The organism is Actinomyces weissii, assembly GCF_016598775.1.
Taxonomy (GTDB): domain Bacteria; phylum Actinomycetota; class Actinomycetes; order Actinomycetales; family Actinomycetaceae; genus Actinomyces; species Actinomyces weissii.
This window is the reverse complement of sequence record NZ_CP066802.1, coordinates 1,267,764-1,383,106: the sequence shown is the minus strand read 5'-3', so window position 1 is coordinate 1,383,106 and position 115,343 is coordinate 1,267,764. Positions and strand designations below refer to the sequence as shown.

The following is a 115,343-nucleotide window of genomic DNA, read 5'->3' as shown; positions in this document are numbered from 1 at the left end:
GTGGTGGCCTCCCTGGCGGTGGAGCTGGCCTGCAAGCGTCTGGAGGTGGTTGGGCCACCGGGGGACGCCGAGCGGGTGCGGGTGGACACGGAGCTGGTGGTAAGAGGCTCTACCGGTCTGGTGGCTTAGGTTCCCCTTACCGGTCTCGCGGTACCGATGTCCCGGTCTCGCGAGACCGGGACATCGGTACCGCGAGACCGGGACATATGGCTCACGAGATTTCCGGATATCCACAACGGACCTGGGCCCGGACGCACGCAGGCGCGCCCGGGCCCAGAGCCAGAGGTCCCTGACTCAGCTGGGGTCGATCATGAGCCGCTGCAGCAGCTCGGCGTGGGTGCGCGGCGGCGCCACCAGCACAGAGCCCTTGTGGCGCACGTCGAGCGGGGTGCCGTCCAGGCGGGTGAACACCGCGCCTGCCTCCTGGCAGATCAGGGCCGCAGCCGCGATGTCCCAGGGCGCCACCCACATGTGCACGAAGGCCCCGGCCCGGCCGCAGGCCACCTCCACGCACTCCAGGGCCGCGGAGCCGTAGCGGCGGTGGCCACGCGACTCCACCAGGCACTGGGCCAGGCGGGGCAGGGCCTGCATCTCCTTGAGGTCGGTGATTATCACGCAGTCGGTGCGTGCCGGTCCCTGGCCCAACGCCCCCAGCGGCTCGCCGTCGCAGCTGGCGCCCTGGCCGCGCACGGCGCTGTAGACGTGACCGCCTACGACGTCGGCCACCACACCGACCAGGGGCACGCCGTCCTCGCACAGGGCCAGGGAGACGGCGTAGTCGCGGCGGGTCTCCACGAAGTTCATGGTGCCGTCAACCGGGTCCAGCACCCACACCAGCCCCTGGAAGGAGTCGATGGAGTGGCCCTCCTCTCCCAGCAGGGGCAGGCCGGTACGGGCCTGGAGCCGGTCGGCCACGAAGTCCTCCACCGCCCGGTCGACGGCGGTGACCAGGTCGTTGCGGCCGGACTTGGTGCGCACGTCCAGGCCCTCCCGACGGGCCGGGTCCTGGGCGATCTGCGCGGCCTGGGCCACGGTGTCCAGGGCCACCTGGAGCAGGTGGTCCAGGTCCGGGGTGCTGGTGCTCATGCTGAAGCCACCTCCTGGGGCTTGTCCTGGGAGAACTTGCGGTCTGCGCGGAGCATACGCTCCTCCAGCAGTGCCACCACAAGCAGGCAGGCCAGGCCCACTACCGCGGAGAAGATCAGCACGGTGAAGGTGGATCCCCAGCCGTGCAGGGTGTGCCCGAAGACCGTCAGTCCGTCCTTCTTGGGGTCGGCGATACGGCCGAGCAGCACCTTGGCCATGGAGTCACCGAAGACGTAGCCGAAGGCGCGGGGCACCGCGTTGACCACTACGGTGGCGGTCTTGGGGGCGAAGCCGATCACGCAGATGCCGATCAGGGTCACGGGGCCGAAGATCAGGAACCCGATCAGGAACAGGGCGCCGTAGACCACGGCCTCGGAGGATGCCTGGGAGTAGACCATGATGGGCACGATCACCAGGCCCAGGCCGATTGCGGCGGTGACGGCGCGGCGTCCCCCGAGCTTGTCGGAGATGAAGCCCCAGGCCAGGGAGCCGACCAGGCCGCCCATCTCCAGCGCGATGGTGGTGTTCACGGCCGTGTAGTCGGAGAAGCCCAGGACCTCGTGGGTGTAGAGCACGTTCCAGTTGTCGATGCCGATGCGCACGCAGTAGGCGGCCACGTTGGCGACGCACAGGAACCACACCGCCGGGTTCTTGACGACGTAGTCCATGAGGATCCGGCCCTTGGAGACCTCCTCGGTGACGACGTCGGCCTTGGCCACCGGCTCCTCGAAGATCGTCTCGGGCCGCTCCCAGCCCAGCTCGGAGGGGTCGTCCTTACCGAAGAAGAAGCCCCAGATACCGATGGGGATCGCCACGATAGCGGGCACGATGAACATGCCGATCACGTTGCCGTTGAACAGCGTGTTGGCGCCCCACAGGGCCAGTGCCCCGGCGGCCATGGCCCCCAGGTTGTGGGAGGCGTTCCACCAGCCGATGAAGCGGCCCCGCAGGCCGCGGGGGGTCCAGCGGTTCATGGTGGAGTTGCAGCAGGGGCCACCGGGGGCCTGGAACAGGCCGTTGAGGGACCACAGCAGGATCAGGATGCCGTAGGGGTTGTTCGTGGCGGCGAGCACCGCCCCGATCAGGATCGAGGTCAGTCCGGAGGCGATCAGCAGGGCGGAGACGACGCGCTTGGTGTTCTTGCCGTCGGCGAAGAAGCCGAGCAGGAGGCCACCGAAGCCGTAGGTCAGGGAGAAGGCAAAGCCGATGGTGCCCAGCTCGGTGGTGGACAGGCCGACCTGCTCCTTGAGGAAGGGCTGGGCGGACTTGAAGTTGGTGCGCAGCAGGTAGAAGCCGCCGTAGCCGATCACCAGGACCGAGTAGACCTTGAGGAACTCAACCAGCCAGCGCTTGCGCTGCTGGGGCAGGGGCACGTCGCCAACAGGCTTGGCGTCGATGCGGAACAGGGAGGATATAAAAGACATGCGCCACCTCGTTGTGGTTGCAGGGAGCCGGGCTTGCCGACTGGCCGCTGTGCGGCATGGAACACACTATACAAACGTTTGCGCAGATGTGTGCAAACGTTGCCGCAACCTGTTTGCGGTGCGTCGTCCGGCTGTCTGTCCGGTATGGCTGAAGAGCCTAGGTGGCGTGGCAGCGGCAGGAGAGGTGGCGGGGTGCTAACGGGGCGGCCGCCAGGGGATCAGAAGCGCTCCGGGTAGCCCAGCTCCGGCGCCGTCACCTCGTCCAGCACGTGCCGGATCTGAGGCGGCAGCACCAGCGTCTCGGCGGAGAGCAGCCCCTGCAGCTGGGCCGGGGTGCGGGCGCCCAGCACCGTGGCCGAGACCCCCGGGGCGTCGCGGGCCCAGGCCAGGGCGATCTCCACCGGCTTGCGGTCCAGCCCCGCGGCTGCCGTGGACACGGCCTCCACCACCCGGCGCTGGCTCTCACCCAGGTAGGGCGCCACATAGGCCCGCAGGTGGGGCGAGGCGGCGCGGGAGTCCGGGGGAGTGGTGGAGCGGTACTTGCCGCTGAGCACGCCGCGCCCCAGCGGCGCGTACCCCAGCACCCCGGCTCCCAGCGCGTTGGTGGCAGGCAGTACCTCCCGCTCGATGCCTCGGCACAGCAGGGAGTGCTCCACCTGGACCGCCGCCAGGCCCGGGCCGCCCTGCCCCAGCAGGTCAGCGACCCGCACGGTGGCCCAGGCCGGGTGGTTGGACAGGCCCACGTAGCGGGCCCGGCCCGAGGAGACCGCTGCCTCCAGGGCCGAGGCGGTCTCCTCCAGGGGGGTGGTGTGGTCCGGCACGTGCACCAGCCACAGGTCCAGGTGGTCGGTGCCCAGACGGGTCAGGGACTCGTCCAGCACGTCCAGCAGGGTGCCGCGGGAGGTGTCGGCCACCGAGCCCCGCTCGCCGGTGCGCCAGGTGCGGATGCCCGCCTTGGAGACGAGCACCACCTCCCGGCGGTCCACGTGCCCGTGCAGGAGCTTGCCGATCACGTGCTCGCTGAGGCCGTCGCCGAAGGAGGCGGCTGTGTCCAGCAGGGTGCCGCCCGCGTCCAGCAGCAGGTCCAGCTGCTCCTGGGCCTCTGCCTCGTCCGTGTCACGCCCCCAGGTAAGCGTCCCCAGCCCCAGGGCTGAGACGCGCAGACCCGTGCCGCCAAGTCTCCGGTGCTCCATGCGTTTACCGTATGCCCCGCAGATGGCCGGGGGCGCGTCGGCACGCACCTGGCCGGAGTTGGGCTGGTCTCAAAGCGGCCTGGGTCAGCCCTCAGGACCTGGCACCCAGCAGCCTCTGCAGGCCGTCCGGCGGGGCCTCAGGCGGCTGACCTCCGAACTCCGGGCAGCGGTCCTGGAAGGCGCACCAGTCGCACAGCCGCGAGCGCCGGGGCCGGAACTGCCCGGACCTGGCACAGTCCTCCACCTCGTCCCAGATCCGCTCCACCTTGGTCTCCACCGCCTCCAGCTCTGTGGGGCGCGGGTCGTGGGTCAGGGTGCGGCCGTCCTTGAGGTAGATCAGCTGGGTGCGTGCCGGCGCCTGGCCCCGTTGGAGGCGCAGCACCAGCGCGTAGAAGCGCATTTGGAACAGGGCCTCCTCCTGGAAGCGCGGGCTGGGTGATTTGCCGGTCTTGTAGTCCACCACCCGCACGGCCCCGCTGGGGGCCACGTCAAGCCGGTCCACGAATCCGCGCATCAGCAAGCCGCCCCGGGTGCGGGCCTCTACCAGCACCTCCCGCTCCGCAGGCTCCAGGCGGCGTGGGTTCTCCAGCTGGAAGTAGGCCTCCAGCAGCTGGCGGGCCTCAGCCAGCCAGGGCTCCACCTGACCCGGCTCCGTGAAAAGGGTCAGGACCTCCGGGTGACGGCGCTGGTGGTCCTCCCACTGCCCCGGCAGCAGGTCCAGGGCGGCTGCGCTGCACCGCTGTGCGGCGGGCAGGTCAAAGAGCCGCTCCAGCACGGCGTGCACCAAGGTCCCCTTGTGGGTGGCCAGCGAGCCGGGCTCCGGCAGCCGGTCCACCGTGCGCAGGCGGAACAGCAGGGGACACTGCAGGAAGTCCTTGGCCCGGGAGGGGGACAGGGCCACTGTCCGGGCGCCGCCCTGGGGACGGGCCAGGGGGCCGGTGGGGCGCGGCGGGTTCTGCTGGGTCATGCCCTGACGCTACCGCCCACTCCTGGCACAGAGCCTACTCCTGCTCCACCGCCTGCCCTGGCGGGCTGCACAGCAGGGCGACGACGTCGTGGAGGCTCCTTGTCGCGCAGCCTGCCGCGCACCTCACCTGCTCGCGCGTCCTAGGTCAGCAGTGAAGGAAACTGCCTGAGGTATGATGTCCTCAACGTTGGGATTCCGCCGATCTACAAGCGGTCGACCCCGCAGGCGCGGGGATTAACCGAGTGTCCGCTCCAATAGTCAACTTATTGTGGCGTCGACCCCGCAGGCGCGGGGATTAACCGGCTAGGCATGAGCATAAGAATAGCACCGCCTGGTCGACCCCGCAGGCGCGGGGATTAACCTCCTCTCCACATGCCGGTTGTCGCAAAGCCCGAGGTCGACCCCGCAGGCGCGGGGATTAACCTCACATGCACGATGTCGTCGCACATGCAGACGGGTCGACCCCGCAGGCGCGGGGATTAACCTCCTCTCCACATGCCGGTTGTCGCAAAGCCCGAGGTCGACCCCGCAGGCGCGGGGATTAACCTCACATGCACGATGTCGTCGCACATGCAGACGGGTCGACCCCGCAGGCGCGGGGATTAACCGATAGCGACATTCGCGAGCGCACCAGACCCTGGGGTCGACCCCGCAGGCGCGGGGATTAACCCCGATGTGGACGCCGTTCCGTCTCTAAGCTGTTGTCGACCCCGCAGGCGCGGGGATTAACCCATTAGCATCGCCAGTGGGTCTTGGCGCCCTTGGTCGACCCCGCAGGCGCGGGGATTAACCCGGGCGTGAGCCCTTCCTGGATCGCCTGGATCAGTCGACCCCGCAGGCGCGGGGATTAACCGGACGGCTCCACCGTCTGGCGCGTCCGCTTCCGGTCGACCCCGCAGGCGCGCGGATGAACCCCGGTCAGGGACTCTCGCTGTCACCACCAGTCCCGGCCTAGCCCTAGCCCGCTGCGCCCGTACAACCCCGGTGACCACAGCGTCATGGCCCCGCAGTACCTAGCTGCCGCGTCGTCCCGGCCCACGGGCGTCCGGCAGCCTACCGCCAAGTAGTCTCAGCCCATGACCACACCAGTGACTCCCGCCTCCCGCGAGCCTTGGACCCTGATGCGTGTAGGCGGCGCCCCCGTCGTCGTCGACCCCACCTCCCTGCTGCTGGGACTGCTGGTGGCCGCCTCCTGGTTCCCCGCCGTCAGCAGAGTGTTCACCTCCCCGGTCACGTTGCTGGGCGTGCTGGTCGGTGCCGCGGCCGGGGTGCTGCTCTCCGTGCTCCTGCACGAGCTGGCCCACGGCCTGACCGGCACCGTGCTGGGACGCAGGCCGGTGCGCTACGAGCTCATGCTCCTGGGCGGCCGCACCAGCTTCGGCCCGGCGCGTGACTGGGCCCCGTGGAAGGACGTGCTCACCTCAGTGTCCGGGCCCGCCACCAACGCCCTGCTGTGGCTGGTCACCTCCTGGCTCTCCGCCCTGGCGCTCCTGCCCCTGCCGGTGGGGCTGACCCTGTGGGCGGTGTCCTGGGTGAACCTGGCGCTGGCAGTGTTCAATATCCTGCCGGGGCTGCCGCTAGACGGCGGGCACGCCCTGTCCGCGCTGGTGCACCAGGTCACGGGGCGTCGGGAGCTGGGGCAGCGTCTGGCGGCCTGGGGTGGCCTGCTGATCGTGGCAGGCATGGTCTGGCGCTGGGTGCTGGGCCCCCTGGTGCTTGAGGGCCGCCAGCCCGCCACCTTCAGCCTCATGCTCGTGGCCCTGGTGGGCTGGACCATCACCTCCACCAGCTGGCAGGTGCTGTCCCTGGGCCGGAACAGCCGCGCCGCCGTCAGGCTGGACCTGCGCAGGCTGGTGCGGCCGGTCAAGCCGCTGCCAGCCTCCACCCCCCTGGCCGTGGTGCGTGCCGAGCTCGCCCAGGGCACCTCTGTGGTCCTGGTGGTAGAGGGCGCTGACCTGCTCGGCCTCATTGACGCCCAGGCCCTGGTGGAGGCGGGACTGACCCGACCCAGCCCCGGGGAGACGGCGCTGGCCGGGCAGGTGTGCCAGGTGCTGCCTGCGGCGGCGGTCTCCTCAGACCTGGACGGTGTGGCCGGGGCGGAGGCCCTCAAGCGGGCGCGCGCCGTTAGCCGCTGGCTGGTGCTGCTGGAGCGGGGCCAGGTGCTGGGGGCGGTGCCCACCGGAGCCCGCTGAGCCCTGTCATCGTGGGCCCTCCGAAGACCGCCGGGGACCGGTAGGCAGGCTGGCAGACGGCCTCCCGAGCGGGCAGTCTGGTACCGCCGGTGCCGCCGCAGGCCCTTAGCCGTGATCCTGGCGCCCTGCCTGCCCCGCCCGCCCTGCTGACCCCGCAGCCTGAGGCCACCGCCGCGCGCCGCCTCACAGGCTCTCCAGGGGACAGCTGTGCCAGGAGTCCAGCAGCCGGGCTAATGTTGCCTTGTGGCTCCCCCTCCCGCACCGTCACCTGTAACCGGTGGCGTCCTCCCTCCGTCTGACCAGGCGCAGACGTACCGGCCTGCCACCACGGACCGGCGCCATCTGCTGCGGGCCGGTCTGCGGGGAGCGGCCCTGGCCACCGCCGGGGCGGCCGTGGGTGCGAGCGGCGGCGCGGCAGCCGCCCACCACCTGGACACCCACCTCAAGCCCACCGCCCGGGTGGCTCCCCTCCCGGGCCAGCGGGCCCTGCTCGGGGCCCGGGTCCTGTTCCAGGGCCCGCCGGACCAGCGCCTGGCCTGCGTGACCTTCGACGACGGCCCCGACCCCCGCTGGACGCCCCTGGTGCTGGACCTGCTGGCTGAGATCGAGGTCCGGGCTACCTTCTTCGTGCTGGGGGAGGCCGTGCAGGTGCGTCCCGAGCTGGTGGCCCGGCAGGTGGAGGCCGGGCACGAGGTGGGCGTACACAACTGGGTGCACACGGACGTGTACGGCGTGGAGGTGGAGCAGCTGCGTGACTCCGTGGACCGCACAGTCGCCGCGATCCAGGAGGCTGGCGCCCCCCGGCCCCGGCTGTGGCGGCCACCCTACGGGCGGGTGGACGCCCCTGCCCTGATGGTCGCCGCCGAGCGCGGCCTGGACGTGCTGCTGTGGAGCCTGAACAGCCCCTCTGCCGCTGCCGCCGCGGCGGTGGCTGACAAGGCTGGCCCCGGCTCAGTGATCCTGTGCCATGACGGGCGCACCCAGCCGACCGAGGCGCTGCTGCGGGCCATGGCCCGCTCCCTGGCCACGCTCAAGGCCCGGGGCCTGGAGCTGGTGACCGGCTCCCAGATGCTCGCGGCCAGCCAGGCGCAGGTAGGTGCCGCAGGCGGCTTGACCGCTCACTAGACTCGCCGCCAATGAGTGACAAGCAAGAGACCGTCCCCGCCCCGGGCGCCGTCGCGGACGCCAGCGTCAGCACCGGGAGCACCCTCCCGCCCGACGGCGTGCCAGCCGCCGCCTCCAGCGCCCCCGCCCCGCCCCGGCTGCCGGTGCGCCACCTGACCCAGGAGGTCCTGGGACAGGCGGGTCGGCGCGGCCCCTTCCGCTACGGTGAACGCATCCAGGTCACCGACGTCAAGGGCGCCAAGAACACCTTCCAGCTGGACCCGGCCGGCTACTTCCAGTCCGTGCGCGGCTCCTTCCACCACCGCGACGTCGTGGGCCGGGAGGAGGGCACCGTGCTGGTAACCGAGACCGGTCACGAGCTGCTGCTGCTGCGCCCGCTGCTGGCCGACTACGTGCTGTCCATGCCCCGTGGCGCCCAGGTGGTCTACGCCAAGGACTCCGGGCAGGTGGTGGCTATGGGGGACATCTTCCCCGGTGCCCGGGTCATTGAGGCGGGTGTGGGCTCCGGGGCGCTCACCATGAACCTGCTGTCGGCCATCGGTGAGCAGGGGCACCTGCTGTCCATCGAGCGCCGCCACGACTTCGCCCAGATCGCCGCCAGCAACGTGGACTGCTGGTTCGGGCGCCACCACCCCGCCTGGGAGCTGCGCGCCGGTGACTTCAACGAGGTCGTGGCCCAGCACGTGCAGGACGGCTCCGTGGACCGGGTCGTGCTGGACATGCTGGCGCCCTGGGAGTGCGTGGCCCAGGGGGCCCGGGCCCTGGCACCCGGCGGCGTGTTCCTGGCCTACGTGGCCACCACCACCCAGCTGTCGCGCACGGTGGAGGCGCTGCGCCACTCGGGGCTGTTCACGGAGCCGGAGTCCTGGGAGTCCTTGGTGCGCACCTGGAACGTGGACGGCCTGTCCGTGCGGCCCGACCACCGCATGGTGGCCCACACCGGCTTCCTGCTGACCGCCCGGCGCCTGGCTGCCGGCTCCCGTCCGCTGACCCGCAAGCGCCCCCCCGCCCGGGGCGCCTACGACGAGGGCGGCTACTGGGTACCCCAGGACGTCAAGGAGCGCACCAGCACGGACAAGAAGGTGCGTCGCGTGCTGCGCGACAGTCTCGCCAAGCAGCCGGATGACGCTACCGCGGTGCTCACTGACGACACTGGTGGGCATGACTGACACCCAGCCCCCGGCCCAGGGACCCGCGCCCGCCCCCTCCTTCACCAGCCACCAGCTGCGGGAGGCGCGCGCCCAGGCGGTCAGCCTGGCGGAGAAGAACGAGCGCCTGGCCGCCGCCCTCACCGCCGCCCGCGCCCGCCTCCGGGAGCTGGGGGAGCAGCTCGACGCCGTGACCCGGCCGCCGCTCACCTTCGGCACCGTGACGGCCCCAGCGGCCCCAGCCGTCTCTGACGGTCCCGGTGAGGGCACTGGCAGCCAGGCGGCCTACGTGGAGGTGAGCCTGTCCGGGAGGACCATGCGCCTGGCGGTGCACCCGGGCCTGGACGCCGCCCGGCTGCAGGCGGGGGCGCGCGTGGCGGTCAACGACCAGCTGCTGGTGGTGGAGGTGCTGCCAGGGCCGGTCACCGGGGAGGCCGTGGTGCTTGAGGAGCTGGTACCAGATGGTGCCAGCCGCCCCCGGGCCCTGGTCACCACCGGCTCAGGCACCAGCCGCCTGCTGACGCTGGCCGCCACTCTCGACCCGGCGGCCCTGGCCCCGGGGGACACCCTGACGGCGGACCTGCGGGCGGACCTCGCCCTGGCCCGGGTGGAGCGCAGCGGCGTCGAGCAGCTGGTGGTGGCGGAGAGCCCCGAGGTGGCCTGGTCCGACATCGGGGGCCTGGGGAAGCAGGTGGCCCAGGTGCGTGACGCCCTGGAGCTGCCCTTCGCCCACCCGGAGCTGTACCGCGCCTACGGGCTGCGCGCGCCCCGGGGGGTGCTCCTGTACGGGCCCCCCGGGTGCGGCAAGACCCTGATCGCCAAGGCGGTGGCCACCTCACTGGCCCGGGCAGGCGGCTCCCCGCGGCGGACAGCCTTCCTGAACGTCAAGGGGCCGGAGCTGCTGAGCAAGTTCGTGGGGGAGACCGAGCGCCAGATCCGGGCGGTCTTTGCCCAGGCTCGCAAGGTGGCGGCGGAGGACCGCCCCGTGGTCGTGTTCTTCGACGAGATGGAGGCCCTGCTGCGCACCCGTGGCACCGGCGTCTCCTCGGACGTGGAGACCATGATCGTCCCCCAGGTGCTGGCAGAGATCGACGGTGTGGAGTCACTGCGCAACGTGGTAGTCATCGGGGCCTCCAACCGGGAGGACATGATCGACCCCGCCCTGCTGCGGCCCGGCCGCTTTGACGTCAAGATCCGGGTGGGCCGCCCCGACGAGGCGGGGGCCCGGGAGATCCTGGCCAAGCACCTGAGCGCCGACCTGCCGCTGGACCCCGCTGAGCTGGCCGCCGTCGGCGGGGACCGGCAGGCCGCCGTCCAGGCTATCTGCCAGGCGACCGCAGCCTCCCTCTACCGGCGCAGCCCCGCCACCGCCGTCCTGGAGGTCACCTACGCCAGCGGCGCTACCCGCCGTCTGCACCTGGCCGACCTGGTCTCCGGCGCCCTGCTGGCCGCCGTGGTGGACCGGGCCAAGACCGCTGCCATCAAGGATGAGCTGGCCGGTGGGGCGGGCGGACTGTCCACGGCCCGTATGCTCACGGCCCTGCAGACCGAGTCCCGGCAGAACGAGGCCGTAACCGCCGCGACCACCGCGGAGGGCTGGGAGCGCCTCCTGGAGCCGGGCGGGGAGCCCGTCCGGGCGGTGCGGCGCCTACTGAGTCAGGAGAGCAGATGAGACAGGTTCCCGCAGACGGCTGCTTAATCGGCCCCACCACCCGGCCGGTGGGCCTGGAGACTGAGCTGGGGGTACTGGAGCCGGGCAACCTGTACGCCAACCCGGTGGTGCTGGCGAGCCGCCTGGTGGACGCCTACGCCGCCGTCAGCAGGCCCGCCCCACCCGCAGGCGGCTCCGGCAGCTGGCCTCCGGTGCGCTGGGACTACGAGGCCGAGGACCCGCTGGCGGACCTGCGGGGCGGGCACCTGGACCGGGCCGCCGCCCACCCCAGCCTGCTCACCGACGACCCCACCGCACCGGCCCCCTCCGGGGAGGAGCCCTCCCTGCCCGACGGCGTCGCCCTGCTGCCTGCCGCAGCCGGGGCCAGCGACTCAGGTACCCGGACCCCAGGTCCTAGCGCCGCAGGTCCCGTCCTCGCAGGTCACCGTGTCCCTGCTCCGGCGGTAGCCGGGACCAGCCAGCCGCAGGCCGCCAGTTTCCAGGCGGGGACCGGCGTGCCGACGGGGCACCGTGGCTCGGTGGGCGCTGCGCCCGGTCAGGACCTGGCAGACCTGCCCCCGGGACCGTGGGGGGCCCGGCCCCGGCCCACTGTGGCCGAGGCGGCCCTGGCCCGGGCTACCACCGCCGTGCTGGGCAACGGGGCCCGCTTCTACGTGGACCACGCCCACCCGGAGTACTCCAGCCCCGAGGTGCTAACCCCCCTGGACGCCCTGGTGTGGGACCGGGCCGGTGAGGTGGTGGCCCAGCGGGCTATGGCCGCCCTGGCCGCCCAGGCCGACGGCCCCCAGACTGTCCTGTACAAGAACAACGTGGACGGCAAGGGCGCCACCTACGGCAGCCACGAGAACTACCTGGTGCGCCGCCAGCTGCCCTTTACCGGTCTGAGCGCTGCCCTGGTTCCCTTCCTGCTCACCCGGCCCGTGCTGGTGGGTGCCGGGCGGGTGGGCCTGGGGCAGCGCTCCCAGGAGCCGGGCTTCCAGATCAGCCAGCGGGCCGACTACGTGTGCTGCGAGCTGGGCCTGCAGACCACCTTCAACCGCCCCGTGGTCAACACCCGCGACGAGCCCCACGCGGACGCCGCCCGCTGGCGCCGCCTGCACGTCATCAACGGCGACGCCAACATGTTTGACGTGCCCGGCTACCTGAAGGTCGCCACCACCAACCTGCTCTTGTGGCTCCTGGAGCGCGCCCACGACCGGGGCCAGGACCTGGGCCCGCTGACGGGGCTGCGGGTGCGCGGCGACCTGGCCGAGCAGCACTGGGCCATGAGCCACGACACCACCCTGTCCTTCCGCTACGACACCGAGCGCGGCCCCCTCAGCGCCCTGCAGGTCCAGCGCCTCCACCTGGAGGCCGTCCGGGCCGCCCTGCTGGAGGACTTCGGGGGCACCGACGCCGCCCAGGTTGGGGAGGAGACCAGCCGGGCCCTGCGGCTGTGGGCGCAGGTGCTGGGGCTCCTGGACCGGTTGGCCGCGGCCCAGCAGCCCGGCTCCCGGCCCGAGCAGCGGGCCGCCGCCGTAGAGCAGGCCGCCCCGCTGGTGGAGTGGGTGGCCAAGATGCAGCTGTGTGAGGCCCTGATCGGCCGCCACGGCTGCGGCTGGGCCGACCCGCGCGTGGCGGCCCTGGACCTGCAGTGGGCGGACCTGCGGGAGGGCAGAGGCGTCGCCCAGCGGTTGCGCGCCACCGGCCGCGCCCATCGGCTGACCACCGACGCCCAGGTGCGGCGTGCCGCGGACCAGCCCCCGGCAGGTACCCGCGCCGCCGTCCGGGGCCGAGCGGTGGCCCGCTTCCCCCAGGTGGTGGCGGCCTCCTGGACCTCCCTGGTGCTGGACCTGCCCCAGCACCCCTGCCTGGTCCGCCTCAGCCTGCCCCCGGAGGTCCGCTGTGACGAGAAGCAGGCCCAGGCGCTGCTGGAGGCGATTTCGCAGGCTGCTACGAGTGGGGGAGACTAGCCCCCGGCCCGGCGCCCCCGCCCGGCCACGTCCCGAGCTGCCGTAGCCGGCAGAGAACGGAAGCGAGGAAACCATGTCCCAGAGCCAGGCGCAGACCCAGCCGGGCGGTGGTGAGCACCTGCCGGACGGCGTCGAGGCCCTCTCCGGGCGGATGCAGGCCAGCGGCGTGGACAGCATCCTGGACGAGATCGACCTGGTCCTGGAGACCAACGCCGCCGCCTTCGTGCAGGGCTTCGTGCAGAAGGGCGGCCAGTGACCCAGGCCGTCCCACCGGAGCCGGGGCGCCGCAGCCTCACCCGGCGGGTGTTCGGGGTGGAGACGGAGTACGGCATCACCTGCGCCTCCCTCAGCGGGGGACCGGCCCCCCTTGACGCCGACCACGCGGCCCGCGAGCTCTTTGCCCCGGTGGTGCAGCAGCACCGCTCCACCAGCGTCTTCACCCCGGGCGGGGCCCGCCTCTACCTGGACGTGGGCAGCCACCCGGAGTACGCCACCTCCGAGTGCGACCGCCTGGAGGACCTGCTGGCCCAGGACCGCGCGGGTGAGCTGATGATGGCGGAGCTGGCCGCCCAGGCGAACGCCCGACTGGCTGAGCAGGGGGTGCCGGGGCGGGTGCACCTGCTCAAGAACAACCTGGACTCCCAGGGGTCTGGTTTTGGCTGCCACGAGAACTACCTGGTGCACCGGCGCGCAGGCTTCTGGAACGACGCCCGCACCCTGGTGCCACACCTGGTCACCCGCCAGGTCCTGGTCGGGGCCGGGCACGTGCAGGTGGACCCCACCGGGCAGCGGCCCGCCCGCTACGTCTTCTCCCAGCGGGCTGACCAGATGCACGACGCCGTCTCCGCGGCCACCACCCGGGCTCGCCCGCTCATAAACACTAGGGACGAGCCGCACGCGGATGCCGAGCGCTTCCGCCGGATGCACGTGATCGTGGGGGACTCCAACATCGCCCAGGGCTCCACCCTGCTGAAGGTGGGGCAGATGGACCTGCTCCTGGACTACCTGGAGCAGGGCGGGGACCTCAGCGACCTGGCCCTGGCCGAGCCCATGCGCGCCATCCGCGACACCTGCCACGACCTGAGCGCCCGGGCCCGCCTGGAGCTGGCGGACGGGCGCACCATCACCCCCCTGGAGCTGCAGGAGGAGCACCTGGCGCGGGTGAGCGCCCACTGCGAGTCCTTGGAGCTGAGCCCCCTGCACCAGGAGGTCCTGCGGCTGTGGCGGCGGGGGCTGGAGGCCCTGCGGACCCAGGACCCGGCCGCCGTCTCCACTGAGCTGGACTGGGCCGCCAAGCTCATGCTGGTGGAGCGCTACCAGGCCCGTAACAGGGTGGGGCTGGAGGACCCGCGCGTGGCCCGCCTGCTGCTGGCCTACCACGACGTCTCCGCCCAGGACGGCCTGCGCGTCCGCTTGGAGGCCCAGGGTCTCCTGCGCCGTGTCGTGGACGAGGCCGCCTGCCGCCACGCCCTGGACCACGCCCCCACCACCACCCGAGCCCACCTGCGGGGCCTGGCGGTGGCCCGGGCGCGGGCCCGGCGCAAGGACCTGGCTGTGGACTGGGTCAATCTCCGGCTGGAAGACGGCTCAACCCCAACGGTCGCGCTGCGCGATCCGCTCAAGAGCACAGACGCACGCGTTGACGACCTGCTCCGCGCGATAGAGGATGAGCCGGTCCGTACCGTTCCAAGTGTGTAAAGACCGTTCCAGGTGCGTAAAGGAGGCGATCTTGGCCGAGCAGTCACCGAGCCCACGCAGGCGCAGGGCAGCCCGTGTGGATCCCCCTGCGGTCGCGGGCGCGCAGAAGGTCATTGGCGCGACCCTGGGTCGTAAGCGCCCAGACACCTGGGTGATCGCCCTGATAGCCGTGGCCCTGGTAGCGGTGATGGTGGCCCTACCCCTGCTGACCTCCCGGCGTACCAGCCCGGTCGTGGCCGCCACCCCGACGCCGAGCGCCGTGCCGCTCCAGCCGGGGGCTGCCCTGCCTGGTGACGCCCCGCTGGACGAGCTCATGGACGTGGCGGGCCGTGTGGGCGCGGTGCCCGCAGTCAAGCTCAACGGGCCGATCCTGCCTGTGCAGGAGGTCCTCTCCGACATCGTCCTGGAAGGTGGTGGCCGGCAGGTTGCTGGCGGGGAGCCGGTGATGCTGTCGGTGTCCACCTTCTCGGGCGCTGACGGCAGTAACACGACCGGCAACGCTACGGGCCGCAGGTTCTTCCTCGGCTCCCTGAGCGCGGAGACCGTCGGTGAGAACCTGTCCTGGCGGATCGTCGGCCTGACTGAGGGCACGCGCATGGTGCTCAGGTCCCCGGTCACCCAGCCTGACGGCAAGGCGATCCTGGAGATCACGGTCGTGGACATACTGGGCCTGCGTGCCAGCGGCAAGGAGGTGGCGGCGCCTGCGGACATGCCGGTGTTCACCATGGGAGAAGACGGCAAGGTCACCGTCTCCCCCAACGGTCTGCCTGAGCCGACCACCTCCCGGGAGGAGGTGCTGGTCGAGGGGGAGGGAGAGCAGGTCAAGGACGGCGACACGCTCGTCGCCCGGTACACGATGGTCAACTGGAAGACCGGCCAACCGATCACGGACTGCTACGGCGACGCCGTCGTGCCGTGCCGCCTGGCCATGAAGGACATCTTCACCGCCGCGGCCAACCACCTGCGTGACGTGCGGGTCGGCTCCCGGGTCCTGATCGCCCTGCCAGCCGCTGAGGCGCGTGGTGACGTGCCGGTGGCCCTGGCGATCGACATCCTGGCGGTCGACAACCAGGAGGCTTCGGCCGGTGCGCCAACCCATCCTCCTGCTGACCAGGTGGTAGTGGTCAAGCCCAGCGCGGCCCCGACCGCCTCCTAGGCGTCCTAGCCGCTGCTGGCTGCGGGCGTCCCCGGTGCCCCCTGCACCACCAGGTTGGGCCACCACCGTGGGTCCGCCCCGTCCCAGGCCCGTCCCACCTGGGCCTGCTGGTCCTCCCATGCCTGGATGTCCCACGTGTAGCCGTCACGCCGCCGGACCCGCTCCAGGCGGCTGCGCCGGTCCAGCTCCACCCAGATCCGTAGCACCCGCAGCCGTGGTAGGGGCTGGGTGGCGCAGGCCAGGGCCCCGCAGCCCTCCAGCAGCAGCACCCCGCCAGCCAGAGGAGGCACTTCCAGCAGGGGCCCGGGCTGCATCCGCTCCCAGTCCCAGGTGCGGGCCCGGGCGGTGGTCCCGGCGTCCAGGGCGCGCAGCACCGTGGCGGCGGTCCCTACTCCTTCCTCCAGCCCCTCCCAGCCGGGCACCAGCTCGTCCAGGGACAGCGGCTGGTGCAAGGGAGCTCCTGAACGGCGCAGGCCCGCCAGCAGCTCCTGGCACAGGTGGGTCTTGCCCGCGCCGCTGCCTCCGTCCACCAGCACCACCAGGCCCTGCCAGCGCCTGCACCGCCTGCCTCCGCCCAGACCGGCGGGACGCACGCCCAGGACCAGTGCCTGGTGCTCCAGGTGCATGCGGTCAAGCAGCACGCTCACCGCCGTCTCCCGTGGCAGCACGGGCACGGTGCCAGGCCACCGTCCCGGCAGGTCGCCGAGCGCGGACAGGGGTGCGTTGCTCACGCGCTGAGGCTAGTGGTCGCGGACGCACCTGGGAACCTGGGAACCAGGGCCGCCAGGTCCCGAGGGGCAGCGGCCGCAGGCTAACCTGGGCCCGCCGGCCGCCTGCGGGCGGTGGCCCGCCGTCACCACCCAGGTGCCGGCCGCCGATCAGCCGGGAGCAGAGCCATGAGCCTAGCCATTCGTGTGATCCCCTGCCTGGACGTCAAGGACGGGCGGGTAGTCAAGGGCGTGAACTTCCAGGACCTGCGGGACGCGGGTGACCCGGTGGAGCTGGCGGCCCGCTACGAGAGCCAAGGCGCCGACGAGATCACCTTCCTGGACGTCTCCGCCTCCCGGGAGGGGCGCGCCACCATGCTGGAGGTGGTCTCAGCCACCGCGGAGCAGGTCTTTGTGCCGTTGACGGTCGGTGGGGGCGTGCGCTCCGTGGCGGACGTGGACCGGCTGCTGCAGGCCGGGGCCGACAAGGTCGGGGTTAATACGGCCGCCATAGAGAGGCCGGAGCTGATCGCGCAGGTGGCGGAGCGCTTCGGCAACCAGGTGCTGGTGGTCTCGGTGGACGCGCGGCGCTGCCCGGCGGGGGTACGCACCGAGTCCGGTTACGAGGTCACCACCCATGGCGGCTCCCGCTCCACCGGTATCGACGCCGTGGCCTGGGCGGCGCGTGCGGTTGAGCTGGGTGCCGGGGAGATCATGCTCAGCTCCATGGACGCCGATGGCGTCAAGGAGGGCTTTGACCTGGAGATGCTGGACGAGGTGCGCCGGGTGGTGAGCGTGCCGCTGATCGCCTCCGGCGGGGCGGGCAGCCCGCAGGACTTCGCCCAGGCCGCCCGGCACGGTGCGGACGCGGTGCTGGCGGCCTCCGTGTTCCACTTCGGCACCATGACGGTGCGGCAGGCCAAGGAGGCCATGGCGGCCGCGGGCCTGGAGGTCAGGTGGTAGTACTACCCACCTGGGGGTACAGGCCCTGGACGGCCAGATAGCATTGTGGCACCTGACTGGACCGAACCCGTGACGAGCGCTGATGACCAACTACCCGTACCCCCCTAATCCCTACGGCCCGCCCCAGGGCAGTGCCTATGGCCCTCCCCAGGCCGGCAGCGCCGTGCCTGGTGCCGCTCCCGGCTCCAAACCGTACGGCCAGCAGGCAGCCAGCCCGGACCCTTACGCGGCCTCCCTCCCGCAGGCAGGTACTCCCTACCCCGGCTACGGCCCTGTGGTGGGTGGCTACCCGGGTGCCCAGCCCTACCCCGGACCCCAGCCAGCCATGGGGGCCTACCCGGCCACCCCGGTCTACGACCCGGTGATGGCGCAGGTCCAGCAGCTGGCCGCCGCAAGCGCCCGGACCAGCTCCAACCTGCTGGGTTACTGGGCCCTGGGACTGAGCGTCCTGTCCCTCCTGTGCTGTACCTACGGTGTAGGGCAGGTGCTAGGGATCGGCCTGGGTATCGCTGGTCTGGTCGCCGCGAGCAACGGGCACGCCGACAACAAGGGAGTGTCCGTCGCGGCCATAGTCGTGGGCCTCCTCTCGATCGTGGTCTGGATCGGGATCGGGTACTACTTCTCCATCTACGCCGCGGAAACGGGGTACTAGATGGCGGTGTCGGCCCTGCTGACAGCCTGGCCGCTTCCGGTCGGCTGCCTGTTCCACTCGCTGACGGGCTACTGGTGCCCGCTGTGCGGCGGTACCCGGGCGACCTTTGCCATGCTGCGGGGTGACTGGGCGGCCGTGCCCGCCTGGAACCCGATCGCCCCCTTGGTGCTCCTCCTGCTGCTGGCAGTGCTGCTCCGCCTGGTCTACCGGGTACTGCGGGAGAGGATCAAGGACCCGGTAGCGGCCCTGAACGCCCTGCTCAGCCCCCGCGAGGTGCTGGTGCTGGTGAGTCTGCTCGGCGTCTTCATGGTGCTGCGCAACACTCCTTGGCTCCAGCCCTGGCTGGCGGCCTACCTGGGGCCGCCGACCGCCCCGGTGTGGGGCTGAGTGCCCGCGACAGCCGCCTGGGCGCCACCCCCGTGCCGGGGCACCCCCTGCGCCTCCACTGGTGCATTTCGGCGCGAGTGGTGCCGGAATACCGCACCACTCGCGCCGAAATGCACAAGTCGGGGTGGGGTGGGCACGCCCCACCGCACCCAGGTCACCCCGCAGCTCAACTACCCGCCATGACCACGGACGACGCCCCATACCCCCCCCGACCAGCACCCGAACTAGCTGCCGCACCTTGACGTACCACGTAGGGCCCCCAGGCTGGTAGCGGCGCTCCCTGGCCCCGGGGCCGGGCAAGCAACCGACGGTGGCTCCACCCAGGCTGGTGGTGGTGTGCCGGGCCGGGCGTGGGAGACTGCTGGGCGTGAGCACCCCAGGAACCCCCGCAGACCGACTGGACCCGCAGATTGCCGCTCGGCTGAAGCGGGACGCGCAGGGCCTGGTGTGCGCGGTGGTGCAGGAGCACGGTACCCGGGAGGTGCTCATGGTGGGCTGGATGGATGACGAGGCCCTGCGGCGCACCCTGGTGGAGGGGCGGGTCACCTTCTGGTCCCGGTCACGGCAGGAGTACTGGCGCAAGGGGGACACCTCCGGGCACGCCCAGTACGTCAAGGCGGTCAGCCTGGACTGCGACGGCGACGCCCTGCTCGTGGAGGTCGAGCAGGTGGGGGCCGCCTGCCACACGGGGGCGCACAGCTGCTTCCGGGCTGGCGGTGACCTGGGGGCGCAGGTGGGCAGCCCGCCTCGCTGAGGCCCCGGCCCCGCGGCAGACCACAGCCACAGACCGGCTCCGGCTTCGTCCCAGCACCAGGCCGGCCTCCCAGCCCACCGCAGCCACAGACCGGCTGCGCCGTCGTCCCGCGGCTGCCGGACATAGGGGCGCCTAAGTGAGTGATCTCACCTAGGAACGGCGGTCACGGCTTGGAAACGTGCGGCGGTGCTAGCGTCACGGTCAAAGCCGGGGGCGCGTGTACGGCGCGTGCCCGGGAAAGACACAACCGGGAGCACCTTCTATGTCCTCACCGTCATCCGGGTCCGCCAGCAGCGGCCAGCCAGCCGGGGCGAGCAGCACCGCCGCAAGCGTGAAGGAGCTGACGCTGCGTGGCGTGGTCATCGGTGGCCTCATAACGCTCGTCTTCACGGCTGCGAACGTCTACCTGGGCCTGAAGGCCGGGCTGACCTTTGCTACCTCCATCCCCGCCGCGGTCATCTCTATGGCGGTCCTGCGCTATTTCAAGGACCACACGATCCAGGAGAACAACATCGTTCAGACTATCGCCTCGGCGGCGGGGACGCTCTCGGCGATCATCTTCGTGCTGCCGGGACTGGTCATGGTCGGCTGGTGGCAGGGCTTCCCCTACTGGCAGTCGGTGTTCGTGATCGCCCTGGGCGGCCTGCTGGGCGTCATGTACTCCATCCCGCTGCGCCGGGCCCTGGTCACCCACTCGGACCTGCCCTACCCCGAGGGGGTCGCGGCGGCCGAGGTGCTTAAGGTCGGGGACACCAACGAGGGCGTGGAGGAGTCCCGGCGGGGCCTGCTGGCGATCATCTGGGGCGGCGTGGCCTCGGCGGGCTTCGCGGTCCTGGGCTCCTTGAAGGCCGTGGCCACCGAGGTCTCCGGGGTGTTCAAGGTCGGCTCCGGCGGTTCCATGGCCGCAGGCTCCCTGTCCCTGGCTCTGATCGGCGTGGGGCACCTGGTGGGCGTCGGCGTCGGAGCGGCCATGATCGTCGGCCTGCTGATCTCCTACGGCGTGCTGCTGCCGGTCCAGAGCTGGGGGGAGATCGACGGCGCGGGTGGTCTGTCCGCAGCCGTGGGGGCGGCCTTCAAGCAGGAGGTGCGGCTGATCGGCGCGGGCACCATCGCCGTGGCGGCCGTGTGGACCCTGCTCAAGCTGCTCAGGCCCATCATCGTGGGCATCCGCGAGTCCATCGCCTCCACCTCCAGGCGGGAGGCGGGCCAGAGCGTGGAGATCGTGGAGCAGGACCTCTCAGCCAAGGTCGTGATCGGGGTGACCCTGGCCTCCATGCTGCCTATCGGGGCGCTCCTGTGGCTCTTCGTGCAGGGCACGGTGATCGCCCACTCGGTGGTGGGGCTGGTGGTTGTCTCCATCGTGTTCGTGCTGCTCACCGGCCTGGCCGTGGCCTCCGTGTGCGGGTACATGGCAGGTCTGATCGGGGCCTCCAACTCGCCCATCTCCGGGGTGGGAATCATCGTGGCCATCGCCGCGGCCCTGCTGGTCAAGACCGTCCACGGCCCGGTGCAGCCTGACCAGCTGCCCGCCCTGGTGGCCTACACCCTGTTCACCGCCGCGGTGGTCTTCGGCATCGCCACCATCTCCAACGACAACCTGCAGGACCTCAAGACCGGCCAGCTGGTGGGTGCCACCCCCTGGAAGCAGCAGGTCGCCCTGATTATCGGGGTGGGCTTCGGAGCGGTCGTCATCCCGCCGGTACTGAACCTGATGCAGCGGGCCTTCGGCTTCCAGGGTGCTCCGGGGGCCGGGGAGAACGCCCTGGCCGCCCCCCAGGCCTCGCTGATCTCGGACCTGATCCGTGGCGTGTTCGGCGGGGACCTGAACTGGCGCCTGCTGCTGCTGGGGGCGGGCATCGGCGTGGTGGTGCTGGTGGTTGACGCCCTGCTGCGCCGCTACACCAAGCGCCTGTCCCTGCCGGGACTGGCCGTGGGCATGGGCATGTACCTGCCCATGGCGATCACCATCATGATCCCTATCGGCGCGGTACTGGGCATGGTCCATGACAAGTGGGCGGACCGGCAGGCCAACCCGGAGCGCGCCAAGCGCATGGGCACCCTGGTGGCCACCGGCATGATCGTCGGTGAGAGCCTGTGGGGCGTGTGCTTCGCCGGCATCGTGGGTGCCTCCGGCCAGGACGCCCCCTTGGCCATCGTGCCGGAGGGCTTTGCAGGCGTCGCGATCTGGTTGGGCGTGGCTTTGTTCGCGGGCTTCATCTGGGCGCTGTACCGCTTGGCGCGCCGCGAGGGCACTGCGGACTGAGCCGGTCCCGACGACGCCGCCCAGGTGGGTGCGGCCGCGTCCACAGGCCTGGGAGGGAGCCCTCCTGCCGGGGCCAGGGCTGCTGCACCTGGCCCCGGCAGTCCCTTAGGTGGACGGATTTGCTTATAGGACCCGGGCCGGACACGATTAGGTCATGAGACGGCTCGCAGCGCACTGTTATGGGCTGTCGGAAGGAACGGGCAATGAGGCACCTTGAGGCTTTAGCAGCCGCTGCCCGCAGCGCGCAGGAGCTTCGCGAGGCGGCGCTGCCGCTGGACCAGCTGCGCGAGCTCGCCCGCCAGGTGCCCTCAGCCCGCTGCGCCCTGGAGGTGCTGCGCCACGAGGAACGGGTGGTCTCCGTGATCGCGGAGGTCAAGCGGACCACCGCCACCTTCGCGGACCTGTCCGGGGTGGGGGACTGTGGCGTCATGGCCCGCTTCTATGAGGCGGGCGGGGCCGCGGCGGTCTCCGTGGTCACCGAGCCGGCCCACCACGGCAGCCTGGCGGACCTGGACGCCGTGCGGGCGGCGGTGGACGTGCCGGTGCTGATGAACGACGTGGTGGTCACGCCCTACCAGGTCCACGAGGCCCGCGCCCACGGGGCGGACATGCTGGTGCTGCTGGCCTCCGTGGTGCCCGACGTGGTCCTGGCCGGGCTGATAGACCGCACCCACTCCCTGGGCATGACCGCCGTGGCGGAGGTCCACACCCGCCGGGAGGCCCTGACCGCCGTAGAGGCCGGGGCCGAGGTGGTTATGGTGGACGCCCGTGACCTGCGTACCGGCACGGTGGACCGCAGCCTGTTCGAGCAGGTGGTGGAGGTGCTGCCGCCGGAGGTCGTGCGTGTGGTGGCGGGGGGCGTGCGCGGCCCCCACGACGTCATGGGCTACGCCCGCTGCGGCGCCGACGTGGTACTGGTGGGGGAGGCGGTGCTGCGCTCGGCCGACCCGCAGCAGTTCGTGGCCGAGCTGGTGGCCGCAGGCGCGCACCCCGCCCTTATCGCAGCCGCTAACCGAGAGGTCAAGTAAAGATGCCCATGGCAATGACACTGCTGGCTCCGTGGCACGCCGCCCTGGCGGGCGCCTCGATCCCCAGCCCCTCCCAGGGGGTGTGGTACCTGGGGCCGCTGCCGGTGCGGGGCTACGCCCTGTGCATCCTCACCGGCGTGTTCCTGGCCGTGTGGTGGGGGGAGCGCCGTTACCAGGCGGCAGGCGGGGCCAAGGAGGTGGTCACGGACCTGGCGCTGGTCGCCGTGCCGGTGGGCATCGTGGGCGCCCGCATCTACCACGTGCTTACCTCCCCGGACGCCTACTTCGGCCCGGAGGGCAGCCTGGCCAATATCCCGCTGATCTGGCACGGGGGGATCGGAATCTGGGGAGGTATCGCCGCCGGGTCGGCCGCCTGCGCGCTGATGCTGCGCCGCCGGGGCCTGCGCGTGGCCCCCTTCGCTGACGCTCTCGCACCCGGGGTGCTGGCCGCCCAGGCGGTGGGACGCTTTGGCAACTGGTTCAACCAGGAGCTCTTCGGCGGACCCACAAACCTGCCCTGGGGCCTGGAGATCGACGACGCCCACCTGCCGGCGGGCTACGCCTCCGGGACCCTGTTCCACCCCACCTTCCTGTACGAGGCGCTGTGGAACGTGGGTGGGGTGCTGGCGCTGCTGTGGCTGGGTCGCCGTCTGAAGGCCGGGGGCGGAGCCACCGGCGGACGGATCATGTGGGCCTACCTGATGGTCTACACCGCCGGACGGGCCTGGATCGAGATGCTGCGGGTCGACGAGGCCCAGGTGGTCGGGGGCCTGCGGCTGAACGTGTGGACCTCCCTGCTGGTCTTCGCCGTGGGCCTGGCGGGCTACGTGTGGACCACGCGGCGGGGCCCGGACGACGCCGTGCCCGCCGTCGCCGCAGGTACTGGCCATGAGCCCCGGGAGCTGACGGAGGAGGGGACGGAGGCCGAGACAGGCAAGGCGGCTGAGACCGCGCCGGAGGCTGAGGCACAGGCTGTAGCCGGGCCGGGGGCGACGGCGAGGCCGCAGGCTGGGGGCCGCGAGCCCTCCACCACACCGTGAGACTGGTCGCAACCCTTAGGGGCGTGCGCCCGTAACGGACCCTAAAGGCGGCCCGTCGCTTAGGCTGGTGCCATGCGTAGAGCGAAGATCGTTTGCACCCTCGGCCCCGCCACCGACTCCCCGGAGCAGGTACAGGCTCTAGTCGACGCGGGCATGAACGTCGCGCGCATCAACCGCAGCCACGGTCGCGCGGAGGACCAGGAGGAGGTCATCGCCCGCGTGCGGGCCGCCGCCGAGTCCTCCGGCCAGCCGGTCGCCATCCTGGTGGACCTGCAGGGCCCCAAGATCCGCCTGGGGCGCTTTGTCAACGACCAGAAGGTCCAGCTGCACAAGGGTGACGAGTTCACCATCACCACCCAGGACGTGCTGGGAACCGTCAAGCGCTGCTCCACCACCTTCAAGGGCCTGCCGGGCGACTGCCGCCCCGGGGACCGGCTGCTGATCGACGACGGCAACGTGGCGGTGCGGGTCAAGGCCGTCACTGACACGGACGTCGTCACCGTCGTGGAGGTACCCGGATACGTCTCCAACAACAAGGGCATCAACCTGCCCGGGGTGGCCGTGTCCGTGCCCGCCCTGTCGGAGAAGGACCGCGACGACCTGCGCTGGGCCCTGAAGATCGGCGCGGACCTGATCGCCCTGTCCTTCGTGCGCGACGCCAACGACATCAAGGACGTCCACGACATCATGGACGAGGTCGGGGTGCGCATCCCGGTGATCGCCAAGATTGAGAAGCCCCAGGCGGTGGACCACCTCTTTGACATCGTGGACGCCTTCGACGGCATCATGGTGGCCCGTGGTGACCTGGGGGTGGAGATGCCCCTGGAATCCGTGCCGCTGGTGCAGAAGCGTGCCATCGAGCTGGCCCGCCGCCAGGCCAAGCCGGTGATCGTGGCCACCCAGGTGCTGGAGTCCATGATCCAGAACCCCCGCCCCACGCGTGCGGAGGCCTCTGACTGCGCCAACGCGATCCTGGACGGCGCCGACGCCGTCATGCTCTCGGGGGAGACCAGCGTGGGCGCCTACCCGATCGAGGCCGTGCGCACCATGGCCCGCATCATCGAGAACGTGGAGGAGAACGGCGGGGAGCGGATCCCCGGCCTGGGCTCCTACCCGCAGACCCGTGGTGGGGCCATCACCCGCGCCGCCGCCGACATGGGTGAGCTGCTGGACGCCTCCTACCTGGTCACCTTCTCCCAGTCCGGGGACACCGCGCGGCGCCTGGCCCGCCTGCGCTCCCCGATCCCGCTGCTGTGCTTCACCCCGCTACGCACCACCCGCAACCAGCTGGCCGTCTCCTGGGGCGTGCAGTCCTATGAGGTGCCGGAGGTCAAGCACACCGACGACATGGTGGCCCAGGTGGACGAGCTGCTGCAGGCCAAGCACATCGCCCAGCCGGGGGACACCGTGGTGATCGTGGCGGGTATGCCTCCGGGCACGCCCGGCTCCACCAACTCCATCCGCGTGCACCACGTGGGGGAGCAGGCCGTCTACGAGCACTGATTCAGCGCTGAGGAAGCACCGAGCCAGTACTTGATACAGCACTGAGACCTGGCGGGGCCTGCAAGCAGAAGCAGGCCCCGCACCAGCAGAAAGGCACCCGCCACGCTGGCCTTCCCTGGGAGCAGGGAGGCACGGCCTGGCGGGTGCCTGCTTGGTGGTACCTCCGGTGGGACTCGAACCCACAACACTCCGATTTTGAGTCGGATGCCTCTGCCAATTGGGCTACGGAGGCTCTTTGGACGACGAAGGTCGGCCGCGAACGCCTCAGAGCATACTAGGCTGCTCCCGTGAGCAACGAATCCGCGCCAAAGAAGCGCCGCGTACTCGTCGCCGAGGACGAGACCCTTATCCGCCTCGACATTGTCGAGACCCTGACCGACGCCGGTTACGAAGTCGTGGCTGAGGCCGCTGACGGTGAAGAGGCCGTGCGCCTGGTGGCCGAGCACGAGCCGGACCTGTGCGTCATGGACGTGAAGATGCCCGTCATGGACGGCATCACCGCGGCCGAACGCATCCTGGCTGACCACTCCTGCGCCGTGGTCATGCTGACCGCCTTCTCCCAGAAGGAGCTGGTGGAGCGGGCTAGCGCCGCCGGGGCCATGGCCTACGTCGTCAAGCCCTTCACCCCGGCGGACCTGGTGCCGGCCCTGGAGATCGCCTACTCCCGCCACGAGGAGCTCATCTCCCTGGAGAACGAGATCTCTGACCTCACCGAGCGCTTCGAGACCCGCAAGCGCGTGGACCGCGCCAAGGGCCTGCTCATGGAGAAGATGGGCCTGAGCGAGCCCGAGTCCTTCCGCTGGCTGCAGAAGACCTCCATGAACCGGCGCCTGACCATGCGCGAGGTCGCCGACGCGGTGATCGAGCAGGTGGGTGGGGGCTCCAAGCCCGCCAAGGTCAAGGACAGCGCCGAGGACTGAGCCCGGCAGCGCGGTCCGCCGTCGGCGCCTGCCGGGCCGCCGCCTGCCGGGCGGTCTCCGCTGCCGCTCAGACGCGCTGCGGCTCAGACGAACAGGCTGCGCAGCGTCCCCGTGGCGCTCAGACGGCCCTGCTCGTCCACCACGTCTACCGCGTACAGGGCGGAGCGCCGACCCAGGTGCCGGGGCACCGCGGTCGCCGTCACCAGGCCCCGGCGCACGGGGCGCAGGTGCGAGACAGCCAGCTCGGCCCCCACCGGCACCGTGCCCGCCGGGGCCGCCTCCCGGGCCGCCACGGAGGCCGCCGTCTCGATCAGCGCCGCACTGGCCCCACCGTGCAGGATCCCCACCACCTGCAGCGCGCCCGCTACCGGCATGCGCACCACCGTGCGCTGGGCGCCGCGCTCCAGCACCTCCATACGCAGGGTCTCCATGAGGGTGCCCGCCTCCGCCTCCGCCCAGCGCGGGGCGGTGCCAGGGGGTAGGGCAGGCGTGGGGGGCTGCTCAGTGCTGCTCATACCCGTAGGCTGTCACGGTGAGCCAGACGAGTACCAGCCCGGAGACCGCCCCCAACAGCGACGACGCCCAGGAGCCGCGCCGGCTGCTGCTCATCGACGGCCACTCCATGGCCTTCCGCGCCTTCTACGCCCTGCCCGTGGAGAGCTTCACCACCTCCAACGGCCAGGCCACCAACGCGGTGCACGGCTTCACCTCCATGTTCCTGTCCCTGCTGGACAGCGAGTCCCCCACCCACGTGGCCGTGGCCTTCGACCTGCCCGGTGGCACCTTCCGCACTGAGGAGTACCCCGAGTACAAGGGCACCCGGGACGAGACCCCCGAGCCCTTCGTGGGGCAGGTGGAGCTGATCCAGGACGTGCTGGAGGCCATGGGGGTGCGCACGGTCACGGCCAGCGGCTACGAGGCCGACGACGTCCTGGCCACCCTGGCACGCTCCGCGCAGGCGGAGGGCATGGAGGTCCTGCTCTGCTCCGGGGACCGCGACACCTTCCAGCTGGTCACCGACGGCTGCACCGTCCTGTACCCGGTCAAGGGTGTCTCCACCCTGCGCCGCATGACCCCGGCGGAGGTGGAGGCGCGCTACGGCGTCACCCCAGAGCGCTACCCGCACCTGGCGGCCTTGGTGGGGGAGAGCAGCGACAACCTGCCGGGCGTGCCCGGGGTCGGACCCAAGACCGCGGCCAAGTGGATCGCCCAGTACGACGGGCTGGACGGCGTGCTGGCCAGCGCCCCGAGCATCAAGGGCAAGGCGGGGGAGAACCTGCGCGCCCACCTGGAGGAGGTGCGCCGCAACCGGCGCCTGAACGCCCTGGTCAGCGACCTGGACCTGGGCATCGACCCGGCAGCCGACCTGGCCTCCGGGGGCGCTGACCGCCAGCGCCTCCAGGAGGTCTTTGAGCGCCTGGAGTTCCGCACCCTGGCGGAGCGGGCGGGCCGGGTCCTGAGCTTCACGGACCTGGCCGACCACGCCCAGGACGCCGGGGCGGACGAGGACCTGGGTGCCCAGCTGGCCGCTCTCACGGTCACCGTGCTGGGGGCGGGGACCGCGGCAGGCTCCCTGCGCGGCTGGTTGCAGGAGCGGCTGGGCTGGCAGGGCCCTGGCAGCGGCCCCCGGCTGCTGGGCCTGGAGACCCTGGGACCAGCCCACCCCGGGGCGGCCGACACCACGCTGCTGGCCCTCAGCGACGGCTCCCAGGCGCTCGTGCTGGACCCCAGTGACCTGTCCCCGCAGGACGACGCCGCCCTGGCGGAGCTGCTAGCAGCCCCCACCCCGGAGAAGGTGGTCACTGACGCCAAGGCCGCCTGGCACCGGCTGCGCGGGCGCGGCTGGGACCTGGACCTCAGTGGCTTTGACCCCGCCCTGGCCGGGTACCTGTGCCGCCCCGAGCAGCGCAAGTACGACGTCGTCACCCTGGCGCAGCGCTGGCTGGGTGTGGACCTGGAGTCCCTGGAGGCTCAGGGGGGCACGGCCCAGGCCGGGCAGCAGGCGGCCTTCGACCTGGACTCCTTGGAGGAGGCCGTATCCGGGGAGCAGCTGGCCTGCGCCCGCCGCGCCGCCGTGCAGTCGGCACTGCGGCAGGCCCTGCGCCAGGAGATGGACCGCCGGGCGGCCCAGGACCTCTTCCCCCTGGAGACGCAGGTGGCCGCCGTGCTCGTGCAGATGGAGGACGCGGGCATCGCCGTCGACGAGCAGGTGCTGGCCCTGCGGGAGACGGAGCTGGACGCGCGGGTCAACCACGCCCAGGAGGAGGCCTTCAAGGCGGCCGGGCACGAGCTGAACCTCTCCAGCCCCAAGCAGCTGCAGACGGTCCTGTTCGAGGAGCTGCAGATGCCGCGCACCCGCAGGACCAAGACCGGCTACACCACGGACGCCGGGGCGCTGACCGCCCTGTTCGCCAGGACGGGCCACCCCTTCCTGGAGCACCTGCTGGAGCACCGCGACGCCATCAAGCTGCGCCAGACCGTGGAGGGGCTGCGCAAGGCGGTTCTCCCCGACGGGCGCGTGCACACCACCTTCCAGCAGACCGTGGCCGCCACCGGCCGCCTGTCCTCCACCGACCCGAACCTGCAGAACATCCCGGCGCGCACTGAGGAGGGCATGCGGATCCGGGAGGCCTTCACCACCGGCGCGGGCTACGAGTGCCTGATGACCGCCGACTACTCGCAGATCGAGATGCGCATCATGGCGCACCTGTCCGGGGACGAGGCACTGATCGGGGCCTTCAACTCCGGGGAGGACCTGCACCGCTACGTGGCCGCCCTGGTCCACGAGATCGACGTCGAGCATGTCACCGCCGAGCAGCGCAGCCACATCAAGGCCATGAGCTACGGCCTGGTCTACGGCCTGTCCGCCTACGGCCTGTCCAAGCAGCTGGGCATCTCGACGGCGGAGGCCACCTCCCTGCAGGAGCGGTACTTCGAGCGCTTCGGGCGGGTCAAGGGCTACCTGGACGCGGTGGTCGAGCAGGCCCGGGCGGACGGCTTCACCCAGACGATGCTGGGACGGCGCCGCTACCTGCCGGAGCTGGGCTCCGACAACCGTCAGCTGCGGGAGACGGCGGAGCGGGCCGCCCTGAACGCCCCGGTCCAGGGCAGTGCGGCCGACATCATGAAGGTGGCCATGGTCCGGGTGCGTGACGCCCTGCGGCAGGCCGCCCCGGGCAGCCGCCTGCTGCTGCAGATCCACGACGAGCTCATGGTGGAGGTGGCCCCGGGTGAGGCCGCGGCGGTGGAGACGGTGCTGCGGGAGCAGATGGGCGGGGCGGTGCAGCTGTCGGTGCCCCTGGAGGTGTCCGTGGGACGGGGGCACAGCTGGCGGGAGGCTGCGCACTGAGGGCGCGGCGGGACGGGGAACAGGGCTGTGGCGGGGTCCGTATACGCTCTCGTGACCTATCGCACGTGCCGGTAGCCGGAAACTTGGGGTTGTCAACCAGTTCCTTACTGGCCCTGGCCTGATAGAGTCGCCACGTGCGTCTGTGCGCGTCCACTGGGTGCGCACCGCCAGGCGGGACCAGTCCGGGCTGGGCTGCCAGGGCGGAGGCGCACGGATCCTGTCCACCCGACCCATCTGTCCGCATTCGGAGCAACCACTCAATGACCACCACCACGCCCAGCACGCCGAGCATCGACCCGGTAGCCGTAAACGACATCGGCTCTCCCGAGGAGATCCTCGCGGCCGTCGACGAGACCATCAAGTACTTCGATGATGGTGACATCGTCGAGGGCACCGTCGTAAAGGTCGACCACGATGAGGTCCTCCTCGACATCGGCTACAAGACCGAGGGCGTGATCCTCGCTCGTGAGCTGTCCATCAAGCACGACGTCGACCCGGACGAGATCGTCTCCCTCGGTGACGAGATCGAGGCCCTTGTCCTCCAGAAGGAGGACAAGGAGGGCCGCCTGCTCCTGAGCAAGAAGCGGGCTCAGTACGAGCGCGCCTGGGGCACCATCGAGCGTGTCAAGGAGGAGGACGGCGTCGTCACCGGCGCGGTCATCGAGGTCGTCAAGGGCGGCCTCATCCTGGACATCGGCCTGCGCGGCTTCCTGCCCGCCTCCCTGGTGGAGATGCGCCGCGTGCGCGACCTGCAGCCCTACGTGGGCCGCGAGCTCGAGGCCAAGATCATCGAGCTGGACAAGAACCGCAACAACGTGGTCCTGTCCCGCCGCGCCTTCCTGGAGCAGACCCAGTCCGAGGTCCGCACCAACTTCCTGCAGACCCTGCAGAAGGGCCAGGTGCGCTCCGGTGTGGTGTCCTCCATCGTCAACTTCGGTGCCTTCGTGGACCTGGGTGGCGTGGACGGCCTGGTGCACGTCTCCGAGTTGTCCTGGAAGCACATCGACCACCCCTCCGAGGTCGTCGAGGTGGGCCAGGAGGTCACCGTCGAGGTGCTCGACGTGGACTTCGACCGCGAGCGTGTCTCCCTGTCGCTCAAGGCGACCCAGGAGGACCCGTGGCAGGCCTTCGCCCGCACCCACGCCATCGGCCAGGTCGTGCCCGGCAAGGTCACCAAGCTGGTCCCCTTCGGTGCCTTCGTCCGCGTGGAGGACGGCATCGAGGGCCTGGTGCACATCTCCGAGCTGGCCCAGCGCCACGTGGAGGTGCCCGAGCAGGTCGCCAAGGTCGGCGACGAGGTCTTCGTCAAGGTCATCGACATCGACCTGGAGCGTCGTCGTATCTCCCTGTCCCTCAAGCAGGCCAACGAGGGCGTGGACCCGGCCTCCGAGGACTTCGACCCCTCCCTGTACGGTATGGCGGCCGAGTACGACGAGCAGGGCAACTACAAGTACCCCGAGGGCTTCGACCCGGAGACCAACGAGTGGCTGGAGGGCTTCGAGGCCCAGCGCGAGGCCTGGGAGGCGGAGTACGCCGCTGCCCACGCCCGCTGGGAAGCCCACAAGGCCCAGGTCGCCAAGGCCCTGGAGGAGGACGTCGAGACCGGCGAGCCCGCTGCGGCCCCGCAGACCTCCTACTCCTCCGCGGCTCCCGAGGCATCCGGCACCCTCGCCTCCGACGAGGCGCTTGCCGCCCTGCGCGAGAAGCTGACCGGCAACTGACTCCTGTCGGAAGCTGATCGGCAACTGACGCCAGTCATAGCTTGACCGGTAGCCGATATCGGTCAGAAGCTGACCGGCAGCAGGCACAGGTCTGACTAACAGCGGCCCGTCCACCTCCCCGGTGGACGGGCCGCTCTCGCGAGACCGGGACATATGTACCGCGAGACCGGGACATATGGCTCACGAGACCGGTAAGGAGACCCTAAGGTACGGCAGTTCTTGCACATTTCCGTGCCCGCACGTCCCTTCTGGCCCCAGCTGCAGCTGGGTGGCAGTGGGGTCCCGCGTAGTGGTGCAGGCACTTGGCGGCTGGTCTGCCTTAGAGGGCGGCCATCGTGTGTTCCGTTGAGAAGGCTTTGTACTTCTTTGCTCGAACGGAGTCATCGCGACCGCTCTTCTTGCTCCGGACCCTGCTGACCTGCTTGCTTAAGCTCTGGTACAGGGGCCGCTAGACGTGACGCGTCACCTGCTGCACGCCTTGTCGGCAGGCTCCCTGTCCCTGTGTCATCCGCAAGCAGGCGCCTTACTTGCGTTCACGACACCGTGCAGCCTGAGGACCGCATAGGGGTCTTGCTTGCAATCCCAGCCTTTCAGGTCTGGCGCGCTGGTTACTGGCACACACGCGGACCCCCGTTGTAGGTGTGACGGCGACGCCGGTGCGCACAGGGCTCCGTCGTCACCAGCATCCTTAAGCCAGAACCGTTGGTAATCCGACGTCCTGTGCATGAGTCAGCACTGTCGTGCGTGCGGTACACGATCGTCTAGACACTAAGGCTTCCACTCAGCCACGTACACCGCGGTTCTCAGCGTATAAGGGGCTGAGGGCTCAAGCCCATGACCAGTATCACCTAAGTGCGGGCCGTTCCTCCGAGCAACTAAGGTCACCCTTACCGGTCTCGTGAGCCATATGTCCCGGTCTCGCGAGAAGGGAGTTGTCCTGTCCGGATTGATGGTAAGCGGCTCGGGGCGTTGGGGAGCGCCCGGTAGCACGACCCCCAGAGGAGGTTCCTTGGGCTGGTGGGAGAATGCCCGTAGACGTGCCGGTAGCACTAGCCTTTGCCTATGAGCAGCAGCGTCCTCAGGCACCGGGCCCGTAACGTCATGGAGGCCGCGCAGCAGCAACGAGCCCTTCTGGTCGGGCTGACCGGCGGAATCGGCTCCGGCAAGACCACTGTGGCCCGGATGCTGGCAGACAAGGGCGCGTTGGTGGTGGACGCCGACGTCGTCGCCCGTCAGGTGCTGGAGCCCGGACAGCCAGCCCTGGAGGAGGTACGGCAGGCATTCGGGACGCAGGTGCTCCAGGAGGACGGCACGCTTGACCGCCACGCCCTGGCCCAGCTGGTGTTCGCTGACACGGCGGCCCGGAGCAGGCTGGAGTCGATCACCCTGCCGCGCGTCGCCCAGGAGGCCTGGCGTCGGCTGGCTCAGGCCCGCCCGGGCCAGGTGGCGGTCTACGACGTCCCGCTGCTGGTGGAGAAGCAGATGCAGTCGCAGTTCGACCTGGTGGTGGTGGTTGAGGCCGGAAAGGAGCAGCGGCTGCAGCGGCTAGCCGCCCGGGGCCTGAGCCGGGAGGACTCCCTGGCACGCATGGCCAGCCAGGCCAGCGACGCCCAGCGGCGGGCGGCCAGTGACGTGGTGCTGCGAAACTCGGCTGGGCTGGAGCGGCTGGGTGAGCAGGTGGAGCGCCTGTGGCGGCAGCTGACTGTGACAGACGGCGAGGCAGTCGTACAACGGGCAGCCAAGCCCATGTGAGGCAGGTGGGTTACGTCCTACCCTGGAGGTAGTGGCTCAAGCCGGGCTGAGCCGGGCAAAGACCCTGAGGAGAATGCATGGTCCCGAAGGCACCGATAACCCTGTACCCGGAGCGCTCGCCACTGCTGATGAGCCGTAGGGCGGCGGTCGCCGCCGCGGTGGTGTCGGGGGCGTCCCTGCTGGTCGGCTGCGGCAGGACCACCCACAGCGACGTGCCCACCCGCCCCACGGGGAGCAGCAAGCCAACGGCACCCAGCGGAGAGCCCTCTCCCTGACCCCCTGCCGCTGGGGCATCGTCCAGAGGGCGTCGCCGGTGAGGGCAGGGCGCCACAGCTACTGACGGCGGTTGCGCGTAGCCTGTCTCCATGCGACCTGTCACCGACCTGCGCCGGGTGGAGAAGCCCTTTGAGGTCATCAGCCCCTACCAGCCCTCCGGGGACCAGCCCACTGCCATCGCCGAGCTGACTCGGCGGCTGCGGGCGGGGGAGAAGGACATCGTCCTGCTGGGGGCCACCGGAACCGGCAAGTCGGCCACCACCGCCTGGCTGGTGGAGCAGGTGCAGCGGCCCACCTTGATCCTGGAGCCGAACAAGACCCTGGCGGCCCAGATGGCAGCGGAGTTCCGCGAGCTGCTGCCGAACAACGCGGTGGAGTACTTCGTCTCCTACTACGACTACTACCAGCCTGAGGCCTACGTGCCCCAGACGGACACCTTCATCGAGAAGGACTCCTCCATCAATGACGAGGTGGAGCGGCTGCGGCACTCGGCCACCAACTCCCTGCTCACCCGCCGCGACGTCGTGGTGGTCGCCTCCGTGTCCTGCATCTACGGCCTGGGCACCCCGCAGGAGTACGTGGACCGTATGACCTCCCTGCAGGTAGGCCAGGAGATCGACCGTGACGAGCTACTGCGCCGCTTCGTGTCCATGCAGTACACCCGCAACGACGTCGACTTCACCCGCGGGACCTTCCGGGTGCGGGGGGACACGATCGAGATCATCCCCATGTACGAGGAGCTGGCAATCCGCATCGAGATGTTCGGTGACGAGATCGAGTCCCTGGCCACCCTGCACCCTGTGACGGGGGACGTTATCGCCTCCACCGACCAGGTCTTCGTGTTCCCGGCCTCGCACTACGTGGCTGGTCCGGAGCGCCTGGAGAAGGCGATCGACGGCATCCAGACGGAGCTGGCCGCCCGGCTGCGGGAGCTGGAGGGCTCCGGCAGGCTGCTGGAGGCGCAGCGTCTGCGTATGCGCACCACCTACGACCTGGAGATGCTCCAGCAGATCGGCAGCTGCGCGGGGGTGGAGAACTACTCCCTGCACATTGACGGACGTGAGCGGGGCACGCCACCGAACACGCTGCTGGACTACTTCCCGGAGGACTTCCTGCTGGTCATCGACGAATCCCACGTGACCGTTCCCCAGATCGGGGCCATGTACGAGGGGGACGCCTCCCGCAAGCGCACCCTGGTGGAGCACGGCTTCCGGCTGCCCAGCGCCCTGGACAACCGGCCCCTGACCTTCACGGAGTTCGAGGAGCGCGTGGGGCAGACCGTCTACCTGTCGGCCACCCCGGGGGACTACGAGACGCAGCGTTCGGACGGCGTCGTCGAGCAGATCATCCGCCCCACCGGCCTGGTGGACCCCCGGATCGTCGTCAAGCCGACCCAGGGGCAGATCGACGACCTGCTGGAGGAGGTGCGCCAGCGGGTGGACAAGGACGAGCGGGTGCTGGTGACCACCCTGACCAAGCGCATGGCTGAGGACCTGACCACCTACCTGGCGGAGCGGGGCGTGCGCGTGGAGTACCTGCACTCTGACGTGGACACCCTGCGCCGGGTGGAGCTGCTGCGCGAGCTCCGGCTGGGGCGCTTCGACGTGCTGGTGGGCATCAACCTGCTGCGGGAGGGCCTGGACCTGCCGGAGGTCTCGCTGGTGTCGATCCTGGACGCCGACAAGGAGGGCTTCCTGCGCTCCACCCGCTCCCTGATCCAGACCATCGGCCGGGCCGCCCGCAACGTCTCGGGCGAGGTGCACATGTACGCGGACAAGCAGACCCCGGCCATGCGGGAGGCGATCGAGGAGACGGAACGACGACGGGCCAAGCAGCTGGCCTACAACGCCGAGCACGGGATCGACCCCCAGCCCCTGCGCAAGAAGATCGCGGACGTCACGGACATGCTGGCCCGCGAGGACGTCGACACCGCAGAGCTGCTGGGCACCGGCTACCGGGGCCACGAGGACACCCGGGTGCGCGCAGGGCGCAGGAAGGCCGCTCAGGCGACGGCGCGTGAGCGCCTGGCTGGCGCTGCCCAGGCCGACCTGGCGGCACTGCTGGAGGAGCTGACCGCGCAGATGCACGCGGCGGCGGAGGACCTGCACTTTGAGCTAGCCGCCCGCCTGCGCGACGAGATCCAGGACCTGAAGAAGGAGCTGCGGGCCATGCGCGCCGCCGACTGACTTGGCCACGGCCACGAGCCGTAGCAGATCCCACAGCCGCAAGCAGGCGCGGGCGCACCGCCGCCCGCGGCCGGGCCGTTAAACTTGCGGCGACATAACACGGAGGGGAGTACTCCCACCAACAGTGACGTCGTCACCACGGCAGGCCGGTCCTGGAACCGGCGCCCGGCGTCGCGGGCCGTAACGGCGAGTGCGTGCTGCACTGTGGTTAGGGCGGGAGGAGACCTCTGGTACCGCCACCCGTACCGGAGGAACAGCTTTGGACGTGCACGCACTGGGATGGATCGCCTTGGCGGCGGTCATCCTCATCATGATCACCGTGGACATCGTCGGCCACGTCAAGACGCCGCACGAGCCCACCATGAAGGAGGCTGCCTGGTGGTCGGTGGCCTATATCGCCATGGCGGTGGTCTTCGGCGGCATAGTCTGGGCCGTCTGGGGCGGTGACTACGGGCAGCAGTACTTCGCGGGCTACGTGACCGAGAAGGCGTTGAGCATTGACAACCTATTCGTCTTCGTGATCCTTATCTCCTCCTTCCGGGTGCCGCGGCGCTACCAGCAGGAGGTGCTGCTAGCGGGCATCATTATCGCCCTGGTGCTGCGCCTGGTGTTCATCCTGGTGGGGGCGGCCCTGATCGAGCGCTTCTCCTGGGTCTTCTACATCTTTGGGGCCTGGCTGCTGTGGACCGCCTTCCAGCAGCTGCTGCAGGGCAAGGAGGAGCCGGAGGAGCACGAGCCGGAGGACTACCAGCCCACCGGCCTGGTGCGCCTGATCGGCAAGGTCGTGCCCATGACTGACGGCTTCGTGGGCGGCAAACTGGTGCACCGCCACGCGGGCCGGACCATGATCACGCCGCTGCTGCTGTGCGTGATCGCGATCGGCTCCGCGGACGTCATGTTCGCCGTCGACTCGATCCCCGCGATCTACTCACTCACGGCGGAGCCCTACCTGGTGTTCGCGGCCAACGCCTTCTCCCTGCTGGGCCTGCGGCAGCTGTACTTCCTGATTGACGGCCTGCTGGACCGCCTGGTCTACCTGCACTACGGGCTGGCGGCGATCCTGGGCTTTATCGGCTTCAAGCTGGTCAACCACGCCCTGCACACCAATGAGGTCAGCTTTATCAACGGCGGTGAGCACTGGGAGCTGCTGCCGGAGCCGGGTATCGGCACGTCCCTGGCCTTTATCCTGTGCGTGATCGTGGTGACGGTGCTGGCCTCGGTGGTGGCCTCGCGCCGCCAGGTGCGCCAGGAGGCCCAGGTGACAGCGGACCACCAGGTCTGACCCGGCCGCCAGGCAGGAGGACCAGGAGGACGCGGGCCGTTGGAGGAGCACAGCAAGCCGGTTGAGGCGCAGCTGCAGGGGCTGAGCCGGGCGCAGGTGGCTGAGCGGGTGGCGCGGGGGCAGACCAATGCCTACAAGGAGCGCACCTCGCGCTCGGCCGCCCAGATTCTGCGGGCCAATGTGCTCACCATCTTCAACGCGATCCTGGGGGTGGCCCTGGTGGTCGTGCTGGTGGTCGGCAACTGGCGGGACGCCCTGTTCGGCTTCGTGCTGCTGCTGAACACCGCCACGGGCACGGTGGCCGAGGTGCGTGCCAAGCGGGCCCTGGACCGGCTGGCCGTGCTGGACGCCCCTAGCGCCTACGTGGTGCGGGAGGGCCAGGAGACGCAGGTGGACGTCGCCGACATCGTGCTCGACGACGTGCTGCGGCTGCGCTCAGGCCAGCAGGTCCCCGCCGACGGGGTGGTGCTGGAGACCTCCGGCCTGGAGGTGGACGAGTCGATCCTCACCGGCGAGTCGGTGGCTGTGCGGCCAGCGGCTGGGGGCCGGGTGATGTCGGGGACCACGGTGACGGCAGGCAGCGCCCTGGTGCGCACGACGGCGGTGGGGGACAGCTCCTACGCGCACCGCCTGGCGCGGGAGGCCCGACGCTACTCGGTGGTCACCTCCGAGCTGCAGCAGGGCACCAACCGGGTGCTGGGCTGGATCTCCTGGGTGATCGTGCCGGTGGCCCTGCTGCTGGTGTGGTCCCAGATGCGCCAGCTGGGCGGGGTGCAGCAGGCGCTGGCCGGTGACCAGTGGCGGGTGGCTCTGGTGGCGGGGGTGGCCGGGGTGGTGGGCATGGTGCCCCAGGGCCTGGTGCTGCTGACCTCGGTGAACTTCGCGACCGCCTCCATGAAGCTGGCCCGCCAGCGGGTGCTGGTACAGGAGCTGCCGGCGGTCGAGGTGCTGGCCCGGGTGGACACGCTGTGCCTGGACAAGACCGGCACGATCACCACCGGTGGCATCACCTTGTCGGAGGTGCTGCCGCTGGCGGCTGACGGGAGTCCCTGCTCGGCCGAGGGCGCGGATGGCTCCGTGCCTGGGGAGGTGGTGGAGGCCCTGGCCGCCCTGGCTGGCGGGGAGGCGCGTAACGCCACCGCGGAGGCTATCGGGGAGGCGCTGGCGGCGGGACGGCTGGGGGAGGCGGGCCGCACGGCCGCGCCCCAGCCGGAGCAGAGCGTGCCTTTCTCCTCCGCCCGCAAGTGGTCGGCGGTGCGCGTCGACGGCGTGACCTGGGTGCTGGGGGCGCCCGAGATCGTGCTGGGGGCGGCGGAGGGGCAGGCCGCGGCCCGCTGCCTGGAGGCGGTGCAGCAGATCGCTGACGGCGGGGTGCGCGTGGTGGGCCTGGCCCGCTCCGCGCAGGACTGCCGCCAGCCGGAGGCGGGGGAGGCCGAGTTACCGCCAGCCCTGTGCCCGGCGGCCCTGGTGGTGCTCACCGAGCAGGTCCGCCCCGACGCCTCCCAGACCCTGGCCTACTTCCGGGAGCAGGGGGTGCGGGCGAAGGTCATCTCCGGTGACAACCCCACCACCGTGGCCGCCGTCGCCCGCCGCGCGGGCCTGACCCGGGAGGACGGGGAGCCGCTGGTGGCGCTGGACGCCCGCGAGCTGCCAGCGGACGAGTCCGACCCGCAGGCGGCTGCCGCCCTGGCCCAGGCCATTGAGGACGCTGACGTGCTGGGGCGGGTCACCCCCGAGCAGAAGCGGGCCTTTGTGCGGGTGCTCAAGGCCGGGGGCCACGTGGTGGCGATGACGGGTGACGGCGTGAACGACGCCCTGGCCCTTAAGGACGCCGACCTGGGCATCGCCATGGGCAACGGCGCCCCGGCGACCAAGGCGGTGGCCCGCCTGGTGCTCCTGAACGGTGAGTTCTCCGCGCTGCCCGGGGTGGTGGCTGAGGGGCGCCGGGTCATGGCGAATACGGAGCGGATCGCCTCCCTGTTCCTGTCCAAGACGGTCTACGCGAGCCTGATCGCGGTGGTGGTGTCGATCACGGCTATCGCCTACCCGTTCCTGCCGCGCCAGCTGACCATTGTGTCCTCCCTGACGATCGGCGTGCCCGCCTTCGTGCTGGCCCTGGCGCCCTCAAGGCGGCGCTACCAGGAGGGCTTCCTGGCGCGGGTGCTCAGCCTGGCGGTGCCTGCGGGGCTGCTGGCGGGGACCTGCACCCTGGCGGCGCACACCTGGCTGGTGTGGTCCGGTGTGGACGGCACCCAGGTGACCACGGGCTCGACCCTGGTGCTGGTGGCCTGCGGGCTGGCCCTGCTGACCCTGACCGCCCGGCCCCTGCTGGGCTGGCGCCTGGGCCTGATCCTGCTCATGGGGGTGCTGGCGGTCCTGGGGGTCCTGGTGCCGCAGGCCCGCGACTTCTTCAGCCTGGCCTGGCCCACGGAGCCCACCTGGCTCATCGTGGGGACCATGACCGGCTGCGCTCTGACGGGCATGGGGCTGGTCTCCCTGGTGCAGGGGCGCGTGGAGGCCTGGCTGGGTCTGCGCGTCGGGGACCAGGATGACGCCGCGGCCTCACCCGTGGTCCCGGCTGCCCCGGGCGCCTAGAGGCTGGTCCGGCCGCTCGCCCGGCAGGGCCAGGCGCCCACCGTCGGCCCCGTAGGAGCAGGTCCAGACGGCTGCGGCAGGGCTGCTGAGACGCCTAAAGAAGGTGTGGGGCCGGTCAGCAGCTGACCGGCCCCACCATGGCTCTCGCAGACCTGGCTCAGGCGAGCAGGCCGATAACCGGGTTCCACTCCCGCGGCGTGCGCTCGGCGATGAACCCGGCCTGGTTGAAGGGGTCGTCCTCCAGCAGGGCGAGCGCACCGGCGGCGTCGTCGGCACGCACCACGATCAGGGCGTCATGGGTGCCCACGTAGGGGCCGGCCGCCAGCAGCCTGCCCTGCTTGGCCAGCTCCCCGTTGAAGGCGCGGTGGCTGGGGCGCACCTCCGCCATGGCCTCGTCCTGGTCGGTCACGTAGCGGTACTCGACCGCGAAGATCTTGCTCATGGGCCCAGCGTATCGGGGCCTCGGAGCGTCTGTGGCCGGAACCAGGCTGTCCCCAGGCCCGAACCGGTCCCAGCCCCGGCTCAGGCCCAAGCAACCCGGCGCAGGCAGTGGTGAACACCTCCCCGGTATTCTTCGAACACCTGTTTGAGGCCCGGCAGCCTGCCCCTAGACTCGGCCTGGTGAATGACGCACTGATCGTCCGGGGCGCGCGCGAGCACAACCTCAAGGGCGTTGACCTGGACCTGCCCCGCGGCAAGATGATCGTGTTCTCCGGACTGTCCGGCTCAGGCAAGTCCTCCCTGGCCTTCGACACGATCTTCGCTGAGGGGCAGCGCCGGTACGTGGAGTCCCTGTCCTCCTACGCCCGCCAGTTCCTCGGGCAGATGGACAAGCCGGACGTTGACTTCATCGAGGGCTTGTCCCCGGCGGTGTCCATCGACCAGAAGTCCACCTCCCGCAACCCGCGCTCCACGGTGGGTACCATCACGGAGGTCTACGACTACCTGCGGCTGCTCTACGCCCGTGCGGGCGTCCAGCACTGCCCCGTGTGCGACGAGGTGATCGCCTCCCAGACCCCGCAGCAGATCGTGGACCGGGTGCGCGAGCTGCCTGAGGGCACCCGCTTCCAGGTGCTGGCCCCGGTGGTGCGCGGCCGCAAGGGGGAGTACACCGAGCTGTTCGAGGAGCTGCGGGGGCGCGGTTTCGCCCGCGTGCGCGTGGACGGCGAGAGCCGCCGCCTGGACGACCCGCCCACCCTGGAGAAGAAGCTCAAGCACGACATCGAGGTGGTGGTGGACCGCCTGGTGGTGCGCGAGGGCATCCGCCAGCGTCTGACCGACTCGGTGGAGACGGCCCTGGGCCTGGCCGACGGCCTGGTGGTCATCGAGCAGGTGGACCGAGACCCGCAGGACCCGGAGCGGGAGACCCGCTTCTCGGAGAAGCGCGCCTGCCCCAACCAGCACCCCCTGCAGCTGGACGAGATCGAGCCGCGCACCTTCTCCTTCAACGCCCCCTACGGCGCCTGCCCCACCTGCACCGGCCTGGGCTCCCGCCTGGAGGTGGACCCCGAGCTGGTGGTGCCTGATGAGGAGCTCACCCTGGCGCAGGGCGCGATCGCCCCCTGGACCACCCACCAGGACTACTTCACCCGCCAGCTGCAGGCCCTGGGGGAGGAGCTGGGCTTCAGCGTGGACATGCCCTGGCGCGCCTTGCCGCAGCGGGCCAAGGACGCGATCCTGCGCGGCAAGGACTACGAGGTCAAGGTCAAGTACCGCAACCGCTGGGGCCGGGAGCGGGTCTACTCCTCCGGCTTCGAGGGCGTGCTGGACTACGTGATGCGCAAGCACGACGAGACCGAGTCGGAGTGGTCCAAGGAGCGCTACCAGGGCTATATGCGGGAGGTGCCCTGCCCGGACTGCGCCGGGGCCCGGCTCAAGCCGGAGGTGCTGGCGGTGCGGGTGGGGGACCTGTCCATCGCGGCCCTGTGCGAGCTGTCGATCCTGGAGGCCCGCGACTTCCTGGGTGACCTGCGCCTGAGTGGCCAGGCGGCCCAGATCGCTGGCTCGGTGCTCACGGAGATCAGTACCCGCCTGGGCTTCCTGGTGGACGTGGGGCTGGACTACCTGAGCCTGGCCCGGGCGGCGGGGACCCTGTCAGGCGGGGAGGCGCAGCGCATCCGCCTGGCCACCCAGATCGGCTCCGGCCTGGTGGGGGTGCTCTACGTGCTGGACGAGCCGAGCATCGGCCTGCACCAGCGGGACAACGCCCGCCTGATCGAGACCCTGGTACGGCTGCGCGACCTGGGCAACACCCTGATCGTCGTCGAGCACGACGAGGACACCCTGCGGGCCGCCGACTGGGTGGTGGACATCGGCCCGGGCGCGGGGGAGAAGGGCGGTGAGGTCGTCTACTCCGGCGACCTGGCCGGGCTGGTGGCGTGCGAGCGCTCCTTCACGGGCGACTACCTGGCTGGCCGCCGGGAGATCCCCGTGCCTAGCACCCGGCGGCGCCGGGAGAAGGGCCGCGAGGTCACGGTGGTGGGGGCCCGGGAGAACAACCTCCAGGACGTCACGGTCTCCTTCCCCCTGGGGCTGCTGACCGCCGTCACCGGGGTGTCGGGCTCGGGCAAGTCCTCCCTGGTGAACTCGATCCTGTACCAGGTGCTCGCCAACCGGCTCAACGGGGCCCGGGGAGTGCCGGGACGGCACAAGACCGTCAAGGGCCTGGAGCACCTGGACAAGGTGGTGCACGTGGACCAGTCGCCGATCGGCCGCACCCCCCGCTCCAACCCGGCCACCTACACGGGGGTGTGGGACCACGTCCGCAAGATCTTTGCCGCCGTGCCGGAGTCCAAGGTGCGGGGCTACGGGCCGGGGCGATTCTCCTTCAACGTCAAGGGCGGACGCTGCGAGTCCTGCAAGGGGGACGGCACCCTCAAGATCGAGATGAACTTCCTGCCAGACGTGTACGTGCCCTGCGAGGCCTGCGGGGGAGCCCGCTACAACCGGGAGACCCTGGAGATCCGCTACAAGGACAAGACGGTCTCAGAGGTGCTGGACATGACTATCGCCCAGGCCTCCGACTTCTTTGCGGCCACGCCGATCATCGCCCGGCACCTGAACACGCTGGTGGAGGTGGGCCTGGGCTACGTGCGCCTGGGCCAGCCCGCTACCACGCTCTCCGGGGGAGAGGCCCAGCGCGTCAAGCTGGCCACCGAGCTGCAGCGCCGCTCCACCGGCCGCACCGTCTACGTGCTGGACGAGCCGACGACGGGGCTGCACTTCGAGGACATCCGCAAGCTCCTCAAGGTGCTGCAGAACCTGGTGGACAAGGGCAACACCGTGATCGTGATCGAGCACAACCTGGATGTGGTGGCCAATGCCGACTGGGTGGTGGACATGGGCCCGGAGGGCGGCAAGGGCGGTGGTCTGGTGGTGGCCACCGGCACGCCCGAGCAGGTGGCGGCGCACGCCGCCTCCCACACCGGAGCCTTCCTCAAGCCGGTGCTGGACAAGCGGCCCGCCTGAACAGGTTCGCCGGGCACAGGGCCTTTGGCCTGCCTGGGTTGGGCTGGACCTGTGGCCCGCCTGAGTGAGGCTGGACCCGCCGCCCGACTGGGCGGGCGGCGGGGCAGCCGGTAGCGCCCGGTCGCCTACTGCGCCGTCAGCCGCCCTCTGCCTCCCGGTACCGACCGGCGCCGTCGTCACCAGCGGCAGGGTCCCCTGGCAGCGCTCTACCGGAGAAGGAAGGCGCTGCCAGGCGCCGACTCAGCGGGGGCGCGGCTCCCGGCCCTGACGTGGGTCGTGCGGCTGCCACGGCTGGGGTTGGCCGGGCTGGGGCTGGCCTGGCGCCGGGTATCCCACTGCCGGAGGCCGGGCGGGAACGGGCTGTACTCCGGGAGGCTGCAGGTGGCCCTGCGGGGAGGCTGGGCTACTCCCGGGAACCTGCCCGTAAGGGACCTGTAGCCCTCCCGGCCCCGGGTTGGTGCCCGGCACGGCCCCAAGGGGAGCAGAGGCCGCCGCAGCCTGTGGCTCCTGGCTGTCGCCCGCGATCTTGTTGTAGGCCAGGGACAGCAGGAAGCAGACGACTCCGGCAGCCAGCAGCGCCAGCACCCGGAAGATCGAGTTGCTGGTCACCAGGTCCGTGAGCGCCAGCTTGAACACGGACAGCAGCACCAGCGCGAGCCCGTAGTGCCGCAGCGACTTGATCCCCAGCCGGAAGCCCAGCAGGATGCAGCAGGCACCGGTCACCAGCAGGCTCACCGTGGTCATGACACCCGTTGTAGAGCTGTTGGTCAGCAGGTTCAGGCAGCACAGGAACACGAAGGTCCCTAAGGCGGCAGCGAACAGTGCCGGACCGGCCTGGCGGATCCAGGGTTTCAGGAAACGGACCGCGCTGGCTGTCAGGGCGACGGCGGTCAGCACCAGCAGCGCGCGGGCAGGCAGGAACCGGTAGCTGGCGTAGAGCAGGTTCGCGAGCGTCGCCATCACCAGCAGCGTGATCGCCAGCACGGAAGCGCCCGGAACGCCGGGTGTCAGCGGGCGGTGCTGCTGGTCGGCCCCCGGGAGCAGGCCCCGGTACTGGCCGCGCAGCAGCTCCCAGGGGCTGGCCTTGGCGCCGGTCAGACCCAGGTAGAGCAGGACGATCAGGGTGACGGAGGCCTGGACCATGGCTGCGAGCACCTGGTCGTCGCCCTGGAGCGGCAGGAGCCGGGAGAGCACGAACGGGAGCACCAGCACCAGGTCCGCCGCCAGCAGGAAGGTAGCGATCTGTAGCGGCAGGCGACCCTGCTCGTGGGCCCTCACCGGCGCGGAGGCACTCGCCTGAGCTAGCGGGAGAAGGGGCCCACCCTGGCAGGCTGCGGGCTGCCAGGCCCCGGGGCCTGGCTCGGCCGCAGCCCCGGGTGCGGGAGACGGCGCGGCGGGCGCCGTCGGTGGCCTGAGAGCGTCGGCCACCAGCGCCATACCCATGAGAAGGACTGCCGCCAGGAAGTCTGAGACCTTGTAGGCACCCGTGCTGTCGACTGTCAACAGCACCAAGGGGGGCAGGGACAAGGGCAGCAGCGCCCCTAGGGCCTGGCCCTGGCGACCACAGGCGAGAGCCGCCGGTATCAGCGCCAGGACGTAGACGGCGAGCATCTTGGGCTCGTTCAGCACATTGATAAGGACGAGCGCGAAGGTGCTGCCCAGGAGGAAGACGCAGGTCTTCTGCAGCCACCCCGTGGGGGTCCACGGCAGGAGCGTCACGAGAACCGCCAGGGTGTGCATTACCAGCAGGGACAGGCTGGCGGCAGCTGCCAGCCTGATGCCGGTGCCGTAGTAAAGCATGCACCGGTAGGCCAGCAGGAAGGTGAACAGGGCGGAGACGGCCCACACCGCTCCAGCCAGGGTCTGGTGTCCCCGACGCCACAGCTGAGGGCTGTCCAGGGCGGTCTGGGCGTACAGGACCGCCGGGGCCACGAGCAGCACCAGCAGGCCGGAGGAGCCGTGTTCCTCCAGCAGCGGGTACAGCGGGGCTATGGGCACCGCGAAGGAGGTCACCACCCGGGCGGTGGTCGGGTACCAGGTGGCCCAGGTCAGGTTGTTCGCGCTCCGTGCCAGGACGACGGTCATGGCCGCCAGGCCCACCAGGTAGGTGGTTACCAGGGCCCAGACGACCAGGGCGGCACCGGGGTGGCTGTGGGCGTAGGAGGTGGCGAAGCCGACGGTCACCAGGGCGCCGATCGTGGAGATGACCGCGGTGAACACCTGCTTGAGGTACTTGGAGACCAGCAGCAGCGCGAAGGACCACAAGGCCATCAGGGCGAAGGCCGGGTAGGTGGGGATCACGCCGTTGAGCAGGACGCCCCCGATGATGGACACGAAGCCCAGGGCCCCGCCGGTGCCGGTGAGGGTGGCCGCGGCGACCTGCTGCCTGGGCCTGGTCTGGCTGAGCCGGACCCCGGCTCCCACGAGCACCAGGGAGAAGATGCTGATGCCCAGGACCTTCAGCACGTCGGGGACCTGGTCCCACACCAGGGCTATCAGGCTCACTGCGGCCAGGACGACCAGCAGGGCCGCGGCGCCGGACAGTACGTAGCGCCCCAGGTTCCCCTCGGCGAGGTTCTTGACGACGGCCTGCGGAGCAGGTGCCGGGCCCTGGCCGGTGTCAGCAGCCGCGCCCTGGCCGGTGCGGTGGGCGCCTGGGAGGCTCCCCGGTGCAGCACCTGCGTGAGCCTGAGGCACCTGGCTGCCTGGTCCACCGCCCAGGGGCTGCGGCCGTGGGGGAGCGGCAGCGGCCACCGGCGTCGGTACAGGGAAGGCTGAGGCCGCTGCTACCGGCATCTGCCTGCCAGCGCCCGCCAGGGAGGGGGTCACCGCCTGCCTGGTAGCAAGGCCCGGGGGTACCGGCGCAGCGCTGGTGGCTGAGGGCTGTCTGGCTGCCGGGGCATGACTGGCCGACGACGTCGCCGGGGCGGCCTGTGGGCCCGGGTGGGCGGCGGCCTCTGGCACCTGCTGCCGTAGGTCTGAGTTGGCGGCGATCCAGTCGATCTTCCGCTCCAGGCGGTCGAGCCGGATCAGCACCTCGTCCAGCGGGTGGCCGGAGTAAGGGAAGCCGGGAGCTCCTGGGTGGTGGTTCATCAAAGCCTCCGTTTGCGGGAGATGGCAGGCTTGAATCTACGGTATGGCGGCAGGCGGTAGGACGGGTAACGGTGCCCTGGGGACGTCGTCCCGTGTACTCACTTACTGAAAAGCGGGTTTGTAAGAATCCGTCCAGCGTAAGTCGAACAAGAGCACACGTCAGACCACATAAACCCCCAGGTGGACGGTAGTCTGCCCCCATGAGCGAACACGGTCTTTCTCTTGCACAGCAGAAGATGCGCCAGGCCGCAGTGGCCGAGCAGGCCATCGACGTCTTCAGCCACTACTACCGGGCCCTGGAGGAGGGGGCTACCGGCCTGATCCCGGAGGAGTCGATCGAGCCGCTGACCCAGATCGACTCCATCGACGCCGTAGAGGTCAGCGAGGAGCAGGCCCGTCAGGCCCTGAGCCGGACCGTCATGATCAAGCTCAACGGGGGCCTGGGCACCTCTATGGGCATGGACAAGGCCAAGTCCCTCCTGCCCGTGCGCGACGGCAAGTCCTTCCTTGACCTCCTGGTGGAGCAGGTCCAGGCGGCCCGGGCCAGGTACGGCGTCACCCTGCCGCTGATCTTCATGGACTCCTTCCGCACCCGGGAGGACACCCTGGCCGCCCTGGCCCGGCACCCGGGGATCGAGGTGGAGGGGCTGCCCCTGGACTTCCTGCAGAACCGGGAGCCCAAGCTGCGGGCGGACGACCTGACCCCGGTGGAGTGGGCGGCCGACCCGGAGCTGGAGTGGTGCCCGCCGGGCCACGGCGACATCTACACCGCCCTGGTGGCCTCCGGCGTCCTGGACGCCCTGCTGGAGCGCGGCTACCGCTACGCCATGACCTCCAACTCCGACAACCTGGGCGCCGCCCCCTCCGCCCGGATCGCTGGCTGGTTCGCCGCCTCCGGCGCGCCCTACGCCCCCGAGATGTGCCGCCGTACCCCGGCTGACGTCAAGGGCGGGCACCTGGCGGTGCGCAAGTCCGACGGCCGCATCATCCTGCGCGACACCGCCCAGACCCCGCCCGAGCAGATGCACTTCTTCACCGACCAGTTCCGCCACCCCTTCTTCCACACCAACAACCTGTGGTTCGACCTGCAGGTGCTGCGGGACACCCTCGTGGCCCGCAAGGGCATCCTGGGGCTGCCGCTGATCAGGAACAGCAAGACGGTGGACCCGGCCGACCCCTCCTCCACGCCGGTGATCCAGCTGGAGACTGCCATGGGGGCCGCCGTGGAGGCCTTTGAGGGGGCCGCCGCCGTGGAGGTGCCCCGCAGCCGCTTCCTGCCCGTCAAGACCACCAACGACCTGCTGCTGCTGCGCTCCGACGTCTACGAGGTCGACGCCGACGGCCTGCTGCAGATGGTCCGCGAGGAGGCCTGCACGGTCAGCCTGGACCCGCGCTACTACAAGACGATCAAGGACTTTGAGGCGCGCTTCCCGGCCGGGGCTCCCTCCCTGCGCGGGGCCCGCAGCCTGACGGTGGAGGGTGACTGGACCTTCGGGGCGGGCGTGGTGGCCACCGGCGACGTCAAGGTCGCGGCCGACGGCGCCCCGGGCACCATCGCCGACGGCGCACGGCTGTGAGGGCCTAGCGCAGGCAGCAAGCGGCCCCAGGCTCTAAGAGCCTGGGGCCGCTTGCGTCCGGTGGGCGATACTGGAATCGAACCAGTGACCTCCTCGGTGTGAACGAGGCGCTCTAACCCCTGAGCCAATCGCCCGGTGCACGCGCAAGGTTAGCCAGGTCGGAGGGCTCCTGGCAAACCGCGTGCCGGTGACCTGAATCACCGGCCTGTCATTTGCCATGTCCGGGTAGGGGGGTGCTAGTGTTCAACCCGCGCCGGGCGGTTCGCGAGGACCGCAGCGGGCAACGCGGATGTGGCTCAGTTGGTAGAGCATCACCTTGCCAAGGTGAGGGTCGCGGGTTCGAGTCCCGTCATCCGCTCCGAGGAGCCGGGAGGCCACCCAGCCCCCAGCATCTCTCTGGTGGGTTGGCCGAGAGGCTAGGCACCGGCCTGCAAAGCCGTTTACACCGGTTCGAATCCGGTACCCACCTCGGGCGATTGGCGCAGCGGTAGCGCGCTTCCCTGACACGGAAGAGGTCACTGGTTCGAACCCAGTATCGCCCACCAGCACTCTGCCCGGCTCGCGCCGGGCTTTTTCCTTTTCTGCGGAGCCAGTGCAGCCTGCGGGTTATCGGCGCGAATGCGGGTTACCCGCGTAAATGTGTGTGTGGTGGGGGTTGGTGGGGTCGTGCGGTCCGGTGTTGTCTGGGGCGGGTGGGCGTGGGCTGTCCCGGGGGCATTTTGTGGCGCTTGTCTTGGTCTGGTGGGTCTTGTGGTGCCTGGGTGGGCGCGTTTTGTCACTGGTGGAGGCTTAGAGCACTTCCCTGGTTCTGGGGTGGGGGAGTTTTTGGCTTGATGCCGCGGTGGTTGAAGGTTCAGCGGTCGGTGCCAGGGCCTCTAGCCCTCCGCCAGTGACAGCTCCCGCGCTGCCCAGCCCACCAGGGGCAGCCGGGGCCACAGGGTCACCAACCCCCTACCCACACACGCACCCAGCCCACCAGGGGCGGCCGGGGCCACAGGCCCCTGCGGCGCGTGGGCCGCAGGGGCCTGCCAAGCGGGCCAGGTGGTGGTGATGGCCTTGAGCGCGCCTAGGGTGCCGTGGGTGGTGGCCAGGTCGGGTGGGGCCAGGTCTGCCAGCAGCGCCTGGTAGGCGGCGGCGTTCTCGGAGGCGGCCTGCTGCCAGGCGATCACGTGGGTCGGGCTGGGGTCACCAGCAGCACCCAGCAGCCCGGCCACAGAGCGTCGATAAAGACCTGGGAGTACGCCTCACCGGTGACGGGCGGCTTGGGCGCGGGGATGTGCAAGCACCAGGGGCTGCGGCGGCCAAAGGCCCTGTCGCTACCACCGGCGGCCTGGGCCTGGCTGTGGGGGCCGGTCGCCCAGCGCAGGAAGACGGTTAGGTCTTCTACCTGCCCGGGGCGCGGGGGACTCCTGGGCGTGGTCGCGGCGGCCCGGGGTGCTCGAGGCCCCACAGTCCTTGCACCCCCAAGCGTGGGTGTCCGGCGCTGGGGTAGCCGTGGGGTAGCCGTCGCGAGTCATCTGGCAGCCGCGTCACACAACGCGGCCTGGTAGGGCGAGGCACGCTAAATCATGCCCTGACCCGATCAACCCCGACCTTCCCCCCACTACCTCAACGAAGAACCCCGATCACGCACACACAATTGCGCCGATAACCCCCGCCAGCCCCGCCGCAGCACTCCCGCCCGTGCCGCCTACCCGGAGCCGCGCTCCCCAGGCCCGGCTCCCGGCGGACCACCCACCCGCTTGCCCGCCACCGCGCAGCCGTTAGGCTCACGCGCATGGCCGATCCCTCCACCTACCGTCCCGCGTCCGGGGAGATCCCTACCTCGCCGGGGGTGTACCGCTTCCTGGACGCGGAGGGCCGCGTCATCTACGTGGGCAAGGCCAAGAACCTGCGTCAGCGGCTGTCCAGCTACTTCCAGGACCTCGCGGCCCTGCACCCCCGCACCCAGAAGATGGTCACCACCGCCTGCGCCGTCGAGTGGACGGTGGTGGAGACCGAGGTGGAGTCCCTGTCCCTGGAGTACTCCTGGATCAAGGAGTTCAACCCCCGCTTCAACGTCATGTACAAGGACGACAAGTCCTACCCCTACCTGGCCGTGACCATGGGGGAGCAGCTGCCGCGCGTACAGGTGGTGCGGGGGGCCCGGCGCGCGGGCACCCGCTACTTCGGGCCCTACCCCCAGGTTTGGTCCATCCGCGAGACCATGGAGCAGCTGCAGCGGGTCTTCCCGGTGCGCAGCTGCTCGCCCGGGGTGCTGCGCCGCGCCCAGGCCTCCGGCCGCCCCTGCCTGCTCGGCTACATCGACCGCTGCGCCGCCCCCTGCGTAGGCCGCGTGACCCCCGAGGAGCACCGGGCCCTGGCCGAGGACCTGTGCGCCTTCATGGCCGGGCGCACCGGCCCCTACCTGCGTGAGCTCGAGGCCCAGATGCGGGCCGCGGCCGCCGCCCTGGACTTTGAGAAGGCCGCCCGCCTGCGCGACGACGCCAACGCCCTGCGCAAGGTGGTGGAGCGCAACGCCGTCGTCCTGCCGGACGCCACCGACGCCGACGTGTTCGCCCTGGTGCGCGACGAGCTGGAGGCCTCCGTGCAGGTCTTCCACGTGCGGGGCGGGCGCATCCGGGGCCAGCGCGGCTGGGTGGTGGAGCTGGTGGAGGAGCTCACCGACTCCGAGCTGGTCGGCAAGCTCCTGGAGCAGGTCTACGGGGACCTGGTCAGCCCGGAGGACGACGCCCTGCCCGCCCCGGCCGCCTCCGGCCCCACCACCACCCTGGGGGTCGGCAAGCGGGCCCCGTCCGCCCCGGCGCCCCGGACCGGGGGCACCCAGCAGCGCCGCCCCCAGGCGGGGGAGCACGCCCCCACCAGCGTCGACGACGTCGCCCACACCGCCACCACCGCCGTGCCCAGGCAGATCCTGGTGCCCGTGCTGCCCCCGGAGCCGCAGGCCACCGCCGCCTGGCTGGCGGGGCTGCGGGGCGCGGCGGTGGACCTGCGCGTCCCCCGGCGGGGGGACAAGGCCGCCCTGGCCCAGACCGTGCGCAAGAACGCGGAGGAGGCCATGCGCCTGCACCGGGCCCGCCGGGCCGGGGACCTGACCCAGCGCTCCGTGGCCCTGGAGGAGCTGGCCCAGGCCCTGGACCTGCCGGAGGCGCCGCTGCGCATCGAGTGCTACGACGTCTCGCACACGCAGGGAAGCTTCCAGGTGGCTTCCATGGTGGTCTTCGAGGACGGCGCCCCCCGCAAGAGCGAGTACCGACGCTTCACCGTCCACGGCACGCAGGGACAGGGGGCCGCCGACGACACCGCCGCCATGCGTGAGGTCCTCACCCGCCGCCTCAAGCGGCTGCTGGCCGAGCAGGGGCGCCTCAGCGAGGCCGACGCCGAGCTGGTCGGCGTGGAGGGTGACGGCGTACCCGTCGTCTCCGGCCCGGTGGACCCCGCCACCGGCCGGGCCCGCCGCTTCTCCTACGCCCCGAGCCTGGTGGTGGTGGACGGCGGCCCGCCCCAGGTGGCAGCCGCCCAGGAGGTCCTGGACGAGCTCGGGCTGGAGGTGCCCCTGGTGGGTCTGGCCAAGCGCCTGGAGGAGGTGTGGGTCCCGGGGGAGGAGTTCCCGGTGGTCCTGCCGCGCAGCTCCGCGGCCCTCTACCTGCTCCAGCACCTGCGCGACGAGTCGCACCGTTTTGCCATCACCCACCACCGGGCCAGGCGCTCCAAGGGCATGACCCGCTCGGTGCTGGACTCGGTGCCGGGGTTGGGACCGGCCCGGCAGGCGGCGCTCCTGCGCGAGCTCGGCTCGGTCAAGCGGATCCGCTCTGCCTCGCCCGAGCGCCTGGCCCAGGTCAAGGGCATCGGCCCGGCCCTGGCCGCCACGGTCCTGGCCCACCTCAACAGCTCGGGCGAGCCGGGCGCCGAGGTCGCGCGCACGGAGCCCACCGGGAAGGACGGGCAGGCATGAGGATCCTCCGTGTGCTCAGCGACAATGTCGTCCTGGCGCGCGCTGAGGCGGACCGGGAGGTGGGCAACCTCCACGGACTCGGGGCACGCCTACGGCATCAGGACCGACGACGCCGCGGAGGTGCTCGTCCGCGTCGGCATGGACCCCGTGGCGCTCCGGGGGGAGGTCCTCACCGTCTTCGTGGCCGTCGGTCAGAGGGTTGAGCGGGGCCAGCCGCTGGCCGAGGTCTACCTCGAGCTCCTGCGCCGGTCCGAGCAGGATCCCACCACCGTCCTGGTGGTGACCAGCACAGGCGCCCTGCGCGGCGTCGTCCCCGTCGTCGCCGGGACGGTGGCCGCAGGTGAGACCGTGGTCGAGATCCACCAGTGAGGTCCCTGCGGCCCCCGGCTCCCAGGACGTCAGGCCCGTCCCCCAGAACCAGCAGAGCAGCTGCCGCTGCGAGACCCCCGCACCACCACGAGAGGACTAGAACCATGACCACCACCTTCCCCGAGGGCTTCCTGTGGGGCGGCGCCCTGGCCGCCAACCAGTACGAGGGCGCCTACGACGAAGGGGGCAAGGGCCTGAGCGTCCAGGACGTCCTGCCCCAGGGCATCGTCGGCCCGCGCACCCAGGTCCCCACCCCCGACAACCTCAAGCTTGTCGGCATCGACTTCTACCACCGCTACGCCCAGGACATCGCCTTGCTGGCCGAGATGGGCTTCACCGTCTTCCGTTTCTCCATCGCCTGGTCCAGGATCTTCCCCCAGGGTGATGAGACCGAGCCCTGTGAGGAGGGCCTGGCCTTCTACGACCGGGTGCTGGACGAGCTGGAGAAGCACGGCATCGAGCCCCTGGTCACCATCAGCCACTACGAGACGCCCCTGCACCTGACCGAGACCTACAACGGCTGGACCGACCGGAGGCTCATCGGCTTCTTCGAGCGCTACGCCCGTACCCTGTTCGAGCGCTACGGGCGGCGCGTCAGGTACTGGCTGACCTTCAACGAGATCAACTCCGTGCTCCACGAGCCCTTCATGTCCGGGGGCATCGGCACGCCCAAGGAGGAGCTGAGCGACCAGGACCTCTACCAGGCGGTCCACCATGAGCTCGTCGCCTCTGCGGCCGCCACGCGCATCGCCCGCGAGACCAGTCCTGATATCCAGGTCGGGTGCATGATCCTGGCCGTCCCCTTCTACCCGCTGACACCTGACCCTCGGGACGTCTGGGCGGCCAAGCAGGCTGAGCGCGCCAACTACGCCTTCGGGGACGTGCACGTGCGCGGGCGCTACCCCGGGTACTTCCTGCGCACGCTGCGGGACAAGGGCGTGGAGCTGGACGTCACTGACGAGGACCGTCGCACCCTGGCCGAGAACACGGTGGACTTCGTCTCCCTCAGCTACTACATGTCCTCCTGCGAGACCGCCACCCAGCCCCGTCAGGCAGGCGGGGGCAACCTCATGGGGGGAGTCAGTAACCCCACCCTGGAGGTCTCCCAGTGGGGCTGGGCCATAGACCCGCTCGGCCTGCGCACCATCCTGGGCGACTACTGGGACCGCTGGGGCAAGCCGCTGTTCATAGTGGAGAACGGCCTGGGCGCACGTGACGAGCTGGTAACCGGGCCTGACGGCAGGCTCACCGTGGAGGACGACTACCGCGTCAGCTACATGCGCGACCACCTCCTGCAGGTAGCTGAGGCCCTTGCTGACGGCGTGGAGGTCATGGGCTACACGGCCTGGGGCTGCGTAGACTGCGTCTCGGCCTCCACCGCGCAGTTGTCCAAGCGCTACGGCCTCATCTACGTTGACCGCCACGACGACGGCAGCGGGACCCTGGCGCGCCACCGCAAGAAGTCCTTCGCCTGGTACAAGCAGGTCATCGCCACCAACGGAGGCTCCCTGCTGGCCTGACCGGGGCCGGGCCGCGCGCGCCGTAGGTGCGGCCACCTCACGGGCGGGCCTTGATGGGGTGGTACGAACGTGCGCCTACAGGGGGCTGACGTAGTCGCGAGATGACGCCCTCCCGCAGCCTGCCCGCCCCGTGCCTGCCCGACGCGTGGCAGCGGGCACCAAACGAGCCAATGGAGAGGCAGTCCCACAGCTGGTTGCGGTCGTGCCATGCTTGGGCCATGGACCCCCAGGACCCGCCGCAGCCGCCCCGGCGGCCCGAAGACACCGTTCCTATCGAGATCCCCGAGCTGGACGAGGAGTGCCCCCCGGTGCCGCCTGCTGTCCGGCCGGAGATGATCATCATTACCGGCATGTCAGGGGCCGGGCGGTCGCGGGCTGCCAACGCCCTGGAGGACCTGGACTGGTACGTGGTGGACAACCTGCCGCCCCAGCTGCTGCCCGCCCTGGCCGGGATGATGACCACGGTGGGCGCGGGCGTGCACCGGCTGGCGGCGGTGGTGGACGTGCGTTCCCGCAGCTTCTTCGCCGAGCTCATGAAGTACGTGCGCGAGCTGCGCGAGTCCCAGGTGAACCTGCGGGTCATCTTCATGGACGCCTCTGACGCGGAGCTGGTGCGGCGCTTCGAGTCCTCCCGCCGCCCTCACCCCCTGCAGGGCACGGACTCGGTGCTGGAGGGCATCCGCCACGAGCGCACCCTCATGTCCGCGGTGGCGGGCATGGCCGACTACATGATCGACACCACCCAGCTGTCCGTGCACGGCCTGGCGCGCCGGGTGCGGGAGCTGGTGGCCACCGAGTCCGACCTGGCCCTGAAGGTCCACGTCATGAGCTTCGGCTTCAAGTACGGCATCCCGCTGGACGCCGACCACGTGGCGGACCTGCGGTTCATCGCCAACCCCTACTGGGTCTCCGAGCTGCGGCACCTGACGGGCCGCGACGGGCCGGTGGCCGAGTACGTCTTCGCCCAGGAGGGGGCGGCGGCCTTCGTGGACGGCTACGCCAGGCTGCTGGCCGGGGCGCTGCCCAGCTATGTCCACGAGCTCAAGTCGCACGTGACCATCGCCTTCGGCTGCACGGGAGGTAAGCACCGTTCGGTGGCCTCGGCGGAGCGGGTCAGCCGTTTCCTGCGGGAGGCGGGCTTCGCTGTCACCACCAACCACCGGGACCTGGGCCGGGAGTGAGGCAGTATGGGCACCACACTGGACCCGGCGGGCTGGCCTCGGCGGGGTGAGGAGGGGCCGAAGGTCGTGGCCCTGGGTGGCGGTCACGGTCTGTCCTCCACCCTGCGGGCCCTGCGGCACCTGACCCACCGGATCACCGCCGTGGTCACCGTGGCTGACGACGGCGGCTCGTCCGGCAGGCTGCGTCAGGACTTCGACTGCCTGCCCCCGGGGGACCTGCGCATGGCCCTGGCGGCGCTCACCGACGACTCGGAGTGGGGCCTGACCTGGCGGGACGTGCTGCAGCACCGTTTCCACGGCTCCGGCGAGCTGGACAACCACGCCCTGGGTAACCTGCTGATCCTGGCGCTGTGGCAGCTCCTGGACGACGAGGTGGAGGGGCTGGCCTGGGTGGGGCGGCTGCTGGGCGTGCACGGCCGGGTCGTGCCCATGAGCCCCTGCCCGCTGGTGATCGAGGCGGACATAGTGGACCCGGTCCGGGGGGTGACCCAGCACGTGCGTGGGCAGGTGGCCGTGGCCAGGACGCGGGGCCGTATGGAGCGGGTCTGCGTGGAGCCGCGCGACGCCGACGCCCACCCGCTCGCGGTGTCCGCTATCGATGAGGCCGAGTGGGTGGTGCTGGGGCCCGGGTCCTGGTACACCTCCGTGCTGCCGCACGTGATCCTGCCCGCCATGCGGGAGGCCATCTTGCGCACCCGGGCGCGCAGGGCGGTCATCATGAACCTGACCACCCAGGACGGCGAGACCGATGGCATGAACGCGGCCGACCACCTGCGGGTGCTGGCCGAGTACGCCCCGGGCCTGCGGCTGGACGTGGTGCTGGCGGACCCCTCTGCGGTGGACGACCTGGACCAGCTGGAGTCCGTGGCCGCGGAGCTGGGGGCTACCCTGGTGCTGCGGCAGGTCCGCACCGGCCAGGCGAGCTGCAACCACGACCCGCTGCGGCTCGCCGCCGCCCTGCGGGACGCCTTTGACGGCTTCGTGGGTGACGTGGGCACCCGTGCCCACCTGTGAGAGGCTGTGAGCAGCGAGCTGACGCACAGAGCCCAGTGCACCGGGTCCCGGTGCCACCCGGATCCAGGAGGAGCCACATGTCACTGACCACGTCCGTCAAGGACGAGCTCGCCCGCCTCACCGGCGACACCGCGGAGCAGCGCCGGGCGGAGGTGGCCGCCATCCTGCGTTTCGCGGGCGGTCTGCATATCGTCTCCGGGCGGATCGTGGTGGAGGCCGAGCTGGACCACGCCGCCAGCGTCAACCGCCTGGTGGGCTCGCTCAAGGAGCTGTACGCGGTGGACTGCGAGGTGATCTCGATCGAGGCCGGCTCCCTGCAGCGGGGCCCGCGCTACCAGGTGCGGGTGGCTGACCGGGGCCGCGAGCTGGCGCGGCTGGTGGGGCTGGTGGACGGCCACGGCCACCCGGTGCGGGGCATGCCCGTGGCCGTGGTGCGCGGGGGGCGGCGCTGTGCCGGAGCTGCCTGGAGGGGGGCCTTCCTGGCGCGGGGCTCCCTGACGGAGCCGGGGCGCTCCTCCGCCCTGGAGGTCACCTGCCCGGGCAGCGAGGCTGCCCTGGCGCTGGTGGGTGCCGCCCGCCGTTTTGAGGTTATCGCCAAGTCCAAGGAGGTGCGGGGCACCGACCGCGTGGTGGTGCGCGACGGCGAGGCGATCGGTGTGCTGCTGGACCGTATGGGGGCCCTGGTCGCCAACCGGGCCTGGGGGCAGCGGCGGGAGCGGCGGGAGGTGCGGGGCACCGCGAACCGCCTGGCCAACTTCGACGACGCCAACCTGCGCCGCTCCGCCCGGGCCGCCGTGGCCTCCGGGGCGCGTGTGGAGCGGGCCTTCGAGATCCTGGGCGAGGACGTGCCCGAGCACCTGGTGCAGGCCGGGCGCCTGCGCATGGAGCACAAGGAGGCCAGCCTGGAGGAGCTGGGCCAGCTCTCTGAGCCCCAGCTGACCAAGGATGCCGTGGCAGGCCGTATCCGCCGTCTCCTGGCGATGGCGGACAAGCGCGCCCACGAGCTGGGGGTACCGGACACCGAGTCGGTCCTGACCCAGGACATGCTCGACCTGTGACCCTGATCCTGGGACCTTTGGGCAATCCGCCGGGGCACAGGGGCGGCTAGCGGGAGCTGGAGCCCGGATGTTCGCCACGGGCGTCCCCCAGGTGCGACAAGGCGACTGGCGTCACGCTAGACTCAGCGGGCCGGCCCTCGGTGGGACCACCTGCCGGGATCCGGGCACACCTGGTGTGCACCAGAGCAAGAACAGCGTGCGCCCTCTCCGGCGCACTAGGAGGACACAAAGTGACCACCCGCGTTGGTATCAACGGCTTCGGCCGCATCGGCCGCAACTTCTTCCGCGCCGCCCTTGAGCAGGGCGCGGACATCGAGGTCGTCGCCGTCAACGACCTGACTGACAACAAGACCCTCGCCCACCTCCTCAAGTTCGACTCCATCATGGGCCGTCTGGGCGCCGAGGTCTCCTACGACGACGAGTCCATCACCGTGGACGGGCACCGTATCGTGGCCCTGGCCGAGCGCGACCCCGCCAACCTGCCCTGGGGCAAGCTGGGTGTTGACGTCGTGATCGAGTCCACCGGCTTCTTCACCGACGCGACCAAGGCCAAGGCGCACATCGACGGTGGCGCTAAGAAGGTCATCATCTCCGCCCCCGCCAAGAACGAGGACGCCACCTTCGTCATGGGCGTCAACGAGGGCGACTACGACCCCGCCAACCACCACATCATCTCCAACGCCTCCTGCACCACCAACTGCCTGGCCCCCTTCGCCAAGGTCCTCGACGAGAGCTTCGGCATCGAGTCCGGCCTCATGGTGACCGTGCACGCCTACACCGGTGACCAGCGCATCCACGACGCCCCCCACAAGGACCTGCGTCGTGCCCGCGCCGCCGCCCTGAACATCGTCCCCACCTCCACCGGTGCCGCCAAGGCGGTCTCCCTGGTGCTCCCGCAGCTCAAGGGCAAGCTCGACGGCTACGCCATGCGCGTCCCGGTCCCCACCGGCTCCGTCGTGGACCTGACCTTCAAGCCCGCCAAGCCCTGCACCGCCGAGGAGGTCAACGCGGCCATGAAGGCGGCCGCCGAGGGCCCGCTCAAGGGCGTCCTGGCCTACTCCGAGGAGCCGCTGGTCTCCACCGACATCGTCGGCGACCCGCACACCTCCATCTTCGACTCCCAGCTCACCAAGCTGATCGGTGACCAGGTCAAGGTCGTCTCCTGGTACGACAACGAGTGGGGCTACTCCAACAGCCTCGTCCGTCTGACCTCCCTCGTCGGCTCCAAGCTGGCCTGAGCCAAGGCTGACGCTCACAAGATGAGCCGCTGACGACGACGCCCGCGCACACCTCCTGGCGTGCGCGGGCGTCGCCCGTACCAGGCGGCCCACGCTGAGACCTCCCTCCCACCCAACCACGACTGATAAGAGGTTCTATGAAGACCATCGAGTCCCTGGGCGACCTCAAGGGCAAGCGCGTCCTCGTCCGCTCCGACTTCAACGTCCCGCTCGACGCGGACAAGAACATCACCGACGACGGCCGCATCCAGGCCGCCCTGCCCACCCTGCGCAGGCTCCTGGACGCTGGCGCCAAGGTCATCATCACCGCCCACCTGGGCCGCCCCAAGGGCCAGGTCAACCCTGACTACTCGCTGGCCCCCGTGGCCAAGCGCCTGGCCGAGGTCACCGGCGTGCAGGTCACCCTGGCCGACGACACCGTCGGCGAGTCCGCCAAGGCCGCCGTCGCCGCCCTCCAGGAGGGGCAGATCGTCCTGCTGGAGAACGTGCGCTTCAACGCCGCTGAGACCAGCAAGGACGACGCCGAGCGCGCCGCCTTCGCCGCCGAGCTGGCCGCCCTGGCTGACGTCTTCGTCTCCGACGGCTTCGGCGTGGTCCACCGCAAGCAGGCCTCCGTCTACGACGTCGCCAGGATCCTGCCCTCCGCCGCGGGCCTGCTGGTGGGTAAGGAGATCGAGTCCCTTTCCAAGGCCGTCAACGACCCCGAGCGCCCCTACACCGTGGTGCTGGGCGGCTCCAAGGTCTCGGACAAGCTCGGCGTGATCGCCAACCTGCTGGGCAAGGCCGACCGCCTGCTCATCGGCGGAGGCATGGGCTTCACCTTCCTCGCCGCCCAGGGCTATGAGGTGGGCACCTCCCTGCTGGAGAAGGACCAGGTCGACACCGTCAAGGAGTACCTGGCCACCGCCAAGGCCAACGGCGTCGAGCTGCTGGTGCCCGTGGACGTCGTCGTCGCCCCCGAGTTCAAGGCGGACGCCCCCGCCACCATCGTGGACGCCGACTCCATCCCGGCCGACCAGATGGGCCTGGACATCGGCCCCAAGACCGCCAGGCTCTACGCCGAGGCGATCGCCACCTCCAAGACCGTGGTGTGGAACGGCCCCATGGGCGTCTTCGAGTTCGAGGCCTTCGCCTCGGGCACCAAGGCCGTGGCCCAGGCCATCTCCGAGTCCGCGGCCTTCTCCGTGATCGGTGGTGGCGACTCTGCCGCCGCCGTGCGCACCCTGGGCTTTGACGAGTCCACCTTCTCCCACATCTCCACCGGCGGCGGCGCCTCCCTCGAGCTCCTTGAGGGCAAGGTTCTGCCCGGCATCTCCGTACTGGAAGGCTGAAACACATGAGCAACCGCACCCCGCTGATGGCGGGCAACTGGAAGATGAACCTCGACCACCTGGAGGCCAACCACCTCGTCCAGGGCCTGGCCCTGGAGCTGAAGGACCACGGCCACGACTACTCCAAGTGCGAGGTCCTGGTCATCCCTCCCTTCACGGACATCCGCACCGTGCAGACCATCGTCGAGGCCGACGAGCTGGGCATCAAGTACGGCGCCCAGGACGTGTCGGTCCACGACAACGGCGCCTACACCGGTGAGGTCTCCACCGCCATGCTCACCAGGCTCGGCTGCAGCTACGTGGTCATGGGCCACTCCGAGCGCCGCGAGTACCACAACGAGTCCGACGAGCTGGTCGGCGCCAAGGCCCGCAAGGTGCTGGACGCCGGCATGACGCCGATCCTGTGCTGCGGCGAGGCCCTGGAGGTCCGCAAGGCGGGCACCCACGTGGACTTCGTGCTCGGGCAGATCCGCGCCGCCCTCAAGGGCTGGAGCGCCGAGGACGTCGCCAAGATCGTCATCGCCTACGAGCCCATCTGGGCCATCGGCACCGGCGAGACCGCCACCGCCGACGACGCCCAGGAGGTCTGCGGCGCCATCCGTGCGGCCCTCCTGGAGGACTACGGGCAGGCCACCGCTGAGGCCACCCGGGTGCTCTACGGCGGTTCCGCCAAGCCCGGCAACATCAAGGAGCTCATGGCCCAGGCCGACATCGACGGCGCCCTGATCGGTGGGGCCTCGCTGAAGGCCGACTCCTTCGCGGAGATGTGCCGCTTCTACGCCTGACCCGGACGTCGGCCCCGACCAGCGCTGCGGTCCGGCAGACCGCGCCCGCAGAAGCTGGTAAAGGCTGGTAGCATGGCAGGCAATGGGCTGTGGTGCCCGTAACCTCACACGTAGGGGTTACGGGCACCACGCCTGTTCTTGGCTATGATCAGCCTCGTAGGCAGCGGCTGCTGCCCGCAGCCAGAAACCCAATCCCGGTAAGGAAGGGACCGTCCAGTGGACGTTCTGCGAATCATCCTCCAGGTGCTGCTCGTGCTGTCGAGCTTCTTCCTGATCATGACGATCCTCCTGCACAAGGGGAAGGGCGGCGGCCTTTCCGACATGTTCGGTGGAGGCATCTCCTCCTCGGCAGGCTCATCCGGGGTGGCCGAGCGGAACCTGAACCGCATCACCGTCGGGGTGGTTCTGCTCTGGTCAGCCACCATCGTGGGCCTGGGCCTGCTGGCCCGTTTCGTCTGAGCCGGAGACGGATACGGCCGCTGACAGGCCCCCGCACGATCCCCGTGGTGACGCCCTGGAGCGCTCACTGCGGGGATATCTTGCGCACCTGCGGGTGGAGCGGGGGCTGAGCCCCAACACCCTGGGCGCCTATGAGCGGGACCTGCGTCGCTACTGCACGCACCTGCGCTCCCGCGGCGTGAGCGAGCCCGGCCTGGCGGGGGAGGGTGACGTCACCTCCTTCCTGGAGGCCCTGCGCACCGGCACCGACGGCGGCCGGGTGCTGGCTGCCTCCTCCGCGTCGCGCGCCATCACCGCAGTGCGGGGCTGGCACCGCTTCCTCCTGGCAGAGGGGGACACGCAGGCGGACCCTTCCGCGGCCGTGCACCCGCCTCAGGTGGGCAGGCGTCTGCCCAAGGCCCTGGCCGTGGAGGAGGTCACCCGGCTCCTGGAGGCCGCCAGCCCGGACGACTCCCCGGTGAGCCTGCGGGACCGCGCCCTGCTGGAGCTCCTGTACGCCACCGGGGCCCGCATCTCTGAGGCCGTCAGCCTGGTGGTTGACGACCTGGACCGGGAAGGCGGCTGCCTGCGGCTGTTCGGCAAGGGCCGCAAGGAGCGCATCGTGCCCATGGGACGGCTCGCCTGGGAGGCCCTGGATGCATACCTGGTGCGGGGCCGCCCGGTGCTGGGTATGAAGGGCCGAGGGGCTCCCCAGGTCTTCCTGAACACCTTGGGCAGGCCGCTGTCACGCCAGTCCGCCTGGGCGGTGCTGCAGACGGCGGCCGCGCACGCCGGGCTGGGCCAGGAGGACACGGGCGGGCGCGTGTCCCCGCACACGCTGCGCCACTCCTTCGCCACCCACCTGCTGGCTGGTGGCGCCGACGTCCGGGTGGTCCAGGAGATGCTGGGGCACGCCTCGGTGACCACCACCCAGATCTACACCAAGGTGACGGTGGACCACCTGCGGGAGGTCTACGCGACCAGCCACCCCCGCGCCCGGGGCTGAGCGCTGCCAGGACCGGTGCCCCAGCAGCGGAAAGCGCGCCACCTTCCGGCACAGTGCCACCAGTCTCGGCTACTGTGGGCACGTGAACGACTCAGTGCAGCCCGGCCTCCTAGACGCACCTGCCTCTGAGCAGGGGGTGGACTTCCCTGAACCTGCTCCGCTGAGCTCCCACGGACCGGCGCGGATCATCGCCATGTGCAACCAGAAAGGTGGCGTGGGCAAGACCACCACCACCATCAACCTGGGGGCGGCGCTCGCCGAGTACGGGCGCAAGGTGCTGATCGTCGACTTCGACCCGCAGGGGGCGGCCAGCGCCGGGCTGGGGGTCAACGCCCACGAGATGGACCAGACCATATACAACCTGCTGGTGGACTCCCACCCGGACGTCACCCAGGTGATCGTGCCCACCGCCGTCCCGGGCCTGGACATTGTGCCCGCCAACATCGACCTGTCGGCCGCCGAGGTCCAGCTGGTCAACGAGGTAGCCCGGGAGCAGGCCCTGGCCCGGGTGCTGCGCTCCGTGCTGGACGACTACGACCTCATCCTGATCGACTGCCAGCCCTCTTTGGGCCTGCTGACCATCAACGCCCTGGCCGCCGCCCACGGCGTCGTCATCCCGGTGGCCGCCGAGTTCTTCGCGCTGCGCGGCGTGGCCCTGCTCGTGGACACCGTGGACCGGGTGCGCGACCGTCTCAACCCCCGCCTGGAGATCGACGGGATCCTCACCACGATCGTGGACACCCGTACCCTGCACGCCCGGGAGGTGCTGGAGCGCCTGGACGAGGCCTTCGGCGACCAGGTGCTGCGCACCTGCATCCGCCGCACCATCAAGTTCCCGGACGCCTCCGTGGCGGCCGAGCCGATCACCGTGTACGCCCCCAGCCACTCCGGCGCGGAGGCCTACCGCCTGCTGGCCCGCGAGCTCGTAGCCCGCGGTGATGTCGCCTGAGGCCACAGGCACCGCGCCCGGCGCCGTCGAGGCCCTGACGCCCACGGACAGCGCCTCCGCCCGGGTCCCCGGCTTCCAGGTGGCACTGGCCCAGTTCGAGGGCCCCTTTGACCTCCTTCTCACACTGATCGCCCGCAAGCGGCTGGACGTTACCGAGCTGGCCCTGGCGGAGGTCACCGACGAGTTCCTGGCCCACATGCAATCAGACTGGGACCTGGGGCAGGCCAGCGAGTTCCTGGTGGTGGCCGCCACCCTGCTGGCGCTCAAGGCCCACCGTCTGCTGCCCTCCACCGGGGAGGAGGACACAGAGGACCTGGAGCTGCTGGAGGCCCGCGACCTGCTCTTCGCCCGGCTGCTGCAGTACCGGGCCTTCAAAGAGGCTGCGGCGGCCCTGCGGAGCATGTCGGAGGCTGCCAGCCGCTCCCACCCGCGGCGGGCGGCCCTGGAGCCGCACCTGGCGGCCCTGCTGCCCCAGCTGGTAGCCACCATCAGCCCGCAGGACCTGGCGCGCCTGGCGGTGGCGGCAATCACTCGTCCCCGGGAGGACGGCGTGCAGACCGTCCACCTGCACGAGACCACCGTGCCCGTCAGTGAGCAGGTGGCCCTGCTGGCGCTGCGGCTGCGCCAGCACCACACCCTGACCTTCTCCGAGCTGGTCGCGGACGCGCAGCGCACGGCCGTGGTGATCTCCCGCTTCCTGGCGCTGCTGATCCTCTACCGGCAGGCCAGCGTGGAGCTGGAGCAGGGCAGCGTGCTGGGGGAGATCACCGTGACCTGGTGCGCCGGTGCGGACGACATGACCGGGCTTAGCACCACCGACCTTGAGGAGGAGTTCGATTGAGCCGTGCAGCACAGTCCCCGGAGCAGGGCCAGCTCAGCGCCGTCGCCCCCCAGCGGCTACGGGCCGCCGCGGAGGCGGTGCTGATCGTGGCGGAGGAGCCCGTCAGCGAGGCCGCCCTGGCAGAGGCCCTGGGGGTGGAGGAGGCGCAGGCCCGCGAGCTGCTGGAGTCCCTGGCCGCCGAGTACGCCGGGGAGCTGGCAGGCACTAGTCCACGGGGCTTCGTGCTGCGGGCGGTGGCGGGCGGCTGGCGCCTGGCCTCCAGCCCCGAGTTCTCCGACCTGTTGGAGCGCTTCGTGGTGGGCGGGGCGACGGCGCGGCTGTCGCAGGCCGCCCTGGAGACGCTCGCCGTCATCGCCTACCGCCAGCCCGTCACCCGGGGGCGCGTGGCGGCGGTGCGGGGCGTGAACGTGGACTCGGTGGTACGCACCCTGCTGGCGCGCGGCCTGATCGTGGAGGACGGGCAGGAGCCTAGCGGGGCACTGCTGTACCGCACCACCACCGAGTTCCTGGAGTACATGGGCCTGCGTAGCCTGGAGGAGCTGCCACCACTGGCGCCCTACCTGCCGGAGGCCTCCGCGCTGGGGGAGATTGAGGAAGAGCTGGACGGGAGGAGCCTGCGATGAGCCGTGAAGAGGAGCTGGACCTGGGGGCTGAGGAGTTCTACGACGAGGACGACCTGGAAGAGCTCCCGCCTAACGCTGACGCCGCCGAGCTGGCGGAGTTTGACGCCACGGCTCTCAGCGAGGAGGAAGAGGCCGCCGCGCTGGAGGCGGCCCGCCGCGCGAGCCGGGGCGGGGAGGAGGACCCGCACGTCGCCCAGGGGCAGCGCCTCCAGAAGGTGCTGGCCCACGCCGGAGTCGCCTCCCGGCGGGCCGCCGAGCTGATGATCGCCGCCGGGCGGGTGCGCGTGGACGGTGTGGTGGTTAGGGAGGTAGGGCTGCGGGTGGACCCGGTCAGCCAGGAGATCCGCGTGGACGGGCAGCGGATCCTCACCGACCCGGACGTGGTCACCCTGCTGCTGCACAAGCCGGCGGGCATGGTGTGCACCATGGACGACCCGCAGGGGCGTCCCACGGTGGGGGAGTACGGCCGCCGCTGGCTGGCGGAGCACGCCCAGGAGCTGCCTACCACCGGTGAGGTGCGGCTGGTGCACGTGGGCAGGCTGGACACGGACACGGAGGGGCTGCTGCTGCTGTCGAATGACGGCGAGCTCTCCCACCGGCTTATGCACCCCAGCTATGAGATCTCCAAGACCTATGTGGCGATCGTGGAGGGGCAGGTGGAGGCCTGGGTGCCGCGCAAGCTCCGGCGCGGCATCGAGCTGGAGGACGGGCCGGTGGCCGCCGACAAGGTGGTGGTCAAGGATTCCGGCCCGGCGGGCAGCATCGTGGAGCTGAGCCTGCACTCGGGGCGCAACCGGATTGTGCGGCGGATGCTGGAGGCCGTGGGGCACCCGGTGCTGCGGCTGGCCCGCACCCGCCTGGGGCCGTTGAGCCTGGGGGGCCTGCGGCCGGGGGAGGCCCGGGTGCTGACGGCCCGGGAGGTCCAGTCGCTGCAGCAGGAGGTCGGCCTGTGACTGCGGGCCCGGGGCCTGCGGCCGGGGCCGAGACGGCGGCCACGGGCGGGGTACCTGCCGGGCCTGGCTGCGGGGCCGCTGAGGCTGGTGGCTCGGCGGTGAGCGGTGCCGGGGTGGTTCCAGCCCTTGTTCGTACGGGCTCCGGCGACGGCGCGGCGGCGGGGTCTGTTGGTGCGGCTAGCGGGGCCGCTAACGGTCTTTCCGGGCTGGGTGGTCCGGCTGCGGGCCAGCACCGGGGGCCGGACGCGTACCAGGTGGCCACCAAGGGGCCGGTGCTGGTGGTGGGCACCGGCCTGCTGGGGACCTCCCTGGCCCTGGCGCTGACGGCCGCCGGGGTGGAGGTACAGCTGGCTGACACCTCGCCGACCTCGCTGGCCCTGGCACGGGACATGGGGGCGGGGCAGGTGCGCACCGTCGCCAGCCCGGAGCCCGCCCTGGTGGTGGTGGCCACCCCTCCCGACGTCGCCGCCGCCGTCGTGGTGCATGCCCTGCGGGAGCACCCGCAGGCGGTCGTCACTGACGTGGCCAGCGTGAAGGCCCGTATCGCGGAGCAGGTGGCTGCCGCCGGTGAGGCAGCGCGGCGCTACGTGGGCAGCCACCCCATGGCCGGGCGGGAGCGTTCCGGCGCGGGGGCCGCCCACTCGGAGCTGTTCGTGGGGCGCCCCTGGGTGCTGGTGGCGGGGCAGGCCGACCCGGCGGCGGTGCTGGAGGTGCGCAACCTGGTGGTCGACGTCGGGGCCACGCCGGTACGCATGGAGGCGGCCGAGCAGGACGCGGCCGTGGCGGCGGTCAGCCACCTGCCCCAGCTGGTGAGCTCGCTGCTGGCGGCCCGGCTGGAGAGGCTGCCCGAGTCGGCGCTGGCCCTGGCGGGGCAGGGGCTGCGGGACACCACCCGGATCGCGGCCTCGGACCCGAGGCTGTGGGCAGCGATCCTGGTGGGTAACGCCGGGCCGGTCAGCGTGCTGCTGCGCGAGCTGCGGGCGGACCTGGACGAGCTTATCGCGGGCTTGGAGCGGGAGGCATCCGCCAGGGCGGAGCAGCCTGAGCCGCAGGGGACTGGGCTGGAGCGCACCTCAGGGGCCGCCGGGGTGGCTGCGACAGCCGGGAGGACGGCTGCGCAGGCCGCGACGGCCGGTCCGAGAGGGCTCGTGCCCGGCGGTGCGGCAACGTCGGGAACTGCGCCTGCTGCGGTGGAGCCAGGCAGCGCCGGAGGAGCGAGCGGAGCACTGAGGGCGTCGGAAACTGCCCTTGCCCCGGAGGCCCGGGGGAGCACGGGGCTGGTGGCGCCGGGCGCCGTCGGGGCGATCATGCAGGTCATGTCCCGGGGCAACGCGGGGCAGGCACGGATCCCGGGCAAGCACGGAGGCGCGCCGAGGCGGTACGCGCAGGTGCAGGTGCTCGTGCCTGACCAGCCGGGGGAGCTGGGGCGGCTGTTCTCCGAGGTGGGTGCTGCGGGGGTCAATATCGAGGACTTCGCGATGGAGCACTCGCCGGGGCAGCGGGCCGGGGTGGCGATGCTCTCGGTGCTGCCCGGTGCCGCCCAGGGGCTGGAGACTGCCCTGGAGGAGGGCGGCTGGCGCCTGGTGCGGGCCTGAGAGCCTGGGCGGCGGCAGCCGGTTACGCGGCAGGCTCGCGCCGCGGTCTGTTCTGCTGCGCCGACCGGGACGGTTATCCACAGGTTCTCCACAGAAATGTCAGGGTGGACCGATCTCGTGGTACATACGTCCCGGTCTCACGGTTCATATGTCCCGGTCTCGCGAGACCGGGACATATGAACCGTGAGACCAGTGAGGTAAACCTAAGTACAAGTTCCTGTAGACCTCCGGGCGTCAGCGACGGACCTCCTAGCAACAGTGGCAGGCGGCTGGCACAACCGTGACAGGCCGAGACAGACCTCCGTGCAACCGTGACAGGCGGCTGCGGCAATAGCGACCGATCTCATCCGCCGCCACCGCAACTGGGGCGGCCGCACGTGGCAGGCTAGGCCCAGGAACCGCAGAAACCGGCCACATCAGGCCCTGTCCCCAGGAGCACCCATGGGAATCGTCGTCGCCATTGACGGGCCGAGCGGCTCAGGCAAGTCCACCGTCTCCAAGCGTGTGGCCCACGCCCTGGGCCTGGCCTACCTGGACACGGGCGCCATGTACCGCGCGGCCGCCTGGTGGTGCGAGCACAGCGGCGTGGACCTGTCGGACGCCGCCGCCGTCACCCGCGCCGTCAAGACCATGCCGCTGGACATGGGCCTGGACCCGCAGGACCCCGGCGTCGCCTGCGACGGCCAGGACATCAGCCAGGCGATCCGCGACCCGCACATCTCCACCGTCGTCTCCCAGGTGGCCACCAACCTGGAGGTGCGTGCGGAGCTGGCCCGCCTGCAGCGCGAGATCATCCAGCGGGAGGCCCTGGGCCTGAGCGGCTGCTTCGCCGGGGGCGCGGGCATCGTGGCGGAGGGCCGGGACGTGACCACGGTGATCGCTCCCGACGCCGAGGTGCGGCTGCTGGTCACGGCCTCTGAGGAGGCTCGCCTGTCCCGCCGGGCCAAGGACCTGGAGGCGGCGGGCAAGAGCGTGGACGCCGCCGCCTTGCGTGACCAGGTGGTGCGCCGCGACCGGGACGACGCCACGGTCTCCCAGTTCCTGACCGCCCCCGAGGGAGTCACCCTGGTGAACTCCTCCGACATGACCCTGGAGGAGACGGTCGAGCACGTCCTGGACCTGGTGGAGGAGGCCGTCAGCGCCGAGGCCGAGCTGGACGCCGAGCAGGCCCTGCAGGTGCAGGCCATGCGCCGGGGCCTGGAGGACTACGAGCTGGACGAGGCGGACCTGGCCCTGCTGGAGGAGGACCAGGAGGTGCCCCTGGCCGCCCGTGTGGAGGCCGGGCTGCCGGTGCTGGCGGTGGTGGGGCGCCCGAACGTCGGCAAGTCCACGCTGGTCAACCGGGTGCTGGGCCGCCGCGAGGCCGTGGTGCAGGACACGCCGGGGGTGACCCGGGACCGGGTCTCCTACCCGGCGGAGTGGGTGGGGCGCCGCTTCACCATCGTGGACACCGGTGGCTGGGAGGTGGACGTGGAGGGGCTCGACGCCGCCGTCGCCGCCCAGGCCGAGGTGGCTGTGGAGATGGCCGACGCCGTGCTGCTGGTGGTGGACGCCCAGGTGGGCATCACGGACACGGACGCCCAGGTGGTGCGGATGCTGCGCCGCTCCGGCAAGCCGGTGGTGCTGGCCGCCAACAAGGTGGACTCCCCGGCCCAGGAGGGGGACGCGGCCGCCTTGTGGAACCTGGGGCTGGGGGAGCCGTTCCCGGTGTCGGCCCTGCACGGTCGGGGCAGCGGGGACGTGCTGGACGCCTGCATGGCGGTGCTGCCGGAGGTGTCCCAGGTGGCGCCGCCAGCCCCGGAGGGGGACCTGCACCGGGTGGCGCTGGTGGGGCGGCCGAACGTCGGCAAGTCCTCCCTGCTGAACTCCTTGGCGGGCGCGCAGCGCGTGGTGGTCAACGAGCTGGCTGGCACCACCCGGGACCCGGTGGACGAGGTGCTGGATCTGGACGGCCGCAAGTGGGTGTTCGTGGACACGGCGGGTATCCGCCGCCGGGTGCGGCAGACGCGCGGCGCCGACTACTACGCGGTGCTGCGCACGCAGGGCGCGATCGAGAAGGCTGAGGTGGCGGTGGTGCTGCTGGACGCCTCCGAGCCGGTCACGGAGCAGGACGTACGGGTGATCCAGCAGGCGGTGGACGCGGGCCGCGCCCTGGTGCTGGTGAACAACAAGTGGGACCTGGTGGACGAGGAGCGGCAGAAGATGCTGGCCTGGGAGACCGAGCACGACCTGGCGCACGTGTCCTGGGCGCCGCACATCAACCTGTCGGCCTTGACGGGCTGGCACACGAACCGGCTGGTGCGGGCCCTGGACGCGGCCCTGGAGGGCTGGACGACGCGGGTGCCCACGGGCAGGCTCAACGCCTTCCTGGGGGAGCTGCAGGCGGCCACCCCGCACCCGCTGCGCGGCGGCAAGCAGCCGCGGATCCTCTTTGGCACCCAGGTGCAGGCGGCCCCGCCACGGATCGTCATCTTCACGACCGGGTTCCTGGACGCCGGTTACCGGCGCTTCATTGAGCGGCGCCTGCGTGAGGAGTTCGGTTTCGTGGGCACGCCCATCCAGATCGGGGTGCGTGTGCGCGAGAAGCGCGAGCGCAAGCAGAAGCGCTGAGACGACGGTGGGGCGGCTGGAGTAAGGCCGTCCTGGTCGGAAACGGGACTGGCATACGGCGGCTGCGGGCATCCCTTGGTGGGTGGCCTTGTACAGAGCGCTGAGCACTTAGGCGCAGGCAGCGTTGATGTCGTGGGTCGAGTCGGGCTCCACGGGTGAGACTCAGAAGGGGTAGCCCGCGTGGTCGGTTAGGACCTGGAGGTTGCCGCCAAGGTGCTTGTGTTTGACGGAGTACCGCAGGTGCTTGCCAGAGGTGCAAGCCGGTCGGTGGGTATCAACGTGTTGTCCAGCCACAGGTAGGGCACCAGCGTCCACCATGTCCTTTAGCGTGGCGATCAGGTCTGGTGGATACTGGCTGACCACGTTCAGGGCTTCGTACAGTTACCGGTAGGCGATGGCCAGCGAGATGCCGGTATCCCCGGCCGGGACACGCATACTGGTCGCCTCAACGAGCCACAGCTGCACCAGGACGGCATGGATCCGGTAGGCAGCCGCCCGCTGGTGGGGCGGATGTTACGGACATTGCGTGGGCGGTCAGCCAGGCGGACACAGTGCGGGCAGTGGCCTTAGGTAGGTCAAGGATGGCAGGATAGGATGGCATGCGGAAATCTCTCAGGAGGTGTCGAGAAAACATGATCGTAGAAGGGCGTTGCTAGTCCCACCCTCATGCTATAGGACTACAGCGTACTTGCCCCTTATTACTCCGCGCCGCCACATTCTAGCTCATATATATGATGAACTTATCATTCCTTTGTGATGGTCGTCTAAGCAGGTCTTTCATGTGATGGTACCAGAATGCGGCAAGATAGCCGAGTTACCTCACTCACGAATAACACAAGGAGGCAATATGGGCAACGATGATCTTTCATCGAAAAACAGAACGAGCAAAGCCGTAACTAAGGCAGAAAGGATAAAGAATACGAGCGCTCAGGAAAGTGTTTCGCCCGAGAGTATAGGTGTCACAACTGTTGAAACAAAGCGTACTAGATCTGCCTATTTGTCATTCCCGGTCAAGGGGATTGTAAAACAGTTTCGAGTGGCCGCTGCCACGATTGTCGTATTTTTACTAGTAGCCATAGTTTCCGTCTACGGTTTGCGAAGCTTTGAACCGTCCCAGAAGCTGTATTTCAAGCCTAAGGTCTACGATCGTGCTGACAGGATGCGTGTGGGAGGAATCAATCTAACAATAAGAAATAGCGGTAAAAGTAACGTAGTCATAGACCAGGCGTGGGTAACGATAGACGACTACAAATTCTTAAGGGCATGCCCCCAAGGGCTTGGTGATGGCGGACTCTTAGAGCCTGCCGCATGTAGGGTGGTCGAACTGCCGATAAATCCTACTCTTGGTACAAGAATAGACATAGATCTTGGATCGGGGCTGAATATTCGCGCCAATGACGCCGAGAGTATTAGTTTTCCAATTAGAATGCTGGGACAAGATCACAGCACGCTTAACGTGTACTTGTATAAACTTAGTCTCACTCTCAAGCAAGATGACGGAACTGTTCACAAACTACCTAATCCAATTATTGTTTCACTGCCTTTCGGAGACTTTAGTGCCGTTCATCGAATCTGGGTGCCCGATGAACTTATAGAGTTGGGTGAGGATGGGCGTAAAACAGTTTCCAAAAAACAAGATATCTATAGAGCTGCTTCGGTGGGAGGTGAATATCTTACTGAGGTGCGGGCCTGCTATGAGGATAATGATGCTGCGCTCCGGGAGATCATTACCGAAGATGCGGTGCTTTCTCCAAACTTTTCAAGTCTGCGAGAGGGGCTCAACACGGGCAGACTTGAAGAAAAGAACTTCCGTGACTATCCTCTGCCCACTTCCTCGGGTGTTCCGTGCTTATAGTATGATAGAAAGAAGTTTGACAGTGCTACTGTGGCTCGGTAATAACAGGGCTAACAAGTTTGATTATAGGCGTTATGGGTGAGTGACACGGGAGTCACGCTCCGTCGTTACTTGACAGCGGCACCTAAGTGATAGATTGCAATTCAGTCTCACGTTTCTAGAACAATTTAGGCGTCAACTAAGAAAATGTATAGCACGAAAAGGTGTGTCCGTTAGCCACTAGTGCGATCTTGTTGGGAAACAGCGTAACTGACTATGTCACATGTCGGCTTGGGAGGAGTCATGATAGAATAAACGACAACGTCTGGTAGCAGTTCTTGAGCCACGGGGTGGTCGTGCTAGGGAAGTGATCTCAGCATCAACTCTGCCGATGAAGGAACTGGCAGCACGTTAGGTAACTAGCGGGAGAAAATCGTCAAGGTTGTGACTCAGGTAAAAGAGTTCAGCATTTCCTTGGCTTGTCCACTGGGTCATCTAAAGGTGTTGACTGTGCAGGTAGCGGAAAGGTTCCTGGACGAGGAACTCAGCGGCCAGCTCGGGACGTGGGGAGTATTATCATTGTCCGGATTTAAGTAGTGTCGATTACATTTTGAGTCTGAAGCAACCCGCGCGAATCTACAACCAAGCCCACTGTTACGCAAGAAAGAGAGCGCGTAGAACACAAAGTTAATAAGTCGTTGAAAAACTAACTGCGTCGAACTTCATGCAATTACATCATCCACGATCAGTCAGGAACATGGTTAAATAGAATGAACAAGCAAAAGAAGCGGAATGCGGGGCGAAAGCTTTTTTATCTGATTGCTGCATGGACCGCGCTATCTATAGTGCTTTTTTTGTTTTTAGTTTGGTTCTGGGGGGACATGAAACCTTGGTCCCGGGGGTGGCTGCAGAAAAAAACGCAGGATAGTGTGGAGGTAATGCAGCCCACGACGCCTTCAGATCCTCTGTCTTCCCCTAGCGCACGGTCAGAAATAATAGAGAAATCTGACCATATCCCTAGCAATGGTGCGGCACTCGATATTGCGAGAATTACATTGACGATCATAGGTGGTATAGGAGCAGTAGGGTATCTCGTTATCAAGTTCCGCGAACGAGCGAGTGCGGAGCTAGAAGAATCCCGGCTCGACCAACGTGAAGCAGAGACAAAGCTCCTTGCTGCTGTGGAACAACTAGGAAGTGGTTCGCCGCAAGTGCGTATTGCGGGAGTGTATGCGCTGGCGGATGTGGCAGACCGCTATCAAGGAAGTTACCGACAACGAGTAGTAGACATTTTGTGTGGATATCTACGTACTGAAAGAGGTTGCCGGGAACCTGCTGTCGAAGAAGATATTAAGAATATGGTAGTTGTCAACGGGAGTAAATGTCTGCATACAGATGGCCCCGTAGAGTCAACGGTTCTGACCGTACTAGCTCAACACTTGCGTCAAGCCAGAGAAGGGGCAGGTGAACAGGATGTTGTGATACAGGAAGTGGAAAACGACCAGCTCTGGTGCGACTGTACTCTAGATCTGCATGGCGCGGTACTTGTGGAGCATCTAGATCTTCGTAATGCAACTATCAACAGTTTCATAAACTTCTCCGGCACACAATTCTTGGGTCCCGCTACTTTCCTGAGTTCAAGGCTATATCAAGCCAACTTTTGGAATTCGGACTTCCATGACATAGCCATTTTCGGCGGGGTGCATTTCTATAGTAAAACCATGTTCTGTGAAACGCGATTTCATGAGTATGTCGATTTCGATCGGGCAGGCTTTGAGGGGGTCGTTAACTTCGATGAGGCGGAGTTCCGTTGCGACGCAAATTTTTCGAACACCTACTTTGGTGGAAAGTCGACCTTTAAGGAGGCGAAGTTCAACCAAGAGATTAAAGATGATGGACGTGCAATAGTATTGCCAGAAGGGGTTCCACTAAACCCAGAAACCGGCCTTCCTTGGGGTGCGAGCTGGGTTCAGTTTGCAGATTAGTTAACTTCACTAGAAAGGCTTCCGCTAAGAATGCTCACTGATGCAGTTTTCGCCCAATAGGATGCCCCTTTAGTGTGTCTCAAGCTGTGGCAGCCAGTTCGGGGGTTGTCCCTATGTGGTGTGTTAACTGCCACGAGTAGTTTTGTGGCTGGTCGTGGGTCGTAGAGGGTGCCGTTGCGGATCATGGTGTGAAGGGTCAGGATGCGGCGGTGGGCCAGGGCGAGGATAGCCTGGTTGTGGCGTTTGACTTGGTCGCGTTTGCGTTGGTAGTAGGCTTGGGAAACTGGATCGGATCGCAGGGAAGCAACGGCTGACAGGAACATGGCTCGTTTGTGTGAGGTTTTCTCATCAGGGTGGGACGGGTCTGTAGCCTGTATTCAGGTTGAGGATGACCAGTGCGGTGCCGGTGATCTTGGTTATTGTTCGGGGTTTGAGGGTGACTCGTTGGAGCGCTTTGAGATTCTTGAACAGGGCGTTTGCTTTCTCAGCCGGTGCTTTCATGGTGCCTTGGATGGTGTTGTAGACTTCCTGCTTGGCGTCCAGCTCCTTGCCTTTGAACGGCGTCTTGGTGCGGACCCCAGAGACCTGTTAGCCCTTGTCGGCCAGGGTTGGCGTCTAATTGGCGGCGGCGTTTTACAGGGAGCCGAGCACATGGGTGCGGGCGGTTGTGATGTCGTGGGCCGAGCCGGGCTCCACGGGTGAGACCCACACCGGGTAGCCGGTGGAGTCGGTCCGGACCTGCACGTTGCTGACGAAGGCCTTGTGCTTGCCGGAGTACCACAAGCGCCTGCCAAAAGGCCCCTTGCAGGCGATCCGGTCGGCACGGATCAGGGTGTCGTCCAGGCACACGTAAGGTTCCTTCGCCTTGGCCAAGTCCTGGAGGGTCTTGATCAGGTCGGAGGCATGTCGGTGATCACGACCAGGCTCTCGTGCGGGTGCTGGTAAGCCGTGGCGGTCGACACGCCGCTTTCCCTGGCCAGGACGCGCATGCTGGTGGCCTCGATGAGCCACCGCAGCACCATGACCGTCTGGGGCTAGCAGGTCGCCGCCCGCTGGTGAGGGCGAACGTCACTAAAGCGTCGATGATCGGCAAGCACCTGGAGACGGTGTAGGCAGCAGCCTCAGGTACGTCAAGAATGGCACAATAGGACAGCACGCGGGGGCCTCGCATTCAGAGCAGATTCTTTGGTCAAGACCCATCCTGACTGTGTTCCCCGCGCGCCCCCTACACGACACGCACCCTGCCCACCACCCACTCCGGTGAGAAAACCTCGTTGATGTGTTCCGAAGCGCTTCCCTTCCCGTCCGGCTCTTGGTCGTAGACGGCTGGCATGGGCGGGCCTCTTGGATACAAGAGCGGTGTGGGTCCCCGATGTCTGTCACTCAGATGACTACTGGTGAGCCTCCTCGCCTCGGCCGGGAAGTGATCCCGGGGGAGCCGGGTTGTGAGCGCCTAAGAGTGTCGGCGTGAGGTGTGCAGCGTCTTGCTGGCCAGCAGATCGGGATGCGACCTCCGGCAGTTACCTGCGGTTACCGGCAGCGGGAGGGGCCTGCGGTTACACGTGGATCGACAGATTATGGCGGAAAGAGGGGAACAGGCGCCTGCAAACCTCGGGTGCACGACCAGCCCCATTTGGCCGCCCCCTTACAGGGCGTCCTGGGGCGCGCCCCGAGGCCGGTACCGCCAGCGCTAGGCGCTCCGGCACCCTGGGCATAAAGGCCAAGACCTTGCCCGCCTCCCCGGTGGCTGGTCCCCGCGCTGGGCGTACACGGGCCGGGCGGAGAGGACGGCCAAGTGGCTGAAGATCACCGGCACCGCACCGGGCACGTAAGGGGGCGGCCCCCTGCCCGCCTCTCAGCGGTGGCTGGCCCTCACCGGCACTGGACGCCCACGGGCCAGGACGTCGTTCTTGCGGAGGTCCGCTAGGACCAGGGCCCCGCCTTGAGCGCATAGGCGCTAGTGCCAGCGCCTGCACCAGCCGCAACGTGTCCGGATTGATGACAAAGGGCTCGGACCAGCGCCAAGCCCCATCACAGAACCGCATGATTGCGCGGCTCTCGTCCGGCCACACAGGCCCACCAGCGGCTTTCGTCATCAATCTGGACATTTGACCGCCAAGGACGCCACCTGCCCAAGGCTCCCACCCTGCGACCACGCGCCTGGGCCTAGACTGTCCGCATGATCAAGCCTGTTGACGCCACCAAGACCGCCGCCTGGAAGACCCTCACCGCGCTCCACCAGGACTTCAAGCCGGACATGCGCGCCTGGTTCGCCCAGGACCCGGGCCGCGCGGAGCGCTTCTCCTACGAGATGGGTGACCTCTTCGTAGACCTGTCCAAGAGCTTCCTGACCGACGACCTGCGCGACGCCCTGGTCCAGCTCGCCCAGGAGGTGGACCTCCCGGCCCGCCGCGACGCCATGTACGCAGGCGAGCACATCAACGTCACCGAGGACCGCGCTGTCCTCCACACCGCCCTGCGCCGCAAGGACACCGACAAGCTCACGGTCGACGGCCAGGACGTCGTCGCCGACGTCCACGAGGTCCTGGCCCAGGTGTACGCCTTCGCTGAGAAGGTCCGCTCCGGGGAGTGGAAGGGCGTCACCGGCAAGCCTATCGCCACCGTGGTGAACATCGGTATCGGCGGCTCCGACCTGGGGCCCGTCATGGTCTATGAGGCCCTCAAGCCCTACGTCAAGCCGGGCCTGGAGTGCCGCTTCATCTCCAACATCGACCCCGCCGACTGCGCCGAGAAGGTCAAGGACCTGGACCCGGAGACCACCCTCTTCATCATCGCCTCCAAGACCTTCACCACCCTGGAGACCCTCACCAACGCCCGCATGGCCCGCGACTGGTTCCTCGGCGCCCTCCAGGAGCGCGGCATCAGCACTGACGGCGCCATTGCCAAGCACTTCGTGGCCGTCTCCACCGCCCTGGACAAGGTCGCCGAGTTCGGCATCGACCCGGCCAACGCCTTCGGCTTCTGGAACTGGGTGGGCGGCCGCTACTCCGTGGACTCCGCCGTAGGCACGGTCCTGGCCGTGGCCATCGGCCCGGACGGCTTCCGTGACCTGCTGGCGGGCTTCCGCGCCGTCGACGAGCACTTTGCCACCGCCGAGCCCGCCCAGAACGTACCCATGCTCATGGGCCTGCTCAACGTCTGGTACGTGAACTTCTGCAAGGCCGCCTCCCACGCGGTGCTGCCCTACGCCCAGTACCTGCACCGCTTCCCGGCCTACCTGCAGCAGCTCACCATGGAGTCCAACGGCAAGACCGTCCGCTGGGACGGCACCCCCGTGACCACGCAGACCGGTGAGATCTTCTGGGGCGAGCCGGGCACCAACGGCCAGCACGCCTTCTACCAGCTGATCCACCAGGGCACCCAGCTCATTCCCGCGGACTTCATTGCCGTGGCCACGCCCGCACACCCCACCAAGGACGGCGGCGTGGACGTGCACGAGCTGTTCCTGTCCAACTACCTGGCCCAGACGGCGGCGCTGGCCTTCGGCAAGACCGAGGCGGAGGTGCGCGCCGAGGGCACCCCGGAGGAGGTCGTCACCGCCCGCGTGTTCACCGGCAACAAGCCCACCGCCTCCATCCTGGCCCCCGCCCTGACCCCCTCCGTGGTGGGCCAGCTGATCGCCCTGTACGAGCACATCACCTTCACCCAGGGGATCGTGTGGGGCATCGACTCCTTCGACCAGTGGGGCGTGGAGCTGGGCAAGAAGCTCGCCCTGCAGATCGCCCCGGCCGTCCAGGGTGACGAGGCGGCGCTGGCGGCCCAGGACGCCTCCACCCAGCAGCTGATCCGCCGCTACCGGTCCCTGCGCGGCTGACGACGACGCCGCCCGCCCAGCACCCACTGCGAGAGAGGAACAGGCATGAAGGAGATGACCACGGCGGAGCTGCGCGCCCGCGTGCAGGCAGGTGAGGCACCAGGCAGCAGCTACACGCTGCTGGACGTGCGGGAGCCCGACGAGGTGGCGGCCACCGCTATCGACGGTTCCCTGCGCATCCCACTGTCCCAGGTGGTGGAGCGTATGGGCGAGCTGGATCCGGGCGTGCCCACCATCGTGCACTGTGCCGGTGGCACCCGCTCCAAGCGGGCCATCGCGGCCCTCCAGGAGGCGGGTTTCCAGGGGGAGCTCGTGAACCTGGCTGGGGGCGTGCGCGCCTGGAACCAGGAGGCCTGAACCGTGAGGCTGGGCCGGGGTGCTGGCTGGGCCGGGTCCCGGTGGGGCCACCAGCCAGCACCCCGGTGACAGGCGTCACGGGCTGAGAATTTCAGTCTGGGCGGGCCGGTGGGCTAAGGTTCTACTCGTTCCGAGCGGACCTGCTCCGTGAGGCAACGGGCTGTGGCGCAGTTTGGTAGCGCACTTGACTGGGGGTCAAGGGGTCGTGGGTTCAAATCCCGCCAGCCCGACCACAAGCCGCCGGGTAACCGGCGGCTTTTTGCTTGCCCGGGCCCTCAATCCATGGCGAGCACACCTCCCACTCGGGCAACACCTATCGCTCGGGTCACACCTCCCACTCGGGCCACAAGTGCCTAAAGCGGACCATGCTCCCCTCCGCCTTTGCCTCCACTTGTGCATTTCGGCGCGAGTTGTGCCAAAATACCGCACCACTCGCGCCGAAATGCACAAGTCGTGGTTGTCGGCGCGAATATGTGCGGTCCGGTGCTGTCTGGGGCGGGTGGGTGTGGGCTGTCCCGGGGGGGGATTTTGTGGCGCTTGTCTTGGTCTGGTGGGTCTTGTGGTGCCTGGGTGGGCGCGTTTTGTCACTGGTGGAGGCTTAGAGCACTTCCCTGGTTCTGGGGTGGGGGAGTTTTTGGCTTGATGCCGCGGTGGTTGAAGGTTCAGCGGTCGGTGCCAGGGCCTCTAGCCCTCCGCCAGTGACAGCTCCCGCGCTGCCCAGCCCACCAGGGGCAGCCGGGGCCACAGGGTCACCAACCCCCTACCCACACACGCACCCAGCCCACCAGGGACAGCCGGGGCCACAGGCCCCTGCGGCACGTGGACCACGAGGCGACTGCCAAGCGGGCCAGGCGTTCCAGGCGCCGGTAGGCGCGGCGTACCCGGGGGTGGGTGTATCACCATGTGCGCCCCGTCAGGGCAGCGGTCGTGGGGTCCAGGGCGGCGGTGGTGCACTGACCCAGGTAGCCGCCCTGGCTCAGCCGTCGGCCTCGGCGGTGCTGTTGGCGTCTGGCGTCCCGCCCGGGGGCGGAGGCGCCACCGACCGGCCACCGCGCTCAAAACGTACCCAGCGCGCCCCGAAGGGCAGGCCCGTGGGGTCCTGGAACTGGTTGGACTCCCGCAAGGCAAAGCGCACCCGCCCCTCGTCCTGCATGGCCCGGTTGAACACCGCCCCCGTGAAGCCGTCAGAGTTGCGCAGGAAGGTCTGCTGGAAGGCCACGGCGTCCAGGAAGGTCACGTCCTTGAAAGAGGCGAACCAGCTGAAGGTCGCCGCCGAGAACACCGCCTCCTGCGTGAAGGTGGCGCCAGTGAAGTCCGCCAGCTTGTGCAGCACCGTCCCCCGGAACACCGCTGGTGCCCGGAACACCGCCCGCTCAAAGCTCACCTTCTCCAGGAACTGCGCATCAGAGAAGTCAGTCTCACCAGTGAACACCACCCCGGTGAAGTCCGCGTCCGCCGCAAAGGACGCGCCCTGGAAAGGCACCGGGCTCACCAGTACCGCACCGTGCAGGTCCAAACGACAGTCGCACCACAGCTGGGTCTCCGCCAGCTCCTGGTGGCGCTCCGAGCCCTCGGCCTGCGGCTCGCGCTCCTGGCGCAGGTGGCGCGCCAGCACGTGCAGGATCGTGGACTCCACGGCGCCGTCGTCGCAGACGTAGCGGCGCATCGTCCGCCCCCGCCGCGTCCCGCCAGCCGGAGCGGCCGCAGGCTCCTGCCACTGGCCCCGCTCCGTGCGCAGGTAGCCGCAGAGCAGGTCCACCACCCGCTGCCGCAGGGCGCCACCGCCCCGATTCGCCAGCTCCTCCAAGGCGTACACCGCCGCGATCCGCACTGCCGCGGAACCGGAGCCCAGCTGCTCCACCGCCTTGGACAGCTGGGCGTCAGCGTCACGCTGCTGCGTGGCCACCAGGCTGCGGAACAGCCCCACCACCAGCGCCACCGCGCACATGGTCAGGACTGCCAGCAAGGCCGCCATGATCCGCAGCCCCGGAGCGGCCCCCACGAATGCGCTCCCGCTCCAGGCGCTGACCAGCCTGCCCAGGAAGCCAGCCTGCGGGTCCGCCCACAGCCAGCCCAGCAGCGTGAAGGCCAGGGCTGCAACCAGCATCCAGCAGGCCACCGCCCGCCCCAGTGAGGACATGCGCGGGCGCCGTCGCCACACGGGCTGGAACTCCTCCACACCGCGCTGCCAAGCCTCCGCCCAGGCCGTGCGGGTGGCTTGAGCGGACTCGCGCACCCACTGGCCCGCCTTCTGCACCGGCGCCTCCTGGGGGGCCTGCACGGCGCGCACCGTCTGCTCCTGCTGCGTCATGCCGCACCGCCCTCCACCGCCAGGGTGTCTGGGGCCGCCGTCGGCAGGCATAAGGAGATTAAACAGATCAGGGACATCATGCGGCCACACTAACCGGCCTACCCGCCACATCCCGAGGCCCGGGGCTGAACTGTGCTGAGTGGTCAGCAGCCCGCAAAACCCGCAAGCATCTGTCCTGCGGAAAATTGAGGGGCTCCCTGGCCGGTCTCAGCCGGTACCAGGGAGCCCCTGCTTGCGCCCTCAGCGGGCGGTGCTACGTGGATCAGTGGGCAGCACCCTCGGGCTGCACGGTCCACGACGGCGGCTCGTCACGGCCGGCCTCCTCGTCCGCCTCCGCCTCGGCGAAGGTGCGCTGCACGATGCCCTGGGCGTGGTGCACGGGAGCGTAGACGGTGTACAGACGCAGCGGCTCGTCACCGGTGTTGATGACGTCGTGCCAGGTGCCTGCGGGGACCTGGATGGACCAGCCGTCCTCGACCTCCTGCTCGAAGGTCAGGTCGTGCTCGCTCGGACCCATGACGCAGCGGCCCTTACCAGCGTCGATGCGCAAGAACTGGTCGGTCTCCGGGTGGGTCTCCAAGCCGATCGACTCACCCACCGGGATGGACATGAGCGTCACCTGCAGGTAGCGGCCCGTCCAGGCCACCGTGCGGTAGGTGTCGTTCTCGGTGGTGGCGGTCTCGATGTCGAAGGCGTTGGGCTGGGGGCCGTTGTCAATGATTTCCATCAGTATCCCTTTCTAATTGGCTCAGGAAGCATGGTGCTGGGTATGAGTATAGGGGCCTGATGCCCGCAGCAGGGTCAACGCCCGCCCGCCGTGTTTATTCCGTCTCCCGGAAACAGGCTCCCGATCCTCCCATGCCGTCCAGGTGGGTGCGGAACGCGGTCAGCAGCGGCTCGTTGAAGAGCACGAAGCGCACCAGCCCCACCGGTCCGGGCGCGCCTTCCAGGCCGTAGGCGAAGTCCCGGACCGCTCCAGCAGCCTCGCGGGCGACGTCGTCCGCCGCCCAGCCGTAGGCGCCGCCGGAGACCGCAGGCAGGGCCACGCTCCGGCAGCCCAGATCGGCCGCCAGCCGCAGGCAGCTCAGGAAGGCGCGGCGTAGCAGGCCCGGGTCCGTCTGCCCCTGGTGCCGATTAGGGCCGACCGTGTGCAGCACCCAGCGGGCGGGCAGCGCGAAACCTGGCGTGGCCACCGCCTGGCCCACCGGCAGCCCCTGTGGGAAGCGCTCTCGGCGCAGCTCCCGGCAGGCCTGCAGCAGCTCCGGCCCGGCCGCCCGGTGGATCGCGCCGTCAACACCCCCGCCACCTAGCAGCCCGGAGTTCGCAGCGTTGACGACGGCGTCCACGTGCTGCTGGGTGATGTCCCCCAGGACGGCCTCTACCTGCATCGGACCAGGATGCACCCTGGCGCGGCCTGGTGGGCCCGGTTAGCTGGCTGGCTGCTCCCTGTGGGGCGGGTGGGGCGTCTAGAACACGCCCTGACGGCTCATGTAGGTCATCACCGCTGCCGCCGCCTGGACGGGCTTGAGCCTGGCGGTGTCCAGCTGCAGGTGGGGGCGTCGCCAGGGTTCGTACTCGCGGTCCTGTACCTCCTGCCAGGTGGGGTTGCCCAGGCTGGGTGACTGTGGTGCACGGCTCTCCAGGCGCTGACGGTGCAGCTCGGGGTCGGAGCAGACCAGCTCGACCTCCACGAGCCGGGAGCAGCAGTGCCGCGCCACCTCCGCCCAGGCCTCACGGGTGACCTGTAGGGGGTTGACGCACTCGGCGACCACGTCCAGGCCTGTCCGCAGCTGGTCGGTGGCCACCCGGTAGGCGACCTCGTAGCCCTCGCCTCCGGTGAGCAGCCCCCGGCGGTGCTGAGCGCGGGCGATAGCGGTCTCGATCGTGTCCACCTGCAGGTAGGCGGCCTTCAGGTCCTCAGCCAGTATCCGGGAGACGGTGCTCTTGCCGGAGGCAGGCAAGCCACATACAACGATCAAACACGCTTCCATGATCTAAACGTTACCTGTGTGAGCCGTCTCTAACTACTGGAGAACTGACTGCGTGATGAATACCAAAACGTTATGTGGGGGACGGCGCTAGGAGCGGCGCCTGCCGCCGCCCATGAGCGCGTCAAGCTGCCGCCGCTCCTTCTTGGTGGGGCGCCCTGAGCCACGTGCCCGTAGGACCGGTGCCGGGGCGTCCAAGGGGGAGGGGCGGGGCGGGGAGAAGCCCGTGTAGCACTGCTGCGCTACCGCCGCCCCCACCCGTTTGACCAGCAGGCCCTCCACCCGTAGGAAACGGTCGAAACCGTCCACGCGCAGGCGTACCTCGTCCCCGATGTGTACCTGCTGGGCAGGCTTGGCGGGCTCTCCGTTGACCCGCACGTGCCCGGCCTTGCAGGCGCTGGTTGCCGCAGAACGTGACTTCAGCTGGCGCACGCTCCACAGCCACACGTCAACCCGGACCGAGCCAGCCGTGCTTACAGGCGCTGTCACTGGGCCCTTAGGGGAGCTGTATGCCATGACGGGATCCTAGCTCCGACGTCGGCCCCGGCCCCGGCCCGGGCGCCCTCGCCGATGCCGCGGCCAGGCCAGCAGCCCCAGCCCCAGGCAGGCCAGACCGGCCGCCAGCATGACCAGCAGTGCCGGGTCCGCCCACAGCCTGACAGCGCCCCGGCGGATGCTTCCAACCACCTGGGAGCCGGTGCTGCCGTCGCCGCCTGCGGCGCAGTCCGTGAGCACCCCCGCGAGCGCCTGGCGGTCCGCCTCGGGCAGGCCCAGCTGGTAGGCCGCCGCCACCGACACGAAGCGGGCCGCGTACTGGCAGCGGAACTCGGTGCTGGGTGGCCACCAGCCCCGCCCGGACTGGGGGCGCCAGGTGCCGTTCTCGGTGGTGCCGGAGGGGCAGGTGGCGGGGCCGCAGCTGCCCTTGTCCTGGTTGACCTGCCCCTGCACGGCCAGCAGGTTCAAGGGGTCGTTGGCCGCCTGGAGGCGCTTGCCCGCGTCCCACTGCCAGGCCCCGTGCGCGTACAGGTAGCTCAGGGGCACCACGTGGTCGATCTGTACCTCGGGGGAGGTGTCCTCCCCGCGCTGGTAGCGCAGCTCGGTGCCGGTGTAGGGGTCCTGGAGCAGGCCAGTCCACACGGTCGCGTCCGGGCAGACGTAGGCCCCCTGGCCCCGGCCCTCGCTGCGGGGCTGTAGTCCGTCGCGGCGGGAGTAGTCGGCCTCCAGCAGGTCCCGGCCCAGCACGTCGTTGCGCGTGTCGCAGCCGTTAGCGTCCACGTCCGCCCACGGCTCACCGAACCAGCCCTTGCGGCCGCCCTGGCTGTGCCAGGACTCGGGGGCGGGGGAGTCGGCAGGCAGGGTGGCCAGCGCCGTCAAGGCCGCCTCCGCGCTCAGCAGCTCCCCTGCCAGGGGCGGGGCCAGCTCCGCCGCAGGAGGCTGTGTCTCCGGAGGCTGCTGCCGGGCCGAGGCGTACGCCTCGGGCAGGACGGCCGCCTCGGTAGGAGGCTGCGGGAGGTCCGTCAGTGAGGTCGAGGAAGCGGCCTGCGCGGCCAGGAGCAGGCCGACGGCGATGGTAGTCACTGGCTGGGGGAGGAGCACGGCCCGAGCCTAGTGGTGGGCGTCGCCGCCGGTCAGGCTTGTCCACAGCCCCGGAACGCCTCCGTAGGATGCCCGCGTGCACGAGACAGAAGCCGCCCCCGAGCCCACCGCCAACGAGCCTGCCGCCGAGGCCACCACCACGATCCCCGAGACGGTTACGGCTCCTTCCGGCCACGCCGCCCCTAAGCCTGACCAGCCCGCCTCCCCGCGCAACCTGGGTCGGGAGGAGTGCGCCTGGCGCTCGGCGCTGCTGCGCCTGGAGTCCCTGGAGGTCCACCTGGACCTGACCCCGGCTACCCGGCCGCAGGATTCCCGGTTCCCGGTGCGTTCCCGGCTGGTAGTTGACGTCCGGCAGGCGTCCTCGGAAGGGGCTTGGGTGGACTTTCTGGGACAGGCGGTCGGGTCCCTGGAGGTGGACGGCCAGCGCGTGGAGGTCCGCTGGGACGGGGCCCGGCTCACGCTGCCGCCACTGGCCGTGGGGCAGCACCTGCTGGAAGTGGAGGCGGTGGGCCAGTTCTCTAACAGCGGCCAGGGCCTGCACCGCTTCCACGACCCCGTGGACCAGGCCACCTACCTGTACACGCACTTTGAGCCCTCCGACGCCCGCCGTGCCTGGCCCTGCCTGGAGCAGCCCGACCTCAAGGCCCCCTTCACCCTGACCGTGGAGCACCCCCAGGGCTGGCTGCTGCTGGGCAACGGGGTCGTGGCCTCCACCGGGACGACGGCGGCAGGCAATCAGCTCACCCGTTTCGCCCCCACCAAGCCGCTGCCCAGCTACCTGACCGCCCTGGCGGCCGGGCCGTGGCACCAGGTCACCGGCCAGTGGCGCTCCCGCCTGCGCCCCCAGGACCCGCCGGTGGACCTGTCCTGGTGCTGCCGCGCCAGCCTGGCTGAGCACCTGGACGCCGCCGAGCTGCTGGAGACCACCCGCTCCGGTCTGGACCTGTACGACCGCAGCTACGGCTTCCCCTACCCCTGGGGCTCATACGACAGCGTGCTGGTGCCGGAGTACAACCTGGGGGCCATGGAGAACCCCGGCTGCGTGACCTTCAACGAGGACCTCTTCCTCTACCGGGGCCCCGCCACCCGGGCCCAGCGGGGCGGCCGCGCCAACGTGGTGCTCCACGAGATGTGCCACATGTGGTTCGGGGACCTGGTGACCCCGCGGTGGTGGGACGACATCTGGCTCAAGGAGTCCTTCGCCGACCACCAAGGCACCTGGGCGCAGGCGGAGGCCACCGGCTTCGACGACGCCTGGGTGGCCTTCGCGGCGGGCCGCAAGGCCTGGGCCTACCTGGAGGACTCCCGCCCCGAGACCACCCACCCGATCGTGGCCACGGTCGCGGACGTGGAGGCGGCCCGCCAGACCTTCGACGGCATCAGCTACGCCAAGGGCGCCGCGGTGCTCAAGCAGCTGGTGGCCCACGTGGGCCAGGAGGCCTTCACCGCGGCGGCTCAGCGGCTCTTCCAGGAGCACGCCTTCGGAAACGCCAGCCTGGCGGACCTCATGCGGGTGCTCAGCGAGGCCACCGGACGGGACATGGAGGCCTGGGCCCAGGCCTGGCTGCGTACCAGCGGCCCCTCCGTCATCCGCCCCCAGCTGGAGGCCACGGACGGGCACGTGCGCTCCCTGCGGCTGGAGCAGGAGTGCACCGACCCGCGCACCGGCCAGCAGGTGCTGCGGCCCCACACCCTGAAGGTGGGCTTCTACCAGCTCACCGCGCAGGGGCAGCTGCAGCGTACCCAGAGCCTGTCCGTCGTCCTGGACCAGGAGTCCGTCGACTTGCCCCAGGCCCAAGGACTGCCGGTGCCTGACCTGCTGACCGTCAACGACGAGGACCTGACCTACGCCGTCGTCCGTCCGGACCCGCGCTCGCTGCGCACCGCCCTGGAGCACCTGGCGGCCCTGCCCGACCCGCTGACCCGGGCCGTGTGGTGGTCGGTGCTGCACAACCTGGTGCGGGACGCGCTGCTCAGCCCCCAGGAGTTCATCCAGGCGGTCATCACCCAGGCCGATGACTCGACGGCGCCCGCCACCCTGGGGCTGCTGCTGGAGCAGGCCCGCCTGGCCAGCAGGCTGTGCCCGCCCGCGGAGCGGCTCGCCGCCCTGCTGCCCCTGACCGTGCTCGACGAGATCGGGACGCAGACGGACCAGGCGGACGGGCAGCTAGCGGAGAAGGCCACGGGGGAGGAGACCGGGCCGGGGGAGGCTGGAAACCAGGAGTCTGGGAGCCAGGCGGCCGGGAACCAGGAGTCTGGGAGCCAGGCGGTCGGCGCGGCCAGCCTGGGCGCCTGGCCTCTGCTCCGGCAGGCTGCCGCTGGCAGCGACGCCCAGCTGGTCCGGGCCCGGGCCTGGGTGCGGGCCGCCGGCGGACTGGGCCAGGCCCCCAGCCAGTGGCTGGACCTGGCGGAGAGGCGCCTGCGGCAGGTACTGGGCGGGGAGCTGGCGGGCCTGGAGCTGGACCACGAGCTGCGGTGGTCGGTGCTGACCTCCCTGGCCCGCATCGGGCGCCTGGGGGAGGAGGACCTGCGGATCCAGGAGCAGGCCGACCCCTCCTCCAGCGGCCTGGTGGCCGCCCTGCGGGTGCGGCACAGCGCGCCTACGGCGTCGCTCAAGGAGCAGGTCTTCACCCGCCTGCTGGAGGACCGGTCCCTGAGCAACGACCAGGTGGACGCCCTGGTGCAGGCCTTCAACCCGGACGCGCACCGCGGCCTCACCGCCGTCTTCACCACCCGGTACCTGGAACACCTGGAGCAGGTCTGGGCCGGGCGCAGCCAGGAGGTGGCCAGCCGTCTGGTGTCAGGGCTGTTCCCGCACGCCGGCAGCCAGCAGGACGCCCAGGATGTTCGCTCCTGGCTGGCAAGCCACGGGCAGGCCCCCGCGGCACTGACCCACCTGTTGCGCAAGCACCTGAGCGACTTGGAACGGTGCCTGCGCTGCCAGGAGGTCTGTACGCAGGCAGCCACCCCGGAGGAGTGAATGTGCTCCGTAAGCCTGTTTCTGGAGCGTCAAGGAGCGTGCGGGACTTCCACGGAACAGATATCCTGCGACCCGTGCCCCACCGCTATGGTTGGGCATTGAGCAGCGCGCCGAGCACTGCCTAAGTGGGGAGAGTAGCCATGACAAACGGGCCGAAGGATCTGGAGCCGAGTTCCACGCAGGTGATCGGTGCTGTCGACACCGCGCCTGAGACTACTTACGTGGCCGTGGGCCTCAGCGGTCAGGACCTGGCGGCTATCCAGGCGCTGCCTGCGGGCACCGCGCTGCTGATCGTGCAGCACGGCCCCAACACCGGTGCCCGCTTCCTGCTCGACGCCCCGGAGACGACTGTGGGACGCCACCCCCGGGCGGACATCTTCCTGGACGACGTGACCGTCTCACGCAAGCACGCCGTGTTCGTCAAGGTCCCCGAGGGCGGCTACGCCGTGCGGGAGTGTGGCTCCCTGAACGGCACCTACGTGAACCGCTCCCGGGTGGAGCTGGCACAGCTCAACGCCGGTGACGAGGTGCAGATCGGCAAGTACCGCATGACCTACCACCCCGGGCCGATCGCCCCGGCCGGGGACCGGTGAGCGCCTCCGCGGCCAGAGCGCGGCAGGCGAGCACTGCCGCAGCCAGTCAGCCAGCACAAGGTGGTTCCTGGCCCCACGCCCTCTCCCACGAGCCCGAGATGAAGATCGGGCAGGTCGTGGACGAGCTCAAGCGCGAGTTCCCGGCCCTGTCTATCTCCAAGGTCCGCTACCTGGAGACCGAGGGGCTGATCGCCCCGCACCGTGTAGGCAACGGCTACCGCCGCTACTCACGGGCGGACGTGGAGCGCCTACGCTACGCCTTGAGCGCCCAGCGTGACGAGTACCTGCCCCTGTCAGTGATCCGGGAGAGGCTGGAGCAGCTGGACCAGGACACCCAGGCCAAGCAGGGCCCGCGTGTGGTGGCGCGTCACGGCCAGACGGTTGCGGACGGCCCGCTGGGCCTCCAGGACCTGGTGGAGCGCTGTGGGGCCAGTGTCAGCCAGATCGAGCAGCTGATCGAGATCGGCCTGGTCTCGCCTAACGCCCGGGGACTGTTCGGGGCGGACAGCGTGCGGGTGGTCAGTGCCGCAATGGCGGCCGTGCGTGGTGGGATCCCGCTGCGCAACCTGCGCGGTGTGCGGATGGCGGCAGAGCGGCAGGCCGACATGATCGACCAGGCAGTCATCCCCGCCCGGGCGCGTTCCAGCTCGGCGGCCGCGGACCGGGCTGCTGTCCTGGCCGGGGCGCTGGCCGAGCTGCACGGGGCGCTGCTGCGCCGCTCCGTGAGCTCCCTGGGCTGAGAGCCCAGCGGGGCGACCAATACCCCACGCCATTCCTCAGACAAGCCGGGTTCCAGGCCGTAGCCTTGGCACGTGCGACCGATGAGGATCGTTGGTGTGCGCTCGACCGCCACTGATGACGGACTCGTGGCTGTGCTTCTTGAGGAGGGCGGCCCCGGGATGATCGCCGTACCTGTGACCGCCCGTGAGGGGCTGGCCCTCTCCGGCATGGCTCAGGGTATGCCGCCGTCCTGGCTGGACCTGCTGCACCGCTGCTTGACGGCGGTACGGGCTCAGGTGATCGGGGGCCTGGTGGAGGTGGGGCCGGACGGCGAGCTGCTGGCCTCCCTGGAGCTGACAGCGGGGGACGGGCAGGCGCCCCTGGTGCACTGCACCCCGGGAGAGGCTATCGTCTTCGCTAGCCAGACAGAGCTGGGCATCCGGGTTAGTGACCGCCTGTTGGCCCAGCAGGGGGTGGACCTGGGGGAGCCCTCTGTGCACGAGACGGTGGCGCGCATGCGTGACCAGCTGCAAGGGGCCCGGGTCGACGACTTCCTGCCGTGATCCAGACGACCGGGACAAGTCCGGCCGCGTGTTGACGCAAAGCCCGCCCCCCTGTTACCAGTGTGTCTACTGTGACCCCTGTTGTGAGATGAGTCACAGGTGGTGTTGGGGGTGTGTGTCGTGGAAGCTGGCCATATCAACGTTTTCTCTGGCGCCTGCTGCGAGCGAATGGACCTGAAGTTCAGGTTGAGAACTTTGCCATGTGCGACACCCCGCGAGCCACTGATTGAGGCCGGGCGGGCTCGGACCTATCGTTTCTCACGTGCCCCAAACAGGGCGGCACCCGGCGCCCCGACGCCGATCAACCCCCGACAGGAGCAAGCCGTGAGCGCGAACGAGGCCCGAGCCACACTCCCGCAGCAGCAGCGCAGCCAAGGAATGCTCTTTGGTGACCCCCTGCCTGAGCTGGGTGCGGACTCCGGCTACCGCGGCCCCATCGCCTGCCGGGCTGCGGGCATCACCTACCGCCAGCTCGACTACTGGGCCCGCACCGGGCTGGTGGAGCCCTCCGTGCGTGGTGCCAAGGGCTCCGGCTCCCAGCGGCTCTACTCCTTCCGGGACATCCTGGTGCTCAAGGTCGTCAAGCGCCTGCTGGACACCGGTGTCTCGCTGCAGCAGATCCGCACCGCCGTCGACGCCCTGCACCAGCGCGGGGTGGACGACCTGGCCTCCATCACCCTGATGAGTGACGGCGCCTCCGTCTACGAGTGCACCAGCAACGACGAGGTCATCGACCTGGTGCTTGGCGGCCAGGGGGTCTTCGGGATCGCCGTGGGTCGGGTCTGGCGGGAGGTTGAGGGCTCGCTGGCCGCCCTGCCCGTGGAGCACGCCGGGGACGCCCCCGTGGTCGAGGACGAGCTGGCCAAGCGCCGCAACGCCCGCCTGCGGGCCATGTGACCAGCCTCAGGAGTCAGGACACAGCTAGCTCCTCGCGCGCCGTGGCACCGTGGGTGCCACCCAGCAGGCCACCCTCAGAACGCAAACGGCCCGCTTCCTTTGGCTGGATAGCAGTAGCTGAAACGAGAGCCGCCCCTGTTCACGGGCAGCCGTCAGCCCCAGGGCGTGACCGGCGCGCCACCGACCTCCAGGGCCCTTGGGTTGCCTAGACCTTTAGAGACCCTAGCTGGCCACGGCTGACGCCGCAGCCAGCACCTCACTGCCCGCCCAGAGCCAGCGGCAGCCAGCCCCGGGCGGGCCGCCTGGCCTCAGCTGGTGCGCTTACCGAGCACGTAGGAGCGGGTGTAGCCGTCGGTGGCGTCCGTCAGGGAGACCTGTACGACCCCGGCCGAGGTGACCTCGTAGCGCTCCTTGATCGGTCGGCCAGAACCAGCCTCACCGCGCCGCACCTCCACGCCGCGCAGGTCCGGCAGGCCCCGCAGCCCCGGGTCGAAGGGGAAGACGATCTCCTCGTAGGGGGCCATCTCGCCGCAGGGCTCGCCCAGGTCGTTGACTGCGGTGCACTCAGCCAGGCGGAACCAGCCAACGTTGTGCGCCGACAGGTACGTCCGCTCCGCCACGGCTCCCGGGGTCTTGCGCTTGACTCCCGGCAGCACCGAGCTCTCCAGCAGGATCGGGTCAAAGGAGGTGCGGTAGCCGCAGTCCTGCTCCCGGAACACGCCAAAGCCGCGTGAAAGACGGTCCACCAGCTCGTAGGAGCCCGTGCGGTCCGCCGCCACGGCCAGGCCGATAGCGGTCGAGGCGCTGGGGTAGGGGGAGCGGTGCACCCGCCTCCCGAAACGCTCCCGCAAGGTGCGGGCGACCAGGGGGAGCCGGGTGCCGCCGCCAACCAGGTACACGCCCGCCACCTCGGACAGGTCCGGCCGACCGTCGTCAAGCAGGTCCACGAGCGGGGCCATGGCCTCCAGGCTCCGGTTGACCAGGGGCCTGCAGGCCTCGTAGAGCGTCTGGGTGGGCACCACCACGTCCTGCCCGCGCAGCTCCACCAGCACCCGGCGAGTCTGTGGGGACAGCCCCTCCTTGACCTCCCGGCACTGGTCCAGCAGCGCGTCCAGCTCGTTGGCGGCCAGCTCCTCCTCCCGTAAACCCGCTGCCTTCAGGGCCAGGTCGGCCAGGACCAGGTCGACGTCGTCGCCGCCCAGGTCGCTCAGGCCCCGTGAGTCCAGCACCTGGTGGCTGGTGCCGTCCACCCGCACCACGGAGGTGTCAAAGGTGCCGCCGCCCAGGTCGTAGACCAGCACCTGGGTGCGGTTGGAGGTCACCTCGGAGGCGCGGCGGTGGGTGAACTCGAAGCCGGCGGCGCTGGGCTCGTTCAGCAGCGCGGTCACGCCCAGCCCGGCCAGGCGGAAGGCCTCCAGGGTGAGCAGGCGCTGCGCGCTGAAGGCGTGTGCCGGTACGGCGGCGACAATCTGGGTTCCGGGGTCCTTCAGGGCCTGGGCCCCCACCTGCGGGCTGGCCACCAGCTCGTTGTGCAGGTGCCGCAGGAAGGAGACCAGTACCTCCAGCACGGAGAGGCTCTGCTCGCCTATGCGCACCGGCGTTTCAGCCCGGACGGTGGGGGAGGCCAGCACCCGCTTGAGGCTGCGTAGGTAGGGGGCGCCGTCCCGCGCCGCCTGGGCGGCCGCGAAGCCGTGCACCAGCCCGGCATCCGTCAGCGCCGTCAGCGAGGGCAGGTACTCCTTAAGGTCCCCGTAGGTGTCCGGGAACAGGACCACCGGGTAGTTGCCGCGGTCGGCGCGGGCTACCACGGTGCGGGTGGTACCGAAGTCGATACCCAGGTCCACGGCGGTGCCGCTGGCGGCGGGACCCAGTGGGCGAGGAACGCGGCTCTTGGGTGTGCTGGTGACCATGAGGGGAGCCTATCGCCGTGCAGTGAGCGGGGAGCGGAGCAGCCCGGGGCGTGTACCCATATCCATGACGTACGTTTGACACAGTGCTAGCCTCGCAGCATGGCTAAGGACCTCAAGGCCCAGGCGCTCCAGGCCCTGGCGGGCTCGCGGGCCCAGGTGGACCCCGACTACCCGCGCTACCACCTGGCTCCGGCCGTCGGAAGGCTGAACGATCCCAACGGCCTGCTGGTGGACCGGGGCACGTACCACGCCTTCTTCCAGCTCGGTCCCTTCCACCCGCGGCGCAGGCTCGTCTACTGGGGGCACGCCAGCTCCACGGACCTGCTCAGCTGGCGTCAGCACGAGCCCGCCATCGTGCCGGACAGTGCCTACGACGCGAACGGGGCCTACTCCGGCACCGCCCTGGTGCTGGAGCCGGAGGAGGCGGCCCGTGCCCCGCAGGAGGCGCCGTTCCAGCTCTTCTACACCGGCAACCTCAAGGATCCGCGCACCAGCGAGCGGCACGCCTCCCAGTGCCTGGTCACCAGTGCGGACCTGCGTACCTTCGCGAAGCACCCCGGCAACCCGGTAGTTCCCCAGCCGGAGCCCGGCTTCACCGCCCACTACCGGGACCCGCAGGTCTTCCGTGACCCCGACCGGCCCGGGGAGTACCGGATGCTGGTGGGCGCCCAGAGAGCCGACCGCACCGGCGCCGCCGTCTTCTACCGCTCCAGGGACCTGCTGGAGTGGACCTTCGAGGGGGAGCTGGTCTTCCCGGACGCCGGTGGGGCCTTGGAGAGCCTCGGCTACATGTGGGAGTGCCCGAACCTGGTGCGCCTGACCGACGAGCAGACCGGCCAGCAGCGGGACGTGCTGGTCTTCTGCCCTCAGGGCATGGAGCCGCAGGCTGAGGGCTACGAGAACGTCTTCCCCTGCGTCTACGTCGTCGGAAGGCTGGAGGGCTGCGCTCTGCGCGAGTGCGACGGCACCCTGGCGGAGCTGGACCGGGGCTTTGAGTTCTACGCTCCACAGGTATTTGCCCGGCGCCCCAGCGAGCCCGGGCCGGTCCTGCTCATGGGCTGGGCGGGCAACGCCACGGAGGACGAGCACCCCAGCCTGGACCCGGGTGGCTGGCTCCACACCATGACGGTGCCGCGGGTGCTGTCGCTGCGGGGGGGACGGCTGCTGCAGCGTCCGGCCGTGCCTACGCAGGCCCCAGGGGCGGTGCGGTCGGTCCTGGCGGGCGCCTGCCTGCCCGCAGGGTCGCACCGGCTCCCCGAGCTGGAGGGCTCGCGGCACTGGCAGCTGGTCCTGGAACCGGCCCCGGGCGCGCGGCCCGCCTGGACGCTGCGCCTAGGAACCGAAGGCTGCCACGTGGACATCACCCTAGACGGCGACCAGCTGACCGTGGACCGCTCCACCTCCAGGCTGACCCGCTACGCCACCAGGCGGCAGGTGACCCTGCCCGCGGGGGCGGCGGACCGCCTGGAGGTGCTGCACGACGCCTCGGTCACTGAGCTGTACCTGGGGCAGGGGGAGCTGGTCCTCACCCTGCGCAGCTTCCTGGAACCGCGGGCCAGCGGGGCCACCCTGCTGACGCCGTCAGGGCTGGAGGTCGCGGCAGCCTGGGTGCGCCTGCACAGCGCGGCGGGCTGAAGGCGGCTGTCGCAGGCTGTGGGCGCGCCGTTCGGGCCGCAGCCTGCTGCTCCTGGATCAAGGTCTTGCGGGTGGTCTGTGCCACAACATACTATGTCATACGTTTGACATACCTTCCGGGGCGGTCACGTCACCGAGGTATGGCCCAGCCGGGCTCAATGAAGAGCAGACATCCAACACATACGAGAAAGGAGCCCCGGGTGGCAATGGATCACGCCCGTGTGGCGAGGGACGTCATCAAGCACGTCGGTGGAGCAGGGAACATCACGGCTGCTGCGCACTGCGCGACCCGCCTGCGCCTAGTGCTGGCGGACCTGGAGCAGGTGGACCAGAAGGCCCTGGACGCCGACCCGGACCTCAAGGGCACCTTCGTGGCAGGTGGCATGTACCAGATCATCGTCGGCCCCGGGGACGTCGACGTCGTCTACCGGCACATGGTCACTGACGGGGGAGTGCGCGAGGTCTCCAAGGACGCCGCCAAGGAGGAGGCCGAACAGGGCGGCAACCCCTTCTCCCGCTTCGTCAAGATGATCGCCGACATCTTCGTGCCCGTGCTGCCGGCCCTGATCGCCGGCGGCCTGATGATGGCCATCAACAACGTCCTGACCGCCGACTTCTTCTCCGACGCCGCCCACGTCACCGCCGAGAACCCTGAGGGCCTCTACTCCCTGGTGGACAGGTGGTCCTGGCTCACCGACTACGCCGCCCTGATAAACATGATCTCGGCAGCCGCCTTCTCCTTCCTGCCCATACTGATCGGCTTCTCCGCCGCCAAGCGCTTCGGCGGCAACGTCTACCTGGGGGCGGCCATCGGCGGGGCCATGGTCTCCGGGGAGCTGCTCAACGCCTGGAGCACCGGCGCCGCCCTGGCCGGGCAGGCCCAGGTGGAGTACTGGCACCTGTTCGGCATGGACGTAGCCAAGATCGGCTACCAGGCCCAGGTGATCCCCACCCTGGCGGTCACCTACGTCATGTGCCTGATCGAGAAGCAGCTGCACAAGCGGCTCAAGGGCACCGTCGACTTCCTGCTGACCCCGCTGGTAACGATGCTGGTTACCGGCTTCCTGGCCTTTATCGCTATCGGCCCCGTGACCCGGCTCCTGGCCGAGGGCCTGACCAACAGCATCTCCTGGGGCTACGACCACCTCGGGGCCCTGGGCGGGCTGCTCTTCGGCCTGGTGTACTCACCCATCGTCGTCACCGGCCTGCACCAGTCCTTCCCGGCCGTGGAGATCCCCCTGATCACCAGCGGCGTCGGGGACTTTATCTTCCCCATCGCCTCAATGGCCAATATCGCCCAAGGTGCTGTGGCCCTGGCGGTGTTCTTCAAGGCCCGCGACGCCAAGCTCAAGGGCCTGGCCGGGGCCGGTGGCGCCTCCGCCGTCTTCGGTATCACCGAGCCGGCGATCTTCGGTGTGAACCTGCGGCTGCGCTGGCCCTTCTTCATCGGCATGGGGGCGGCGGCCCTGGGCTCCATGGGCGTGGCCCTGTTCAACGTACGCGGTCAGGCGCTGGGAGCCGCGGGATTCGTGGGGCTGGTGTCGATCAAGCCCGAGAGCATCCCGATGTACCTGGTGCTGGAGGCGCTGACCTTTCTGGTCGCCTTCGGGGTGGCCTTCGCCTACGCCACCACCCCCAGGGGCCGAGCCAGCCTCGGTGCGGCTACGGAGGTCGCTGGCGCCAGCACTGAGGCCGCCCCCGTGCTCCCTGCGGAAGTGCCCGCAGCTGCCGCCTCGCAGCCCCTGGCTGAGGCCACGCCGGAGCCCCGGGTGCTGTCCCCGCTGGCCGGGCAGGTCCTGGCCCTGGAACAGGTTGAGGACGCCGTCTTCGCCTCCGGCGCCCTGGGGCCGGGCCTGGCGGTGGAGCCCAGCGGGGGAGAGGTCGTCTCCCCCTTGGACGGCGAGGTGGTGCTGGCCTTCCCCACCGGACACGCCTACGGCATCCGGGCCGCCAACGGGCTTGAGGTGCTGGTGCACGTGGGCCTGGACACGGTCCGGCTGGAGGGGCGCGGCTTCACCCCAAAGGTCCAGCAGGGAGACCGCGTGGCTGCCGGGCAGACGCTGGTAGAGGTTGACTGGGAGGCCGTCAAGGCGGCGGGCTACCAGACCGTCACCCCGGTGGTCGTCACCAAGGGGGCACAGCCTGGCAGCCTCAGCCCTCAGGCTGCTGGTGAGGTGCAGCGCGGGCAGGCGCTGTTCAGCGTGGAGGCGGCCGCCGTCGAGGCCTGACCGCAGACGCGCCACCACGGGCTAACCAGGCCCCTGACAGCCGGTACCAGCCAGTCCGGTCCGCCTCACCGCAGCAGGGCGGACCGGACTGGCTCAGGTCAAGCAGGCCGGGCCAGCGGCCAAGGTCGGAAGGGCTCCGGCAAGGGCTGTAGCCGTCTCAGCCGCTCAGGCGGTCCGGCCCACGGCCAGCTCCACCGGCAGCACGCAGTCGGCCAGGGCCGGGGCGGTAGTACCAGCCTGTCGGGCCGCGATCTGCTCCACCAGCGCGTCCACCGCCCGGTCGGCGAGCTCGGCAATCGGCTGGCAGACGGTGGTTAGGCCCGGCAGGGCCCGACGCAACGCCGTCGTGCCGTCAAAACCAATCACCTTCAGCTGCTCCGGGACCAGGAGCCCCCGACGACGTGCCCACTCCAGCACCGTGGCCGCCGTCAGGTCGTCGGTGGCAAAGACCGCGTCCACCTGGTCGGCCACCGAGTCCAGCCCGGCAAAGACCAGCTGCTCACGCAAAGCATCCGGCGTATGGAAAGGCACCGTCAGTACCACGGGCGGCAACCCAGTAGCCTCCAGCACCTCACGGTAGCCAGCCTCCCGCAGGTTGCGGGGACCGGAGCTGGAGGTCAGCAGGGCGGGACGCCGGGCCCCGGCGTCGAGCAGGCGCTGGGTGGCCAGGCGCCCTCCAGCCAGGTTGTCGCAGCGGATATTGGGCACGCTGGGGGAGATCTCCCGGTCGATCGACACCAGCGGCATGCGCACGTTCGCGTACTCCGCGATGTTCTCGTTGTGGGCTCCCGTGATGATGCCGTCCACCCGGTTGGACAGCAGCAGGTCCAGGTACTGCTTCTCCCGGTCCACGTTGCCCATGGAGGAGCAGATCAGCACCCGGTAGCCGTGCTCCGCCAGGGAGTTCTCCACCCCCACCGCCAGCTCCCCGAAGAAGGGCAGGGCGGTGGAGGGCACGATCAGCCCGACGGTCTGGGTGGACTTGCCGTGCAGGGCCCGCGCCAGCTGGTTAGGGCGGTAGCCCAGCTCTGCGATGGCCTCCGCCACTGCCTCCCGGGTGCGCTGGGACAGGTAGCCGCGGTTGTTGAGCACACGGGAGACTGTGGTCAGGGACACGCCAGCCAGCTTGGCGACGTCAGCGAGCGTGGGTTCGTGGCGCTCGGGCACAGACACTCCTCATGGTGTTCCAGCACGGTCCTGGGTACCCGCCCATCATAGGGGCCGCATCAGATCCCACCCGGCTGGCCCGGCTACCGCAACCTAATCTGGACTACTCCGCGGCCGGGCCGTGCTCAGGCGGGCACATCCCGGGCACCAGGCTGCGGTAGACCTGGATCATGGCGCGGGCGATGGCGGCGTGCCCGGCGTCGTTGGGGTGGATCAGGTCCTGGTGCAGCTTGCGCTCGTCACCGTCCACCGCCTGGCTGGCGGCGTCAGTGGACTGCAGGCCCAGGGAGGTGGCGGTGTCGTGCACCATCGTGCGCACCACGGCAAAGCGCGGCCCGCGGTCCAGGAAGGGGAAGAACGGGGCCACCAGCACGGGGGTGCCCGGCAGGCGCTGGCGCAGGAAGCCCAGGTCGTGCTGGACCGCGGCGCGCACGAGCTCCAGCTGGGAGGGCAGCAGGGCGGCGTCGTTCAGGCCCAGGCACACAGTGACCACGTCAGGCTCGCTGCGCAGCACCACCTCCAGCCAGCTGCGGTCCCTGGCGGAGGGTGAGCGGGAGCCCCCGGGCAGGTGGCCCCCGCGACGGCAGAAGAAGCCCAGGCCCGGTGTCGAGAGGTTCACCTCCCGCCAGCGCAGGTGCTCGCACAGCAGGGAGGGCCAGCGGTTGCGGGGGTGGCTCAGGAAGCAGGCGCCAGCGGTCACCGAGTCGCCCAGGAACACCGCCGTGGGGAAGCTGCCGCCGGTGGGCGCAGGCAGGCCGCCGTCAGTGGTGCTCACCGGCAACCGCCTCCCTCAGGACCCCGTCCTCCATGACCAGCACCCGGTCGCACACCGGCAGCAGCCGCTCGTCGTGGGTGACCATGACGGTGGCCTTGTCCTGCTCGTGGGTCTGCTGGGCCAGCAGCCGGGCGACGTCGCGGGCGCGTGAGGAGTCCAGGGCGGCGGTCGGCTCGTCAGCCAGCACGATGTCCGGCTCGTGGTAGAGGGCCACGGCGATCGCGGCGCGCTGCCGCTCGCCCCCGCTCATCTGCTCGGGGTAGGAGTCCAGCAGCTCCTCGATCCCCAGCTCGCTGACCAGGTGGGCCTGGCGCTCCGGGCGGGGCCGGGTGCGCTCGACCTTGTCGTAAAGGGCCAGCTGGTCGCGCAGACGCAGGAAGGGCACCAGCCCGGAGGCCTGCAGCACGAAGCCCAGGCGCCGGTGGCGCAGCCGGGCACGCTCACGCTCCGCCAGCTCGGAGAAGGGCTCCCCGCCGATGCGCACCGCGCCCTGGCTGGGGGTACGCAGGCCCCCCATGATGGTCAGCAGCGTGGACTTGCCCGAGCCCGAGGGCCCCAGGATCCCCACCATCTGCCCTGGCAGGAGCTCCAGGCTGGTGGGGGCGAGTGCCTGCACGGTCTCACTGCCCTGCGTGTAGGACTTGGAGACGGACTCCAAGGTCATCAGTGGCTGCTCCGGGCTCATGCGATGGCCTCCACGGGGTCGATGCGGGTGACCACCCGCACGGAGATCAGGCCGCCCAGCAGCGCCACCACCACGAAGGCGGCGGTGACGGCTGCGGTCAGCACGGGGGAGAGGCGGAAGGGCACCGCTGCCGGCAGCACCTGACCGGTGAGCAGGACCAGCAGCAGCCCGGCACCGACGCCGCCTCCGGCCAGGACCAGCGTCTGGGCGCTGCCGGAGGCCACCAGGTAACGGGTGGGCACCCCGCGGGCCTTGAGCACGCCCAGTACCGGGCGCTTCTGCAGAGTGAGCACGTACAGGAAGATGCCCAGCACCAGTGCCGCGATCACCACCAGGGCGGAGATCATGAGGGTGAAGGTCAGTACCTGGGCGGAGTATCCCGGCAGGGTCTGCACCAGCTCGGCCGGGGTGAGCAGCTCCAGCTCCTGCGGGTCCAGGCTCTCAGCCAGGCCCGCGGGCGGGGACTGGTCCTGGGCAGAGGTGATGACGACGGCGTTGGGCGGCATACTCCCACCGGTCCCCAGCGCCTCCTGGAGGGTGCCTGGGTCGATGGTGACGGTGCCCGCGGCCTGGAGGGTCTGGTCGTGGGTGAGGCCCACCACGCGCAGGACCTGCGTGGAACCTGAAAGGCGCAGCCGGTCACCGACGGCCCAGCCGTCCTCCACGAGGCTGTCGTCCAGCAGCACCTCCGAGGCGGGGTCGCTGATCGGGGAGCCTTGGGACGGGGGAGAGGCCAGGGGGCCGGTGGACCCTACACCCAGGGCGAAGGCGTCGGAGCGCAGCGGGGTCTGGGAGGTGCCTGCCGTGCCGTCGCCGTCAGCGGGCACCCGCTCCAGCACCACGCCCTGCACCTTGAGCGGGTGCGCCTGGGCGTCTACGGCGGCGGCCTCCTGGCGCACACGCTCGATCTGCTCGGGGCTGAGGCGGGAGGCGTTGAGGTTCTGGTTGGAGGCGGCGGTGAGCACCACGGCCCGGGCGTCCCAGGAGTCGATGGCGGCCCGGTAGGAGTGGGCCAGCCCCACGGCCAGTGCGGCCAGGAAGAAGGTCAGGTAGGCGACCAGGGTGATGACCAGGACGATCAGCACGAAGCGCGATGGCTGGTGCTTGATCTCTCTGAGGGCCAAGAACATGCGGCTCCTTATGCGGCCCGGTCCGTGCGTCCGGGCACCGCACCAAGATACCGGCTGTGGCTCAGGCTACACCAGCGCAATGTGGCGGCGGCTTGCTGGTTCTGACCGCCAGGGCGGCGCGTCTGCCACAGGCACGGATGAGGCTGCGCGGGGCTGGCACCAGAAAGCGCATCAGTCGCTGTGCCTAGGAACGGGACAGGGGCCGCAGAGGTGAGTCGGAAGGAGACGGGAGCGGCTTGGGGAGAAGGGCTTGGAAAGAAGGACTAGGGGAGGTGGCGAGGGGAGGCAGGCGGGCGGCTGGGCGGGCGCTCCTCTCAGACAGAATGACATAATGTACATTATCGGCGATGCTGGACTGGTTGGGAACGGCTGGGACCGGCCAGGTCTCTGGCGAGCCGCGGCCCCGCTCAGGCTCGCTGACAATCGTCTGCCGTCGGTCCCTGCCACGGCGGCGGCTGTGGGTCAGAGCGCAGGCGTCCGTAGGTCAGGACGTCGATGCGCTCGCCGTCGATGAGGCCGATGAGACGGTCGTCATCGTCGGTGACGGCCCAGACCTGATGCGCCTGCGGATCGTCCAGGAGCCGTTTGACATAAGTGTGAGCCTCCTCGACCGTGCGCACCGTCCCCTGGCGGGACATCTGCGTGTCGGACCTGAAGGCGTCAAGGACCGCGGGGCCGTCTGATACTCGCGGACGCCTCAACGGCGCGGCCCCCGGAACCTCAAGGAGCCCGCCACCGGGCGCGCCGCTCATCGTCGTCCCCCTCGTCATGACCGTCTAAGTGCTTCCACAAGCGCTTCCAGGTGCTCCGGCAGCGCCGCCTCAGTCCCCCAAGGCCTCAGTCCCCCAAGGCCGTGCCCACGGAACGGGCCGCCTGGATCCACTCGTGGTCGCGGGGCACGTACTTGACCTTCCCGGCCACCTGCTTGAGCGGCACCAGCTCGGTGCCAGTGCCCCGGTCCCCCACCATCACGCCAAAGTGCCCCTCGGCCACCGCCTGCGCCCCGGCCACGCCCAGACGGGTGCCCAGCAGGCGGTCGGTGGCGTTCGGGGTGCCACCGCGCTGCACGTAGCCCAGGATCGTGACCCGCGCCTCCAGCCCGGTGCGCTGCTCCAGCTGCTCGGCCAGGGTGAAGGTGTTGGCCCGGTGGGAGGCCTCCAGGCGCTTCACGCCCCGCTTGGCCGCCGCCTTGGCCTCCGGGGTGGAGGCGTCCGCCACCAGGGCGCGCGCGTCGTCGACCTCCGCCCGGTCCGCCTTGCTCAAGGCGCCCTCCGCCACCGCCACCACCGAGAAGCTCGAGCCGTAGGAGCGACGGCGCTCAATGCGCTCCGCGATCGCGTCGACGTCGTAGGGGATCTCCGGCAGCAGGATCACGTCCGCCCCGCCAGCGATACCAGCCCCCAGCGCCAGCCAGCCCGCCCGGTGCCCCATGATCTCCGTGAGGATGATGCGGTGGTGCGAGTGCGCGGTGGAGTGCAGCCGGTCCACCGCCTCCGTGGCGATCTCCAGGGCCGTGGAGAAGCCGAAGGAGGAGTCCGTGCCCACGATGTCGTTGTCGATGGTCTTGGGCAGGTGCAGCACGTTCAGCCCGGCTTCCATCAGCCGCTTGGCGTTCTTGGCGGTGCCTCCCCCGCCCAGGCACACCAGCGCGTCCAGGTTGTTCGCCTGGTAGTTCTCCACGATCGTGGGCACCATGTCCTGCACCTGGCCGTCCACCAGCATCCGGTGCACCTTGTCCCGGCTGGTGCCGAGCATGGTCCCCCCGAGGGTGAGGATGCCCGCCAGCGCGCTGCCGTCCAGCGTGACGGTGCGGTTCTCCGCCAGGCCACGCATACCGTCACGGAAGCCGACCAGCTCCCACCCGTAGTCCTGGATGGCGACCTTGCCGAAACCACGGATCGCGGCGTTGAGCCCAGGGGCGTCTCCGCCAGCCGTCAGGATGCCGATGCGCTTGGTTGTCATGGGACAAGTATCACTGAAAGCCCCGGCCTGCGTGGCCCGCTGGGCGGGCTGCTACCAGCAGTTCCCGGGCAGCGTGTCAGAACCGGTAGGATGCCTGCTGGCGCGCTCAGCGGGAACAAAAGGACCCACCGGGGCGTTGCCTGCCTGGTGGCCTGTGGGCCGCTGGTCCCACGAACCTAGGAGAGGCAAGAGCATGGCTGACCGCGCACTGCGAGGCATGACCATTGGCGCCAAGTCGATGGAGACCGAGGAGGGCGTTGAGTTCGCTGAGCGGATGAACGTCACCTTCGAGTGCCAGCTGGGGCACGTGACCACCGTGCCCATGTCGGTGGAGGCGGAGGTGCCCCCTACCTGGGAGTGCCCGGAGTGCGGACAGGCCGCCAGCCTGCGCGGTGAGGAGGAGCCGGAGACAGAGGCCCCCAAGAAGGCTCCCCGCACCCACTGGGACATGCTCCTGGAGCGCCGCAGCATGGACGAGCTCAAGGTGCTGCTGGAGGAGCGCCTGGAGATGCTGCGCAGCGGGGAGATCTACCGCGAGCGTATGTGAGCCGCGGTTCTAGGACCGACGGCGCAGGCGGCGTCCAGAGGCTCAGGTCCCTGAGCGCCCCAGTAGCCATGTAGACATACAGACGACGGCGGTGCCGGTGCCTCTCCCCTGCTACCAGGAGGGCACCGGCACCGTTAGTGCTGGCAGGGACTGACCGGGCAATGGCGGCGGGGCGGCGCGGCTCAGCCCTGACGCAGCCGGGACACGGCGTCGGCGGCGGCGTCCAGGCCCTTCTGAGCCAGGTCCAGGGCCTGTCCCCCACGCTTGGCCAGCCCCCAGCGGGTGACCAGTGAGAGCTCCTCGGTGAAGATCCCGCCCGAGAGCTTGGACTCGCCCGCCTCCCGCTCCAGGAAGGTGATGGGCATCTCCACGATCCGCCCCCCGGCCTCGTCCACCAGCTTGGTCATATTGACCTGGAAGCCGTAGCCCAGGGCCTCCACCTGGCTCAGGTCCAGACGGCGCAGCAGGTCGGCGCGGTAGACCCGGAACCCGGCGGTGGCGTCCTTGACCCGCATACCCAGCATGGCGGAGATGTACAGGTTCCCGGCCCGGGACAGGGCCACCCGCTTGGCGTCCCACCCCTGTGTGGCGCCACCACAGACCCAGCGGGAGCCGATCACCAGGTCGGGGGCGTCCGCCATCTGTGCCCGCTGGACCAGCAGGGCCAGGTCCTCGGGGCGGTGGGAGCCGTCGGCGTCCATCTCGCAGACCAGCTCGTAGCCCTCACGCAGCGCCCACTCGAAACCGGCCAGGTAGGCGGGCCCCAGGCCGTTCTTCCCGGTGCGGTGCAGCACGTGGACGTGCTCGTCGGCGGCAGCCCGCTGGTCAGCGTAGGCGCCGGTGCCGTCCGGGGAGGCGTCGTCAACCACCAGGACGTGCCCGGAGGGCAGCGCCTGGCGGACGCCGTCCAGGGCCCGGGGCAGGGAGTCGATCTCGTTGAAGGTGGGGATGACTACCAGGGTCTTCACAAAATGGCCTTCCGCAGGGCGGTCAACGACGTCGGGCTCGCCAGCGCTTCCCGAGGTCCCTTACTCCCCCAAGGATACCTGCCGCCGTGAGCAGCCCCGCCCCCAGCTCCAGCAGCAGGCCCGGCCAGGGGCTCAGGCGGTCCGCCCAGGTCAGGGACGTGCGTAGGGGCACCTGCCCCACCAGCGCCGCCTGCGTGTAGGCCCTGGTGGACTGCTCCACCCGCCCCTGCGGGGAGATCAGGGCGGTGATCCCCACCGTGGAGACCTGCACGACGGCGCGGCCGTGGACCACCGCCTGGACCCGCCCCTGCGCCAGCTGCTGGGTGGCCTCCGAGGAGTACAGGAAGCTGGCGTTGTTGGTGGGTACGACGATCAGCTCGCCCCCCTCAAGCACCCCGGCGCGCAGGGCGGAGTCGTAGGCGACCTCAAAGCAGATCCCTACCGCCAACGGCACCTGGCGGGACTGCTCGGCCACCGGCACCTCCAGGGTGTAGCCGCCTGTGCCGGGCAGCAGGTCCACACCTATGCGGTCCACCTGGGTGGTGACCTTGCGGACCAGGTCGCGCCAGGGGATGTACTCGGCGAAAGGCACCGGCTGGTGCTTGCGGTAGTACTCCCCCGGCCCCTGCTCCGGGTCCCACAGCAGCAGGTCGTTGTAGCGGACGCGCGCACCGGTGTGCTCGTCCTGGCCGTAGCGCACCGCCCCGACCAGCACCGGCGCCCCGGCGTCACCGGCCGCCTGCTGCACGAGGCTGGCTGAGCGGGGGTCGTCACGGGGGTCCAGGTCGGCGGAGTTCTCCGGCCAGATCACGACGTCTACGGCGCCGGGGCCGGTGTCCTGCACGAAGCCGCGGGTGCCTTCCAGGTGGTTGGTGGTGACCTCCAGGGCCCGGCCGAAGGCGTCCTCAAAGTCCTCCGCCACGTTTCCCTGCACGGCTGCTACCCGGATGCTGCCTGTCTGTGCCTGGGAGTCCAGGGGCAGGTAGGCGGGGGCCAGCACGGCCAGCCCCGCGCAGGCGGCCACGGGCAGGGCGGCCCGCAGATGGCGTGTGCCCAGCAGCAGGGCCAGCTCGGCCAGGGCCGCGCCCAGGCTGGCCAGGCAGGCGGTCAGGGCGATCGAGCCCCCGTAGGCAGCCACCGGCAGCATGGGGGCGTCGGCGGCTGCGAAGGCCAGCCGTCCGAAGGGCAGGCCGCCCAGGGGCCAGGAGGAGCGCAGCTCCTCCACCCCGCACCACAGGAGGGTGAAGGCTGCCAGCCGCCACAGGCTGGCCCGCCAGCCGGTCTGGCTGCTCAGGGCCGGTAGGCGACTGGTCAGTGCCCAGGCCAGTCCCAGGGCGCTGAGGTAGGCGGCCTCCGTGAGGGTCAGGGCCGTCCAGCCGATCGCGTTGCCCATGGCTACGGCTGCGAAGTGCAGCAGCGGGGTGAAGAGTCCCAGGCCGGACAGCAGCCCCAGCCAGGCGGCCCGCCCGGCCCGCTGCCCCCTAAGCAGGCTGTGGAACAGGGCCGTGCCTAAGGGGGCCAGCCACCAGCTGCCTTGGAGCGGCAGGACCCCGCGCAGGGGCGGGGGGAAGGCCAGGTAGACCACCAGGCCAGCCAGCAGGGCCCCGGCGGACTGGGCCAGCAGCGGGTAGCGCACCTGGGCCAGCAGCGGCTGGTAGTGCCTTAGGGGTACTCCGGCAGCCTTCTTGCCTGCGCCCTGTGCACGCCTACCTGCCCGGTCCTGGCGGCTCATGCCTGCTGGCCGTGGTGACGCTGCGGCAGGAGCCTGTGCACGCCCGTCCACAGGAGGGCCAGCAGGCTGCCGATCACCGCTCCCACCAGGCAGGCCACGGCGGTCTTGGCGACCCAGGACAGCACCGGGTTGGTGAAGAGGTGGCTGGCGTGCTCTATGAACCCGTAGGGGTAGTGCAGACCGAAGTGCTCCAGGTTGTGGGCCAGGATCTCCCCACCCACCCACAGCATCGCCACGGTGCCGATGTAGCCGATGACCTTGAAGGTCCCAGGGGCGATCCGCACGATGCCTCGCCCGAAGGCCTTCCCGAACCGGCTGCGCCCGCTGCGGGCCAGGTGCACCCCCAGGTCGTCGGCCTTGATGAGCAGGGCCACCAGGCCGTAGACGGCGAAGGTGACCAGGAGCGCGATCATGGACAGCACGATCACCCGCCGCAGCTGGGTCTCCTCCACGGAGGCCATGGCCAGCAGGAGGATCTCGGTGGACAGGATGAAGTCCGTGGTGGTGGCGCGCCTGACTATGGCGTCCTCGTCCCCCAGCAGGGCCTCGTCGTCGTGGTCGTGGTGGCCGAGCAGCGGTGCCAGCAGCTTCTCCCCGCCCTCGAAGCACAGGTAGCTGCCGCCCACGATCAGCGCCACCGGCAGCAGGGCCGGGGCGACGGCGGTGAGCAGCAGCCCGAGGGGCAGGATGATCAGGAACTTGTTGCGCAGGGATCCCAGGGCGATGCGCTTGATGATCGGCAGCTCACGGTCGGGGGTGATTCCGGTGACGTACTGGGGGGTGGCGGCGACGTCGTCCACGGCCGCGGCGGAGACCTTGGCGGTGGTCTTGACCGCGATGGAGGCGGTGTCGTCAATGGTGGACAGCGTGAGCTTGGCTAGCGTGGCGATGTCATCGAGCAGGGCGAAGAAGCCGGACACGAGGCACCCTTCCTGGGGATCGGGCCAGGGACGAGGAATGTCTCCCCGGCTGGGAAGAGACTACAGCGAGGACCAGGACACGACTCCGCGCGCCACGTCCAGGCTGGCCTGGGCCGCCAGCACGTTCAGCGGCCGCCTGCCGTCCCTATCAGGCCGGTCCCCGGCGCGCGGGGCCCCCGAGCCGCTCTCAGAGGGCAGTGTCTCGGAGGGCAGGGAGGCGATCTGCGTGAGCACGTCCAGCAGCTGCTTGCACCAGCGTACGAAGTCCCCCGCCGTCAGCTCACTGTCCTCCAGCACCTCGGCCAGGTCGGCGCCCTGGGCCCAGGCGCGGACCGGCCCGGCCAGGGCGGCCTCCGCCCCCGTGGAGTGCTCAAGGCGGGCCAGCGCCTCCAGCTCGTTTATGTGCCGGGAGACGGCCAGCTCGTCGCGCAGTACCTGCCCCAGGCGGGAGCCCGGCGAGACCGGCAGGCCCAGGGTGCTGGCCGTCAGGCGGGGCTCGTAGACGCAGGCGCTGACCGCCGCAGCCAGGTCCGCCGGTCCCAGCCCCTCCCAGGTGCCCCGGCGCAGGCACTCGGCGATCAGCAGGTCGCGCTCCGCGTAGACGCGGGCCAGCATCCGGCCCGCCCAGGTCACCCGCAGGCCGCCCTCCGGCCGCCCCGGGTCCTTCAGCTCCAGGTAGCCCAGGCTCAGCAGCACCTCACAGACGGCGTCAAACTGGCGGGCGATCGTGCCGGTACGGGTCACCACCCGCGCCTGCAGGCGTTCCACCTCGGCCAGGGCCTTGGCCCACTTGCGGCCCGTGCGGGCGTGCTCCTCCCGGTCCGGGCAGGCGTGGCAGGGGTGGTCACGCAGCTGCTGGCGCAGCGCCTCCACCCGCTCTGTGGCCTCCTGCCGGGCCCGGTCCTCCCGGCCGCCACGACGACGTCGACGGCCACCCTGCTGTGTCAGGCTGCCCTCCCGTATGGCGCGGACCAGGCGGCCGACCAGCCGGTCGCGCTCCCGGGGGCGGCGCAGATCCGCACCGGCTGGGATCCGCAGCTCTCCCACCTTGGTCACGCCTTGGGGCGTGGTGTCCGGGCTGAGGGTCTGCACGCGCCCGTCCTCCCCCAGAACCGTCAGGGCCGGGGTGCCGGTACGGTCCTGCCCCACCTCCAGCACCAGGGCGTGCCTGGCGCGCCTTCCCCGCTGGTGGAGCACCACGGCCCCGGGAAGCAGCGCGGACATGCTGCGCCCCGCCTCCGTGCGGCGGCTGGCGGAGGCGTCCCGCCTGAGCTCGGTCTCTGCCGCAGAGAGCTGCTGGCGCAGGCGGGCGTACTCGCGGAAGTCCCCCAGGTGGCAGGCCATCTGCGACTCCAGCCCCGTCAGGCCCTGCCGCTTGCGCCGGGCCTGGGCGGCCAGCTCCACCACGCCCCGGTCCGCCTGGAACTGGGCGAAGGAGGACTCCAGCACCTCCCGGGCCCGCTCCCGGCTGGTGCGAGCCAGCAGGTTCACCGCCATGTTGTAGGTGGGACGGAAGGCGGAGACCAGCGGGTAGGTGCGCCGGGAGGCCAGGGAGGAGACGGTGCTGGGCTCCAGGTCGTCAACCGCCAGGACGACGGCGTGCCCCTCCACGTCAATGCCCCGCCGTCCGGCCCGGCCCGTGAGCTGGGTGTACTCCCCCGGCGTCAGGTTCACGTGGGCGGAGCCGTTCCACTTGCGCAGGGACTCCAGCACCACCGTGCGCGCAGGCATGTTGATGCCCAGCGCCAGGGTCTCGGTGGCGTAGACGACCTTGACCAGCCCGGCGCTGAACAGCTCTTCCACGGTCTCCTTGAAGACCGGCAGCAGGCCGGCGTGGTGCGCCGCCACTCCCCGCTCCAGGGCCCGGGCCCAGGCGTGGAAGCCCAGCACCGCCAGGTCCGCACCGGGCAGGTCGGCGACGCGCCGCTCGATCACCTCCCGGATGCGCTGGGCCTCCGCCTCCGTGGTCAGCTCCACTCCCCCGGCCAGGGACTGGGCCACAGCCTGCTCGCAGCCCGCCCGGGAGAAGACGAAGACGATGGCCGGCAGCAGGTGGGCGTCCTCCAGCGCCCGGATGACCGTGGTCCGGGAGGGCGGGCGCAGCCGGGCCACCCGGGCCCCGCCCTCGCCCCGGCGCGGGGCCCGCGCTCCCCCTGCGGCACGGGAGCCCCGCCGCCAGGGCTGGCGCAGGCCGTGGGCCGCTCCGCCGCGAGCCTCCCGGCCACGGCCTCCTTCTCCCGCCGCCGCCCGCCGGGCCTGCCGCAGGGCGTCTACCAGGTCCGGGTTCAGGGGCGGCTGGGCGCTCAGGGCGGCCTCGGTGGCGGCGTCCTCCACGCGCACGGGTACCGAGTAGAGGGGCATCAGCTTGCGGCCCACCATCATGTGCTGGGTCAGGGGCACCGGCCGGTGCTCCGAGACCACCACCGTGGTCCGCCCGCGCACCTGGTCCAGCCAGTCGCCGAACTCCTCGGCGTTGGACACGGTGGCTGACAAGGAGACCACCTGCACCTGGGGCGGCAGGTGGATGATGACCTCCTCCCAAACCGGCCCTCGGAAGCGGTCAGCCAGGTAGTGGACCTCGTCCATGACCACGAAGCCCAGGCGCTCCAGGTCGCTGGAGCCGGAGTAGAGCATGTTGCGCAGCACCTCCGTGGTCATCACCACCACTGGCGCGTGCGGGTTCAAGGAGGTGTCCCCGGTGAGCAGCCCCACCTGCTCGGTGCCGAAGCGCTGGCACAGGTCCAGGTACTTCTGGTTGGACAGGGCCTTGATCGGGGTGGTGTAGAAGGCCTTGAGCTCCTGGGACAGGGCCAGGTGCACCGCGAACTCCCCCACCACGGTCTTGCCCGCGCCCGTGGGGGCGGCCACCAGCACGCCTTCGCCCCGTTCCAGCGCCTGGCAGCCAGCCTCCTGGAACTCGTCCAGCTCGAAGGACAGGGTGTGGCGGAACCGGGCCAGCTCGGTGCGCAGGGCCTGCTGACGGCGGCGCGCGGCGGCGTAGCGTTCTGCGGGAGCGCTCATGGTCCCAGCCTACGCGGCTGCCCGACCGGCTCGCTGGCAGGGCTCAGGCAGGCAGCAGCACGCTGACCACCTCGGGCACGGCCTCCAGACGCAGGGGCAGGTCCGCCACGGCCTCGCCGTCGGCCATGGGCAGCGGGGGCCGACGCCAGCCAGTCTCCGGCTCCAGGGCCTCAATGGTGAGCACCCGGCTGCGCTCCAGGTGCACCGCCGGGTCGGACAGGTGCCTGCCCTTGAACAGCTGGCCCAGCAGCCGCAGCAGGCGGGGGCGGGAGACAGGGTCCAGCCGCAGCACGTCCAGGAGACCGTCGGTGGCGGAGGCCTGCGGGGACAGGTCCATGCCACCACCGAAGTAGCGGGTGTTGGCGACGGCCAGCAGCAGGGCCGGTCCCTCCCAGGTGCCCGAGTCGGTGGTCAGGCGGTAGCCGTAGGGCGACAGGCGGGCCAGCTCAGCCAGTACCGCCCGCACGTAGCGCCCCTCCCCGGCAGGCCAGCACAGGGTGTTGGCCCGGGCGTTGACGGCAGCGTCCACCCCGGCGGAGAGCACCGCGAAGGACCACTCGTGCTGGTCGGGCACCCGGCTGCCGTCCGGGCGGGTGGCGTGGATGGCGTCCAGGCGCACGCTGCGTCCCCGGCCCTCCAGGGCCTCGGTGATTACGGCGGTGGCGGCCAGCGGGTCACGGGCGGGCAGACCCAGGTGGCGGGCGACGTCGTTGCCGGTACCCACGGCCACGATACCCAGCGGCACCGGCGTCTGGGCCACCACGTCGAGCCCCAGGTGCACCGTGCCGTCGCCCCCTACCACCACCAGGGCGTCCAGGCCCACCCGGTCCTCCAGGAGGGCGGTGGCGCTGCGGCGGGACTCCTCGTAGTCGCCGCCGTAGGCCTCTACGACGTCGTGCCCGGCGGTGACCAGCGCCGTGGTGACCACGCGGGCGGCACCGCCGTGGCGGCCTCGTCCCGAGGTGGGGTTGACGACCAGCCCTACGCGCATGGATGCAGCTCCGTCTGCTTCAGAGAAAGGATCAAAGGTGCCTAGGGCCTACTTGGCCAGGGCCGCGTCCAGGGCGGCCTCCTCCGCCGCCAGGCGCTTGGCGCGCCGCTTGTCGTGCTGGATGGAGATGAAGCAGGCCCCCAGGTACAGTCCCACGATCGGGACGGACATGAAGATCACCGACCAGGGGTCCGGAAGGGGGTTCACGATCGCCATGAACACCACGATCCCGACCACGGCCCAGCGCCAGCCCTTGAGCATGGTGCTGCCCTTGACCAGGCCCAGCTGGTTGATGCCCACCATGACCTCAGGCAGCAGGAAGGCGATCCCGAAGGCCATCACGATCCGCATGACGAAGGACAGGTAGGTGGACACGGACATCACACCGGTTACCGCGATGCTGTTGGGCATGAAGCTGGTCAGCACGATCACGGCGTGGGGGATGATGTAGATCCCCAGGGCGATACCGGCGCTGAACAGCAGCAGGCCCGCCAGGCCGTAGCCCCAGACGAAGCGTTTCTCCCGGCTGGTCATGCCCGGGGCCACAAAGGCCCAGAACTCGTAGGTCCAGATCGGTGCGGAGATCAGCACGCCCAGCCACATGGACAGGCGCAGCTTCAAGTCGAAGGACGACATGACGGTGTCGAAGTTTATGGAGAGGTTCGCCCCCCGGGCGTTGGCCTCAATGATCGGCTGGGTGACCACCGTGTAGGCCCAGTCAGACAGGAAGTAGCCAGCCACGGAGCCCAGGGCCACTGACACGGCCGCGATGACCGCACGGTTGCGCAGCTCGCGCAGGTGGTCCCCGATAGCCATCCGGGCCTCGGGGTTGTCCTTGCGCCTGGATACTGACACCTTCGGCAGACTCGGCACTGCTGGTCCTTTCTCCGGGTTGACCTGCTCCCTGGCGGCACGTGCTCAAGCCAGCGCCGCCAGGGTTGATGAGTGCCCCTGCAGGGGCCGGGGCTCAGGCCTGGGGGGCGGCGCCGTCCTGCGGGCCCACCTGGGGAGCAGCCTGCCCGGGCTGGGTCGGCTGGGTGTAGTAGGTGCCCTGCTGCGGCTGGATCTGCGCGGGGGCCTGGGCGGCGGGGGCGTCCTCGTCCTCACGCAGCTCCTTGACCTCCTTCTTGAAGACCTTCATCGACTTGCCGATGCTGCCAGCCAGCTCAGGCAGCTTGTTGCCACCGAAGACGAGGAGGACGACAACGAGAACGACGATCCAGTGCCAAGGCTTCATGGCTCCCATGTGAGTACCTCTTCCAAGTTTGTGGGCGATAGCGGAACACGGCGAGTCTAGCGTTACCAGCGGCCCGGGCCGTAAACGCGGGCGTGAGGTTCCACGCAAGGCGTACTGGGGCCCTGCCTGCCAGCCCCAGCCGGTCAGGGAAGGTCGGCCACGGTGGGCCCCTCATGTGCCTCGTATGCCCGCAGGGCGGCCTGCGCCAGCTGGGCAGCCTGCTGCCTCAGCGCCTGGGGCTCAACCTGCAGCACGTGCTGCCCCGCGGACAGTACCAGGCGCACCAGCCACTCCTCGTCCCGGCCCCGCACGGTCACGCGCCAGCGGCCGTCGTCCGTCTCCGTGGCGGACTCCCAGGGGATCTCCTCCACCAGCCAGCGTCCGGTGAGGGCGAGCGTAAGCACCGCCCGGGGGCGCTCGTCCGCCGTGGGCCTACGACGTCGGGCAGGTGCCTGGTGGTTGGCGGGAGCCTCCAGCACCCGCGCCTCCAGCACCCGGTCCAGGCGGAAGCTGCGTTCCGCGCCCGCCTCGTGGCACCAGGCGCTCAGGGTCAGGTGGCTGCCGTCGCCCTGCAGCAGCAGGGGGTCCACCTGGCGGCTGGTGCGCTGGTCCGTGGCGGACACGTACTCCAGGTGCAGACGGCGGTGCCGGCGCAGGGCCTGGCGGACGGCCCCCAGCACGGCTGGGTCCACCTCCCCCAGGTGCCGCGGGCCCGACGCCTGCGCCTCGCCTGTGGCACCGGCTGGAGCCAGCGACTGACGCTGGGTGGCAGGGGCCTCCCCCATGGCCTCCAGCAGCGCCTGACGGGTGCGCTCCAGGGTAGCGGCGGCCTGGGGGTCAGCGGCCAGGACCTGCCGCAGGACACCGAGCACCAGCAGCAGGCTGGCGGCCTCGTGGCGCGAGAGCCGCACGGGCAGGTCCAGGCCCAGGCCCTGGGTCAGGTAGAGCTCGCCGTCCTCCTCCAGGGCCGCGAAGTCGAAGTCCACCAGGTCTCCCCCGGCCATGCCGGGCAGCCCCGTCATCCACAGGGTCAGCAGGTCCGCGTGGAGCTGCTGCGGGGGCACGTCAAAGTGCTGGGCGGCCTGGGCCAGGGTGGCACCGGGGTGCGCCCCCACCCAGGCAGGCAGGGCCATAAGCCGGGCCAGGCGCTCGGGGCCGGAGGGTCGGGCCATGCTCACTGCTCCTTAACCGTGCTGGGAGTGCCGGTCGTGGTGGGTGGGACCTCGTCGTGCGGGGCGCCGCCCACCGGGGCCTGATCCGCTGGGCCTGGACCTGCCGGTTCCAGAGCTGCTGGTCGCAGACCTTCTCTGGCCTGGTCTGCCGGGGCCTGATCTGCTACGGCTTGGTCCCTGGGGGGACCCATGTGTGCCGGGTCGGTTGCGCCCCGCGGTCCCAGGCTGGCGACGGCCCGCAGGTGGGTGCGTACCGCCTCCCGCAGGGCAGGCGGCTCCAGCACGAGCACGTCCGGCCCCAGTGAGGCCAGCAGCCCGGCCAGGGAAAGCTGGTCCCGGTCCTGGTAGGTCAGCTCCAGCAGGTCCCGCCCCTGGACCACCGGGCCTGGTGCGGCGGGCAGGTCGGTGGGGCTGAGCGGGCGGCTGGCGGCCCCGCGCAGCGCCAGGCCCTTGCCTGGCCGCAGGGCCAGCAGCGCCCGCCGGTGCTCCGGGGGCGCGGTCGCCGTCCGGGTGGTGAAGGCCCGGGGAGCACTCAGGGGCGTGACCGGGCCACTGATCCGCTCCACCCGGAAGGTGAGCTCCCGGCGGGAGCCGGTCTCTACCGCCAGCAGGTACCAGCGGCCCTCCCGCAGCTCCAGGGCGTGGGGCTCCACGGTGCGGCAGGAGACCCGCCCGGAGGAGGGCGAGGTGTAGTCGAAGGCCACCACCTGCTGCTGGTCTACGGCGTCCACCAGCTCTGTGGGGACGCTCGGGTCCACGCTCAGGCTAAGGTCCTGCGGGCCGCCGGCGTCCTCTGCCGCCTCAGCGACCGCCAGCAGCTTGGTGACGGCCCGGCGGGCCGCGGAGGGGAGCCTGCCTTCCTGCCAGGAGCGTGCCGCCAGCGCCAGCACCTGCGCCTGGGCGGCGTCGAGCCGGAGCGGGGCCAGGGTGTAGCCGCCGTCCTCCACCCGGTAGCGGACCTCCAGGCCCTCGGCAGCCGCCCCCTCCGGCTCGGTGCGGGTAGTGATACCCAGCTCGCGCAGCACGTCCTTGTCACGCTCGAACTTGCGGCGCTGGGAGGGACTGTTGCCCTCGTAGCCCTCCACGCTCTCCAGCAGCTCGACGGCGGTCAGCCCTCGGTGGCTGTGGCGCAGCGCGTGCAGGAGGTTGAGCTGGCGCTGCTCGGCGGGGATCGTGGCAGGGGGCACCGGGGTGGTTGAGGAGCTCACTGGCACAGGCTAGGACCTCGGGCCGGTACCGTGGAGCCATGATGTGGCGCGACGGCGTGGTGCAGGCAGTGCGTAGGTCCTGGGGGCCGGTGGGACGCCGTTGCAGCGAGCTGGAGGTGGAGGTGGCTGCCTGCCCACCGGGAGCCACCCTGCTGAAGGCAGGGGCCCGGCTCCGGGCGGTGGTCTACGAGCAGCTGCACGGGCTGCCGCAGCCGGGCCAGGAGGTGCGCCTGGAGGTGTCGGCCCTGGTGCAGGGCCTGGGCACCGGCGGGCACGCCATGGTCACGGCGGTGCTGGGCCCGCTGGCCGCCGACCAGCGCGCCCCCGGGCACCTGGTCAAGTGCCGCTACACGCCCGACCAGCTGCTGGTTCAGGGGGTGGACGAGCAGGGCACGGAGCACCACCAGGTTCTCAGCGGAGCGCAGGGGCAGCTGAGCCTGGAGGGCATGCCGGTGGTGGTGGCGGACCTGCACTCCTCACTGCCTGCGCTGGTGGCGGGCACGCTCCCGGCCTCCGGTAAGGGCGGGCCCCGGGTGGTGTACGTCATGACCGACGGCGGGGCGCTGCCCCTGGCCTACTCGCGCACCGTGGCGGCCTTGCAGGCAGCCGGGCTGCTGGCGGGCACGGTGACCACGGGGCAGGCCTGGGGCGGTGACGTGGAGGCGGTTTCGCTGCACAACGGCCTGCTGGCGGCCCGCCTGGTGCTGGGGGCCGATATCGCTGTCGTGACGCAGGGGCCGGGCAACCTGGGCACGGACACCCCCTGGGGCTTCTCGGGCACCTCCTGCGGCGAGGCGGTCAACGCGGCCGCGGTGCTGGGGGGCAGGCCGGTGGCCTGCCTGCGGGTCTCGGAGGCGGACAAGCGTTCCCGGCACCGGGGCCTCTCGCACCACTCGCTGACGGCCTACGGGCAGGTGGCCCTGCTGACGGCGGACGTGGTGGTGCCGGTGCTTCCGGGGGTGCTGGGCAAGCAGGTGCGGGAGCAGGCCCAGGCCCTGGGGGCGCCACGCGCTGTGGGGGCCCAGCACCAGCTGGTGGAGGTGGAGACGGCGGGCCTGCGTGCGGCCCTGGAGCAGGTGGAGCGCCTGGCGGGCCTGCGCCTGTCCACCATGGGGCGGGGGCTGGACGACGACGCGGCGGCCTTCCTGTCCGCGGCGGCGGCCGGACGCCACGCGGCCGCGCTGCTTGGCGCCTAGCGGGGCAGCCTGCACAGGGCTGGGTGAGCCTGGCAGCACCAGCGGGGTCGGGGAGAACAAGCAGGCGCTGGCTCGACGTACCAGGCAGGCATGACCATGGTGCCGCCGAGCCGCTTAGTGACACCAGAGCACAAGGTTGGGGCCGGAAGACCAGATCGGGCTAGGCGGGCGGGCTCACGGGGCTGCTAACGCGCTCAGCGAGGCCAGAGCACCGGGTGCGGGGCCGGGAGACCAGCTTGGCTGACTATGCCTGCGCCGCGGCGTCCACCACCTGGGCGGTCACCTGGCTGCGCAGCCGCTCGTAGGTGGGCAGGTCCACCACCCCGGCCACGGGGGTGACCACGGCGGCCACGGAAAGCGCCACCGCCTCCACCAGCGCCCGAGCGCCCAGCACCCCCGGGCTGCGCCACAGCCCGGCGGCCAGGGCCGCCACCGCGGAGTCCCCCGCCCCGGTGGGGTTGACCACCGGCACGTCGGGCGCGTCAGCGTGCCAAGCACCACCGGCGCTGCCACCAGCAAACAGGTACATGCCCCGCGGCCCGTCCGAGACCACCACGGCTCCGGTCCCGTTCTCCAGCAGAGCCTTGGCACCAGCGGCCAGGTCCGTGGTGCCGGTGGCCTGGGACAGCTCCTCCCGGTTGGGCTTTACGACGTCGGCCAGGCCGGAGCAGGCCACCAGCAGGGGCCCGGAGGTGTCCAGGACCGTGCGGGCCCCGCGTTCCCGGGCGGCAGTGAGCAGGGAGGCGAGGTCTTGGCTGCTGGTCCCGGGTGGGCAGGAGCCGGAGACCACCAGCACGTCCTGGGGCGCCAGGGCCTGGCTGACGGTCCTGGTGAGAGCATCCCAGTGGTCTGAGGTGGTGGTGGGACCGGCCTCGTTGAAGACGGTGACGCTGCCGTCGTCGGCGCGTACGGCCACTGAGGAGCGGGTGGGGCAGGCCTCCCCCAGGTCCACCCAGTCCTGGTCCACCGGCCAGTCCCGCACCAGCTCTCGCAGCTCCCCGCCCCCACGGCCGCCCAGGAAGCCGGTGACTCGGCTGCGCACACCGAGCTGGGCCAGCACGGCGGCCACGTTCAGCCCCTTGCCGCCCGCGCGCCGCACGATGCTGCTTACGCGGTGCACCTGGCCCAGACGCGGCTGCGGCACCGCGTAGGTGATGTCGATGGCGGGGTTCGGGGTGGCTACGACGATCTGCGGCATAACCCCATCATGCCCCATGGCGAGCGAATGTGGCGCGTGTGAGGGGCGTTGGCTCACCTTCGTGCATCTTGCCTGGTGGGTGGGGCCGTAGCGGGCCCAGGGCCTTGCCATAGACTCGCCGCGTGAAGACATTCGAGGAGCTCTTTGCTGAGCTGCAGGAGAAGGCCACCACCCGCCCGGAGGGCTCCGGCACCGTCGCCGAGCTCGACCGGGGCGTGCACTTCATCGGCAAGAAGCTGGTGGAGGAGGCGGCAGAGACCTGGATGGCCTGCGAGCACGAGAGCGACGCCGCCGCCTGCGAGGAGATCAGCCAGCTGCTCTACCACACCCAGTGCATGATGGTCGCCAAGGGCTACACCCTCCAGGACGTCTACCGCTTCCTGTGACCGCCCCTCCCCCAACCGAACTGAACAGACAGGCCTGTACCCGTGCTGCGCTTAGCCGTCCCCAACAAGGGCTCCCTCTCCGACCCGGCCATCACCCTGCTCAAGGAGGCCGGGTACCGCACCCGGCGCTCCGGCCGCGAGCTGGTGCTGGTGGACGCCGACAACGACGTCGAGCTGTTCTTCCTGCGGCCCCGCGACATCGCCGTGTACGTGGGCCAGGGCACGGTCCACGCCGGGATCACCGGCCGTGACCTGCTGCTGGACTCCGGGGTGCAGGCCCTGGAGCACCTGCCGCTGGGCTTCGCCCGCTCCACCTTCCGCCTGGCCGCCCCCGCCGGGACCATGTCCAGCCTGGCTGACGTGGCGGGCAAGAGGGTGGCCACCTCCTACGACGTGCTGGTGCGCGGCTACCTGGAGGCCCAGGGGGTGCAGGCCACCACGGTGCACCTGGACGGCGCCGTGGAGTCCTCCGTGCACCTGGGGGTGGCCGACCTGATCGCCGACGTGGTGGAGACCGGCACCACCCTGCGCGCCGCGGGCCTGGAGGTCTTCGGGGAGCCCCTGCTGGTCTCCGAGGCGGTGCTGGTGACCACCGAGCAGTTCCAGCACGAGCCCGCCCTGGCCACGCTGGTGCGCCGCCTGGAGGGCGTGCTGCGGGCCCGCTCCTACGTGCTGGTGGACTACGACGTGCCCATGAACCTGCTGGACCAAGCCAGCGCCCTGACACCGGGGATCGAGTCCCCCACCGTCTCCCCGCTGCAGAACCCGGACTGGGTGGCGGTGCGGGCCATGGTGCCCCGCAAGGACATGAACCGGGTCATGGACGAGCTCTACGCGCTGGGGGCCCGCGCGATCCTGGTCTCCTCGCTGCTGGCCTGCCGGCTCTGAGCCGCCTGCCCCGGCCGGGCGCGGACGTGCAGCCCCCTGCGCTGGCGGGCGCGGAGGCGAACGGCTCCGGACCGGCCTGCACGCACCTGTACCGACCGGTGCGGCCTGCACCGGCGGGTGCGGCCCGGCCGGG

91 protein-coding genes, 6 tRNA genes and 2 pseudogenes (1 of these 99 only partly in view) are annotated in these 115,343 nt (G+C 70.2%); 63 read left to right on the top strand and 36 right to left on the bottom strand.

The features are described from left to right. Positions 1–129 carry the end of a LacI family DNA-binding transcriptional regulator gene (locus JG540_RS05700; protein WP_200274703.1) on the top strand. It extends 891 nt beyond the left edge of the window, so 129 of the gene's 1,020 nt are visible here — the last part of the coding sequence; its start codon lies off the left edge, out of view; the stop codon is at positions 127–129. A 165-nt stretch (positions 130–294) separates the two neighbouring features. Here the strand turns inward: JG540_RS05700 and JG540_RS05695 are convergent, their stop codons facing one another. The 4 genes from JG540_RS05695 to JG540_RS05680 all read right to left on the bottom strand — a co-directional run bounded on the left by JG540_RS05695 (position 295) and on the right by JG540_RS05680 (position 4,670). Continuing rightward, a complete protein-coding gene (locus JG540_RS05695; RefSeq protein ID WP_200274702.1) occupies positions 295–1,086 on the bottom strand; it encodes an inositol monophosphatase family protein in 792 nt (263 codons plus the stop codon). Continuing rightward, complete coding sequence (uhpT, locus tag JG540_RS05690; RefSeq protein ID WP_200274701.1) at positions 1,083–2,510, bottom strand: hexose-6-phosphate:phosphate antiporter; 1,428 nt, start codon at positions 2,508–2,510, stop codon at positions 1,083–1,085. Before uhpT ends, JG540_RS05695 begins: the two co-directional genes overlap by 4 nt. A gap of 218 nt (positions 2,511–2,728) precedes the next feature. Next, positions 2,729–3,703: an aldo/keto reductase gene (locus tag JG540_RS05685; RefSeq protein ID WP_200274700.1), complete on the bottom strand. Its 975-nt coding sequence runs from the start codon at positions 3,701–3,703 to the stop codon at positions 2,729–2,731. 91 nt (positions 3,704–3,794) lie between these two features. Beyond that, positions 3,795–4,670: a RecB family exonuclease gene (locus JG540_RS05680; protein ID WP_200274699.1), complete on the bottom strand. Its 876-nt coding sequence runs from the start codon at positions 4,668–4,670 to the stop codon at positions 3,795–3,797. A gap of 1,076 nt (positions 4,671–5,746) precedes the next feature. Between JG540_RS05680 and JG540_RS05675 the strand changes: the two genes are divergently transcribed. The 8 genes from JG540_RS05675 to JG540_RS05640 all read left to right on the top strand — a co-directional run bounded on the left by JG540_RS05675 (position 5,747) and on the right by JG540_RS05640 (position 15,613). After that, positions 5,747–6,862, top strand: a complete 1,116-nt coding sequence (locus JG540_RS05675) for a site-2 protease family protein (protein WP_200274698.1) — start codon at positions 5,747–5,749, stop codon at positions 6,860–6,862. Between the two features lie 243 nt (positions 6,863–7,105). Beyond that, the gene (locus JG540_RS05670; protein WP_267977929.1) at positions 7,106–7,987 is read left to right on the top strand and encodes a polysaccharide deacetylase family protein; all 882 of its coding nucleotides are present in this window, start codon (positions 7,106–7,108) and stop codon (positions 7,985–7,987) included. A gap of 11 nt (positions 7,988–7,998) precedes the next feature. After that, a complete protein-coding gene (locus JG540_RS05665; RefSeq protein ID WP_200274697.1) occupies positions 7,999–9,156 on the top strand; it encodes a tRNA (adenine-N1)-methyltransferase in 1,158 nt (385 codons plus the stop codon). Next, the gene (arc, locus tag JG540_RS05660; protein WP_200274696.1) at positions 9,149–10,807 is read left to right on the top strand and encodes a proteasome ATPase; all 1,659 of its coding nucleotides are present in this window, start codon (positions 9,149–9,151) and stop codon (positions 10,805–10,807) included. Before JG540_RS05665 ends, arc begins: the two co-directional genes overlap by 8 nt. Continuing rightward, a complete protein-coding gene (locus JG540_RS05655; RefSeq protein ID WP_200274695.1) occupies positions 10,804–12,759 on the top strand; it encodes a proteasome accessory factor PafA2 family protein in 1,956 nt (651 codons plus the stop codon). Before arc ends, JG540_RS05655 begins: the two co-directional genes overlap by 4 nt. A gap of 73 nt (positions 12,760–12,832) precedes the next feature. Then, on the top strand, positions 12,833–13,015 hold the full coding sequence (locus tag JG540_RS05650) for a ubiquitin-like protein Pup (protein ID WP_200274694.1): 183 nt from the start codon (positions 12,833–12,835) through the stop codon (positions 13,013–13,015). After that, positions 13,012–14,457 carry a Pup--protein ligase gene (gene pafA / locus JG540_RS05645; protein WP_200274693.1) on the top strand — a complete coding sequence of 482 codons (1,446 nt, stop codon included), beginning with the start codon at positions 13,012–13,014 and terminating at the stop codon, positions 14,455–14,457. Before JG540_RS05650 ends, pafA begins: the two co-directional genes overlap by 4 nt. Before the next feature lie 76 nt (positions 14,458–14,533). Continuing rightward, a complete protein-coding gene (locus JG540_RS05640; RefSeq protein ID WP_200274692.1) occupies positions 14,534–15,613 on the top strand; it encodes a hypothetical protein in 1,080 nt (359 codons plus the stop codon). Between the two features lie 5 nt (positions 15,614–15,618). Here JG540_RS05640 and JG540_RS05635 read toward each other — a convergent pair whose 3' ends face one another. Further along, a complete protein-coding gene (locus JG540_RS05635) occupies positions 15,619–16,344 on the bottom strand; it encodes a nucleoside/nucleotide kinase family protein (protein ID WP_200274691.1) in 726 nt (241 codons plus the stop codon). A gap of 165 nt (positions 16,345–16,509) precedes the next feature. On the opposite strand from JG540_RS05635, the gene hisF reads away from it, so the two are divergent. From hisF to pyk, 8 genes are all read left to right on the top strand, one after another. Beyond that, positions 16,510–17,283, top strand: coding sequence for an imidazole glycerol phosphate synthase subunit HisF (gene hisF / locus JG540_RS05630; protein ID WP_200274690.1), 774 nt, complete (start codon positions 16,510–16,512; stop codon positions 17,281–17,283). 82 nt (positions 17,284–17,365) lie between these two features. Beyond that, the gene (locus JG540_RS10335) at positions 17,366–17,935 is read left to right on the top strand and encodes a DUF4190 domain-containing protein (protein ID WP_234042693.1); all 570 of its coding nucleotides are present in this window, start codon (positions 17,366–17,368) and stop codon (positions 17,933–17,935) included. After that, positions 17,936–18,322 (top strand): DUF2752 domain-containing protein, encoded by a 387-nt coding sequence (locus tag JG540_RS05620; protein WP_200274689.1) that lies wholly within the window; start codon positions 17,936–17,938, stop codon positions 18,320–18,322. Positions 18,323–18,689: 367 nt separating this feature from the next. After that, a complete protein-coding gene (gene hisI / locus JG540_RS05615; RefSeq protein ID WP_234042692.1) occupies positions 18,690–19,076 on the top strand; it encodes a phosphoribosyl-AMP cyclohydrolase in 387 nt (128 codons plus the stop codon). 262 nt (positions 19,077–19,338) lie between these two features. Beyond that, complete coding sequence (locus JG540_RS05610; RefSeq protein WP_200274688.1) at positions 19,339–21,339, top strand: OPT family oligopeptide transporter; 2,001 nt, start codon at positions 19,339–19,341, stop codon at positions 21,337–21,339. 203 nt (positions 21,340–21,542) lie between these two features. Next, entirely contained in the window at positions 21,543–22,367 is an 825-nt protein-coding gene (locus JG540_RS05605; protein WP_200274687.1) for an indole-3-glycerol phosphate synthase TrpC, read from the top strand. A gap of 8 nt (positions 22,368–22,375) precedes the next feature. Beyond that, positions 22,376–23,407, top strand: coding sequence for a prolipoprotein diacylglyceryl transferase (gene lgt, locus JG540_RS05600; RefSeq protein ID WP_200274686.1), 1,032 nt, complete (start codon positions 22,376–22,378; stop codon positions 23,405–23,407). A 72-nt stretch (positions 23,408–23,479) separates the two neighbouring features. Next, positions 23,480–24,910, top strand: a complete 1,431-nt coding sequence (gene pyk / locus JG540_RS05595) for a pyruvate kinase (protein ID WP_200274685.1) — start codon at positions 23,480–23,482, stop codon at positions 24,908–24,910. A 155-nt stretch (positions 24,911–25,065) separates the two neighbouring features. On the opposite strand, the gene JG540_RS05590 is transcribed toward pyk, so the two are convergent. Further along, positions 25,066–25,142, bottom strand: a tRNA-Leu gene (locus tag JG540_RS05590). A gap of 55 nt (positions 25,143–25,197) precedes the next feature. On the opposite strand from JG540_RS05590, the gene JG540_RS05585 reads away from it, so the two are divergent. After that, positions 25,198–25,830 (top strand): ANTAR domain-containing response regulator, encoded by a 633-nt coding sequence (locus JG540_RS05585; RefSeq protein WP_200274684.1) that lies wholly within the window; start codon positions 25,198–25,200, stop codon positions 25,828–25,830. 83 nt (positions 25,831–25,913) lie between these two features. On the opposite strand, the gene JG540_RS05580 is transcribed toward JG540_RS05585, so the two are convergent. Then, entirely contained in the window at positions 25,914–26,345 is a 432-nt protein-coding gene (locus JG540_RS05580) for a hotdog fold thioesterase (RefSeq protein ID WP_200274683.1), read from the bottom strand. Between the two features lie 17 nt (positions 26,346–26,362). Between JG540_RS05580 and polA the strand changes: the two genes are divergently transcribed. The 7 genes from polA to JG540_RS05545 all read left to right on the top strand — a co-directional run bounded on the left by polA (position 26,363) and on the right by JG540_RS05545 (position 38,991). Continuing rightward, positions 26,363–29,179 carry a DNA polymerase I gene (gene polA, locus JG540_RS05575; RefSeq protein ID WP_200274682.1) on the top strand — a complete coding sequence of 939 codons (2,817 nt, stop codon included), beginning with the start codon at positions 26,363–26,365 and terminating at the stop codon, positions 29,177–29,179. Between the two features lie 260 nt (positions 29,180–29,439). Beyond that, entirely contained in the window at positions 29,440–30,900 is a 1,461-nt protein-coding gene (gene rpsA / locus JG540_RS05570; RefSeq protein ID WP_200274681.1) for a 30S ribosomal protein S1, read from the top strand. 1,062 nt (positions 30,901–31,962) lie between these two features. Next, the gene (gene coaE / locus JG540_RS05565) at positions 31,963–32,652 is read left to right on the top strand and encodes a dephospho-CoA kinase (protein WP_234042691.1); all 690 of its coding nucleotides are present in this window, start codon (positions 31,963–31,965) and stop codon (positions 32,650–32,652) included. 77 nt (positions 32,653–32,729) lie between these two features. Beyond that, complete coding sequence (locus tag JG540_RS05560; protein WP_200274680.1) at positions 32,730–32,927, top strand: hypothetical protein; 198 nt, start codon at positions 32,730–32,732, stop codon at positions 32,925–32,927. 90 nt (positions 32,928–33,017) lie between these two features. Next, the gene (uvrB, locus tag JG540_RS05555) at positions 33,018–35,114 is read left to right on the top strand and encodes an excinuclease ABC subunit UvrB (RefSeq protein WP_200274679.1); all 2,097 of its coding nucleotides are present in this window, start codon (positions 33,018–33,020) and stop codon (positions 35,112–35,114) included. A gap of 259 nt (positions 35,115–35,373) precedes the next feature. Beyond that, entirely contained in the window at positions 35,374–36,396 is a 1,023-nt protein-coding gene (locus JG540_RS05550; RefSeq protein ID WP_200274678.1) for a TerC family protein, read from the top strand. Positions 36,397–36,435: 39 nt separating this feature from the next. Next, the gene (locus JG540_RS05545; protein ID WP_200274677.1) at positions 36,436–38,991 is read left to right on the top strand and encodes an HAD-IC family P-type ATPase; all 2,556 of its coding nucleotides are present in this window, start codon (positions 36,436–36,438) and stop codon (positions 38,989–38,991) included. A gap of 157 nt (positions 38,992–39,148) precedes the next feature. Here the strand turns inward: JG540_RS05545 and JG540_RS05540 are convergent, their stop codons facing one another. Then, a complete protein-coding gene (locus JG540_RS05540; protein ID WP_200274676.1) occupies positions 39,149–39,433 on the bottom strand; it encodes a YciI family protein in 285 nt (94 codons plus the stop codon). Positions 39,434–39,612: 179 nt separating this feature from the next. Here JG540_RS05540 and uvrA point away from each other — a divergent pair, with 179 nt between their 5' ends. After that, on the top strand, positions 39,613–42,459 hold the full coding sequence (gene uvrA / locus JG540_RS05535) for an excinuclease ABC subunit UvrA (RefSeq protein WP_200274675.1): 2,847 nt from the start codon (positions 39,613–39,615) through the stop codon (positions 42,457–42,459). A gap of 240 nt (positions 42,460–42,699) precedes the next feature. Here uvrA and JG540_RS05530 read toward each other — a convergent pair whose 3' ends face one another. Then, positions 42,700–45,552: a DUF2339 domain-containing protein gene (locus tag JG540_RS05530; RefSeq protein ID WP_200274674.1), complete on the bottom strand. Its 2,853-nt coding sequence runs from the start codon at positions 45,550–45,552 to the stop codon at positions 42,700–42,702. A gap of 200 nt (positions 45,553–45,752) precedes the next feature. Here JG540_RS05530 and JG540_RS05525 point away from each other — a divergent pair, with 200 nt between their 5' ends. Then, positions 45,753–47,129, top strand: a complete 1,377-nt coding sequence (locus tag JG540_RS05525) for a UTP--glucose-1-phosphate uridylyltransferase (RefSeq protein ID WP_200274673.1) — start codon at positions 45,753–45,755, stop codon at positions 47,127–47,129. Positions 47,130–47,190: 61 nt separating this feature from the next. On the opposite strand, the gene JG540_RS05520 is transcribed toward JG540_RS05525, so the two are convergent. After that, positions 47,191–47,263: transfer RNA gene (locus JG540_RS05520), tRNA-Val, on the bottom strand. Positions 47,264–47,414: 151 nt separating this feature from the next. Here JG540_RS05520 and JG540_RS05515 point away from each other — a divergent pair. The 3 genes from JG540_RS05515 to JG540_RS05505 all read left to right on the top strand — a co-directional run bounded on the left by JG540_RS05515 (position 47,415) and on the right by JG540_RS05505 (position 47,674). Continuing rightward, positions 47,415–47,487, top strand: a tRNA-Gly gene (locus JG540_RS05515). Positions 47,488–47,527: 40 nt separating this feature from the next. Then, positions 47,528–47,598, top strand: a tRNA-Cys gene (locus JG540_RS05510). A 1-nt stretch (position 47,599) separates the two neighbouring features. Further along, a tRNA-Val gene (locus JG540_RS05505) sits at positions 47,600–47,674 on the top strand. 330 nt (positions 47,675–48,004) lie between these two features. Here the strand turns inward: JG540_RS05505 and JG540_RS05500 are convergent. Next, a complete protein-coding gene (locus tag JG540_RS05500; protein WP_200274672.1) occupies positions 48,005–48,343 on the bottom strand; it encodes a hypothetical protein in 339 nt (112 codons plus the stop codon). A 563-nt stretch (positions 48,344–48,906) separates the two neighbouring features. Between JG540_RS05500 and uvrC the strand changes: the two genes are divergently transcribed. The 19 genes from uvrC to JG540_RS05405 all read left to right on the top strand — a co-directional run bounded on the left by uvrC (position 48,907) and on the right by JG540_RS05405 (position 72,414). Continuing rightward, positions 48,907–51,084, top strand: coding sequence for an excinuclease ABC subunit UvrC (uvrC, locus tag JG540_RS05495; protein WP_200274671.1), 2,178 nt, complete (start codon positions 48,907–48,909; stop codon positions 51,082–51,084). A 24-nt stretch (positions 51,085–51,108) separates the two neighbouring features. Continuing rightward, on the top strand, positions 51,109–51,453 hold the full coding sequence (locus JG540_RS05490; protein WP_200274670.1) for a PTS sugar transporter subunit IIA: 345 nt from the start codon (positions 51,109–51,111) through the stop codon (positions 51,451–51,453). A 104-nt stretch (positions 51,454–51,557) separates the two neighbouring features. Then, complete coding sequence (locus JG540_RS05485) at positions 51,558–52,973, top strand: glycoside hydrolase family 1 protein (RefSeq protein WP_200274669.1); 1,416 nt, start codon at positions 51,558–51,560, stop codon at positions 52,971–52,973. Between the two features lie 218 nt (positions 52,974–53,191). Then, complete coding sequence (gene rapZ, locus JG540_RS05480) at positions 53,192–54,154, top strand: RNase adapter RapZ (RefSeq protein ID WP_200274668.1); 963 nt, start codon at positions 53,192–53,194, stop codon at positions 54,152–54,154. Positions 54,155–54,160: 6 nt separating this feature from the next. Further along, a complete protein-coding gene (locus tag JG540_RS05475; protein ID WP_200274667.1) occupies positions 54,161–55,168 on the top strand; it encodes a gluconeogenesis factor YvcK family protein in 1,008 nt (335 codons plus the stop codon). 77 nt (positions 55,169–55,245) lie between these two features. Then, positions 55,246–56,226 (top strand): DNA-binding protein WhiA, encoded by a 981-nt coding sequence (gene whiA, locus JG540_RS05470; RefSeq protein ID WP_200274666.1) that lies wholly within the window; start codon positions 55,246–55,248, stop codon positions 56,224–56,226. A gap of 230 nt (positions 56,227–56,456) precedes the next feature. After that, positions 56,457–57,464: a type I glyceraldehyde-3-phosphate dehydrogenase gene (gap, locus tag JG540_RS05465; RefSeq protein WP_200274665.1), complete on the top strand. Its 1,008-nt coding sequence runs from the start codon at positions 56,457–56,459 to the stop codon at positions 57,462–57,464. A gap of 137 nt (positions 57,465–57,601) precedes the next feature. After that, on the top strand, positions 57,602–58,795 hold the full coding sequence (locus tag JG540_RS05460; protein ID WP_200274664.1) for a phosphoglycerate kinase: 1,194 nt from the start codon (positions 57,602–57,604) through the stop codon (positions 58,793–58,795). Between the two features lie 5 nt (positions 58,796–58,800). Then, positions 58,801–59,580, top strand: a complete 780-nt coding sequence (tpiA, locus tag JG540_RS05455; protein WP_200274663.1) for a triose-phosphate isomerase — start codon at positions 58,801–58,803, stop codon at positions 59,578–59,580. Positions 59,581–59,796: 216 nt separating this feature from the next. Then, on the top strand, positions 59,797–60,039 hold the full coding sequence (gene secG / locus JG540_RS05450) for a preprotein translocase subunit SecG (RefSeq protein WP_200274662.1): 243 nt from the start codon (positions 59,797–59,799) through the stop codon (positions 60,037–60,039). A gap of 67 nt (positions 60,040–60,106) precedes the next feature. Beyond that, positions 60,107–61,024, top strand: coding sequence for a site-specific tyrosine recombinase XerD (locus JG540_RS05445; protein WP_200278144.1), 918 nt, complete (start codon positions 60,107–60,109; stop codon positions 61,022–61,024). An 82-nt stretch (positions 61,025–61,106) separates the two neighbouring features. Continuing rightward, entirely contained in the window at positions 61,107–61,973 is an 867-nt protein-coding gene (locus JG540_RS05440; RefSeq protein WP_200274661.1) for a ParA family protein, read from the top strand. Continuing rightward, the gene (locus JG540_RS05435) at positions 61,963–62,814 is read left to right on the top strand and encodes a segregation and condensation protein A (RefSeq protein WP_200274660.1); all 852 of its coding nucleotides are present in this window, start codon (positions 61,963–61,965) and stop codon (positions 62,812–62,814) included. Before JG540_RS05440 ends, JG540_RS05435 begins: the two co-directional genes overlap by 11 nt. After that, positions 62,811–63,437 carry an SMC-Scp complex subunit ScpB gene (gene scpB, locus JG540_RS05430; RefSeq protein WP_200274659.1) on the top strand — a complete coding sequence of 209 codons (627 nt, stop codon included), beginning with the start codon at positions 62,811–62,813 and terminating at the stop codon, positions 63,435–63,437. Before JG540_RS05435 ends, scpB begins: the two co-directional genes overlap by 4 nt. Next, a complete protein-coding gene (locus tag JG540_RS05425) occupies positions 63,434–64,390 on the top strand; it encodes a pseudouridine synthase (protein WP_200274658.1) in 957 nt (318 codons plus the stop codon). The genes scpB and JG540_RS05425 overlap by 4 nt, the downstream gene beginning before the upstream one ends. A 206-nt stretch (positions 64,391–64,596) precedes the next feature. Then, positions 64,597–65,985, top strand: a complete 1,389-nt coding sequence (locus JG540_RS05420; protein ID WP_407648353.1) for a prephenate dehydrogenase — start codon at positions 64,597–64,599, stop codon at positions 65,983–65,985. A 441-nt stretch (positions 65,986–66,426) separates the two neighbouring features. Further along, positions 66,427–68,595: a bifunctional cytidylate kinase/GTPase Der gene (der, locus tag JG540_RS05415; RefSeq protein WP_200274657.1), complete on the top strand. Its 2,169-nt coding sequence runs from the start codon at positions 66,427–66,429 to the stop codon at positions 68,593–68,595. Positions 68,596–69,442: 847 nt separating this feature from the next. Further along, on the top strand, positions 69,443–70,450 hold the full coding sequence (locus tag JG540_RS05410; RefSeq protein ID WP_200274656.1) for a hypothetical protein: 1,008 nt from the start codon (positions 69,443–69,445) through the stop codon (positions 70,448–70,450). 749 nt (positions 70,451–71,199) lie between these two features. Next, positions 71,200–72,414, top strand: coding sequence for a pentapeptide repeat-containing protein (locus JG540_RS05405; protein ID WP_200274655.1), 1,215 nt, complete (start codon positions 71,200–71,202; stop codon positions 72,412–72,414). Positions 72,415–72,572: 158 nt separating this feature from the next. On the opposite strand, the pseudogene JG540_RS10330 reads toward JG540_RS05405, so the two are convergent. Both JG540_RS10330 and JG540_RS05400 read right to left on the bottom strand, forming a co-directional pair. Next, a pseudogene (locus JG540_RS10330) lies at positions 72,573–72,746 on the bottom strand (IS110 family transposase); the annotation flags it as partial. A gap of 16 nt (positions 72,747–72,762) precedes the next feature. After that, a pseudogene (locus JG540_RS05400) lies at positions 72,763–73,570 on the bottom strand (transposase family protein). A gap of 1,023 nt (positions 73,571–74,593) precedes the next feature. On the opposite strand from JG540_RS05400, the gene pgi reads away from it, so the two are divergent. The 3 genes from pgi to JG540_RS05385 all read left to right on the top strand — a co-directional run bounded on the left by pgi (position 74,594) and on the right by JG540_RS05385 (position 76,839). Further along, positions 74,594–76,249, top strand: coding sequence for a glucose-6-phosphate isomerase (gene pgi / locus JG540_RS05395; protein WP_200274654.1), 1,656 nt, complete (start codon positions 74,594–74,596; stop codon positions 76,247–76,249). Between the two features lie 45 nt (positions 76,250–76,294). Further along, positions 76,295–76,606, top strand: coding sequence for a rhodanese-like domain-containing protein (locus JG540_RS05390; protein ID WP_200274653.1), 312 nt, complete (start codon positions 76,295–76,297; stop codon positions 76,604–76,606). Positions 76,607–76,762: 156 nt separating this feature from the next. After that, a tRNA-Pro gene (locus JG540_RS05385) sits at positions 76,763–76,839 on the top strand. 743 nt (positions 76,840–77,582) lie between these two features. Here the strand turns inward: JG540_RS05385 and JG540_RS05380 are convergent. From JG540_RS05380 to JG540_RS05355, 6 genes are all read right to left on the bottom strand, one after another. After that, positions 77,583–78,917, bottom strand: a complete 1,335-nt coding sequence (locus JG540_RS05380) for a pentapeptide repeat-containing protein (protein ID WP_200274652.1) — start codon at positions 78,915–78,917, stop codon at positions 77,583–77,585. A gap of 262 nt (positions 78,918–79,179) precedes the next feature. Next, entirely contained in the window at positions 79,180–79,644 is a 465-nt protein-coding gene (locus tag JG540_RS05375) for a cupin domain-containing protein (RefSeq protein ID WP_200274651.1), read from the bottom strand. A gap of 94 nt (positions 79,645–79,738) precedes the next feature. Then, positions 79,739–80,305 (bottom strand): O-acetyl-ADP-ribose deacetylase, encoded by a 567-nt coding sequence (locus JG540_RS05370; protein ID WP_200274650.1) that lies wholly within the window; start codon positions 80,303–80,305, stop codon positions 79,739–79,741. 78 nt (positions 80,306–80,383) lie between these two features. Further along, positions 80,384–80,896 (bottom strand): AAA family ATPase, encoded by a 513-nt coding sequence (locus tag JG540_RS05365; protein WP_200274649.1) that lies wholly within the window; start codon positions 80,894–80,896, stop codon positions 80,384–80,386. A gap of 99 nt (positions 80,897–80,995) precedes the next feature. Then, entirely contained in the window at positions 80,996–81,421 is a 426-nt protein-coding gene (locus JG540_RS05360; protein WP_200274648.1) for an RNA-binding S4 domain-containing protein, read from the bottom strand. Positions 81,422–81,430: 9 nt separating this feature from the next. Continuing rightward, positions 81,431–82,501 (bottom strand): HNH endonuclease family protein, encoded by a 1,071-nt coding sequence (locus JG540_RS05355; RefSeq protein ID WP_234042690.1) that lies wholly within the window; start codon positions 82,499–82,501, stop codon positions 81,431–81,433. Between the two features lie 76 nt (positions 82,502–82,577). On the opposite strand from JG540_RS05355, the gene pepN reads away from it, so the two are divergent. The 5 genes from pepN to JG540_RS05330 all read left to right on the top strand — a co-directional run bounded on the left by pepN (position 82,578) and on the right by JG540_RS05330 (position 88,254). Next, positions 82,578–85,481 (top strand): aminopeptidase N, encoded by a 2,904-nt coding sequence (gene pepN, locus JG540_RS05350; RefSeq protein WP_234042689.1) that lies wholly within the window; start codon positions 82,578–82,580, stop codon positions 85,479–85,481. A 140-nt stretch (positions 85,482–85,621) separates the two neighbouring features. Beyond that, the gene (locus tag JG540_RS05345; protein ID WP_200274647.1) at positions 85,622–86,074 is read left to right on the top strand and encodes an FHA domain-containing protein; all 453 of its coding nucleotides are present in this window, start codon (positions 85,622–85,624) and stop codon (positions 86,072–86,074) included. Between the two features lie 98 nt (positions 86,075–86,172). After that, positions 86,173–86,814 carry a transcriptional regulator FtsR gene (gene ftsR, locus JG540_RS05340; RefSeq protein ID WP_200274646.1) on the top strand — a complete coding sequence of 214 codons (642 nt, stop codon included), beginning with the start codon at positions 86,173–86,175 and terminating at the stop codon, positions 86,812–86,814. Between the two features lie 72 nt (positions 86,815–86,886). Beyond that, complete coding sequence (locus tag JG540_RS05335; protein ID WP_200274645.1) at positions 86,887–87,357, top strand: DUF151 domain-containing protein; 471 nt, start codon at positions 86,887–86,889, stop codon at positions 87,355–87,357. Between the two features lie 378 nt (positions 87,358–87,735). Further along, the gene (locus JG540_RS05330; protein ID WP_200278138.1) at positions 87,736–88,254 is read left to right on the top strand and encodes a MerR family transcriptional regulator; all 519 of its coding nucleotides are present in this window, start codon (positions 87,736–87,738) and stop codon (positions 88,252–88,254) included. A gap of 308 nt (positions 88,255–88,562) precedes the next feature. On the opposite strand, the gene JG540_RS05325 is transcribed toward JG540_RS05330, so the two are convergent. Then, positions 88,563–90,164 carry an Hsp70 family protein gene (locus JG540_RS05325; RefSeq protein WP_200274644.1) on the bottom strand — a complete coding sequence of 534 codons (1,602 nt, stop codon included), beginning with the start codon at positions 90,162–90,164 and terminating at the stop codon, positions 88,563–88,565. A 99-nt stretch (positions 90,165–90,263) separates the two neighbouring features. Between JG540_RS05325 and JG540_RS05320 the strand changes: the two genes are divergently transcribed. Continuing rightward, positions 90,264–91,799 carry a glycoside hydrolase family 32 protein gene (locus tag JG540_RS05320; RefSeq protein WP_200274643.1) on the top strand — a complete coding sequence of 512 codons (1,536 nt, stop codon included), beginning with the start codon at positions 90,264–90,266 and terminating at the stop codon, positions 91,797–91,799. Positions 91,800–92,005: 206 nt separating this feature from the next. Beyond that, on the top strand, positions 92,006–94,027 hold the full coding sequence (locus JG540_RS05315) for a PTS beta-glucoside transporter subunit IIBCA (RefSeq protein ID WP_200274642.1): 2,022 nt from the start codon (positions 92,006–92,008) through the stop codon (positions 94,025–94,027). A 165-nt stretch (positions 94,028–94,192) separates the two neighbouring features. Here JG540_RS05315 and JG540_RS05310 read toward each other — a convergent pair whose 3' ends face one another. From JG540_RS05310 to JG540_RS05285, 6 genes are all read right to left on the bottom strand, one after another. Beyond that, the gene (locus JG540_RS05310) at positions 94,193–95,194 is read right to left on the bottom strand and encodes a LacI family DNA-binding transcriptional regulator (RefSeq protein WP_200274641.1); all 1,002 of its coding nucleotides are present in this window, start codon (positions 95,192–95,194) and stop codon (positions 94,193–94,195) included. A 103-nt stretch (positions 95,195–95,297) separates the two neighbouring features. Then, a complete protein-coding gene (locus JG540_RS05305) occupies positions 95,298–95,969 on the bottom strand; it encodes an SGNH/GDSL hydrolase family protein (RefSeq protein WP_234042688.1) in 672 nt (223 codons plus the stop codon). Then, a complete protein-coding gene (locus JG540_RS05300) occupies positions 95,956–96,654 on the bottom strand; it encodes an ABC transporter ATP-binding protein (RefSeq protein WP_234042687.1) in 699 nt (232 codons plus the stop codon). Before JG540_RS05300 ends, JG540_RS05305 begins: the two co-directional genes overlap by 14 nt. Further along, positions 96,651–97,784, bottom strand: a complete 1,134-nt coding sequence (locus JG540_RS05295; RefSeq protein WP_200274640.1) for an FtsX-like permease family protein — start codon at positions 97,782–97,784, stop codon at positions 96,651–96,653. Before JG540_RS05295 ends, JG540_RS05300 begins: the two co-directional genes overlap by 4 nt. Before the next feature lie 407 nt (positions 97,785–98,191). After that, complete coding sequence (locus JG540_RS10325; protein ID WP_234042686.1) at positions 98,192–98,404, bottom strand: hypothetical protein; 213 nt, start codon at positions 98,402–98,404, stop codon at positions 98,192–98,194. Between the two features lie 217 nt (positions 98,405–98,621). Next, entirely contained in the window at positions 98,622–99,746 is a 1,125-nt protein-coding gene (locus JG540_RS05285) for a 6-phosphofructokinase (protein ID WP_200274638.1), read from the bottom strand. A 193-nt stretch (positions 99,747–99,939) separates the two neighbouring features. Between JG540_RS05285 and JG540_RS05280 the strand changes: the two genes are divergently transcribed. After that, positions 99,940–100,293: an RNA polymerase-binding protein RbpA gene (locus JG540_RS05280; RefSeq protein WP_200274637.1), complete on the top strand. Its 354-nt coding sequence runs from the start codon at positions 99,940–99,942 to the stop codon at positions 100,291–100,293. Between the two features lie 182 nt (positions 100,294–100,475). Here the strand turns inward: JG540_RS05280 and JG540_RS05275 are convergent, their stop codons facing one another. The 9 genes from JG540_RS05275 to JG540_RS05235 form a co-directional block, all read right to left on the bottom strand. Then, positions 100,476–101,261 carry a polyprenol monophosphomannose synthase gene (locus JG540_RS05275; RefSeq protein WP_200277883.1) on the bottom strand — a complete coding sequence of 262 codons (786 nt, stop codon included), beginning with the start codon at positions 101,259–101,261 and terminating at the stop codon, positions 100,476–100,478. 22 nt (positions 101,262–101,283) lie between these two features. Then, the gene (gene lnt, locus JG540_RS05270; RefSeq protein WP_200277881.1) at positions 101,284–102,993 is read right to left on the bottom strand and encodes an apolipoprotein N-acyltransferase; all 1,710 of its coding nucleotides are present in this window, start codon (positions 102,991–102,993) and stop codon (positions 101,284–101,286) included. Then, on the bottom strand, positions 102,990–103,913 hold the full coding sequence (locus JG540_RS05265; RefSeq protein WP_200277879.1) for a DUF808 family protein: 924 nt from the start codon (positions 103,911–103,913) through the stop codon (positions 102,990–102,992). The genes lnt and JG540_RS05265 overlap by 4 nt, the downstream gene beginning before the upstream one ends. Positions 103,914–103,973: 60 nt before the next feature. Next, positions 103,974–106,934: a DEAD/DEAH box helicase gene (locus JG540_RS05260; protein ID WP_200277876.1), complete on the bottom strand. Its 2,961-nt coding sequence runs from the start codon at positions 106,932–106,934 to the stop codon at positions 103,974–103,976. Positions 106,935–106,977: 43 nt separating this feature from the next. Continuing rightward, positions 106,978–107,925 carry a diacylglycerol/lipid kinase family protein gene (locus JG540_RS05255; protein WP_200277874.1) on the bottom strand — a complete coding sequence of 316 codons (948 nt, stop codon included), beginning with the start codon at positions 107,923–107,925 and terminating at the stop codon, positions 106,978–106,980. A gap of 48 nt (positions 107,926–107,973) precedes the next feature. Next, complete coding sequence (tatC, locus tag JG540_RS05250; RefSeq protein WP_200277872.1) at positions 107,974–108,798, bottom strand: twin-arginine translocase subunit TatC; 825 nt, start codon at positions 108,796–108,798, stop codon at positions 107,974–107,976. A gap of 94 nt (positions 108,799–108,892) precedes the next feature. Beyond that, on the bottom strand, positions 108,893–109,171 hold the full coding sequence (gene tatA, locus JG540_RS05245; RefSeq protein ID WP_200277870.1) for a Sec-independent protein translocase subunit TatA: 279 nt from the start codon (positions 109,169–109,171) through the stop codon (positions 108,893–108,895). A gap of 134 nt (positions 109,172–109,305) precedes the next feature. After that, positions 109,306–110,334, bottom strand: coding sequence for a helix-turn-helix transcriptional regulator (locus JG540_RS05240; RefSeq protein ID WP_200277868.1), 1,029 nt, complete (start codon positions 110,332–110,334; stop codon positions 109,306–109,308). A 2-nt stretch (positions 110,335–110,336) separates the two neighbouring features. Then, entirely contained in the window at positions 110,337–111,542 is a 1,206-nt protein-coding gene (locus JG540_RS05235) for a helix-turn-helix transcriptional regulator (protein WP_234042924.1), read from the bottom strand. Positions 111,543–111,580: 38 nt separating this feature from the next. Between JG540_RS05235 and JG540_RS05230 the strand changes: the two genes are divergently transcribed. Next, positions 111,581–112,738, top strand: a complete 1,158-nt coding sequence (locus tag JG540_RS05230) for a DUF3866 family protein (RefSeq protein ID WP_200277866.1) — start codon at positions 111,581–111,583, stop codon at positions 112,736–112,738. Between the two features lie 244 nt (positions 112,739–112,982). On the opposite strand, the gene JG540_RS05225 is transcribed toward JG540_RS05230, so the two are convergent. Beyond that, positions 112,983–113,936 (bottom strand): 1-phosphofructokinase family hexose kinase, encoded by a 954-nt coding sequence (locus JG540_RS05225; RefSeq protein WP_200277864.1) that lies wholly within the window; start codon positions 113,934–113,936, stop codon positions 112,983–112,985. Between the two features lie 122 nt (positions 113,937–114,058). Here JG540_RS05225 and JG540_RS05220 point away from each other — a divergent pair, with 122 nt between their 5' ends. Both JG540_RS05220 and hisG read left to right on the top strand, forming a co-directional pair. Beyond that, positions 114,059–114,322: a phosphoribosyl-ATP diphosphatase gene (locus tag JG540_RS05220; RefSeq protein ID WP_200277862.1), complete on the top strand. Its 264-nt coding sequence runs from the start codon at positions 114,059–114,061 to the stop codon at positions 114,320–114,322. A gap of 42 nt (positions 114,323–114,364) precedes the next feature. After that, on the top strand, positions 114,365–115,210 hold the full coding sequence (gene hisG, locus JG540_RS05215; RefSeq protein WP_200277860.1) for an ATP phosphoribosyltransferase: 846 nt from the start codon (positions 114,365–114,367) through the stop codon (positions 115,208–115,210). Positions 115,211–115,343 lie beyond the last annotated feature (133 nt).

Excerpts from the sequence above, each read along its gene's own strand:
- JG540_RS05380 (WP_200274652.1), bottom strand. The coding sequence starts at position 78,917 with ATGACGCAGCAGGAGCAGACGGTGCGCGCCGTGCAGGCCCCCCAGGAG.
- tatA (WP_200277870.1), bottom strand. The coding sequence starts at position 109,171 with ATGGGAGCCATGAAGCCTTGGCACTGGATCGTCGTTCTCGTTGTCGTC.
- JG540_RS10335 (WP_234042693.1), top strand. The coding sequence starts at position 17,366 with ATGACCAACTACCCGTACCCCCCTAATCCCTACGGCCCGCCCCAGGGC.
- JG540_RS05280 (WP_200274637.1), top strand. The coding sequence starts at position 99,940 with ATGGCTGACCGCGCACTGCGAGGCATGACCATTGGCGCCAAGTCGATG.
- uhpT (WP_200274701.1), bottom strand. The coding sequence starts at position 2,510 with ATGTCTTTTATATCCTCCCTGTTCCGCATCGACGCCAAGCCTGTTGGC.
- JG540_RS05560 (WP_200274680.1), top strand. The coding sequence starts at position 32,730 with ATGGTCCCGAAGGCACCGATAACCCTGTACCCGGAGCGCTCGCCACTG.
- JG540_RS05315 (WP_200274642.1), top strand. The coding sequence starts at position 92,006 with ATGGATCACGCCCGTGTGGCGAGGGACGTCATCAAGCACGTCGGTGGA.
- JG540_RS05675 (WP_200274698.1), top strand. The coding sequence starts at position 5,747 with ATGACCACACCAGTGACTCCCGCCTCCCGCGAGCCTTGGACCCTGATG.
- whiA (WP_200274666.1), top strand. The coding sequence starts at position 55,246 with ATGTCACTGACCACGTCCGTCAAGGACGAGCTCGCCCGCCTCACCGGC.
- JG540_RS05405 (WP_200274655.1), top strand. The coding sequence starts at position 71,200 with ATGAACAAGCAAAAGAAGCGGAATGCGGGGCGAAAGCTTTTTTATCTG.
- JG540_RS05620 (WP_200274689.1), top strand. The coding sequence starts at position 17,936 with ATGGCGGTGTCGGCCCTGCTGACAGCCTGGCCGCTTCCGGTCGGCTGC.
- JG540_RS05320 (WP_200274643.1), top strand. The coding sequence starts at position 90,264 with ATGGCTAAGGACCTCAAGGCCCAGGCGCTCCAGGCCCTGGCGGGCTCG.
- lnt (WP_200277881.1), bottom strand. The coding sequence starts at position 102,993 with ATGAGCCGCCAGGACCGGGCAGGTAGGCGTGCACAGGGCGCAGGCAAG.
- JG540_RS05475 (WP_200274667.1), top strand. The coding sequence starts at position 54,161 with ATGGGCACCACACTGGACCCGGCGGGCTGGCCTCGGCGGGGTGAGGAG.
- JG540_RS05685 (WP_200274700.1), bottom strand. The coding sequence starts at position 3,703 with ATGGAGCACCGGAGACTTGGCGGCACGGGTCTGCGCGTCTCAGCCCTG.
- JG540_RS05300 (WP_234042687.1), bottom strand. The coding sequence starts at position 96,654 with ATGAGCCCGGAGCAGCCACTGATGACCTTGGAGTCCGTCTCCAAGTCC.
- JG540_RS05360 (WP_200274648.1), bottom strand. The coding sequence starts at position 81,421 with ATGGCATACAGCTCCCCTAAGGGCCCAGTGACAGCGCCTGTAAGCACG.
- uvrC (WP_200274671.1), top strand. The coding sequence starts at position 48,907 with ATGGCCGATCCCTCCACCTACCGTCCCGCGTCCGGGGAGATCCCTACC.
- JG540_RS05610 (WP_200274688.1), top strand. The coding sequence starts at position 19,339 with ATGTCCTCACCGTCATCCGGGTCCGCCAGCAGCGGCCAGCCAGCCGGG.
- JG540_RS05375 (WP_200274651.1), bottom strand. The coding sequence starts at position 79,644 with ATGGAAATCATTGACAACGGCCCCCAGCCCAACGCCTTCGACATCGAG.
- coaE (WP_234042691.1), top strand. The coding sequence starts at position 31,963 with ATGAGCAGCAGCGTCCTCAGGCACCGGGCCCGTAACGTCATGGAGGCC.
- JG540_RS05435 (WP_200274660.1), top strand. The coding sequence starts at position 61,963 with ATGTCGCCTGAGGCCACAGGCACCGCGCCCGGCGCCGTCGAGGCCCTG.
- pgi (WP_200274654.1), top strand. The coding sequence starts at position 74,594 with ATGATCAAGCCTGTTGACGCCACCAAGACCGCCGCCTGGAAGACCCTC.
- JG540_RS05255 (WP_200277874.1), bottom strand. The coding sequence starts at position 107,925 with ATGCGCGTAGGGCTGGTCGTCAACCCCACCTCGGGACGAGGCCGCCAC.
- JG540_RS05650 (WP_200274694.1), top strand. The coding sequence starts at position 12,833 with ATGTCCCAGAGCCAGGCGCAGACCCAGCCGGGCGGTGGTGAGCACCTG.
- rapZ (WP_200274668.1), top strand. The coding sequence starts at position 53,192 with ATGGACCCCCAGGACCCGCCGCAGCCGCCCCGGCGGCCCGAAGACACC.
- JG540_RS05370 (WP_200274650.1), bottom strand. The coding sequence starts at position 80,305 with ATGCAGGTAGAGGCCGTCCTGGGGGACATCACCCAGCAGCACGTGGAC.
- JG540_RS05295 (WP_200274640.1), bottom strand. The coding sequence starts at position 97,784 with ATGTTCTTGGCCCTCAGAGAGATCAAGCACCAGCCATCGCGCTTCGTG.
- ftsR (WP_200274646.1), top strand. The coding sequence starts at position 86,173 with ATGAAGATCGGGCAGGTCGTGGACGAGCTCAAGCGCGAGTTCCCGGCC.
- JG540_RS05525 (WP_200274673.1), top strand. The coding sequence starts at position 45,753 with ATGAGCGAACACGGTCTTTCTCTTGCACAGCAGAAGATGCGCCAGGCC.
- JG540_RS05485 (WP_200274669.1), top strand. The coding sequence starts at position 51,558 with ATGACCACCACCTTCCCCGAGGGCTTCCTGTGGGGCGGCGCCCTGGCC.
- JG540_RS05410 (WP_200274656.1), top strand. The coding sequence starts at position 69,443 with ATGGGCAACGATGATCTTTCATCGAAAAACAGAACGAGCAAAGCCGTA.
- JG540_RS05285 (WP_200274638.1), bottom strand. The coding sequence starts at position 99,746 with ATGACAACCAAGCGCATCGGCATCCTGACGGCTGGCGGAGACGCCCCT.
- der (WP_200274657.1), top strand. The coding sequence starts at position 66,427 with ATGGGAATCGTCGTCGCCATTGACGGGCCGAGCGGCTCAGGCAAGTCC.
- JG540_RS05345 (WP_200274647.1), top strand. The coding sequence starts at position 85,622 with ATGACAAACGGGCCGAAGGATCTGGAGCCGAGTTCCACGCAGGTGATC.
- JG540_RS05240 (WP_200277868.1), bottom strand. The coding sequence starts at position 110,334 with ATGGCCCGACCCTCCGGCCCCGAGCGCCTGGCCCGGCTTATGGCCCTG.
- JG540_RS05580 (WP_200274683.1), bottom strand. The coding sequence starts at position 26,345 with ATGAGCAGCACTGAGCAGCCCCCCACGCCTGCCCTACCCCCTGGCACC.
- JG540_RS05390 (WP_200274653.1), top strand. The coding sequence starts at position 76,295 with ATGAAGGAGATGACCACGGCGGAGCTGCGCGCCCGCGTGCAGGCAGGT.
- JG540_RS05490 (WP_200274670.1), top strand. The coding sequence starts at position 51,109 with ATGTCGTCCTGGCGCGCGCTGAGGCGGACCGGGAGGTGGGCAACCTCC.
- uvrB (WP_200274679.1), top strand. The coding sequence starts at position 33,018 with ATGCGACCTGTCACCGACCTGCGCCGGGTGGAGAAGCCCTTTGAGGTC.
- JG540_RS05540 (WP_200274676.1), bottom strand. The coding sequence starts at position 39,433 with ATGAGCAAGATCTTCGCGGTCGAGTACCGCTACGTGACCGACCAGGAC.
- hisF (WP_200274690.1), top strand. The coding sequence starts at position 16,510 with ATGAGCCTAGCCATTCGTGTGATCCCCTGCCTGGACGTCAAGGACGGG.
- JG540_RS05605 (WP_200274687.1), top strand. The coding sequence starts at position 21,543 with ATGAGGCACCTTGAGGCTTTAGCAGCCGCTGCCCGCAGCGCGCAGGAG.
- JG540_RS05260 (WP_200277876.1), bottom strand. The coding sequence starts at position 106,934 with ATGAGCGCTCCCGCAGAACGCTACGCCGCCGCGCGCCGCCGTCAGCAG.
- tpiA (WP_200274663.1), top strand. The coding sequence starts at position 58,801 with ATGAGCAACCGCACCCCGCTGATGGCGGGCAACTGGAAGATGAACCTC.
- pyk (WP_200274685.1), top strand. The coding sequence starts at position 23,480 with ATGCGTAGAGCGAAGATCGTTTGCACCCTCGGCCCCGCCACCGACTCC.
- JG540_RS05695 (WP_200274702.1), bottom strand. The coding sequence starts at position 1,086 with ATGAGCACCAGCACCCCGGACCTGGACCACCTGCTCCAGGTGGCCCTG.
- JG540_RS05460 (WP_200274664.1), top strand. The coding sequence starts at position 57,602 with ATGAAGACCATCGAGTCCCTGGGCGACCTCAAGGGCAAGCGCGTCCTC.
- JG540_RS05655 (WP_200274695.1), top strand. The coding sequence starts at position 10,804 with ATGAGACAGGTTCCCGCAGACGGCTGCTTAATCGGCCCCACCACCCGG.
- lgt (WP_200274686.1), top strand. The coding sequence starts at position 22,376 with ATGGCAATGACACTGCTGGCTCCGTGGCACGCCGCCCTGGCGGGCGCC.
- rpsA (WP_200274681.1), top strand. The coding sequence starts at position 29,440 with ATGACCACCACCACGCCCAGCACGCCGAGCATCGACCCGGTAGCCGTA.
- JG540_RS05425 (WP_200274658.1), top strand. The coding sequence starts at position 63,434 with ATGAGCCGTGAAGAGGAGCTGGACCTGGGGGCTGAGGAGTTCTACGAC.
- JG540_RS05230 (WP_200277866.1), top strand. The coding sequence starts at position 111,581 with ATGATGTGGCGCGACGGCGTGGTGCAGGCAGTGCGTAGGTCCTGGGGG.
- JG540_RS05680 (WP_200274699.1), bottom strand. The coding sequence starts at position 4,670 with ATGACCCAGCAGAACCCGCCGCGCCCCACCGGCCCCCTGGCCCGTCCC.
- arc (WP_200274696.1), top strand. The coding sequence starts at position 9,149 with ATGACTGACACCCAGCCCCCGGCCCAGGGACCCGCGCCCGCCCCCTCC.
- JG540_RS05665 (WP_200274697.1), top strand. The coding sequence starts at position 7,999 with ATGAGTGACAAGCAAGAGACCGTCCCCGCCCCGGGCGCCGTCGCGGAC.
- JG540_RS05530 (WP_200274674.1), bottom strand. The coding sequence starts at position 45,552 with ATGAACCACCACCCAGGAGCTCCCGGCTTCCCTTACTCCGGCCACCCG.
- JG540_RS05325 (WP_200274644.1), bottom strand. The coding sequence starts at position 90,164 with ATGGTCACCAGCACACCCAAGAGCCGCGTTCCTCGCCCACTGGGTCCC.
- JG540_RS05225 (WP_200277864.1), bottom strand. The coding sequence starts at position 113,936 with ATGCCGCAGATCGTCGTAGCCACCCCGAACCCCGCCATCGACATCACC.
- JG540_RS05330 (WP_200278138.1), top strand. The coding sequence starts at position 87,736 with ATGCTCTTTGGTGACCCCCTGCCTGAGCTGGGTGCGGACTCCGGCTAC.